The 114238-nt window shown below is 69.7% G+C and carries 104 protein-coding genes and 1 pseudogene (2 of these 105 cut by a window edge); 44 read left to right on the plus strand and 61 right to left on the minus strand.

Annotation, left to right across the window (positions count from 1 at the left end; genetic code table 11):
- A pseudogene (locus OG588_RS15820) lies at nucleotides 1-213 on the minus strand (TSUP family transporter); its annotated part reaches 293 nt to the left of the window's first position; the annotation flags it as partial.
- A gap of 136 nt (nucleotides 214-349) precedes the next feature.
- On the opposite strand from OG588_RS15820, the gene nirB reads away from it, so the two are divergent.
- Together nirB and nirD are read left to right on the plus strand one after the other, a co-directional pair.
- Nucleotides 350-2974, plus strand: a complete 2625-nt coding sequence (gene nirB, locus OG588_RS15825) for a nitrite reductase large subunit NirB (protein WP_405947846.1) — start codon at nucleotides 350-352, stop codon at nucleotides 2972-2974.
- A complete protein-coding gene (nirD, locus tag OG588_RS15830) occupies nucleotides 2971-3321 on the plus strand; it encodes a nitrite reductase small subunit NirD (protein ID WP_405947847.1) in 351 nt (116 codons plus the stop codon). Before nirB ends, nirD begins: the two co-directional genes overlap by 4 nt.
- 51 nt (nucleotides 3322-3372) lie before the next feature.
- On the opposite strand, the gene OG588_RS15835 is transcribed toward nirD, so the two are convergent.
- Together OG588_RS15835 and OG588_RS15840 are read right to left on the minus strand one after the other, a co-directional pair.
- Nucleotides 3373-4698 carry an MFS transporter gene (locus OG588_RS15835; RefSeq protein ID WP_405947848.1) on the minus strand — a complete coding sequence of 442 codons (1326 nt, stop codon included), beginning with the start codon at nucleotides 4696-4698 and terminating at the stop codon, nucleotides 3373-3375.
- Between the two features lie 91 nt (nucleotides 4699-4789).
- Nucleotides 4790-6190: a M20 family metallopeptidase gene (locus OG588_RS15840; RefSeq protein WP_405947849.1), complete on the minus strand. Its 1401-nt coding sequence runs from the start codon at nucleotides 6188-6190 to the stop codon at nucleotides 4790-4792.
- Nucleotides 6191-6392: 202 nt separating this feature from the next.
- Between OG588_RS15840 and OG588_RS15845 the strand changes: the two genes are divergently transcribed.
- From OG588_RS15845 to OG588_RS15860, 4 genes are all read left to right on the plus strand, one after another.
- Nucleotides 6393-7304 (plus strand): LysR family transcriptional regulator, encoded by a 912-nt coding sequence (locus OG588_RS15845; RefSeq protein ID WP_405947850.1) that lies wholly within the window; start codon nucleotides 6393-6395, stop codon nucleotides 7302-7304.
- Nucleotides 7305-7434: 130 nt separating this feature from the next.
- Nucleotides 7435-8574 carry an LLM class flavin-dependent oxidoreductase gene (locus OG588_RS15850; RefSeq protein ID WP_405947851.1) on the plus strand — a complete coding sequence of 380 codons (1140 nt, stop codon included), beginning with the start codon at nucleotides 7435-7437 and terminating at the stop codon, nucleotides 8572-8574.
- A 70-nt stretch (nucleotides 8575-8644) separates the two neighbouring features.
- Nucleotides 8645-9229, plus strand: a complete 585-nt coding sequence (locus tag OG588_RS15855) for a TetR/AcrR family transcriptional regulator (protein ID WP_405947852.1) — start codon at nucleotides 8645-8647, stop codon at nucleotides 9227-9229.
- A 90-nt stretch (nucleotides 9230-9319) separates the two neighbouring features.
- On the plus strand, nucleotides 9320-10093 hold the full coding sequence (locus OG588_RS15860; RefSeq protein ID WP_405947853.1) for an SDR family NAD(P)-dependent oxidoreductase: 774 nt from the start codon (nucleotides 9320-9322) through the stop codon (nucleotides 10091-10093).
- A 53-nt stretch (nucleotides 10094-10146) separates the two neighbouring features.
- Here OG588_RS15860 and OG588_RS15865 read toward each other — a convergent pair whose 3' ends face one another.
- Nucleotides 10147-11073 (minus strand): oxidoreductase, encoded by a 927-nt coding sequence (locus OG588_RS15865; RefSeq protein ID WP_405947854.1) that lies wholly within the window; start codon nucleotides 11071-11073, stop codon nucleotides 10147-10149.
- 184 nt (nucleotides 11074-11257) lie between these two features.
- On the opposite strand from OG588_RS15865, the gene OG588_RS15870 reads away from it, so the two are divergent.
- Both OG588_RS15870 and OG588_RS15875 read left to right on the plus strand, forming a co-directional pair.
- Nucleotides 11258-11767 (plus strand): excalibur calcium-binding domain-containing protein, encoded by a 510-nt coding sequence (locus tag OG588_RS15870; RefSeq protein ID WP_405947855.1) that lies wholly within the window; start codon nucleotides 11258-11260, stop codon nucleotides 11765-11767.
- A 102-nt stretch (nucleotides 11768-11869) separates the two neighbouring features.
- Nucleotides 11870-12679, plus strand: coding sequence for a hypothetical protein (locus OG588_RS15875; protein ID WP_405947856.1), 810 nt, complete (start codon nucleotides 11870-11872; stop codon nucleotides 12677-12679).
- On the opposite strand, the gene ppdK is transcribed toward OG588_RS15875, so the two are convergent.
- Nucleotides 12602-15337 (minus strand): pyruvate, phosphate dikinase, encoded by a 2736-nt coding sequence (ppdK, locus tag OG588_RS15880; RefSeq protein ID WP_405947857.1) that lies wholly within the window; start codon nucleotides 15335-15337, stop codon nucleotides 12602-12604. The two genes, OG588_RS15875 and ppdK, sit on opposite strands and share 78 nt — an antisense overlap.
- Nucleotides 15338-15742: 405 nt before the next feature.
- Entirely contained in the window at nucleotides 15743-16945 is a 1203-nt protein-coding gene (locus OG588_RS15885) for an ROK family protein (protein ID WP_266856456.1), read from the minus strand.
- Nucleotides 16946-17065: 120 nt separating this feature from the next.
- Here OG588_RS15885 and OG588_RS15890 point away from each other — a divergent pair, with 120 nt between their 5' ends.
- From OG588_RS15890 to OG588_RS15900, 3 genes are all read left to right on the plus strand, one after another.
- Complete coding sequence (locus OG588_RS15890) at nucleotides 17066-18487, plus strand: MGH1-like glycoside hydrolase domain-containing protein (RefSeq protein WP_405947858.1); 1422 nt, start codon at nucleotides 17066-17068, stop codon at nucleotides 18485-18487.
- 60 nt (nucleotides 18488-18547) lie between these two features.
- Nucleotides 18548-20485, plus strand: coding sequence for a glycogen debranching N-terminal domain-containing protein (locus OG588_RS15895; RefSeq protein WP_405947859.1), 1938 nt, complete (start codon nucleotides 18548-18550; stop codon nucleotides 20483-20485).
- Nucleotides 20486-20634: 149 nt separating this feature from the next.
- Nucleotides 20635-23148 carry a sulfatase-like hydrolase/transferase gene (locus OG588_RS15900; RefSeq protein WP_405947860.1) on the plus strand — a complete coding sequence of 838 codons (2514 nt, stop codon included), beginning with the start codon at nucleotides 20635-20637 and terminating at the stop codon, nucleotides 23146-23148.
- Between the two features lie 18 nt (nucleotides 23149-23166).
- Here the strand turns inward: OG588_RS15900 and dusB are convergent, their stop codons facing one another.
- The gene (gene dusB, locus OG588_RS15905; RefSeq protein ID WP_405947861.1) at nucleotides 23167-24357 is read right to left on the minus strand and encodes a tRNA dihydrouridine synthase DusB; all 1191 of its coding nucleotides are present in this window, start codon (nucleotides 24355-24357) and stop codon (nucleotides 23167-23169) included.
- Nucleotides 24358-24476: 119 nt separating this feature from the next.
- Here dusB and OG588_RS15910 point away from each other — a divergent pair, with 119 nt between their 5' ends.
- Entirely contained in the window at nucleotides 24477-25922 is a 1446-nt protein-coding gene (locus OG588_RS15910) for an MFS transporter (protein WP_405947862.1), read from the plus strand.
- 85 nt (nucleotides 25923-26007) lie between these two features.
- On the opposite strand, the gene OG588_RS15915 is transcribed toward OG588_RS15910, so the two are convergent.
- Nucleotides 26008-26919 carry a helix-turn-helix transcriptional regulator gene (locus OG588_RS15915; protein ID WP_405947863.1) on the minus strand — a complete coding sequence of 304 codons (912 nt, stop codon included), beginning with the start codon at nucleotides 26917-26919 and terminating at the stop codon, nucleotides 26008-26010.
- A gap of 101 nt (nucleotides 26920-27020) precedes the next feature.
- Between OG588_RS15915 and OG588_RS15920 the strand changes: the two genes are divergently transcribed.
- From OG588_RS15920 to OG588_RS15930, 3 genes are all read left to right on the plus strand, one after another.
- Nucleotides 27021-28448 (plus strand): MFS transporter, encoded by a 1428-nt coding sequence (locus tag OG588_RS15920; RefSeq protein WP_405947864.1) that lies wholly within the window; start codon nucleotides 27021-27023, stop codon nucleotides 28446-28448.
- Between the two features lie 132 nt (nucleotides 28449-28580).
- A complete protein-coding gene (locus tag OG588_RS15925; RefSeq protein WP_405947865.1) occupies nucleotides 28581-28787 on the plus strand; it encodes a hypothetical protein in 207 nt (68 codons plus the stop codon).
- A gap of 108 nt (nucleotides 28788-28895) precedes the next feature.
- Nucleotides 28896-30029 (plus strand): serine hydrolase domain-containing protein, encoded by a 1134-nt coding sequence (locus OG588_RS15930; RefSeq protein ID WP_405947866.1) that lies wholly within the window; start codon nucleotides 28896-28898, stop codon nucleotides 30027-30029.
- A gap of 3 nt (nucleotides 30030-30032) precedes the next feature.
- Here the strand turns inward: OG588_RS15930 and OG588_RS15935 are convergent, their stop codons facing one another.
- Together OG588_RS15935 and OG588_RS15940 are read right to left on the minus strand one after the other, a co-directional pair.
- On the minus strand, nucleotides 30033-30617 hold the full coding sequence (locus OG588_RS15935; protein ID WP_405947867.1) for a TetR family transcriptional regulator: 585 nt from the start codon (nucleotides 30615-30617) through the stop codon (nucleotides 30033-30035).
- Between the two features lie 26 nt (nucleotides 30618-30643).
- Nucleotides 30644-31654, minus strand: coding sequence for an aldo/keto reductase (locus tag OG588_RS15940; protein ID WP_405947868.1), 1011 nt, complete (start codon nucleotides 31652-31654; stop codon nucleotides 30644-30646).
- Between the two features lie 174 nt (nucleotides 31655-31828).
- Between OG588_RS15940 and OG588_RS15945 the strand changes: the two genes are divergently transcribed.
- Nucleotides 31829-32875 carry a chitinase gene (locus OG588_RS15945; protein WP_405947869.1) on the plus strand — a complete coding sequence of 349 codons (1047 nt, stop codon included), beginning with the start codon at nucleotides 31829-31831 and terminating at the stop codon, nucleotides 32873-32875.
- Between the two features lie 3 nt (nucleotides 32876-32878).
- Here the strand turns inward: OG588_RS15945 and OG588_RS15950 are convergent, their stop codons facing one another.
- The gene (locus tag OG588_RS15950; protein ID WP_405947870.1) at nucleotides 32879-33490 is read right to left on the minus strand and encodes a LysE family translocator; all 612 of its coding nucleotides are present in this window, start codon (nucleotides 33488-33490) and stop codon (nucleotides 32879-32881) included.
- A 225-nt stretch (nucleotides 33491-33715) separates the two neighbouring features.
- The gene (locus OG588_RS15955; RefSeq protein ID WP_405947871.1) at nucleotides 33716-35098 is read right to left on the minus strand and encodes a glycine--tRNA ligase; all 1383 of its coding nucleotides are present in this window, start codon (nucleotides 35096-35098) and stop codon (nucleotides 33716-33718) included.
- Between the two features lie 185 nt (nucleotides 35099-35283).
- On the opposite strand from OG588_RS15955, the gene OG588_RS15960 reads away from it, so the two are divergent.
- From OG588_RS15960 to OG588_RS15975, 4 genes are read left to right on the plus strand one after another with little or no spacing between them, the layout of a single operon-like run.
- On the plus strand, nucleotides 35284-36249 hold the full coding sequence (locus OG588_RS15960) for a metal ABC transporter substrate-binding protein (protein WP_405947872.1): 966 nt from the start codon (nucleotides 35284-35286) through the stop codon (nucleotides 36247-36249).
- A gap of 23 nt (nucleotides 36250-36272) precedes the next feature.
- Nucleotides 36273-37037, plus strand: coding sequence for a metal ABC transporter ATP-binding protein (locus OG588_RS15965; protein ID WP_405947873.1), 765 nt, complete (start codon nucleotides 36273-36275; stop codon nucleotides 37035-37037).
- Entirely contained in the window at nucleotides 37037-37939 is a 903-nt protein-coding gene (locus OG588_RS15970) for a metal ABC transporter permease (protein ID WP_405947874.1), read from the plus strand. The genes OG588_RS15965 and OG588_RS15970 overlap by 1 nt, the downstream gene beginning before the upstream one ends.
- Nucleotides 37940-37998: 59 nt before the next feature.
- Complete coding sequence (locus tag OG588_RS15975) at nucleotides 37999-38412, plus strand: Fur family transcriptional regulator (protein ID WP_405947875.1); 414 nt, start codon at nucleotides 37999-38001, stop codon at nucleotides 38410-38412.
- Between the two features lie 4 nt (nucleotides 38413-38416).
- Here OG588_RS15975 and OG588_RS15980 read toward each other — a convergent pair whose 3' ends face one another.
- The 7 genes from OG588_RS15980 to OG588_RS16010 all read right to left on the minus strand — a co-directional run bounded on the left by OG588_RS15980 (nucleotide 38417) and on the right by OG588_RS16010 (nucleotide 43869).
- Entirely contained in the window at nucleotides 38417-38950 is a 534-nt protein-coding gene (locus OG588_RS15980; RefSeq protein WP_405947876.1) for a YcxB family protein, read from the minus strand.
- Between the two features lie 24 nt (nucleotides 38951-38974).
- Nucleotides 38975-39826, minus strand: coding sequence for an isoprenyl transferase (locus OG588_RS15985; RefSeq protein ID WP_405947877.1), 852 nt, complete (start codon nucleotides 39824-39826; stop codon nucleotides 38975-38977).
- A 42-nt stretch (nucleotides 39827-39868) separates the two neighbouring features.
- A complete protein-coding gene (gene recO, locus OG588_RS15990) occupies nucleotides 39869-40618 on the minus strand; it encodes a DNA repair protein RecO (protein WP_405947878.1) in 750 nt (249 codons plus the stop codon).
- Between the two features lie 41 nt (nucleotides 40619-40659).
- Nucleotides 40660-40875: a hypothetical protein gene (locus tag OG588_RS15995; protein ID WP_019064131.1), complete on the minus strand. Its 216-nt coding sequence runs from the start codon at nucleotides 40873-40875 to the stop codon at nucleotides 40660-40662.
- Nucleotides 40876-41539: 664 nt separating this feature from the next.
- On the minus strand, nucleotides 41540-41920 hold the full coding sequence (locus tag OG588_RS16000) for a VOC family protein (RefSeq protein WP_405947879.1): 381 nt from the start codon (nucleotides 41918-41920) through the stop codon (nucleotides 41540-41542).
- Nucleotides 41921-42004: 84 nt separating this feature from the next.
- Nucleotides 42005-42667, minus strand: coding sequence for a response regulator (locus OG588_RS16005; protein WP_405947880.1), 663 nt, complete (start codon nucleotides 42665-42667; stop codon nucleotides 42005-42007).
- On the minus strand, nucleotides 42664-43869 hold the full coding sequence (locus OG588_RS16010) for a sensor histidine kinase (RefSeq protein WP_405947881.1): 1206 nt from the start codon (nucleotides 43867-43869) through the stop codon (nucleotides 42664-42666). The genes OG588_RS16005 and OG588_RS16010 overlap by 4 nt, the downstream gene beginning before the upstream one ends.
- Nucleotides 43870-44002: 133 nt before the next feature.
- Between OG588_RS16010 and OG588_RS16015 the strand changes: the two genes are divergently transcribed.
- Both OG588_RS16015 and OG588_RS16020 read left to right on the plus strand, forming a co-directional pair.
- Nucleotides 44003-44917 (plus strand): ABC transporter ATP-binding protein, encoded by a 915-nt coding sequence (locus tag OG588_RS16015; protein WP_405947882.1) that lies wholly within the window; start codon nucleotides 44003-44005, stop codon nucleotides 44915-44917.
- Nucleotides 44914-45753 carry an ABC transporter permease gene (locus OG588_RS16020; RefSeq protein ID WP_405947883.1) on the plus strand — a complete coding sequence of 280 codons (840 nt, stop codon included), beginning with the start codon at nucleotides 44914-44916 and terminating at the stop codon, nucleotides 45751-45753. Before OG588_RS16015 ends, OG588_RS16020 begins: the two co-directional genes overlap by 4 nt.
- Before the next feature lies 1 nt (nucleotide 45754).
- On the opposite strand, the gene OG588_RS16025 is transcribed toward OG588_RS16020, so the two are convergent.
- A complete protein-coding gene (locus OG588_RS16025) occupies nucleotides 45755-46642 on the minus strand; it encodes a DUF6879 family protein (protein WP_405947884.1) in 888 nt (295 codons plus the stop codon).
- A 292-nt stretch (nucleotides 46643-46934) separates the two neighbouring features.
- Complete coding sequence (locus OG588_RS16030) at nucleotides 46935-47705, minus strand: SCO2525 family SAM-dependent methyltransferase (RefSeq protein ID WP_405947885.1); 771 nt, start codon at nucleotides 47703-47705, stop codon at nucleotides 46935-46937.
- A gap of 151 nt (nucleotides 47706-47856) precedes the next feature.
- On the opposite strand from OG588_RS16030, the gene OG588_RS16035 reads away from it, so the two are divergent.
- Complete coding sequence (locus OG588_RS16035) at nucleotides 47857-48396, plus strand: GNAT family N-acetyltransferase (RefSeq protein ID WP_405947886.1); 540 nt, start codon at nucleotides 47857-47859, stop codon at nucleotides 48394-48396.
- Here OG588_RS16035 and OG588_RS16040 read toward each other — a convergent pair.
- The 7 genes from OG588_RS16040 to OG588_RS16070 all read right to left on the minus strand — a co-directional run bounded on the left by OG588_RS16040 (nucleotide 48284) and on the right by OG588_RS16070 (nucleotide 56162).
- Nucleotides 48284-49420 (minus strand): abortive phage infection protein, encoded by a 1137-nt coding sequence (locus OG588_RS16040; protein WP_405947887.1) that lies wholly within the window; start codon nucleotides 49418-49420, stop codon nucleotides 48284-48286. The two genes, OG588_RS16035 and OG588_RS16040, sit on opposite strands and share 113 nt — an antisense overlap.
- Nucleotides 49421-49549: 129 nt before the next feature.
- Complete coding sequence (locus tag OG588_RS16045; RefSeq protein ID WP_405947888.1) at nucleotides 49550-50494, minus strand: DUF6879 family protein; 945 nt, start codon at nucleotides 50492-50494, stop codon at nucleotides 49550-49552.
- Between the two features lie 61 nt (nucleotides 50495-50555).
- A complete protein-coding gene (locus OG588_RS16050) occupies nucleotides 50556-51533 on the minus strand; it encodes an SCO2521 family protein (RefSeq protein WP_405947889.1) in 978 nt (325 codons plus the stop codon).
- A gap of 1 nt (nucleotide 51534) precedes the next feature.
- Nucleotides 51535-52512, minus strand: coding sequence for an SCO2522 family protein (locus OG588_RS16055; protein ID WP_405947890.1), 978 nt, complete (start codon nucleotides 52510-52512; stop codon nucleotides 51535-51537).
- Nucleotides 52509-53417 (minus strand): SCO2523 family variant P-loop protein, encoded by a 909-nt coding sequence (locus OG588_RS16060; protein ID WP_405947891.1) that lies wholly within the window; start codon nucleotides 53415-53417, stop codon nucleotides 52509-52511. Before OG588_RS16060 ends, OG588_RS16055 begins: the two co-directional genes overlap by 4 nt.
- Before the next feature lie 3 nt (nucleotides 53418-53420).
- Nucleotides 53421-55265 carry an SCO2524 family protein gene (locus tag OG588_RS16065; protein WP_405947892.1) on the minus strand — a complete coding sequence of 615 codons (1845 nt, stop codon included), beginning with the start codon at nucleotides 55263-55265 and terminating at the stop codon, nucleotides 53421-53423.
- A gap of 72 nt (nucleotides 55266-55337) precedes the next feature.
- Complete coding sequence (locus OG588_RS16070) at nucleotides 55338-56162, minus strand: SCO2525 family SAM-dependent methyltransferase (RefSeq protein WP_405947893.1); 825 nt, start codon at nucleotides 56160-56162, stop codon at nucleotides 55338-55340.
- A 256-nt stretch (nucleotides 56163-56418) separates the two neighbouring features.
- Here OG588_RS16070 and OG588_RS16075 point away from each other — a divergent pair, with 256 nt between their 5' ends.
- Together OG588_RS16075 and OG588_RS16080 are read left to right on the plus strand one after the other, a co-directional pair.
- Complete coding sequence (locus OG588_RS16075; RefSeq protein ID WP_405947894.1) at nucleotides 56419-56940, plus strand: GNAT family N-acetyltransferase; 522 nt, start codon at nucleotides 56419-56421, stop codon at nucleotides 56938-56940.
- Between the two features lie 194 nt (nucleotides 56941-57134).
- Entirely contained in the window at nucleotides 57135-57707 is a 573-nt protein-coding gene (locus tag OG588_RS16080) for a class I SAM-dependent methyltransferase (protein ID WP_405947895.1), read from the plus strand.
- On the opposite strand, the gene OG588_RS16085 is transcribed toward OG588_RS16080, so the two are convergent.
- Nucleotides 57681-58160: a protein phosphatase gene (locus OG588_RS16085; protein WP_405947896.1), complete on the minus strand. Its 480-nt coding sequence runs from the start codon at nucleotides 58158-58160 to the stop codon at nucleotides 57681-57683. The two genes, OG588_RS16080 and OG588_RS16085, sit on opposite strands and share 27 nt — an antisense overlap.
- A 111-nt stretch (nucleotides 58161-58271) precedes the next feature.
- Between OG588_RS16085 and OG588_RS16090 the strand changes: the two genes are divergently transcribed.
- Together OG588_RS16090 and OG588_RS16095 are read left to right on the plus strand one after the other, a co-directional pair.
- Nucleotides 58272-59066 (plus strand): pectate lyase, encoded by a 795-nt coding sequence (locus OG588_RS16090; protein ID WP_405947897.1) that lies wholly within the window; start codon nucleotides 58272-58274, stop codon nucleotides 59064-59066.
- Nucleotides 59067-59077: 11 nt separating this feature from the next.
- A complete protein-coding gene (locus tag OG588_RS16095; protein WP_405947898.1) occupies nucleotides 59078-59893 on the plus strand; it encodes a GH12 family glycosyl hydrolase domain-containing protein in 816 nt (271 codons plus the stop codon).
- 20 nt (nucleotides 59894-59913) lie between these two features.
- Here OG588_RS16095 and OG588_RS16100 read toward each other — a convergent pair whose 3' ends face one another.
- Nucleotides 59914-60627 carry a FadR/GntR family transcriptional regulator gene (locus tag OG588_RS16100; RefSeq protein WP_405947899.1) on the minus strand — a complete coding sequence of 238 codons (714 nt, stop codon included), beginning with the start codon at nucleotides 60625-60627 and terminating at the stop codon, nucleotides 59914-59916.
- A 224-nt stretch (nucleotides 60628-60851) separates the two neighbouring features.
- Here OG588_RS16100 and OG588_RS16105 point away from each other — a divergent pair, with 224 nt between their 5' ends.
- From OG588_RS16105 to OG588_RS16125, 5 genes are all read left to right on the plus strand, one after another.
- A complete protein-coding gene (locus OG588_RS16105; protein WP_405947900.1) occupies nucleotides 60852-62486 on the plus strand; it encodes an ABC transporter substrate-binding protein in 1635 nt (544 codons plus the stop codon).
- 18 nt (nucleotides 62487-62504) lie between these two features.
- Nucleotides 62505-63464, plus strand: coding sequence for an ABC transporter permease (locus OG588_RS16110; protein ID WP_405947901.1), 960 nt, complete (start codon nucleotides 62505-62507; stop codon nucleotides 63462-63464).
- Nucleotides 63464-65470, plus strand: coding sequence for a dipeptide/oligopeptide/nickel ABC transporter permease/ATP-binding protein (locus OG588_RS16115; protein WP_405947902.1), 2007 nt, complete (start codon nucleotides 63464-63466; stop codon nucleotides 65468-65470). Before OG588_RS16110 ends, OG588_RS16115 begins: the two co-directional genes overlap by 1 nt.
- Before the next feature lie 386 nt (nucleotides 65471-65856).
- Nucleotides 65857-66915, plus strand: coding sequence for an oligopeptide/dipeptide ABC transporter ATP-binding protein (locus OG588_RS16120; protein ID WP_405947903.1), 1059 nt, complete (start codon nucleotides 65857-65859; stop codon nucleotides 66913-66915).
- Complete coding sequence (locus tag OG588_RS16125; RefSeq protein ID WP_405947904.1) at nucleotides 66912-67847, plus strand: dihydrodipicolinate synthase family protein; 936 nt, start codon at nucleotides 66912-66914, stop codon at nucleotides 67845-67847. Before OG588_RS16120 ends, OG588_RS16125 begins: the two co-directional genes overlap by 4 nt.
- Nucleotides 67848-67889: 42 nt before the next feature.
- Here the strand turns inward: OG588_RS16125 and OG588_RS16130 are convergent, their stop codons facing one another.
- A complete protein-coding gene (locus tag OG588_RS16130; RefSeq protein WP_405947905.1) occupies nucleotides 67890-68582 on the minus strand; it encodes an SDR family NAD(P)-dependent oxidoreductase in 693 nt (230 codons plus the stop codon).
- 118 nt (nucleotides 68583-68700) lie between these two features.
- Nucleotides 68701-69534: a helix-turn-helix domain-containing protein gene (locus OG588_RS16135; RefSeq protein ID WP_405947906.1), complete on the minus strand. Its 834-nt coding sequence runs from the start codon at nucleotides 69532-69534 to the stop codon at nucleotides 68701-68703.
- A gap of 147 nt (nucleotides 69535-69681) precedes the next feature.
- Here OG588_RS16135 and OG588_RS16140 point away from each other — a divergent pair, with 147 nt between their 5' ends.
- A complete protein-coding gene (locus OG588_RS16140; RefSeq protein ID WP_405947907.1) occupies nucleotides 69682-70005 on the plus strand; it encodes a putative quinol monooxygenase in 324 nt (107 codons plus the stop codon).
- A 71-nt stretch (nucleotides 70006-70076) separates the two neighbouring features.
- Here OG588_RS16140 and OG588_RS16145 read toward each other — a convergent pair whose 3' ends face one another.
- The 6 genes from OG588_RS16145 to leuA form a co-directional block, all read right to left on the minus strand.
- Nucleotides 70077-71270, minus strand: a complete 1194-nt coding sequence (locus OG588_RS16145; RefSeq protein WP_405947908.1) for an exo-alpha-sialidase — start codon at nucleotides 71268-71270, stop codon at nucleotides 70077-70079.
- An 85-nt stretch (nucleotides 71271-71355) separates the two neighbouring features.
- Nucleotides 71356-72033 (minus strand): response regulator, encoded by a 678-nt coding sequence (locus OG588_RS16150; protein ID WP_405947909.1) that lies wholly within the window; start codon nucleotides 72031-72033, stop codon nucleotides 71356-71358.
- Nucleotides 72030-73199, minus strand: coding sequence for a sensor histidine kinase (locus tag OG588_RS16155; RefSeq protein ID WP_405947910.1), 1170 nt, complete (start codon nucleotides 73197-73199; stop codon nucleotides 72030-72032). The genes OG588_RS16150 and OG588_RS16155 overlap by 4 nt, the downstream gene beginning before the upstream one ends.
- A 42-nt stretch (nucleotides 73200-73241) precedes the next feature.
- Nucleotides 73242-75314 carry an MMPL family transporter gene (locus tag OG588_RS16160; RefSeq protein WP_405947911.1) on the minus strand — a complete coding sequence of 691 codons (2073 nt, stop codon included), beginning with the start codon at nucleotides 75312-75314 and terminating at the stop codon, nucleotides 73242-73244.
- A 150-nt stretch (nucleotides 75315-75464) separates the two neighbouring features.
- Nucleotides 75465-76172, minus strand: a complete 708-nt coding sequence (locus tag OG588_RS16165; RefSeq protein WP_405947912.1) for a TerB family tellurite resistance protein — start codon at nucleotides 76170-76172, stop codon at nucleotides 75465-75467.
- 196 nt (nucleotides 76173-76368) lie between these two features.
- A complete protein-coding gene (leuA, locus tag OG588_RS16170; protein WP_405947913.1) occupies nucleotides 76369-78102 on the minus strand; it encodes a 2-isopropylmalate synthase in 1734 nt (577 codons plus the stop codon).
- Nucleotides 78103-78404: 302 nt separating this feature from the next.
- Between leuA and OG588_RS16175 the strand changes: the two genes are divergently transcribed.
- From OG588_RS16175 to OG588_RS16190, 4 genes are all read left to right on the plus strand, one after another.
- The gene (locus OG588_RS16175; RefSeq protein ID WP_405947914.1) at nucleotides 78405-79472 is read left to right on the plus strand and encodes a M4 family metallopeptidase; all 1068 of its coding nucleotides are present in this window, start codon (nucleotides 78405-78407) and stop codon (nucleotides 79470-79472) included.
- A gap of 58 nt (nucleotides 79473-79530) precedes the next feature.
- Nucleotides 79531-79797, plus strand: coding sequence for a protealysin inhibitor emfourin (locus OG588_RS16180; RefSeq protein WP_019064226.1), 267 nt, complete (start codon nucleotides 79531-79533; stop codon nucleotides 79795-79797).
- Between the two features lie 70 nt (nucleotides 79798-79867).
- Complete coding sequence (locus tag OG588_RS16185; RefSeq protein ID WP_405947915.1) at nucleotides 79868-81193, plus strand: GH1 family beta-glucosidase; 1326 nt, start codon at nucleotides 79868-79870, stop codon at nucleotides 81191-81193.
- Nucleotides 81190-82485 carry an MFS transporter gene (locus tag OG588_RS16190; RefSeq protein ID WP_405947916.1) on the plus strand — a complete coding sequence of 432 codons (1296 nt, stop codon included), beginning with the start codon at nucleotides 81190-81192 and terminating at the stop codon, nucleotides 82483-82485. Before OG588_RS16185 ends, OG588_RS16190 begins: the two co-directional genes overlap by 4 nt.
- A 29-nt stretch (nucleotides 82486-82514) precedes the next feature.
- Here OG588_RS16190 and OG588_RS16195 read toward each other — a convergent pair whose 3' ends face one another.
- Nucleotides 82515-83369 carry an NAD-dependent epimerase/dehydratase family protein gene (locus tag OG588_RS16195; protein ID WP_405953134.1) on the minus strand — a complete coding sequence of 285 codons (855 nt, stop codon included), beginning with the start codon at nucleotides 83367-83369 and terminating at the stop codon, nucleotides 82515-82517.
- Nucleotides 83370-83502: 133 nt separating this feature from the next.
- On the opposite strand from OG588_RS16195, the gene OG588_RS16200 reads away from it, so the two are divergent.
- On the plus strand, nucleotides 83503-84378 hold the full coding sequence (locus tag OG588_RS16200; RefSeq protein WP_405947917.1) for a helix-turn-helix transcriptional regulator: 876 nt from the start codon (nucleotides 83503-83505) through the stop codon (nucleotides 84376-84378).
- 347 nt (nucleotides 84379-84725) lie between these two features.
- Here the strand turns inward: OG588_RS16200 and era are convergent, their stop codons facing one another.
- A complete protein-coding gene (gene era, locus OG588_RS16205) occupies nucleotides 84726-85694 on the minus strand; it encodes a GTPase Era (RefSeq protein ID WP_405947918.1) in 969 nt (322 codons plus the stop codon).
- 165 nt (nucleotides 85695-85859) lie between these two features.
- Between era and OG588_RS16210 the strand changes: the two genes are divergently transcribed.
- Nucleotides 85860-87167: an ammonium transporter gene (locus tag OG588_RS16210; protein WP_405947919.1), complete on the plus strand. Its 1308-nt coding sequence runs from the start codon at nucleotides 85860-85862 to the stop codon at nucleotides 87165-87167.
- On the plus strand, nucleotides 87164-87502 hold the full coding sequence (locus tag OG588_RS16215; RefSeq protein ID WP_405947920.1) for a P-II family nitrogen regulator: 339 nt from the start codon (nucleotides 87164-87166) through the stop codon (nucleotides 87500-87502). Before OG588_RS16210 ends, OG588_RS16215 begins: the two co-directional genes overlap by 4 nt.
- Here OG588_RS16215 and OG588_RS16220 read toward each other — a convergent pair.
- The 5 genes from OG588_RS16220 to OG588_RS16240 form a co-directional block, all read right to left on the minus strand.
- Nucleotides 87396-88430, minus strand: coding sequence for a WxL protein peptidoglycan domain-containing protein (locus OG588_RS16220; RefSeq protein WP_405947921.1), 1035 nt, complete (start codon nucleotides 88428-88430; stop codon nucleotides 87396-87398). The genes OG588_RS16215 and OG588_RS16220 overlap by 107 nt on opposite strands.
- A 78-nt stretch (nucleotides 88431-88508) precedes the next feature.
- The gene (locus tag OG588_RS16225; protein ID WP_405947922.1) at nucleotides 88509-89825 is read right to left on the minus strand and encodes a beta-xylosidase; all 1317 of its coding nucleotides are present in this window, start codon (nucleotides 89823-89825) and stop codon (nucleotides 88509-88511) included.
- Nucleotides 89826-90044: 219 nt separating this feature from the next.
- Nucleotides 90045-90530: a hypothetical protein gene (locus OG588_RS16230; protein ID WP_405947923.1), complete on the minus strand. Its 486-nt coding sequence runs from the start codon at nucleotides 90528-90530 to the stop codon at nucleotides 90045-90047.
- A 223-nt stretch (nucleotides 90531-90753) separates the two neighbouring features.
- Nucleotides 90754-91107, minus strand: coding sequence for a cytidine deaminase (locus OG588_RS16235; RefSeq protein ID WP_405947924.1), 354 nt, complete (start codon nucleotides 91105-91107; stop codon nucleotides 90754-90756).
- 59 nt (nucleotides 91108-91166) lie between these two features.
- The gene (locus tag OG588_RS16240) at nucleotides 91167-91982 is read right to left on the minus strand and encodes a helix-turn-helix transcriptional regulator (protein ID WP_405953135.1); all 816 of its coding nucleotides are present in this window, start codon (nucleotides 91980-91982) and stop codon (nucleotides 91167-91169) included.
- Nucleotides 91983-92142: 160 nt separating this feature from the next.
- Here OG588_RS16240 and OG588_RS16245 point away from each other — a divergent pair, with 160 nt between their 5' ends.
- Nucleotides 92143-93621: an MFS transporter gene (locus OG588_RS16245; protein WP_405947925.1), complete on the plus strand. Its 1479-nt coding sequence runs from the start codon at nucleotides 92143-92145 to the stop codon at nucleotides 93619-93621.
- Here OG588_RS16245 and OG588_RS16250 read toward each other — a convergent pair.
- Genes OG588_RS16250 through OG588_RS16265 form a run of 4 tightly spaced genes read right to left on the minus strand, consistent with a single transcriptional unit; the run spans nucleotide 93583 to nucleotide 96824 of the window.
- On the minus strand, nucleotides 93583-93942 hold the full coding sequence (locus tag OG588_RS16250) for an MmcQ/YjbR family DNA-binding protein (RefSeq protein ID WP_405947926.1): 360 nt from the start codon (nucleotides 93940-93942) through the stop codon (nucleotides 93583-93585). The genes OG588_RS16245 and OG588_RS16250 overlap by 39 nt on opposite strands.
- The gene (locus OG588_RS16255) at nucleotides 93939-95237 is read right to left on the minus strand and encodes a hemolysin family protein (protein WP_405947927.1); all 1299 of its coding nucleotides are present in this window, start codon (nucleotides 95235-95237) and stop codon (nucleotides 93939-93941) included. The genes OG588_RS16250 and OG588_RS16255 overlap by 4 nt, the downstream gene beginning before the upstream one ends.
- A gap of 21 nt (nucleotides 95238-95258) precedes the next feature.
- Nucleotides 95259-95756 (minus strand): rRNA maturation RNase YbeY, encoded by a 498-nt coding sequence (ybeY, locus tag OG588_RS16260; protein WP_019064210.1) that lies wholly within the window; start codon nucleotides 95754-95756, stop codon nucleotides 95259-95261.
- A gap of 12 nt (nucleotides 95757-95768) precedes the next feature.
- Nucleotides 95769-96824, minus strand: a complete 1056-nt coding sequence (locus OG588_RS16265) for a PhoH family protein (RefSeq protein WP_033285958.1) — start codon at nucleotides 96822-96824, stop codon at nucleotides 95769-95771.
- A gap of 320 nt (nucleotides 96825-97144) precedes the next feature.
- Between OG588_RS16265 and OG588_RS16270 the strand changes: the two genes are divergently transcribed.
- Nucleotides 97145-97858 carry an FAD binding domain-containing protein gene (locus tag OG588_RS16270; RefSeq protein ID WP_405947928.1) on the plus strand — a complete coding sequence of 238 codons (714 nt, stop codon included), beginning with the start codon at nucleotides 97145-97147 and terminating at the stop codon, nucleotides 97856-97858.
- Between the two features lie 131 nt (nucleotides 97859-97989).
- On the opposite strand, the gene OG588_RS16275 is transcribed toward OG588_RS16270, so the two are convergent.
- The 3 genes from OG588_RS16275 to OG588_RS16285 form a co-directional block, all read right to left on the minus strand.
- Entirely contained in the window at nucleotides 97990-99147 is a 1158-nt protein-coding gene (locus tag OG588_RS16275) for a carbohydrate kinase family protein (RefSeq protein ID WP_405947929.1), read from the minus strand.
- Between the two features lie 209 nt (nucleotides 99148-99356).
- Nucleotides 99357-100646 (minus strand): glucarate dehydratase family protein, encoded by a 1290-nt coding sequence (locus OG588_RS16280; protein ID WP_405947930.1) that lies wholly within the window; start codon nucleotides 100644-100646, stop codon nucleotides 99357-99359.
- Nucleotides 100643-101608: a 5-dehydro-4-deoxyglucarate dehydratase gene (locus OG588_RS16285; protein ID WP_405947931.1), complete on the minus strand. Its 966-nt coding sequence runs from the start codon at nucleotides 101606-101608 to the stop codon at nucleotides 100643-100645. The genes OG588_RS16280 and OG588_RS16285 overlap by 4 nt, the downstream gene beginning before the upstream one ends.
- Nucleotides 101609-101713: 105 nt before the next feature.
- On the opposite strand from OG588_RS16285, the gene OG588_RS16290 reads away from it, so the two are divergent.
- Nucleotides 101714-102496: an IclR family transcriptional regulator gene (locus OG588_RS16290; protein ID WP_405947932.1), complete on the plus strand. Its 783-nt coding sequence runs from the start codon at nucleotides 101714-101716 to the stop codon at nucleotides 102494-102496.
- A 393-nt stretch (nucleotides 102497-102889) separates the two neighbouring features.
- The gene (locus OG588_RS16295; RefSeq protein WP_405947933.1) at nucleotides 102890-104242 is read left to right on the plus strand and encodes an MFS transporter; all 1353 of its coding nucleotides are present in this window, start codon (nucleotides 102890-102892) and stop codon (nucleotides 104240-104242) included.
- Here OG588_RS16295 and OG588_RS16300 read toward each other — a convergent pair.
- The 9 genes from OG588_RS16300 to OG588_RS16340 all read right to left on the minus strand — a co-directional run.
- Nucleotides 104236-106425, minus strand: coding sequence for a hypothetical protein (locus OG588_RS16300; protein ID WP_405947934.1), 2190 nt, complete (start codon nucleotides 106423-106425; stop codon nucleotides 104236-104238). The genes OG588_RS16295 and OG588_RS16300 overlap by 7 nt on opposite strands.
- The gene (locus OG588_RS16305) at nucleotides 106422-106973 is read right to left on the minus strand and encodes a hypothetical protein (RefSeq protein ID WP_405947935.1); all 552 of its coding nucleotides are present in this window, start codon (nucleotides 106971-106973) and stop codon (nucleotides 106422-106424) included. Before OG588_RS16305 ends, OG588_RS16300 begins: the two co-directional genes overlap by 4 nt.
- A gap of 156 nt (nucleotides 106974-107129) precedes the next feature.
- Complete coding sequence (locus OG588_RS16310; protein WP_405947936.1) at nucleotides 107130-108119, minus strand: adenosine deaminase; 990 nt, start codon at nucleotides 108117-108119, stop codon at nucleotides 107130-107132.
- Between the two features lie 20 nt (nucleotides 108120-108139).
- Nucleotides 108140-109045 carry a ribonuclease Z gene (locus OG588_RS16315; protein ID WP_405947937.1) on the minus strand — a complete coding sequence of 302 codons (906 nt, stop codon included), beginning with the start codon at nucleotides 109043-109045 and terminating at the stop codon, nucleotides 108140-108142.
- A 6-nt stretch (nucleotides 109046-109051) separates the two neighbouring features.
- Nucleotides 109052-109405, minus strand: coding sequence for a histidine triad nucleotide-binding protein (locus OG588_RS16320; RefSeq protein ID WP_405947938.1), 354 nt, complete (start codon nucleotides 109403-109405; stop codon nucleotides 109052-109054).
- A 97-nt stretch (nucleotides 109406-109502) separates the two neighbouring features.
- Complete coding sequence (locus OG588_RS16325) at nucleotides 109503-112724, minus strand: S41 family peptidase (RefSeq protein WP_405947939.1); 3222 nt, start codon at nucleotides 112722-112724, stop codon at nucleotides 109503-109505.
- 82 nt (nucleotides 112725-112806) lie between these two features.
- Nucleotides 112807-113319: a hypothetical protein gene (locus OG588_RS16330; protein WP_266867320.1), complete on the minus strand. Its 513-nt coding sequence runs from the start codon at nucleotides 113317-113319 to the stop codon at nucleotides 112807-112809.
- 143 nt (nucleotides 113320-113462) lie between these two features.
- A complete protein-coding gene (locus OG588_RS16335) occupies nucleotides 113463-113855 on the minus strand; it encodes a VOC family protein (protein WP_405947940.1) in 393 nt (130 codons plus the stop codon).
- Between the two features lie 16 nt (nucleotides 113856-113871).
- Nucleotides 113872-114238, minus strand: partial view of a 16S rRNA (uracil(1498)-N(3))-methyltransferase gene (locus OG588_RS16340; RefSeq protein WP_405947941.1) — the end only. 392 nt of this gene lie beyond the right edge of the window; 367 of the gene's 759 nt are visible here — the last part of the coding sequence; the start codon falls outside the window, past its right edge; it ends in the stop codon at nucleotides 113872-113874.

The raw sequence follows: 114238 nt of genomic DNA on the forward strand, positions 1-114238 counted from the left end.
GATGTTCACCGGTGCCTTGCGGGCGTACGTCACCGCCGCGCCGGATGTGCCGACGATGGCTACCGCCTTGTTGGTGCCGAGTGCGGTGGCGGCCGGGGTGCCCGCGGGCAGGCCGAGCAGGAGTACCGGGAGCAGGAGGAGTCCGCCGCCGCCCACCACGGCGTCGATCCAGCCGGCCGCGAGGGCGGAGACCGTGAACAGCGGTTGGACCAGGCCCCCGCCTCACACCCCTCCCCCGGCGCGCACCCCGAACCCTCACACCCCCCGCGCGCTCCCGCTGAGGGCAGCGTTCCTCGCGGGAAACAGGTGGGATGCGGTCGGGTAACACCGGCGTCGCAGGCTCCTGGGCATGACCTCGAATCCGCGTGTGGTGCCCACCGTGCCCACCATCGTGCTCGTCGGCCACGGCATGGTCGGTCAGCGCTTCCTCGAAGCGCTCGCCGAGCGCGGCCTGACCGCCACGCACCGAGTGGTCGTGCTGTGCGAGGAACCGCGTCCGGCCTACGACCGCGTCCAGCTCACCTCGTACTTCTCGGGCCGCACACCCGAGGAACTCTCGCTCACGGACGCGGAGTTCATCAGCGATCATGGGATCGAGCTGTACGTCGGCGATCCGGCGGAGACCATCGACCGCGCGGCCAGGACAGTAACCGCCCGCTCCGGTCTGACCGTTGAGTACGACACGCTCGTCCTCGCCACCGGCTCGTATCCGTTCGTGCCGCCCGTTCCGGGCAATGACTCCGACGGCTGTTTCGTCTACCGCACGATCGAGGATCTGCTCGCGATCGAGGCGTACGCCAAGGCGCGGGCGACGACGGGTGCCGTGGTCGGTGGTGGGCTGCTCGGTCTTGAGGCCGCCGGGGCTCTCAAGGGGCTCGGACTCGCCACGCACATCGTCGAGTTCGCGCCCCGGTTGATGCCGGTGCAGGTCGACGAGGGTGGCGGCGCGGCGCTACTGCGCACCATCGAGGGCATGGGCCTGACCGTCCACACGGGGACCGGTACGCAGGAGATCCTCGCCGACGCGCACGGCGCCGTCACCGGTATGAAGCTGTCGGACGGTTCCCAACTCGCCACGGACATCGTGGTGTTCAGCGCCGGAGTACGCCCCCGCGACCAACTCGCCCGCGACTGCGGTCTGTCGGTCGGTGAGCGCGGTGGCATCGCGGTCGACGAGCAGTGCCGTACGGTCGCCGACCCGCACGTGTTCGCGATCGGCGAGTGCGCGCTGGCTGCGGACGGCCGGGTGTACGGGCTGGTGGCGCCCGGTTACGAACAGGCGGAGACGGTCGCCGCGACCATCGCACGGGACGAATCCGCCTTCACCGGCGCGGACTTGTCGACCAAGCTGAAGCTGCTCGGCGTGGACGTGGCGTCCTTCGGCGACGCGCACGGCGCCACCGCGGACTGCCTCGACGTCGTCTACTCCGACGCGCGGGCGGGGACGTACAAGAAGCTGGTGATCGGCCGGGGCGGCGAGTTGCTCGGCGGGATCCTGGTCGGTGACGCGGACGCGTACGGCACGCTGCGCGCGTTCACCGGGTCCGTACCGCCCGTCTCCCCCGAGCAGTTGGTGCTCCCGGCGGGTTCCGGGGATGCCGTCCAGCTCGGGCCGTCCGCGCTGCCCGACGCCGCGGTCATCTGCTCCTGCCACAACGTCAGCAAGGGCGTGATCCGCGGCGCGGTCACCGACCACTCCTGCACGAGCGTGCCCGAGGTGAAGAAGTGCACCAAGGCCGGTACCGGCTGCGGGAGTTGCGTCAAGGTGCTCGGCCAGCTGGTCACCGCCGAGCTGGAGGCGAACGGCGTCGAGGTCGACAAGGGCCTGTGCGGCTGCTTCGCGCAGACCCGCGAGGAGCTGTACGAGATCGCCCTCGCGCTGCGCGTCAACTCCTACCAGGAGATGCTGGATCGCTACGGCCGTGACGGCGCCCGCGGTGGCGACGGCTGCGAGATCTGCAAGCCGACGGTCGCCTCGATCATCGCGTCCCTCGCCCCGACGATCGGCGCGAGCGGCTATGTCCTCGACGGCGAACAGGCGGCCCTCCAGGACAGCAACGACCACTTCCTCGCCAACTTGCAGAAGAACGGCTCCTATTCGGTCGTTCCGCGCATCCCCGGCGGCGAGATCACCCCCGAGAAACTCATCGTGATCGGCGAGGTGGCCCGGGACTTCGGCCTCTACACGAAGATCACCGGCGGCCAGCGCATCGACCTGTTCGGCGCCCGCGTGGAACAACTCCCGCTGATCTGGGCCCGGTTGGTGGACGCCGGATTCGAGTCCGGGCACGCGTACGGAAAGGCCCTGCGCACCGTCAAGTCCTGTGTGGGGCAGACCTGGTGCCGCTACGGCGTCCAGGACTCGGTCCGGATGGCGATCGACCTGGAGCTGCGGTATCGGGGGCTCAGGTCGCCGCACAAGCTCAAGTCGGCGGTGTCCGGCTGCGCCCGCGAGTGCGCCGAGGCCCAGTCGAAGGACTTCGGGATCATCGCCACCGCCGGCGGCTGGAACCTCTACGTCGGTGGCAACGGCGGCGCCACTCCGCGCCACGCGGACCTGCTGGCGAAGGACCTCTCCGATGCCGAACTGGTGCGCCTGATCGACCGGTTCCTCATGTTCTACATCCGTACGGCCGACCGGCTGGAGCGTACGAGCGTGTGGCTGGAGCGGATTCCGGGCGGCCTCGACCACGTACGGGACGTGGTCGTGGCGGACTCGCTCGGTATCTGCGGGGAGTTGGAGTCGCTGATGGCCGCGCATGTCGCCGGGTACCGCGACGAGTGGGCCACCACCATCAACGACCCCGAAAAGCTCGCCCGGTTCGTGTCCTTCGTGAACGCGCCCGACACCCCGGACCCGGTCGTCGGCTTCGTCCCCGAGCGCGATCAGATCAAGCCCGACCTGCCGCTGCTGACCATCGGTATGCGGCCGCAGCAGCCCGCAGACGTCCTGGAAGGAAGCGCCCAGCGATGACCCTGGCTCCCGAGACGACCGACCTGAAGGTCCAACTCCGGCTCGCCGACGACTGGTTCACAGTCTGCGACCTCGACCGGCTCACCCCCGGCCGCGGAGTGGCGGCCCTGCTGCCCGACGGCAGCCAGGTCGCCCTGTTCCGCGACCGCGCCGGCATCCTCTACGGCATCGACAACCGCGACCCGTTCAGCGGCGCCGCGGTCCTCTCCCGCGGCCTGACCGGCACCCACCAGGGCCGCCCGTTCGTCGCGTCGCCGCTGCTCAAGCAGCGGTTCGATCTGGTCTCCGGGGAGTGCCTGGACGACGCGTCGGTGCGGGTGGCGGCGTACGAGGTGCGGGTGGAGTGACGACGTAGGAGAGGTGGTCGAGGTCGGTGACGCGCGAACCGCTTCTCCCCCTTACTGAACGCTATGGGTACGCAGCGCGGTCGTCAGGGCCGCGGTGCTCAACACGGCCGTGAACAACAGGTAGTAGCCCGGTGCCACCGGCGAACCGGTCGCCTCGATCAGGGCCGCGGCGATCGTCGGGGTGAAGCCGCCGAAGAGCGCGACCGTCGTGTTGTAGCTGAAGGACAGGCCCGTCGCGCGCGCCCGGGCCGGGAAGACGTCGGCCATCACCGACGGCAGCGTGCCGAAGTACACCGCCTTGAGCAGGGCGAGGACGGTGGTGCACACCGCGAAGGTGAGAAAGGACGGCGAGGCGTTGAGCCACAGGAAAAGCGGGACGACGCTCACGCCGATCAGCACCGCGGCCGGGATCATGATGCGCAGTCGGCCGTGGCGGTCGCCCAGCAGCCCCACGAGCGGGGTGACGAAGGTCAGGACGGCCCCGGCGATGAGCAGCGCGGTGAACGACAGCGAGGCGTCCAGGCCCAGTTGACCGATGCCGTACGTCGGCAGGTACTGGAGCATGAAGTTCAGCGCCGTCGAGACGATCAGCGCACCGCCGGCGATCAGCAGCCCGCCCCAGTGGTGCCGGAAGACCGACACGATCGGGGAGGGCTTCGGGGCATCCGACTCCAACTCCGTTGCCAGAGCCGGGGATTCGTCCATGTAGCGGCGTACGAAATAGCCCACCGGACCGATCAGCAGGCCGAACGCGAACGGTACGCGCCAGCCCCACGACGTCATCTGGGCGTCGGACAGCACAGCCGTGAGAACCGCCGCGAAGCCTGCCGCCAGGAGGGTCGACAGACCCTGGCTGGCGAACTGGAAGCTGCCGAGGAAACTCTTGCGCCGCTCGTCCTGCTCGACCAGGAAGGACGTGGCGGCCCCGAACTCGCCCCCGGCGGCGAACCCTTGGATCAACCGCGCGAGCACGATCCCGAGGGTCGACGCGATCCCGAGGGTCGAGTAGCCCGGCATCACCGCGAGCAGCAGCGTGCCGAGCACCATGAGCCGGATCGACAACACCAGTGCTTTCTTACGGCCGTTGCGGTCCGCGTACGCGCCGAGCAGCAGCCCGCCGAGCGGCCGGATCAGGTACGTCACGCCGAACACGGCGTAGGCCTGCACCAGTTGGACTCCGGGGTTGCCGCCGGGGAAGAACGTGCGGCCGATGTAGGACGCCATCAGCGCGTACAGGGCGAGGTCGAAGAATTCGAGCGCGTTGCCGATGCCGGCCACCGCGATGGCACGTCGTGCGGTGGGGCGGTTCGGTGCCGAGGTGTCGTCGGGGTGCGTGGACTGAGTGGGCTGGGTGGGCTGGGGGGACGGAGCGGTCATCGGGGGTCCTTCCGGCGGGAGTTGGGGAGGGTGTGCCGGACGGGGCGCGGGTGCCGAGACTCGGGAGTGTTACGGGGGTGGGGAGTTGGGGCTATGCGTGGGTGGGGAGCGGGCGGTCCGCCGGTGGACGGCCCAGCGTGTGGAACAGGCCGGCCGCCAGGACCAGGCCCTCGCGGGCGATCTGCGCCAACAGGTGTTCGTCGGGGGCGTGTTGGAGGCAGCCGGGGTAGGAGTGGGGCAGCCAGAGGGTCGGGAGGCCGAGGACGTCGGTGAAGACGGCGTTGGGGAGGGAGCCGCCGATGTTGGGCAGTACGGCGATCGGGCCGCCCGTGATCTCCTCCAGCGCGGTCCGGGTCCAGCGCACCCACGGGTCGTCGAGCGGGGTGCGGCTCGCGGCGAAGCTGCCGAGCACCTGGACGTCGACCATCGGGTATCCGTGCTCGGCCAGGTGCCGGGCGACGGCGTCGGCGACCTGATCGGCGTCGGTGCCTACGACGTACCGGAGTTGGAGGACCGCGCGGGCGCTGCCCGGGATCGCGTTGACCGGCCGTTCGGCGTCGGCGGCGCCGAGGGCGAGGACTTCGAGGGTGTTCCAGGCGTAGAGCCGTTCGGCGGCGGACAGTTCGGGCTCGCCCCAGCCCTCGTCGGGCGCCGGGTCACCGGGCGAGGCGGCGACGGTGACGCCGGCGAGTGCCTCGCGGACCTCCGGCGGGATCGCGGGCGGCAGCAACTCCGGTACGCGGATCCGGCCGTGGCCGTCGACCAGGGTGGCGATGGCTCCGGCGAGGGTGGTCGCCGGGTTGCGCAGCAGGCCGCCCCAGTTGCCGGAGTGGTAGGCGTCCGGCCGTAGATCGGCGGTGAGTTGGAGCCCGAGGCCGCCGCGCGCGCCGAGGAACAGCGTCGGTGTCGTGGCGTCCAGGCGCGGGCCGTCCGAGGCGACGAGCACGTCCGCGCGCAGCAACTCCCGGTGTTCCGAAGCGAATTCGGCGAGCCCGGGTGAGCCGATCTCCTCGCCGGACTCCAGCAGGAAGGTCAGGTTGAAGCCCAACGAGCCCTGGTCGGCGAGGAGGAGACGCAGGGCGGCGAGGTTGACCAGGTGCTGGCCCTTGTTGTCGGCGGCGCCGCGCCCGTACCAGCGGTCGCCCTCGGCGGTCAGCGTCCACGGGTCGCGGCCCTCGCTCCACCGGCCCGCCTGGCCCTCGACGACGTCCGCATGGCCGTAGACGAGCACGGTCGGGAGGTCGGAGGACTCGACGCGGGTGCCGATCAGGAAGGGACCGGCCGCCGGGTCGGGGTTGTCGTAGCGGGTGACTTCGCAGCCGAGGGCGGTCAGGGCGGGGGTCAGGAACTCGTCGAGGTATGCCTCAATGGCAAGGCGGCCCTCGGGGCGGGAACTCTCCGTGGCGTACGCGACCATGGCGGCCAGCTCGGTGAAGAAGGCACCCGAGTCGACGAACTCCTCGGCTTTACGGGCCAGTTTCTCAGGGATCACGGGAAGATTTCTCCAGGGAGGGCAGCGGTGGGGCGGGCGATGCGCTCTCGTCGTCCCAGCAGAGTAGGGCGGATCCGGGCCTGCGACCATTGCCGTTTGTGACGTGATGCGTTCTACTTTCGGCAACGCAATGTTCGACAACGCAACGTCTGGCAACGCGATGTCTAGCCGAATGTCTGATCACAGGGGACCGAACCCACCCATGCAACTCCTGCCGGTGAACCTCGCCTACTTCCTGGAGGTCGCCCGCACCGGATCGGTGACCGAGGCGGCGCACGCGCTGAACGTCGCGCCATCGGCGATCAGCAGACAGGTTGCCAAGCTGGAATCCGGCATCGGGGTCCCGCTGTTCGCCCGGCATCCGCGCGGGATGACCCTGACCGAGGCCGGCTCGCGACTGCTGGCCCACGCGCGCCGCACCGAGACCGAATCGACCACGCTGGTCGAGGAGTTGAGGACGGGACGGGGTGCGGAGGCGCGCAGTGTCGCCGTCGCCTGTTCGGAGGGGTTCGCGCGGCGACTGGTGCCACGGGCGATCGCCGACTTCCGGTGCGCCCATCCCGACGTGGCCTTCCGCGTGGACGTGGTCGCCCGCCAGGAGGCGACCCGCCGCGTGGTCGAGGGCCTCGCCGATGTCGCCGTCACCTACACGATGGGCCCGCAGCACGATGTCCGCGTCGAGTGCGCGGTCGTGGTCCCGGTGGCGGCAATCGTCCCCCTCGGTCACGAACTCGCCGACCGCGACCGCATCGGCCTCGCCGACCTCTGCGCCTACCCCCTCACCCTGGCCTCACCGGGCACGAGTCAGCGTGAACTCTTCGACATCGGGGCGCAGTTGGAGGGGATCACGGTCCGCCCGGCGCTGGTCTGCGACAGCCTCGCTCCGCAGTATGAGTTCGTACGCGCCGGGGGCGGCCTCGCCCTGGTCGGAGACCTCGGCGACACAGAACAGAGCGCCGCGACCGAGGGCGTGACGTACGTCCCCGTGGACCACCCGGTGTTCCGGCAGCGCGAGGCGCAGGTGCAGACGGCGACGGGACGGCGGCCGTCCTGGTCGGCGACACAGTTCACCGAGTTGCTGGTGACGTCACTGCGGCGGGACCGCTCCCCCTGAACCACTCCCATCTGCACATGAGCCTCACAGCGGAACATCACGGCTGTAACACACTTCCCTGACAATCTGATCCGGCCGCGTGGGAGCGCTTCCCATAGCAAGTCGGCCGGAGAGAAGGGCAGTTCAGCACGTGAAGCTCGACATGTTCAGCGAGATCCAGGACCCCAGGCCGTGGGCGACCGAGGACCACGAACACCGGCGGATCACGGAGGCGGTCGAACAGGCCGTGCTCGCCGACGAGTTCGGGTACGACTGCTGGTGGCAGGTGGAGCACCACGGCGCGGCGGAGTTCAGCCTCAGCTCGGCGCCGGAGCTGCTGCTGGCGGCGCTGTCGCAGCGCACGTCCCGGATACGGCTGGGCCACGCGGCGGTGTTGGCACCCGCCGAGATCAACCACCCGAGGCGAGTCGCCGAACGGGCAGCCTGGCTTGACCAGTTGAGCGGCGGCCGGGTGGAGCTGGGCCTGACCCGTTCCACGGCGCCGGAGTGGCGCATGTTCGGCGTGGACCCGGCGGGCGCCCGCGCCCAGACCCAGCGGGCCTTCGAGGAGATACCCCGCCTGTGGACGGGCGCCGGCGACCAGCCACTCGTCCCCGCGCCCCTCCAGCAACCGCACCCGCCCCTGTGGCAGGCGGCCTCCAGCCCGGCGTCGTTCGAGGAGGCGGGCCGGCGCGGGGTGGGCGTCCTGGGCACCACCCTCTGGGAGCCGCTGACCCGGGTGGCGAGGCTGGTCGAGCTGTACCGGGAGGCCGTAGCCGACTGCGAACAGCCCACCGGAGCCTTCGTCAACGACCAGATCGCCTTCTTCACGTTCGTCCACTGCGCGGAGACCGACGAGGAGGCTCTGCGGTCCGGCGCGGCAGCGGCGGCGGCCTGGTACACGGCCCGGGCGCTGACCTTCTTCGAGGCGGCGGACGCGTTCGTCGAGACGATGACGATCCAGCAGGGCATCCTGGCCGACCCGGCCGGCGGCGGCCTGACCGGCGCGTTTCTGCGCGACGAGGTCGACACGGCCCCCAACGCGGCCCAACTGGCCATCGGCCGCATCCTCCAGGGCGAGACGGTCCCGGAGGACGAACTGTTCGAGGCGCTGATGGCGCAGGACTCCCTGATCGTCGGCAGCCCCGACACCTGCCGGAAGAAACTCCGGGCGTACGCGGACGCGGGCATCGACCGGCTGATGTGCTTCCAGCAGGTGGGGGCGATTCCACATGAGCGGGTGATGGACAGCATCCGGCGGGTGGGCGAGCTGATCCCGGAGTTCGCGTGACCGGCAGGCCCCTCCGTGCATGGACAGGTATTCTTGACTGACCGTTCTCGATAAACCTAGGCTGCCTGGTATGGCCAGGACCAAGGAGTTCGATCCCGAGGCCGCGCTGCGGGCAGCCCTGGAGCTGTTCTGGCGGCGCGGCTACGAGGCGACGTCGATGGCCGACCTCGTCGAGCACCTCGGCATCGGGCGGGCCAGCATCTACGCGACCTTCGGCAACAAGCACGACCTGTACCTGAAGGCGCTGGAGAGCTACGACCGGTCCGGACTCACCCCGATGGTGCGGGAGTTGTCCCAGCCGGGGCCCGCGCTGCCGCCCGTGCGAGCGATCGTACGGCGGTACGCGGCCGAGGCGGCGGACGAGCAACTACGCTCGCTGGGCTGCATGGTGACCAACACGGCGGCCGAACTCGCCCCGCACGACACGGCCGCGACGCGGCTGGTCGAGCGCAACTGGGACCAGTTGGAGGCGGTGTTGCGCTCGGCGTTGGTGCGGGCGCAGGCACAGGGCGAGTTGCCCGCCGACCGCGATCCGCTCGCCCTGGCGCGCATGTTGCTGGTGCTGATGCAGGGGTTGCGGGTGGTCGGCAGGGCGTCCGGGGATCCGGCGCGGGTGCGGGACGCGGCGGAGCAGGCGTTGACGCTGCTCGACTGAGACGCCCTTCCGTCCAGGGCACTTTCCTGCCTTCCGAGCCATGTTCCCGCGTCCTCATAATAAACCGATCAGTCAAGAAAAGGGGAGATCATGACCAGCACCCGCTTTACCGGCAGGACCGCCCTCGTCACCGGTGCCGGGTCCGGCATCGGACGGGCGATCGCCCTGGCGTTCGCGGCCGAGGGGGCGAACGTCGTCGTAGCAGGGCGGCGACGCGAACCGCTGGACGAGACCGTCGTGTTGATCGAGGGCGGGGTCGAGGGCGGGAAGGCCTTCGCGGTAACTGCCGATGTGTCGAGGGCCGTTGACGCCCACGCCCTGGTACGGGCAGCCGTCGACCGGTACGGCTCGCTCGACGTGGCCGTCAACAACGCGGGGATCTTCCGGGGTGGACAGCCCCTCGCCGACCTCACCGAGGAGGACTGGCGCACGCAGCTCGACATCAACGTGACCGGTGTCTTCCTCGCCCTCCAGGCCGAGATCCGGCAGATGCGTACCCAGCCGTCGGGTGGCGCGATCGTCAACGTGGCGTCGACCTTCGGCGTGCACACGAGCAGCCCCGGTGCCGCCGCCTACGCCGCGTCCAAGGCCGCCGTGGCCGTGCTGAGCAAGGGTGCCGCCGTGGACCACATCCGCGAGGGCGTCCGTATCAACGTGGTCAGCCCCGGTGCCACGGACACCCCGATGTCCCTGCGCGCGGGCGAGACGGAGGCCGACCGCGCCGAACGGGTACGGGGCACGCTTCCCCTGGGCCGCATCTCCGCCACGTCCGAAGTGGCCGCCGCCGTCCTCTACTTGGCCTCGGACGACGCGGCGTCGGTGGTGGGCACGGACCTGGTGGTGGACAGCGGCGCAACGGCGTGAGGCGCAGGGGCCTGAGGCCTGAGACCTGGCTTGAATACCGGTAACTCGACGGCTCACGCCTTGAGTTGGTCGTAGACGACTCCTGTCAACGCCTCCGAGGCAGCCCAAAGGCGTTGCCCCATCGCGTCGTTGAGGGTCCAAGGCGCCCGCCAGGACGGCGCCGGTGCCCCGCGCCACATGGCTACACGAGGGCCGAAGAAGGAATCAGGCCGTACATCGGGGGCGGTGGCGGCGTAGAGGGAGGGCAGCGCGCCGACTTCCGCCGACTGGGCGAAGACCCGGTTGCCGATCTCCATGAACCGCTCAGCGCCCTTCCGCCCCTCCGCCTGCGGCCCGGCGGTCTGGAGGTTGGTGGCGGCGTACCCGGGGTGGGCGGCGGTCGCGACCACCCCCGAACCGGCCGCCCCGAGCCGCCGCGCCAGCTCGTGCGTGAAGAGCAGGTTGGCGGTCTTGGAACGGGAGTACGCGGTCCAACGGCTGTACCGGCGCTCGCTGTTGAGGTCGTCGATGTCGATGTTGGCGAGCAGGTGCATGAAGCTGGAGAGCGTGACGATCCGCGCGTCGGGAGCGTCGAGCAGCGCGGGCAGCAGCAGCCCGGTGAGTGCGAAGTGCCCCAGGTGGTTGACCCCGAACTGCGTCTCGAACCCGTCCACCGTGGTGCCGTACGGCATCGCCATGACGCCGGCGTTGTTGACGAGCAGATCGAGCCGCTCGTAGGGGAAGGTGTCCGCGAACTCCCGTACAGACGCGAGGTCTCCGAGATCCAGCCGCCCGAACTGCGCCTCGGCGCCCGGCACTTCGGCCACGATCCGGTCGGCAGCCGCACTCCCCCGCACCTCGCTCCGGCAGGCGAGCACCACCCGGGCGCCCTTGCGGGCCAGCTCGCGCGCGGTGACGTAGCCGAGCCCGCTGTTGGCCCCGGTGACTACGGCGACCCGGCCGCGCTGGTCGGGGATGGCCTTCTCGTTCCAGCCGGACATGATCGGGCTCCCTCGGTGAGCGTGGACAAGCGTCGGCGAGCGGTTGGGATCTCAGCGTACGAGAGCCGACCCGCCACCGCTCCGCTCGCACCGAGCGACATATCCATCACGAGATGGTCACTCCTCCTTCACCGCCCTCACCGGGGCAATACGGTCCATGTCTCACCGGACACAGGGGGACGAGATGACGCACCCGTACGCCACACCACCCATGCCACAGCCCCAGCCACCGTTCCAGCCCGTCCGACCGGCACCCCGCTGGGCCCGCAAGCGGTACGTACTCCCCGCCCTCGCGCTGGCCTTCCTCATCGGCATCAGCGCGGGCGGCTCCGGCCAGGACAAGAAGACCGACACGACGGCCGACGCGAAGCCGGCAGCGGCCAGCCCCCAGCCGACGATGACCGTCACGGCGACGACGACGGAGACGGCCACCCCGGCGCCCGCACCCACGGTCACCGCGACCAAGACCGTCAAGGTCACGAAGACGGTCACCGCAGAGGCGGCCGCGGGCAGCGGCTCCGGTTCGGGTTCTGGCTCCGGCTCTGGTTCCGACGACACCAACTCCGGTGGCGGCAGCACCTATTACACGAACTGCACCGCCGCCCGTGCCGCCGGCGTCACACCCCTCCACACGGGCGACCCCGGCTACGACTCCCACCTCGACCGGGACGGGGACGGGGTCGCCTGCGAGTGACGGCGGGCAGAATGCAATGCGCGCTTCTCGGTGGCGGGTCGGCGCGGAACACTCGATGGCGGGGGTGTTGTGGCCGGGCGAATACTGAGGCGGGGCCGGCTGATGGGGCTGGTCGCGTTGCTCCTGGTGGGCTTCGCGGTGGTGTTCCTGGGCCTTGAGGTCGGCGCCGGCATCCTGGTGCACGTCATGCACAGCGTCTGGGTGGCGCTGCTCGTGTATCCCTCGCTCTATCTCCTGGCGTTCTTTCTCCTCGGACTGATGGTGCCGGGTATGGAGGAGCCCAAGGGCTGGGGCATCCTGGCGCTGATCGCGGTGCCCATCTGCGCTCTGGTCGTGATGCACCTGACCTACTCGGGCCCGGACCAGCGGGCGCTGCACGCCCGCGGCCGGGAGGAGCAGGCGACGGTGACCGACGTGTACTGGGTCGACCAGGGCGCCGATCCGCCGACTCACGTCGCGCGGCTGGCTGATCCGTCGGGGCAGCCGTTGCCGGACAAGGTGTCCGGGGACGGGCTGAAGGTCGGCCAGACCGTCACCGTCACCGTGGACCCCCAGGGGAAGATCCCCGTGCTGCTGGGCACTCCTTCGACAGGTTCGGGGAAGTTCCGGGCGGCGGGGATCACCGCGGGCGTCGAGATCCTGTTCCTCACCTTGGCGGCCTACCGGGGCGTGGCAGACCGACTGGCGACGCGGAAAGGGGCGACACCCCCGCACAGGGTGCCGCCCCTCCCCTCGAAATCCGGAACCACCGCCGCGTCGGTGAGGGTCAGGATGACCGACAGCGGTCCCGGGGCTCTTGGATGCCGTACGACCTACCAAAGGCCGGCCATGCGTCTACCGGTGATCGCTCCCCTGCCCCGCCGAAGCCGCCCGCCCCGCCTCCAGCCGCGCCACCGGAATCCGGAACGGTGAGCAGGAGACGTAGTCCAGGCCGACCTCGTGGAAGAAGTGCACCGACTCCGGGTCGCCGCCGTGTTCGCCGCAGACGCCGAGCTTGAGGTCCGGGCGGGTTTCGCGGCCCGCCTTCGCCGCCAGCTTCACCAGGGAGCCGACACCATCCCTGTCGATCGTCTCGAAGGGGGAGACGCCGAAGATGCCCTTCTCCAGGTAGGCGGTGAAGAAGGACGCCTCTACGTCGTCCCGGCTGAAACCCCACACCGTCTGCGTGAGGTCGTTCGTGCCGAAGCTGAAGAACTCCGCCGCCTCCGCGATCTGGCCCGCCGTCAGGGCCGCGCGCGGGAGTTCGATCATCGTGCCGATCGACAGCTTCAGGGACGTGCCCGTCGCCGCCTCGACCTCGGCCACGACCTGGTCGGCCTCCTCGCGGACGATCTCCAGCTCCTGGACCGTGCCGACGAGCGGGATCATGATCTCCGCGCGCGGGTCGCCCTTCGCCGCCTTGCGTTCGGCGGCGGCCTCGGCGATCGCCCGTACCTGCATGGTGAACAGGCCGGGGATCACGAGACCCAGGCGCACGCCCCGCAGACCCAGCATCGGGTTCTGCTCGTGCAGGCGGTGGACCGCCTGGAGGAGGCGGAGGTCGTTCTCGTGGGACTCCTGGCGGGACTCCGCCAAAGCCACCCGGACCGACAACTCCGTGATGTCCGGCAGGAATTCGTGCAGCGGCGGGTCCAACAGGCGGACCGTGACCGGGAGTCCGTCCATCGCCTTGAACAGCTCGACGAAGTCGGCTTTCTGGAGCGGGAGAAGAGCCTTGAGGGACTCCTCGCGTTCGGTGTCCGTGTCGGCCAGGATCAGGCGCTCGACCAGTTCGCGGCGGTCGCCGAGGAACATGTGCTCCGTACGGCACAGGCCGATGCCCTGGGCCCCGAAGCGGCGGGCGCGCAGCGCGTCCTCGGCGTTGTCCGCGTTCGCGCGCACCCTCAACCGGCGTACGCGGTCCGCGTATCCGATGATCCGGTGGACCGCCTCGACCAGCTCGTCGGCGTCGTCGGCGCCCGCGTGCATCCGGCCCTCGAAGTACTCCACGACCGGGGACGGGACGACCGGGACCTCGCCCAAGTAGACCTTGCCGCTCGATCCGTCGATCGAGATCACGTCGCCCTCCTCGACGACATGCCCACCCGGCACCGTCATCCGGCGCCGCTTGGTGTCGACCTCCAACTCCTCCGCGCCGCACACGCACGTCTTGCCCATGCCCCGCGCCACGACGGCCGCGTGGGACGTCTTGCCGCCGCGCGACGTGAGGATGCCCTCCGCCGCGATCATGCCGTCGAGGTCGTCCGGGTTCGTCTCACGGCGGACCAGGATCACCTTCTCGCCCGAACGCGACCACTTCACCGCCGTGTACGAGTCGAAGACCACCTTGCCGACCGCCGCACCCGGCGAGGCCGCGATGCCCCGCCCGACCTTCTGGACCTTCGCCTCGTCGTCGAAGCGCGGGAACATCAGCTGCGCCAACTGTGCGCCGGTGACCCGCTGGAGGGCCTCCGCCTCGTCGATCAGCCCCTGGTCGACGAGTTGGGTCGCGATGCGGAAGGCCGCACCCGCCGTCCGCTTCCCCACCCGCGTCTGGAGCATCCACAACTGCCCGCGCTCGATGGTGAATTCGATGTCGCAGAGATCCTTGTAGTGGTTCTCCAGGGTCTTCATGATCTGCATGAGCTGGTCGTACGACGCCTTGTCGATCTGCTCGAGTTCCGCGAGGGGCACGGTGTTTCGGATGCCGGCTACGACGTCCTCGCCCTGCGCGTTCTGCAAGTAGTCGCCGTAGACGCCCTGGTGGCCGCTGGCGGGGTCGCGAGTGAAGGCGACGCCCGTGCCGCCCCCAATAGATGTAGCCGTGGGGCCGAGGTTGCCGAAGACCATCGAGCAGACGTTGACCGCCGTGCCGAGGTCGTGCGGGATGCGTTCCTGGCGGCGGTAGAGCTTGGCGCGGTCGGTGTTCCAGGAGTCGAAGACCGCGTGGATGGCGAGGTCCATCTGCTCGCGCGGGTCCTGCGGGAAGTCGCGGCCCGCCTCGGTCTTGACGATCCGCTTGAACCGGGTGACCAGCTTCTTCAGGTCGGCCGCGTCCAACTCGGTGTCCACGACCACCTTCTTGGCGTCCTTGGCCTTGTCGAGCGCCTCCTCGAAGAGGTCGCCGTCGACGCCGAGGACGGTCTTGCCGAACATCTGGATGAGGCGGCGGTACGAGTCCCACGCGAAGCGCTCGTCGCCGGCCTGCTTCGCCAGGCCCTGCACGGACTTGTCGGAGAGGCCGATGTTCAGGACGGTGTCCATCATGCCGGGCATGGAGAACTTCGCCCCGGAGCGGACCGACACGAGGAGGGGATCGTCGGCCTGCCCGAGCTGCTTGCCCATGGTCGCTTCGAGCGCGTCGAGGTGTGCACTCACCTCGTCACGCAGTGCCGCGGGTTCGTCTCCGCTGTCGAGGTAGGTCTTGCACGCCTCGGTCGTGATGGTGAAACCGGGAGGCACGGGAAGGCCCAGGTTCGTCATCTCGGCGAGGTTGGCACCCTTGCCGCCGAGGAGGTCCTTGAGGTCCTTGTTTCCCTCGGTGAAGTCGTAGACGAACTTCACTACGTGGGGTTCTTTGTTTTCCGACACGGGTCTCGACTCCTCGGGACGCGGGTGGCTGCCCTGACGGCCAGGAACATACCCAGATCGAAGGCGTCTGGGTACGTCCACTTGCATGTCATGCGTCTGTAACCGGCAGTCCGCCAGCGGATCGAAAGTCAAAGCTCGGCAAGCGAACACCGCCGGATGTTTTCACTTCTTGAACGCAACACCGCCCAGGCGCGGAGTTATGCGCTCATGCGAGCGGGTTACGGCTCGCCTGTTTTCGATCGATGAACGATCAAGGGGTGGCACGGAGTGCCACCCCTTGGAGAAGTGCAGCCGCGCAAGATCCGCTCACCTGAGCGCCACCCCTATCAAAGGTGGCGAGAATCACGCTTCTACAACCGCCCGGATTTCACCATCCGGACGAGTCTCGGGACGGAAACGCGGACGTCACATGCCCAACGCGAGCAACCGCTCCTCGACCCGCTCCGGCGCGTACAGGTGCTCCACGACCAGCGCGCCCGCCCCCACCAGCCCGGCCCGCTCACCGAGCCGTGAGGTGAGCACGTGCAGATGAGCGGTGGAGCGCGGCAGTGCCCGCTGGTACAGCAGCTCGCGTACGCCCGTGAGGAAGGAGGTGCCGGCCAGGTCTCCCGCGATCATCAGCACCCCGGGGTTGAGCAGCGTCACCACGGTCGCCAGGACGTCCCCGACCTGCCGTCCCGCCTCGCGGGCGAACGCGGCCGCTCCCGGATGCCCGGACGCCAGCAGGTCCCGCACATCCGAGCCGGACGCCGCCGGCACCCCGGTCTCGACCAGCCGTCGCGCCACGGCGCCACCACTGGCGACGGCGGCGAGGCAGCCGTAGGACCCGCAACGGCACAGCGCCTGCGCGCCCGCCGGGACGCGGATGTGGCCGATGTCGCCCGCGCCGCCGTCGATCCCCCGGAAGATGGAGCCGCCGACGACCACTCCCGCGCCGATACCCGTCGACACCTTGACCAGGACGAAGGCCGAGCAGTCGGGGTGGCCGGTGCGCTGTTCGCCGTAGGCCATGAGGTTGGCGTCGTTGTCGACGAGGACCGGGACCCGGGGGGCGCCGGTGTGTTCGGTGAAGGCGCGGGCCAGGCGGCCTCTTATGTCGTAGGCGTCCCAGCCGGGCATCATCGGCGGCTGGACGACGCGGCCGGTCTCGCTGTCGACGGGTCCGGGGACCGCGAGGCCGATCCCGCAGACCTCGGACGGCCGGTGTCCGGCCTTCTCCAGGAGTTCGGCGAACCAGCGGCCGAGTTCGCCGAGTACTGCGTCCGGGCCGTCCTCGATGACGAGCGTGCCGCCGTGCTCGGCGAGGATCTCGCCGGTGAGGGAGAGGACGCACGCGCGCGCGTGGCGGGTGTCCAGGTCCGCCGCGAGGACTACGGCGTGGGCGTCGTCGAACTCCAGGGTGATCGAGGGTCTGCCGCCCAGTGGGGAGTCCACCGGACCGCCCGCGCCCTCGCGCAGCCAGCCCGCGCGGAAGAGCCGGTCCAGGCGCTGACCGACGGTCGCGCGTGAGAGTCCGGTCACCTGTTGGAGGGCGCCGCGGGTCGTGGCACGCCCGGTGCGTACCAGTTCGAGCAGATCGCCGGCGCTCGCTTGACCTCGTCCAGTCATGCGCACCCCCTTGTGTTTCTCAACCCTGCATTACATATTGAGTTTTGCGTGTTAAATAGACGTAACCCTACGGTAGCCATGACCGAACCGGTCGGCACGATGTGTTTCGTGGAGTCCCGAGTGGATCGCACTGCCCAGCTCACAGCCCTCCCCGTGGAACGCACCTTCGTATACGATCCGCCACCCTTGTCAGGTTCGCTGCATCTCAGGGCAGCTGCCGTACTGGAAGGGAACTGGACGGGTGCCTCAACCGTCCCCTCCCGCGGTCTGTATCCGCACCAGTGGTCCTGGGACTCCGCGTTCATCGCCATCGGTCTGCGGCACCTCTCGCCGCTGCGGGCGCAGACGGAGCTGGAGACGCTGCTCGCCGCCCAGTGGGGCGACGGCCGTATCCCGCACATCGTCTTCAACCCCTCCGTACCGCTCGACGCGTACTTCCCGAGCCCCGACTTCTGGCGCTCCTCGACCGCGGGACGCACCGCGGGCGCCCCGCGCACCGTACAGACCTCGGGCATCGTGCAGCCACCGGTCCACGCGCTCGCCGCCTGGCTGGTCCACTGCGCGGACCCGGGCCTCTCCCGCGCGCGTGGCTTCCTCGCCGGTGTCTACCCCCGGCTGGCCGCCTGGCACCGCTATCTGCTGCACCGGCGGGACTTGGGCGGGGGCGGACTCGCGTCCGTCGTGCATCCCTGGGAACAGGGTATGGACAACAGCCCTTGCTGGGATGCCCCGTTGGGCCGGATCACGCCGGCCCCGGCCCGCTCCTTCCGCCGCGCCGACCTCGACCACGGGGCCGCCGAGGACCGGCCTACGGACCTCGACTACGGCCGTTACGTGCGCCTCGCGACGGACTACCGGGACGGCGAATACGCCGACGGGGCAAGCGAGTTCGCGGTGGAGGACCCGTCCTTCAACGCCCTGCTCATCGCCTCCGAGCACGCACTGGCCCGTATCGCCCGGGAGTTGGGCGCGACGGGCACGGCCCGGCACGCACGCGCGGAGCGGTTGACGGGGGTGCTGATCGAGCGGCTGTGGGACCCGACGGAGGGCATGTTCTTCTGCCGGGACGTAAGGGGGGAAGGGCTGATCCCCGAGCGCAGTGTCTCCGGGCTGATCCCGCTCCTCCTCCCCGACCTGCCCCGGGACATCAGCAGCGCCCTCGTCCGTACGGCGTCCGGCCCGCACTTCGGGCTCGGCGACACCACCGAACTCCCGCCCAGTTACGACCTGTTGGGCGAGGCGTTCGATCCGCACCGGTACTGGCGCGGGCCGGCCTGGTTCAACACGAGCTGGCTGCTGGAGCGCGGCCTGCGACTGCACGGCGAGCGGGCGCGGGCGGACGCGTTGCGCGAGGCGGTCCTGGAGACCGCCGCCGCCACCGACTTCGCCGAGTACGTCGACCCGTACGACGGCGAGGCGTGCGGCGCGACCGGCTTCAGCTGGACCGCCGCGCTGACCCTCGATCTGCTCCACGAGCGCCCCGGGCACGGCGTGTCCGGCACGGTCCTCGGCACGTTCGACATGAGTGACACACGTGACTGACACGGACGTCAGTGACACAGAAGTCAAGGTCGCCAGAAGAGTCAAGGGAGGGGACCGGGGATGACGGACCGGCATCATCTGCTCGTGCACGGCGGGACGTTCGCAGCCGTGGGCGACGGCGGGGACATCAGCGGCGTACGGGGCGGCAGTTCCCCGGACGGGTTATTCGTGAGGGACGCGCGGCATCTGAGCCGTTGGCAGTTGACGGTCGACGGCGCGGTGCCGGAGGCTCTGACGCCGGTGGCCGACGGGGACATGGCGCGCTGTGTCCTCGTCCCGCGCGGCGGCCGCCAGGAGCCGCCCGCGCACACGCTCTTCCGTGAACAGGCCGTCGGTGACGGCTCGTTCGTCGAATCGCTGAAGGTGACCAGCAACCGTCCGGTGCCGACGACGGTCCGGCTCGCGGTCACCGCGGACGCCGACTTCACCGACCAGTTCGAACTGCGCTCCGACTACCGCACGTACGCGAAGATCGGCGCCACCCGCTCCCGCCAAGTCCTGGAGGACGGCGTCGAGTTCGCCTACCAGCGCGGCGAATGGCGTTCTTGTACGACGGTCACGGCCGAGCCCGCCCCCGACGGCGTCGAGGAGACCGGCACCGGCGCCCGCCGCATGGTGTGGACCCTGGACCTGGAGCCGCACGGCACCGCCGAGTTGGCGCTCCGCGTGATGGCCCGCCCGCACGGCGACAAGCGCGCCCGGCGGGTACCGCGCTCACCGTCCGCCCTGAACGACCAACTCATCGCGCTGGAGGGCGAGTACGTCCAGGGCGTCTCCTTCCCCACCGGCTGGCCGGAGTTGGCGGCGGCCTGCGCCCGGGGCCTGTCGGACCTGGCCTCGCTCCAGGTCCCGGCGACGGGTCCCGACGGCGAGGAACTGCGCGTACCGGCGGCGGGGGCACCGTGGTTCCTGACCCTGCTGGGCCGGGACGCGCTCCTCACGTCCCTCTTCGCGCTCCCGTACCGTCCCCAACTCGCCGCCGCCACACTGCCGGCGCTCGCCGCGACGCAGGCGACGGCGGTGGGCGCGGAGTCGGTGTCGCAGCCCGGCAAGATCGTGCACGAGGTGCGGCACGGCGAGTTGGCGCACTTCGGGCAGGTGCCGTACGGGCGTTACTACGGCTCGGTGGACGCGACGCCGCTGTTCCTGGTGCTGCTCGGCGCGTATGTGGAGCAGACCGGCGACGTGACCCTGGCCCGGCGCCTGGAGCCCAACGCCCGTGCGGCGATCGGCTGGATGCTGGATCACGGCGGTCTGACCTCGCGCGGCTACCTGGTGTACCGCGCGGACCAGGGCGGCCTGGCCAACCAGAACTGGAAGGACTCCCCCGGCGCGATCTGCGGCGCCGACGGCACGCGGGCGAGCGGTCCGGTGATGGCGGCGGGGGCGCAGGGGTACGCGTACGACGCGCTGCGCCGCACGGCCCAACTCGCCCGCACGGTATGGGAGGACGAGACGTACGCGGCCCTCCTGGAACAGGCGGCGTCCGACCTCCGGGACCGTTTCCAGCGGGACTTCTGGATGCGGGAGCACTCCTTCCCGGCGCTGGCGCTGGACGGCGAGGGCCGCCAGGTGGACGCGCTGGCGTCGGACGCGGGCCACCTGCTCTGGTCCGGTCTCCTCGACAAGGAGTACGGCGAGCTGGTCGGCCGCAGGCTGCTGGCCCCGGACTTCTTCTCGGGCTGGGGAGTCCGCACCCTGGCCTCGGGCCAAGCGGCGTACCACCCTCTCTCGTACCACCGGGGTTCGGTCTGGCCGCACGACAACGCGCTGATCACGCTGGGCCTGGCCCGCTACGGCCTGCACGACGAGGCCCGCACGGTCGCGCACGCGCTGGTCGACGCGGCGACGGCGACCGGCCACCGCCTCCCGGAGGTCCTCGCGGGCTACGGCCGCGACACCCACCCGGAGCCGGTTCCGTACCCGCACGCGTGCGTACGGGAGTCCCGTTCGGCGGCTGCTCCATTGGCGCTGCTCACGGCGGTAGGGGGCGCGTGACGCAACGGTGATAAGCCGTTTGCCGGGTGTTTGCCCAGTTCCGTGAACAGGGGCCCGAGGCAACTCGTACGGAAGAGCGGCGGTCCTGCCTCCCCAGTCGGACCGCCCCTCCACTCCGATCACGGGCCTCGCACGGAAGGACCTTCGGGTTGCCTCAGCACACGAGCACGCGCAAGACACCGAACACGGCCGGGGCAGCCGAGGCCTCCGGCGGTTCCGCGGACACCGAGGCCAACTCCGTTGCCGGAGCGGGGATTTCCGCGGCCGGCTCGGACTCGGGTGAGGTCGAGCCGGCCGAGCCGAGCGAGCCTTCGGCAGCTGCGGAGAAGCGGGGCGGGACCGGTACCGCCGGGGTCGCCGACGACACCGAGGCCGCCCTCGCCGGGGTCACGGAAGCGGAAGCCGACGTGCCCGCGAGCGCGGAGAGCGGGGCCGGGTCCGAGAGCAAGGCCGGGTCCGAGACCGGTTCCGCCGCGGACGCCGACACTGAGGCCGACGGCGCTTCTCCCACCGCCGAGACCGAGCGCGCCGGGCACACCGCGTCCGAGCGAGCCGTAGAAGCCACGTCCGAAGCCCCGTCGAAGGCCGCTGACGAAGCCGAGCCCACCGACACCGCGGCCGCAGGCTCCCAAGCCCCTGGCTCCGAGGCCGGTGCTTCTCCCTCCGCCGCAAAGGCCGAGCAGGCCGAGAACACCGCCTCCGACCGGGCCGTAGAAACTCCGTCCGCCGCTTCGGCGAAGGCCGCGTCCGACACCGCGGAGCCCGGGACGGCTGACCACACGGACGCCGCCGACACCGGGGCCGCAGACTCCCCAGCCCCCGGCGCCGAGGCCTCCGAGCCCTCCGAGGAGACCGCCGCGTCCGCCCCGGACACGGAAGCCGACGCCGAACCTGAAGGCGACGCCGACGCAGTCGCCGATCCCTCCTCCGGTACCACCCCCCGCCCCACTCGCCCCGCCCCCCGTTCCTGGAGCAGCCGGCTCGGGTTGCGCCGCCGGATACAGGCCTGGCGGGAGAAGCATCCCGTCGCCGCTCGCGTGCTCTCCTGGACGCTTACCGTCCTCGCCGCCGTTCTCGTCTACGTCTGTCTGCAGATGCCGACGACGTTGAACAGCCTGAAGCCGACCCAGTTCATGCGGCTTCCGGCGGAGGCGATCCTGGGGGCTGTCGTGCTGGTCAGCCTGCCGCGGCGGCCGCGGATCGTGCTGGCGGCGTTCTCCGGTGCTCTCGCCGCCGTCGTGGCGATCCTGAACATGCTCGACATGGGGTTCAACGAATACCTGGGCCGGGGCTTCAACGTCATCCTGGACTGGAGCCTGTTCGGCGACGCCCAGAGCTATCTCAAGGACACGCTCGGCGGAGCGGCCACCTCCGGCATCACCGTCGGCCTGATCCTCTTCGTCCTGCTGCTGATCGTCCTGGTCGCCCTGGCCACGGTCCGGCTCGGGAACCTGCTCGCCGCGCACAAGGCCGGCTCGTCCCGGGGCGCGCTGATCGCCGGTACCGTCTGGATCACCTGCACGGCGTTCGGCCTCCAGCTCTCCGGCGTGCCGCTCGCCGCCGACCACGCCGCCGCGGTCGTCAAGCTCAGGACCGTGGCGATCCGCAACACCCTGCGCGACGAGGCCGAGTTCCAGAAGGTCGCCAAGGTCGACGCCTTCGGCAACACCCCGGGCAGCCAGCTCCTCCCGGACCTGCGCGGCAAGGACATGATCTTCACCTTCATCGAGAGCTACGGCCGTAGCGCGATCGAGGACCCGATCATGGCGCCCGGCGTCGACTCGACCCTCGCCGCCGACACCAAGGCCCTGTCGAAGGCGGGCTTCGCCGCGAAGAGCGGCTGGCTGACCTCGGCGACGTACGGCGGCAGCAGCTGGCTCGGCCACTCCACCACCATGTCGGGCCTGTGGGTCAACAACCAGCAGCGCTACCGCACGGTGATGGCCAGCGACCACCTGAGCCTGACCGACGCCTTCAAGAAGACCGGCGACTACGACACCGTCGGCGTGATGCCGGGCATCCAGAAGGGCTGGCCCGAGCAGAGCTTCTACGGCCTCGACAAGGTCTACAACGCCTTCCAACTCGGCTACCAGGGACCGAAGTTCAGCTGGTCGACGATGCCCGACCAGTACGCGCTGGAGCAGTTCCAGAAGCAGGTCCACAGCAAGCCGCGCACCGACGGCAAGGCGCTGATGTCGCTGCTGATCCTGACCTCCAGCCACCAGCCCTGGGCGCCGATCCCGAAGATGGTCCCGTGGGACCAGTTGGGCAACGGTTCGATCTTCGACGCGATCCAGAAGGCCGGCAACAAGGCGTCCGACGTCATCGCCGACTCCACCAAGTCCCGTGAGGAGTACGGCAAGTCGATCCAGTACTCGGTGAACTCCCTCACCCAGTGGCTGGAGCGCTACGGCAACGACAACACCGTGCTCGTCTTCCTCGGCGACCACCAGCCGATCGCCCGGGTCAGCGGCAGCCACGCCAGCCGTGACGTCCCGATCTCGATCGTCGCCAAGGACCCCAAGGTCCTTGCGAAGGTCGACAGTTGGAACTGGACCGACGGCCTGCGCCCCGCGCACGACGCCCCGGTGTGGAAGATGAGCGCCTTCCGCGACAAGTTCCTCACGGCGTACGGCTCGACGCCCCACCCGAAGACGAACTGACAACCCAGGGCCGGGGGTTCAGCCCCCGGACGTGTCCAATTCCGCGTCCTCGCCGATCCCCGCGCAGTCGTACGGGTCCTTCAGCCAACCGTCCGGCAACACCACCCGGTTGTTGCCGGACGTACGGCCGCGGGGCCCGTCCGCGCCCACCGGCCAGGGCTGGTCGAGGTTCAACTCGTCGAGCCCGGACCGAAGTTCCTCCAGCGAGGACGTGATCGCGAGGCGCTTGCGCATCTCGCTCCCGACCGCGAAGCCCTTCAGGTACCAGGCGACGTGCTTGCGGAAGTCGATGACACCGCGCGCCTCGTCCCCGATCCACTCACCGAGCAGGGTCGCGTGCCGCACCATGACATCGGCGACCTCGCGCAACGACGGCTCCAGGACGTCCTGTTCACGCCCCTCGAAGGCCGCCACAAGGTCGGCGAACAGCCACGGCCGCCCGAGGCACCCGCGCCCGACCACGACCCCGTCGCACCCGGTCTCCCGCACCATCCGCAGCGCGTCCTGCGCGGACCAGATGTCGCCGTTGCCGAGCACGGGGATCTCCGGCACATGCTCCTTCAGCCGCGCGATCGCGTCCCAGTCCGCCGTACCGCCGTAGTGCTGGGCGGCCGTGCGCCCGTGCAGCGCGATGGACGTGATGCCTTCCTCGACAGCGATGCGGCCGGCGTCGAGGAAGGTGATGTGGTCGTCGTCGATGCCCTTGCGCATCTTCATCGTGACGGGCAGGTCACCGGCCCCGCTGACGGCCTCCTTCAGGATCGCCCGCAGCAGGTTCCGCTTGTACGGCAGCGCGGAGCCGCCGCCCTTGCGGGTGACCTTCGGCACGGGGCAGCCGAAGTTGAGGTCGATGTGGTCGGCGAGCCCCTCCTCCGCGATCATGCGGACGGCCTTGCCGACGGTCGCGGGGTCGACGCCGTACAGCTGGATCGAGCGAGGCTTCTCGGTCTCGTCGAAACGGATCAGCTGCATGGTCTTGTCGTTGCGCTCGACCAGCGCCCGGGTCGTGATCATCTCGCTCACGAACAGACCCTTGCCGCCGCTGAACTCCCGGCACAGGGTGCGGAAGGGCGCGTTGGTGATCCCGGCCATGGGGGCCAGGACGACGGGCGGCGCGACGGTGTGCGGGCCGACCTGCAAAGGAGTCACAGGCGGGGTCGCAGCCGGGGACGCGGGCGGGGAGACAGGCGCGGAGACGGGCGTGGACATTGCTCCATTGTCCCGCACCGCTCCCGGTGCCCGACCCCACCCGGTGCCCTCGCCCCGCCCAGGATCATGTATCGGTAATTAGTTAGCCGCACTATCGAGTTTGGCGTACGATGGTGCGCATGCCCGAGCTCAGCCACCGCCGCCGACAGCTGGTGCTCGCGATCTGCTGCATGAGCCTGCTGATCGTGAGCCTGGACGTGACCATCCTGAACGTCGCACTGCCCGCGATGCAGACCGATCTGCACGCCTCGACCTCCGGTCTGCAGTGGACGATCGACGCGTACACCCTGGTCCTGGCCTCCCTGCTGATGCTGGCGGGTTCCACCGCCGACCGCATCGGCCGCAAGCGGGTCTTCATCGCCGGCCTGGTGGTCTTCAGCCTCGGCTCACTGCTCTGCTCCCTCGCACCCGATCTGGACGCGCTGATCTGGTTCCGCATGATCCAGGCGGTCGGCGGCTCGATGCTCAACCCCGTCGCCATGTCGATCATCACCAACACCTTCACCGAGCCGCGCGAGCGCGCCCGGGCGATCGGTGTGTGGGGCGCGGTCGTCGGCATATCGATGGCCGCCGGGCCGCTGATCGGCGGGCTGCTCGTGGACTCGGTCGGCTGGCGCTCGATCTTCTGGATCAACCTGCCGGTGGGCCTGGCCGCGCTGCTGCTCACGCTGAAGTTCATCCCCGAGTCCCGCGCGCCCAAGGCCCGCCGTGCCGACCCGGTCGGCCAGCTCATGGTGATCGCCCTGTTCGGCTCCCTGACGTACGCGATCATCGAGGCGCCGGAGTCCGGGTTCACCTCGATCCTGCCCTTCGCGATCCTCGCGCTGGCCGCCCTCGCCGGGCTCCTCTGGTACGAGCCGCGGCGCGACGAACCCCTCATCGACCTGCGGTTCTTCCGTTCGGCGCCGTTCAGTGGGGCGACGGTGATCGCGATCAGCGCGTTCTCGGCGCTGGGCGGCTTCCTGTTCCTGTCCACGCTGTATCTGCAGAACGTGGTGGGGCTCGACGCGCTGCACGCCGGTCTGTGGATGCTGCCGATGGCCGTGCCCACGTTCCTGTGCGCGCCGATCTCGGGGCGGCTGGTCGGTAGTCGGGGGCCGCGCATATCCCTGCTGATCGCGGGGACCGCGATGACGGCGAGTGCGGTGCTGTTCGCGGGGTTCGAGGCGGAGACGTCGAGCGTCTCGCGGTTCATCGGGTACGCGCTGTTCGGGATCGGGTTCGGGTTTGTGAACGCGCCGATCACCAACACGGCGGTGTCCGGGATGCCGCGGGCTCAGGCGGGGGTTGCGGCGGCGGTGGCGTCCACGAGTCGGCAGTTGGGGCAGACGCTCGGGGTTGCCGTGGTGGGGGCGGTGTTGGCTTCCGGGGTGGTGGCGTCGTCGTACAAGGAGACGTTTGTGTCTGCTGCTCGGCCGGGGTGGTGGATTTTGGTGGCGTGCGGGCTTGCGGTGCTGGTGCTGGGGGCGGTTACCAGTGGGGCTTGGGCTCGGCGGACTGCTGAACGTACGGCTGACAAGTTGTCGTCTGTTGAAGTACGCGAGGCTGCGGGTATTAGCGCTTAGTTTTGCGGCTGAAGGCGCGTGGGGGCTGGTCGCGCCCACGCGGCGGTAGCCGCAAATCAGATACAGCCCCGCGCCCCTGCGTATCTCACCTTGCCTGCGCTATTTTGTTCAGCTTCTCCAGGCGTCCCCTCGACTCCTCGTCCGCGGGAGCGTACGTCACCATCCTCGGGCCCCTCGCCGGGCCCAGCCACAGGTCTGTGTGGTCGACCGTGATGCGGCCCACGTGGGTGTTGCGGAACTCCTTACGGCGCGGGCTCGCGCCCATGACCTCGTGGCGATCCCAGACCTCGCAGAACTCGGGGGACTTGCGCAGGCGCTTGAGGAGGGTCTTCCAGGTGGGGTCGGCGAGGTGGTCGGCCATCGAGCCGCGGAAGCGTGCGGCCATGAGGCGCTGGCTCTTCTCCAGGTGCACGATCGACGACTGCCACTCCTCGTGCGTGTAGGAGAGGATCATGCAGTTGCGGTCCTCGGGCGGCACCGCTTCCAGGTCGCACAGCAGCATCCCGTAGGTGCGGTTGTAGGCGAGGATGTCGTACCTGCTGTTCTGCAGACAGGCCGGGATCGGGTCCAGTTGGTCGAGCATCGCCTGTAGGGCGGGTGTGACGACCGCGCAGCTCGTGGCCGGTTGCGGGTCGATCGCACCGGCCAGCTGGAAGAGGTGGGAGCGTTCGCTGCTGTCCAGGAACAGGGTCCGGGCCAGCGCGTCGAGGACCTGTACCGAGACCTGGATGTCCCGGGCCTGTTCGAGCCACGTGTACCAGGTGACCCCGACCGCGGCGAGCTGCGCGACCTCCTCGCGGCGCAGGCCGGGAGTGCGGCGCCGGGTGCCGCGCGGCAGGCCGACCTGCTCGGGGGTGATGTGCTCCCGGCGGTGACGCAGGAACGCGGCGAGTTCATGGCGCCGGACCGTCGACGCAGTCTGCGGCGCACCTGCGGCCTCGACCGCCGCCCCCGTCACCGCTGCCTCTGTCACCGTCTCCTGTGCCATCGTCGTCATCACCCCAGTCTGCCGCTGCACGAAGCCTGTTTCCAGGTAGTCCTGCTACCAGGATAAGGACACTCTGGTACCAGTCTCCCGGGAGGCGCACGCTCGTCAGCGTGACCGAAACCATCGCTTCCCGCACCGTCAGATCCCCGGCGGCGGCACCCGTGCTCAGCGGCCTCGGACTGTTCACGGTGCTGCTGGCCGCGGCGCTGCCCCTCATCGACTTCTTCATCGTGAACGTGGCCCTGCCGACCATCGGCAAGGACCTCTCGGCGAGCGAGGCCGTCCTCGAACTCGTCGTCGCCGGCTACGGAGTCTCGTACGCCGTGCTGCTCGTCCTCGGCGGACGGCTCGGCGACCTGTTCGGGCGCCGTCGGCTGTTCCTGGGCGGGATGGCCGCGTTCGGCGTCACCTCGCTCGCGTGCGGGCTCGCGCCCACCGCCTGGACGCTGGTCGCCGCGCGGATCGCGCAGGGCGCGGCGTCCGCGGCGATGCTCCCGCAGGTCCTCGCCACCATCCAGTCCGCGACCCAGGGCCCGCGCCGCGCCAAGGCGATGGGCCTGTACGGCGCGACCGCCGGCCTCGCCATGGTGGCCGGCCAGATCCTCGGCGGGATCCTGGTCGCCGCCGACATCGCCGGTACCGGCTGGCGCGCGGTGTTCCTGGTGAACGTGCCGGTCGTCGTCATCGGACTGTTCCTGGCCGCCAAGGTCGTACCGGAGACGCGTTCCCAGCACCCCGAACCGGTGGACGTGCCCGGCACCTTCCTGCTCGCCGCGTCCCTGCTGGCGCTGCTCGTGCCGCTGACCGAGGGCCGGGCGGCGGGCTGGCCGCTGTGGACGTGGCTGTCGCTGGCCGCGTTCCCGGGGCTCGCGTCGGCCTTCTACGCCGTGGAGCGCAGGGCCGACCGGCAGGGCCGTACGCCGCTGGTGCCGCCGAGTCTGCTGGCGCTGACCTCGCTGCGGCGCGGGCTGGTGATGATCCTGCCGTTCGCGATCGGCTTCAGCGGGTTCATGTTCGTGATCGCGGTGGCGTTGCAGAGCGGCGCGGGTCTCGGCCCGGTCGCGGCGGGCCTCGCGCTCGTCCCGCTGGCGGTGACCTTCTTCCTCGCCTCGCTCGCCGGGCCGCGCCTGGTGGCCCGGTACGGCACGCGGGTCGTGACGGCGGGGTCGGTCATACAGGCGGTGGGGCTCGGCCTGATCGTGCTGGCCGTGTGGCGCTCCTGGCCGCACCTCGGGTTCGTCGAACTGCTCCCGGGCGCGGCGGTCGCCGGCGCCGGTCAGGCGCTCCAACTCCCCATCATCTTCCGGATCATCCTGTCCGAGGTCCCGGCCGCCCGTGCCGGTGTGGGCGCCGGGGTCATGGTCACCACCCAGCAGTCCGCGCTGGCGCTGGGCGTGGCCACGCTCGGCACCCTCTTCCTGTCGCTGATCCCGGGCATGGGTATGCGCGACGCCCTGGCGATCACCCTGCTCGCGCAGTTGGCGGGCGTCGTCCTGACCGGGCTGCTCAGCCTGCGCCTGCCGCGCACGATCGGCTGATCGAGCCGACCCACCGGACGTCACGCCGGATGTCATGTTCACAGCTTGGACAACTCGGCGTGAATTGAACCCTGTTGATGTTGGTCTTGCTGCACACTCGGTGCCGGAGACTCCTGAACGGAGGCGAGGCGCATGTTGCAGATCAACACGAGCAAAGTGAGCCGCTGGGACCAGCACGGGCGGGAACATGTCGTCCGCGTGCAGCGCAAGGGCGCGCAGCGCACGATCGTGTGCGACACCTGCGGCTGGAAGAAGAACGCGCAGTTCCTGCCCTGGCTGAAGGCGGAGGAACACCTGGCCGAGGAGCACCAGGCGACGGTGGACCCGTCGGCGGCGTAGGCGCCGGGCACCGATGAGTTTCCGACGCCGGTCCGGTCGTACATCCCGTAGACACGACTAAGACGACTACGACGACTACGACCGCGACCGGCACCGGAAGGCCCACCGATGAGCGAACTGCGCGAGACCCTGATCCAACAGGTCAAGGACGGGGCGGTCCCGGGCGCCGTGGGTCTGGTGGCCCGTGGTGCCGCCGTCGAGGTGGTGGCCGTCGGCTCGGTGGACGCCGAGGGCACGGCCCCGATGACCCGGGACTCGATCTTCCGGATCGCGTCGATCACGAAGCCGATCACGGCGGCTGCGGTGCTGATGCTGGTGGAGGACGGGGTCCTCGGCCTCGACTCCCCCGTGGACGAGTGGCTGCCGGAACTGGCGAAACCGATGGCGGTCCGCACCCCTTCCAGTCCCGTCGACGACCTGGTCCCGGCGGCCCGGCCGATCACGGTCGAGGACCTGCTCAGCTCCCGCCCGGGCTGGGGCTTCCCGTCGGACTTCTCGCTCCCGGCGGTGCAGCAGCTGTTCGGGGTGCAGAAGGACGGCCGGTTCCTCCAGTCGTGGCCGGACCCGGACACCTGGGTCGCGGACCTGGCCAGGGTCCCGCTCCTGCACCAGCCGGGCGCGGCGTGGCTGTACGGCACGGCGTCCGACCTGCAAGGTGTGCTGGTGGCGCGCGCGTCGGGCCGCACCCTCCCGGAGTTCCTGGCCGAGCGGATCTTCGAACCGCTCGGCATGACGGACACGGCGTTCGAGGTCCCGGAGTCGAAGCGGTCGCGCTTCACCAGCTACTACAGCCCCACCCCGGCGGGCGGCCTGGAACTGACGGACACCCCGGACGGCCAGTGGAACCGCACCCCCGCCTTCCCCTCGGGCGGCGGCGGACTGGTCTCCACGGCGGACGACTGGCTGGCCTTCGCCCGCATGCTCATGGGAGACGGCCCGGAACTCCTCACCCCCACCTCGGTGAGCCGTATGACCACGAACCACCTCACGGCCGCCCAGCGCGAGGCCGCCACCCTCTTCCTGGAGGGCCAGGGCTGGGGCTACGGCGGCCAGGTCGACGTCACCCCGATCGACCCGTGGAACGTCCCCGGCCGCTACGGCTGGGTCGGCGGCACCGGCACCACGGCCCACATCGTGCCGCCCACCGGCACGGTCACGATCCTGCTGACCCAGGCGGGCATGGCGAACCCGACCCCGACGAAGGTGATGCGCGACTTCTGGCGGTGCACGGCAAGCAGCTGATCCTCAGCCCCGCAGTCCGCGCAGCAACAGCTCCACCATCGCCTCGAACTCGCCCTCCACGCCCGGCTTCAGCCACTCCCGCGCGTAGGACGGGTCGTGGAAGCGGCCCGTCGCCTGGAAGACGGCGCGGGCCGCGACGGCCGGGTCGGCGACCGTGAAGGCACCGCTCTCGACGCCCGCGCGGACGATCTCCGTCAGCTGGCCGGTGAGTTCGTCGATGTGGTCGCCGACCGCCTCGCCCGCCTCCTCGGCGAGGACCGAGTACGTGGCGAAGAGTTCGGGATCGCCGCCCGCCTTCTTCCGCTTGGCCTCGAACAACCCCGCCAGCCAGTGCCGCAGCCGGGTCTCCGGGTCGTGGTCCCCCGTCACGAAACGGGCCAACGTCTGCGAAGTCCGGTCCAGCCAGCGCTTGGTGACCGCCTCGCGCAGGGTGGCCTTCGTACGGAAGTGCCGGTAGACGGTGCCATGGCTGACGCCGAGCGCGCGGGCCACGTCCACCACGGTGGCCTTCGCCGGGCCGTGGCGGCGCAGCACCTCCTCGGTCGCTTCGAGGATGCGCTCGGCGGTCAGGGTCTCGCTCGGTGCCATGACGAAGACCGTACCCGCAGGCGGGATCAGTGCTCGCTGTCGAGGTGCGCCATCATCGCCGACGGGTAGCGGTCACCCACCGCCGAGTCCGCCGGTACGGCCGCCTCGATCGCCGCCAGGTCCGCCGCGTCCAGTACGACGTCCAGCGCGCCCAGCGACTCGGTCAGCCGCTCCCGGGTGCGGGCGCCGACCAGCGGGACGATGTCCTCGCCCCGTGACAGCACCCAGGCGATGGCGAGTTGGGCGACGGAGACGCCCTTCTGCTCGGCGAGCTTGCGCAACTGCTCGACCAGGGTCAGGTTGCGCTGGAGGTTCTCGCCCTGGAAACGCGGCGAGTGCGCCCGGAAGTCGCTCGCGCCGAGCTGCCGGTCGGTCGTGAAGTGCCCGGAGATCAGTCCCCGGGACAGCACGCCGTACGCGGTGACGGAGATGCCCAACTCGCGGGTGACGGGCAGGATCCGGTCCTCGATGCCGCGCGTGATCAGCGCGTACTCCAGCTGTACGTCCGCGATCGGCGCGGTCGCGGCGGCCCGGCGGATCGTGTCGGCGCCGACCTCGCTGAGGCCGATGTGCCGGACGTAGCCCTGCTCGACCAGCTCGGCGATCGCGCCGACCGTCTCCTCGATCGGTACGCCGGCGTCGACCCGGGCGATCCGGTAGACGTCGATGTGGTCGACGCCGAGGCGCTGGAGCGAGTACGCGGCGAAGTTCTTGACCGCGGCGGGCCTGCCGTCGTAGCCGCTCCAGCCGCCGTCAGGACCGCGCAGCGCCCCGAACTTCACGCTGGTGAGCGCCTGTTCGCGGCGGGCGGCGGGGGCGGTGCGCAGGGCCTCGCCGATCAGCAGCTCGTTGTGGCCCATGGCGTAGAAGTCGCCGGTGTCGAGGAGCGTGACGCCCGCTTCGAGGGCGGCGTGGATGGTGGCGATGGACTCCGTGCGGTCGGCGACGCCGTACAGCGCGGACATGCCCATGCAGCCGAGGCCGAGGGCGGAGACCTGGGGGCCGGTGGTTCCGAGTGTGCGCGTGGGGATCGTCATGCATGCCACCTTGGCATGACAGCTGACAGATTTCAATATCTGTCATTCCATACTTGTCAGCGTGATCCGCGCCCGTCAGCGCGGTCGGCTGGTACAGACCTCTTGACGAAAGGTCTGGACCACGCGCACTGTCATGCCTACGACACCTCACCGCACCCCCACCGGGAGGCCCGTATGCTCCGCCATGCCCTGCGCCTGCTCGCCGCCGCCCTGACGACGGCCTGCCTCGCCCAACTCCCCATCGCCGGGGCCGCGTCCGCGGCCGACACCTGCGCCGTGAAGTCCCGCCCGGCCGGCAAGGTCCTCCAGGGCTACTGGGAGAACTGGGACGGCTCCGCCAACGGCGTCCACCCGCCCTTCGGCTGGACCCCGATCACCAACTCCGCGATCGCCACCCACGGTTACAACGTGATCAACGCGGCCTTCCCGGTCATCCGTTCCGACGGAACGGCCCTGTGGGAGGACGGCATGGACGCGGGCGTGAAGGTGGCAACGCCGGCCGAGATGTGCGCGGCGAAGGCCTCCGGCCAGACGATCCTGATGTCGATCGGCGGCGCCGCCGCGGGCATCGACCTCAGCTCGTCCACGGTCGCCGACAAGTTCGTCTCGACGATCGTGCCGATCCTGAAGAAGTACAACTTCGACGGCATCGACATAGACATCGAGACGGGCCTGGTCGGCAGCGGAAGCATCACCCAACTCTCCACATCCCAGGCCAACTTGATCCGCATCATCGACGGCATCCTCGCGCAGATGCCGGCCGGCTTCGGCCTGACGATGGCCCCGGAGACGGCGTACGTCACCGGCGGCAGCATCACGTACGGCTCGATCTGGGGCGCGTATCTCCCGATCGTGAAGAAGTACGCGGACAACGGCCGCCTGTGGTGGCTCAACATGCAGTACTACAACGGCAGCATGTACGGCTGCTCCGGCGACTCGTACTCGGCCGGCACCGTCGCGGGCTTCACCGCCCAGACCGACTGCCTCAACAAGGGCCTGGTCGTGCAGGGTACGACGATCAAGGTCCCCTACGACAAGCAAGTACCGGGCCTGCCCGCCCAGTCGGGCGCGGGCGGCGGCTACATGTCACCGTCCCTGGTCTCCCAGGCGTGGAAGCACTACGGCACGTCCCTCAAGGGCCTGATGACCTGGTCGATCAACTGGGACGGCTCCAAGAACTGGACGTTCGGCGACAACGTGAAGTCCCTGCAAGGGCGTTGAGACTCACCTGGCCGTGAGGGCGAGCTTCGCCCCCAGCGCCACGAACGACCCCGCGAAGCTCCGCCGCAGCCATGTCATCACCCTCGGCCGTGAGGTGACGTGGCTGCGGACGGAGGCGGCGAGGACGCCGTACGCGGCGAAGACGACGAACGTCGCCAGCATGAAGACACCGCTGAGCGCCAACATCCTTACGGTGGAGTGGGGTTCATCGGGACTCACGAACTGGGGCAGGAAGGCGAAGAAGAAGATCGTCAGCTTCGGGTTGAGGATGTTGATCAGCACGCCCCTGACGATCACGCGACCGGCGGACAGAGGCGCGCTGTCCTGGTCGACATCGATCGCCGCCTTGTCCTTCACGGTCGCCCACGCCATGTAGAGGAGATAGGCGACACCGGCGTACTTGAGCACCTGGAAGGCGACGGCACTGGCGTTCAGCAGCGCGGCCAGCCCGACGACGGTGGCCAGCACGTGCGGCACGATTCCCAGCGTGCAGGCGAAGGCCGCGAGGACGCTCGCGCGACGCCCCCGGGAGAGACCGGCGGCCAGGGCGTAGACGACGCCGGTGCCGGGGGTGACGACCACGACGAGTGTGGTGAGGAGAAAGGCGAGGCTCATGGGGCCAGACTGGCGGCGCCGCAGGCCTCGCGGCAGGGCCAATGGGCCGCCGGCATCGGGGACCAATCACCAACGCCGGACGGGCATTTCCAGCCCGTCCGGCGTTCGACTGTCCAGGCGCCGGTTCAGGCGATCTCAGCCCGTCCGGCGTTTGAGGACGAGGCCCCTTCAGGGCCGAAGCAGGGTCTGGGGGCGCAGCCCCCAGCGACGGCGCCCCCGACAGACCTAGGCACCAACCAGACGCCCGGCCAGGTAGCCCTCGATCTGGTCGAGAGACACCCGCTCCTGCTTCATGGAGTCGCGCTCGCGCACCGTCACCGCGTTGTCCTCAAGCGTGTCGAAGTCGACCGTCACGCAGTACGGCGTACCGATCTCGTCCTGGCGGCGGTAGCGGCGGCCGATCGCACCCGCGTCGTCGAACTCGATGTTCCAGTTCTGACGGAGCGCGGCGGCAAGGCCCTTGGCCTTCGGGGACAGCTCGGGGTTGCGGGAAAGGGGGAGGACGGCCACCTTCACCGGGGCGAGGCGGTGGTCCAGGCGGAGCACCGTGCGCTTCTCCAACTTGCCCTTGGCGTTGGGCGCTTCGTCCTCGACGTAGGCGTCGAGCAGGAACGCCAGCATCGCGCGGCCGACACCGGCGGCGGGCTCGATGACGTACGGCGTCCAGCGCTCCTGGGCCTCCTGGTCGAAGAAGGAGAGGTCCTGGCCGGAGGCCTTGGAGTGGGCGTTCAGGTCGTAGTCGGTGCGGTTGGCGACACCCTCCAGCTCGCCCCACTCGTTGCCGCCGAACTGGAAGCGGTACTCGATGTCAGCGGTGCGCTTGGAGTAGTGGGAGAGCTTCTCCTTGGGGTGGTCGTACCACCGCATGTTCTCCTCGCGCAGGCCCAGGCCGGTGTACCAGTTCCAGCGCTGCTCCATCCAGTACTCCTGCCACGTCTCGTCCTCGCCCGGCTTGACGAAGAACTCCATCTCCATCTGCTCGAACTCGCGGGTCCGGAAGATGAAGTTGCCGGGCGTGATCTCGTTGCGGAAGGACTTGCCCATCTGCGCGATGCCGAACGGCGGCTTCTTGCGCGAAGCGGTCTGCACCTGGGCGAAGTTGGTGAAGATGCCCTGGGCGGTCTCGGGGCGCAGATAGGCGACGGAGCCGGTGTCCTGCGTCGGGCCCAGGTGGGTGGAGAGCAGGCCGGAGAACTCCTTGGGCTCGGTGAACTGGCCCTTGTTGCCGCAGTTGGGGCAGTTGATGTCGGCGAGGCCCTTCTCGGGGGCGCGGCCATGCTTGGCCTCGTACGCCTCCTCCAGGTGGTCCGCGCGGAACCGCTTGTGGCACGAGGTGCACTCGGTCAGCGGGTCCGAGAAAGTGGCGACATGGCCGGAGGCGACCCAGACATCGGGGGCCAGGATCACGGACGAGTCGATACCGACCACGTCCTCGCGCGACGTCACCATGTAGCGCCACCACTGGCGCTTCAGGTTCTCCTTGAGCTCGACACCCAAGGGCCCGTAGTCCCAAGCGGCGCGCTGGCCACCGTAGATCTCACTACTGGGGAATACGAAGCCACGGCGCTTGCTCAGGCTGACGATGGTGTCGATCTTGTCGGCGGCCACGATGCTCTCTTCATGACGAATGGACGGTAAGGAGGGGCGGCGCGAAGCGCCTCGATGGGGGGTGGTGGTCGGGAGACGGGCGGGCGAATGACTTAGGTTACCGGCGCGCCCTACCCCCGTATCAAATCGGTTCCTCACCCGGCGCTTGTTGACAACGGTTTCCATGTCAGTTGAAAATGAGTGTCATGAACGTACGACGACGCCGCATCTCCGGAATACCCGCGATCGCGATAGCCGCGGCCACCGCCCTGGGTCTCGGGACCCTCTCCGCCTGCTCCGACACCGCGTCCGCGGCCAACACGGACAAGTTCGACGTCGTCGCGGCGTTCTACCCACTCCAGTACCTCGCCGAGCAGATCGGCGGGGACCACGTCCACGTCACCAGCCTGACGAAGCCCGGCCAGGAACCGCACGACCTGGAGATCAGCGCGCAGCAGACCGCCGCGCTCGGGGAGTCCGACGCGGTGCTCTACCTCAAGAACCTCCAGCCCGCCGTCGACGACGCGGTGAGCCAGTCCGAGGTCAAGACGAAGATCGACGCGGCCTCCCTGACCACGGAGGAGAAGCACGGCAACGAGGTCGGCGGCCACGCGGCCACGCACGACACCTCGAAGAACGAGGAACTGGCCGGCCTCGACCCCCACATCTGGCTCGACCCGGTGCGCTACGCCCAGGTCGCCGAGGGCGTCGGCAAGGCCTTCGAAAAGGCCGACCCCAAGAACGCGGCCGACTACAAGACCAACACCGCGGCCCTGGTCAAGAAGCTGGACGCGCTCAACACCGAGTTCAAGACGGGCCTCGCGAACACGAAGACCAAGGTGTTCATCACCACGCACGCCGCCTTCGGCTACCTCGCCGAGCGCTACGGCCTCACCGAGGAGGCCATCAACGGCCTCGACCCCGAGTCGGAGCCAAGTGCCAAGCGCGTCAAGGACCTTGAGAAGATGGCCAAGGCCGACGGCGTCACCACCGTGTTCTACGAGACGCTCGTCAGCGACAAGACCGCGAAGACCATCGCCGCCGACGCGAACCTGAAGACGGACGTCCTCGACCCGATCGAGGGCATCACCAAGAAGTCCCGCGGCAAGGACTACTTCTCGGTCCAGCAGGCCAACCTCAAGGCGTTGCAGACGGCCCTGGGAACCAAGTGAGCTACAGCAGTACGGAGGACACAGTGGCCGAGCCCGTCATATCGCTGCGCGGAGTCCGCGCCGAGCTGGGCTCGCGCCCCGTCCTGCGTGGCATCGACCTCACCGTGCGCCGCGGTGAGGTGGTCGCGCTGCTCGGCGCCAACGGCTCCGGCAAGTCGACCGCGATCCGCACGATCATCGGCCAAGTCCCGCTCAGCGGGGGCGAGATCGAGCTGTTCGGCACCCCGCGCCGCGCCTTCCGCGACTGGCGGCGCGTGGGTTACGTACCGCAGCGCACGACGGCCGGGGGCGGGGTGCCCGCCACGGTCACCGAGATCGTCGCGTCCGGCCGCCTCTCCCGCGCCCGCTTCGGCCTGCTGCGCAAGGCGGACCACGAGGCCGTACGGCACGCCCTGGAGCTGGTCGGGATGGCGGACCGCGCCAAGGACTCCGTCGACGCGCTCTCCGGCGGCCAGCACCAGCGGGTGCTGATCGCCCGCGCGCTCGCCGCGGAACCCGAACTCCTCATCATGGACGAGCCGATGGCGGGCGTGGACCTGGCCAGCCAGCAGGTGCTGGCGGACACCCTGACCCGCCAAGTCACCGAAGGCGCAACGGTGTTGCTCGTCCTGCACGAACTCGGCCCGCTGGAACCGCTGATCGACCGCGCGGTCGTCCTGCGCGACGGCTGCGTCCAGCACGACGGCCCGCCCCCGCGCGCCCTGGGCCAGCACGCCCTGCCCGGCCACGACCACGTACACCCGCACTCGGCGGACGCCGAACCGATCCGCACGGGACTGCTGAGCTGATGGACATCCTCAACTACCCCTTCATGGAGCGGGCGCTCATCGCGGCCGTCCTCGTCGGCATCACCGCCCCCGCGATCGGCATCTACCTCGTCCAGCGCCGCCAGCCCCTCATGGGCGACGGCATCGGCCACGTCGCGATGACCGGCGTGGGCCTCGGCTTCCTCCTCAACGCGTCCCCGGTCTGGATGGCCACCGCCGTCTCCGCCCTCGGCTCGGTCCTCATGGAACTGATCCGCTGGTACGGCAAGACCCGCGGCGACATCGCCCTCGCGATGCTCTTCTACGGCGGCATGGCGGGCGGCGTGATGTTCGTCAACCTCGCGCCGGGCGGCTCGAACGCCAACCTGAGCTCGTACCTCTTCGGCTCCCTCTCGACGGTCTCGCAGTCCGACGTGACGGCGATCGGCATCCTCGCCGGCTTCGTGATCGTGGTCACGCTGGGGCTGCGGCGGCAGCTGTTCGCCGTGAACCACGACGAGGAGTTCGCGCGGGTCACCGGCCTGCCCGTGCGCGCCCTGAACCTGCTGACGGCGGTCACCGCGGCCGTCACGGTCACCGTCGCGATGCGGGTCGTGGGCCTGATCCTGGTGTCCGCGCTGATGGTGGTGCCGGTCGCCGCCGCGCAGCAGCTCACCCGCAGTTTCGCCGCGACCCTCGCGATCGCGGGCGCGATCGGCGTGACCGTGACGGTCAGCGGCACCGTCACCTCGTACTACCAGAACGTCCCGCCCGGCGCGACGATCGTGCTCCTGACGATCGCCGCGTTCATCGCCCTGACCGCGCTGGCGACCCCGCTGGCGAGGCGCCGGGCCCGGGCCGCAGCCGCCGCGCGACCGGCCGGGGACCCGGTGGAATGCGCGATTCCAGCCACCCGGGGGGCCGCCGACGAGGTCGGTGTCTGACCATGCACAGCCCGGGCTGGCACAATGGCTCGGCACAGTGCAGACGTGAGGAGGCAACGGTGACGACGGCCGGTCCGCCCGTAAAGGGACGCTCCACCCGCCAGCGTGCCGCCGTGTCGGCGGCGCTCAACGAGGTCGACGAGTTCCGCAGTGCCCAGGATCTCCACGACATGCTCAAGCACAAGGGTGACTCGGTGGGCCTGACCACGGTCTACCGCACCCTCCAGAACCTCGCCGACGCGGGTGAGGTCGACGTCCTGCGCACGGACGAGGGCGAGTCCGTGTACCGCCGCTGCTCCACGGGCGACCACCATCACCACCTGGTGTGCCGGGTTTGCGGCAAGGCGGTGGAGGTGGAGGGCCCGGCTGTGGAGAAGTGGGCGGAGGCGATCGCGGCGGAGCACGGGTACGTGAACGTGGCGCACACGGTGGAGATCTTCGGCACGTGCGCGGAGTGCGCGGCGGCGGGCTGAGGCCCTAGACCCGGCTCAGGTGGGCGTCGAGGATCGCCCGCAGCCGGTCCACGTCGGCGGGGTCCCGCAGACCGCGCTTGGGCAGCAGCGTGAAGTTGAGAGCGTTCTTCTCGGGGCTGAACATATAGAAGCCGTCCGCCGTCTCCCGATAGCGAGGCTGCACGGTCCAGTTGAGCGAGGTGAACGAGTCGTCGGTGGCCACGGTCACCCCGGCGTCCGTCACGGTCACCCGGATCACCCCCCGCCGCTCCGCGAGGCGCTGGAACTGGCGCGCCTGGATCCGCGGCAGGAACACCAGGGCCACCACCACGGCGCACACACCGATGATCAGCGGGATCGGCACCGACCTGCCCTTGGCCAGTGAGGTCGCGATCGCCATCACGGCGAAGAAGGCCCCGATCCCCAGCAGCCAGAGTTGTCTTCGCGTCGAAGGGATGAGGCCCCTGCGCGCTCTCAGCGCCGCCGCGAAGTCCTCGACGACCGGCCGGTACTCCAGCTCGACCACTCGCCCCGTCACGTCATCCCGCCCCATGTCCATGAGGCGGGATGCTAGCCGTAGTGGTCAGCCCTCCTCGGGCCGCCCCCGCATCGCCTGCTCCATCGCGAGCAGCTTCTCGTTCGGCACCGCGCCGCCGAACCGGCGGTCCCGCTGGGCGAATTCGACGCACGCGCGCCACAGGTCACGGCGGTCGAAGTCCGGCCAGAGCACGTCCTGGAAGACCATCTCGGCGTAAGCGCTCTGCCAGATCAGGTAGTTGGAGGTGCGCTGTTCGCCGCTGGGGCGCAGGAAGAGGTCGACCTCGGGCATGTCCGGGTAGTACATGTACTTGGCGAAGGTCTTCTCGTCGACCTTGGCCGGGTCGAGCCGACCCGCCTTCACATCCTCGGCCAACGCCCTTGCCGCATCGGCGATTTCGGCCCGGCCGCCGTAGTTCATGCAGAAGTACAGCGTGAGCGCGTCGTTGTTCTTGGTCTGCTCCTGCGCGATCTGGAGCTCCTTGGCGACCGAGCGCCACAGCTTGGGCATACGGCCCACCCACCGCACCCGGATGCCGAGTTCGTCGAGGGTGTCGCGGGTCTTGCGGATGAAGTCGCGGTTGAAGTTCATGAGGAAGCGCACCTCGTCGGGCGACCGCTTCCAGTTCTCGGTGGAGAAGGCGTACAGCGAGATCGCGCCGACCCCCATCTCGACGCCGCCCTGGAGCACGTCCAACACCCGCTCGGCGCCGACCTTGTGGCCCTCGGTGCGCGGCAGCCCCCGCTCCTTCGCCCACCGCCCGTTCCCATCCATGACGATCGCCACGTGCTTCGGGATCAGCTCACCGGGCAGCTTCGGCGCGGTGGCCCCGGACGGGTGCGGCTCCGGCGCCTTGTACTCGCGCCGCTGGCGCCCCAGGATCCCGCGTACGGCCATGTGCTTCTCGTCTCCTCTTTCCGACTGCTTCTCTACGACCTGCTACGACTTCTCCACGTACCGCAGCGAACGAAGTCCACGTTCCAGATGCCAGTGCAGATAGGCGGACACCAGCCCGCTGCCCTCCCGCACATGCCGCGCCTCGCACGCGTCCGCCGTCGCCCAGTCTCCCGTAAGCAGCGCACCGAGGAGTTCCAGGGCCTGCGGTGAGGGTACGACGCTCCCGGCCACCCGGCAGTCGGCGCAGACGACCCCACCCGACGCCACGGAGAAGAACCGGTTCGGTCCCGGCATCCCGCACTTCGCGCAGTCCCCGAAGCTTGGCGCATAGCCGTTGACGGCGAGCGAACGCAGCAGGAACGCGTCGAGGATGAGATGCGGAGCGTGCTCCGCACCGGCCAGCGTCCGCAGCCCGCCCACGAGCAGCAGATACTGCTGTACGGCGGGCTCGCCCTCGTGATCGGTGAACCGCTCGGCCGTCTCCAGCATCGCCGTACCGGCGGTGTACCGCGCGTAGTCGGCGACGATCCCGCCACCGTACGGAGCGATGGTCTCGCTCTGGGTGCACAACGGCAGCCCGCGGCCGATGAGTTCGCTGCCCCGCGCGAAGAACTGCACGTCCACATGGGAGAAGGGTTCCAGCCGGGCGCCGAACTTCGACTTGGTCCGCCGCACCCCGCGCGCCACGGCCCGCACTCGCCCGTGACCCCGGGTGAGCAGCGTGATGATCCGGTCCGCCTCACCCAGCTTCTGGGTGCGCAGCACAATGCCGTCGTCGCGGAACAGACTCATGCCGCCCATTGTCCCCTACGGCCCTGTGGCGCCACGACGCTTCAAGGCACCTCACCGCGACTGCGGGCGTTCGCGTACGCGGTCGCCGCGCTCAGCCGCTCGGCCGGGGTCGCGTCGCGTACGGCGCCCGGCTCGACGTCCCACTCCCGCCCGCCGCCGTACGGGCGCAGCTGAACATAAGGCCCCTCGTGCCCCATGACGATGCCCACTCTCCCGTTACGGGTGTCCACGGCGACCGATCCGACAGGCGGCTTCATCGCTCTCCTCGCACCCGAATCCGGAATTCCATCAAGGTGTCCTTCGCCTCCCAGCAGTGTGCCCACACCTGACTCCCCTCCCTTTTCGAGTTTCACGCTTCTCAACTCCGGGGCGCCCTTGCGCCCCTACACTCGGCAGGAGTCTGTCGACCACAACTGCGGTACATACCAAGGGTGTTGGCCATGGCCAACGCTTAGCGGCAGCGGCTCGGGAGTTCCACGAAACCGGGGGCACGCGGGAACCAGGGGCGCACGTTTCAGTCCCGGCGCTTATTCCGGCCACTTCGAACAGCCAATTCGGAAACCGAAACCGGCACCGCCGATCCGGTTTGACGAGATTCCACGAACCGACGGCATTTCCGCCCCCTGCCCAGGCCGGAAACGGCAACGGCAACGGCAACGGAGGTTCGGATGAGAAAAACGAGCCGACGCACAGGCGCGGCCGACCGGCTGCGCGGCTATCGACCCGACCAGCCGGGCAGGGACTCGGTGGGCGCGTGCATCGCATGGGCACTTGATCCGCCTGTGGCTGGCCCGACGGTGCTCGTACGGCGCCGACGGCATCGCGGCCGTACGGCCGTACCACTGGGCCCGGCCGCCGCCCACGACGTACCGGCCCACCGCTCCCGTCACCTGGGAGCCCGCCAGGTGCCCGCGTCAGCTGTCAGAGCGGGTTGATACGGGCCTTGAGCAGGCAGAACTCATTGCCTTCGGGGTCGGCCAGGACATGCCACTGCTCCTCCCCCGTCTGCCCGATGTCGACCGGGCGTGCCCCGATCGCCAGCAGACGCTCCAGCTCGGCGTCCTGGTCGCGGTCGGTGGGGTTGACGTCGATGTGCAGCCGCAGCTTCCCCGGCTCCGGCTCGTCCCTGCGGCTGAAGAAAAGCGTCGGATGCGGCCCACCGAACCCTTCCGGCGTCCCGATCTCCGCCCACTGCCCCTCCTCGCGCTCCAGCACGACGAAGTCGAGAACCTCGCACCAGAACCGCGCCAGCACCTCGGGGTCACGACACCCGAGCACCAACTCACCGATACGACACGCCACAACGGCCTCCCAGCTATGAGAACAACCTCGCGACCGTAGCGGACGAGACGGGCACGGGCGACGCGTTTTCCGGGGGGGCGGGTCCTAACTCACCGAGACCAGTCCCGCCTCATAGGCCAGGATCACCAGCTGGACCCGGTCCCTCGCGTCCAGCTTGGTGAAGAGGCGGGTCAGGTAGGTCTTCGCCGTGGCCACGCTGATGCACAGCTCGGCCGCGATCTCCGTGTTGGACAGCCCCGAGCCGACCAGCGTCAGCACTTCGCGTTCCCGCTCCGTGATCCGTGTCAACTCCCGGCGAGTGCGCGCCAGTTCGGGGCGGGACGCCGCGAAGTCGCGGATCAGGCGCCGGGTCACGCTCGGGGCGATCAGGGCGTCTCCGGCGGCCACCACCCGTACCGCGCCGATGATGTCGTCGAGGGCCATGTCCTTGACCAGGAACCCGGACGCGCCCGCGCGCAACGCGCCGTAGACGTGATCGTCGTCGTCGAAGGTGGTGAGGACGACGACCCTGGCCGCCGCCGAACTCTCCGTGATCCTGCGTGTGGCCTCGATCCCGTCCGTCCCGGGCATGCGGATGTCCATCACCACGACGTCCGGCGCGAGTTGAGCCGTCAGCCGCACCGCCTCCGCCCCGTCGCCCGCCTCCCCGACGACCTCCACGTCGTCGAGGTCGGCCATCACCATCCGCAGTGCCGTACGGATGAGTTGCTGGTCGTCGGCGAGGAGCACACGGACGGGCCCGCTCATCGGGCCACCGCCGTCGGCACCGGCACCGGAAGCCGGACCGCGACCCGGAAGCCGCCCTCGGGGCGCGGTGCCGCCGTGAACTCCCCCTGTAGCAGGGCCACTCGCTCCCGCATGCCCGCCAGCCCGAATCCGGTGTCGGTGGCCGTGCCGTGGCCACGCCCGTCGTCGGTGACCTCCAGGGCGAGTTCGTCGTCGCCGTAGTCGAGGGTGACCCGGCACACGCTCGTCCCCGCGTGCCGTACGACGTTGGTGACGGACTCCTGGATGATGCGGAACGCCGACAGGTCGATGTCGGGCGGGAGTTGGCGCGGCTCACCGCGCCGCCGCACGTCGACCCGTACGCCGGCCGCCGTGGTCGTGGCGGCGAGCCGGTCGACGTCACCGAGGCCTGCGGGCAGGACGGGAGCCGCGTCGGCCGCCCGCAGCGCGACGAGCATGCGGCGCAGCCCGGCCAGGGTCTCCCGGCCCTCGTGCTCCACCGCGCGCATCGCCTCCCGCGCGGCCTCCGGCTGGGTCGTGGTGACCCGGGCCGCCGCGCCCGCCTGGAGGGCGATGATGCCGATGCTGTGCGCCACGGTGTCGTGCATCTCCCGTGCGATACGCAGGCGTTCGGCGGTGACGGCCTGCGTCGCGGTCTGCGCGGTGAGCCGCTCGGCGTACGCACGGCCCTGCCGCACGGAGTTGCCGATCAGCCAGGCGACGACGGCCGAGAGAGCGAGCGCCGACCAGCTCTGCCAGTCGCCCCGGCCGGTGTCGTAGAGAGCGACGAGGGGGCGGCCGAGGCCGGTCCGGGTGAGTTCGTAGACGGGCAGGACGGCGATCGCGAGGGCGAGGGCGGTGAGGCTCCGGCGGCGGTCGGAGCTCGCGGCGATCCAGCCCACGGCGATGTCGATCGCCGCGTAGTGGACCAGCCCGATCGTCAGCGCGTTCAGCCCCAGCGTCACGGCGTACGTCCCCACCACCAGCAGCCCGTTCCCGGACAGCGGGCGCCGACGCAGCAGCACGCACCCGGCCAGGGCGAGGGCACTGCCCGACGCGATGAGCACCCAGCCGGCCGGCGTGGGCGGGTAGGCAAACGTCGGCATGAAGGGGAGGTGGAAGAAGGCGCGGACCGCGAACAGCGTGCCGTAGATCCAGGGCACCCCCGCCCAGGCGCCCGGCGGTACGCGCTTGAGCAGGGGCAGCGGTGGGGTGGTGGGCATACCGGGATCGTAGGAGCGGGGGGTGAGTGCGGGCATCGGTCCGGGGGTGTACGACCTGGGTCGACATCGACGCCGGACGAATGTCAGCGCCGGGCCGATGCCGGGAACCGGCCGCCCGCGACACCGTGCTCCCGTGATTGAAGTCGACGAACTGACGAAGCGGTACGGCCCCACCACCGCCGTACGCGAACTGTCCTTCATGGTCCGGCCCGGGCACGTCACCGGATTCCTCGGCCCGAACGGCGCCGGCAGGACGACAACTCTGCGGATGCTGCTGGGACTTGTGGCGCCGACCGGCGGGAGCGCCACGATCAGCGGTCACACCTTCCGCCGTCATGCGCGCGGGCTGCGCCACGTCGGTGCGCTGCTGGACGCGAACGATGTGCACGGCGGGCGGTCCGCGCGGGCGCACCTGCGGACACTGGCCCGCAGCAACCGCATCCCCGCGAGCCGGGTGGAGGAGGTGCTCACTGAGGTAGGCCTCACCGGAGCGGCGGCCCGGCGCCGCGTCGGCGGCTACTCCCTCGGCATGAAGCAACGGCTCGGCATCGCGACCGCCCTGCTCGGCGACCCGTCCGTCCTCCTCTTCGACGAGCCGCTCAACGGCCCTGATCCGGAAGGGGTGTTGTGGGTGCGGGGCCTGTTCCGGAAGCTGGCGGCGGAGGGTCGTACCGTCTTCGTCTCCAGCCATCTGATGTCCGAGCTGGAGAACACGGCCGACCACCTCGTCGTCATCGGCAGGGGCGAACTGATCGCCGCCGAGAGCCTCGAGGACTTCGCCGCACGCGGCACGGCCCCGACGGTGACCGTGCGGACACCGGATGCGGGCGCGCTGGCCGCCGTACTGGCGTCGGAGGGCGCAGTGGTGACGCCGTACGACGAGGAGACGCTGAAGGTGACCGGGGTGGGCGCCACCCGTATCGGCGAGCTGGTGCACGAACACGGCTTCCTCCTGCGGGAGTTGGCGACCGAGCACAACTCCCTGGAGGCGGCCTTCATGGAACTGACCGCCGACAGCGTCGAATACCTCGCCGGAGACTCCCGATGACCACGATCACCGCACCGCCCGTGCCCGTCCCGCGCTTCACCGATCTCCTGGCCGCCGAGTGGCTCAAACTCCGTACCCTGCGCTCCACTTACTGGGCGCTCGGCACCGGCGCGCTGACCGTGATCGCCTTCAACGCGAACGCCGCTCGTGCCGACTACGTCGACTATCCGCACTACAACGCGATGATGCGCGCGCACTTCGCCACCACCGCGCTGTTCGACTCCTTCACCGACGGCGCCGCGATGATCCTGATCCTGACGGCGGCGAGCGTCGGCGCGATCACGGTCGTGGGCGAGTACTCAACAGGCCTGATCCGTACGACCTTTGCGGCCGTGCCGGACCGCCGGGCGCTGATGTCGGCGAAGGTGGGGGTGGTAACGGCGGTCATGACGGTGTACGGCTTCGTGGTCGCCGGGGCTTCCTTCACGGCGTCCCAGGCGATCCTGTCCGGGCGTGGCCTGGGCCTGTCGATCGGCTACCCCGGCGCCCTGCGGGTGATCGTCGCGTCGGCGCTGCTCGCCCCGGTGTCCGCGCTGGTCGGCATGGCCATGGGCGCGCTGATCCGGCACAGCGCCACGACGATGGTCCTCGCGACCGGCCTCCTGCTCCTCCTGCCCATCTTCGTCACCGAGCGGTACCACTGGACGGCCTGCGTCCGCAACGCCCTTCCCTTCAACGCCTGGGACCGACTCGTCCAGGTCAACTACGGCTACATGCCCTACACGTTGGCCGAGCGGTATCCGGCGACCGTCGGGGGTGCATGGGTGGTGTTCGTGGTGTGGTGGGCGGCTGCGGCGGTGATCACTGTCGTGGTGGTGGACCGGCGGAATGTCTGAGTCAGGGAAGGCTCGGCAGGTCGGGCGGGCTGGCGTCCCACAGTTCGTTGAACCGTGCCATCTGCTCATTCACCCGAGACCCCCGTGCGTTCAGCTCGCTTCTTGACTCCTCCTGTGCCAAGTCAGAGTGCATCTCGAAGTACAGTTCGCCGTCGAAGATCATGAAGTCTCGCCGTCCGCCGCGTCCGACGCCGAGCGGCAGCAGAGACAGCACCGCAACCCGGGCCTCTATACCCAACCTTCTTTGGAATTGGCAGATCTGAAGCAGTTTGTCGTTGACCTCACCAGGATGCGTCACGATGAACAGGCGCCGCACCTTCACCCCGCGTCGCTCGATCGCGTTCCGCTGTACCTTCAGATAGTCCTGCGCATCCGTGGTGTCCCAGTAGGCCACGTCTTCGAAAGTGCTGGTGGCGTCGATACTCCTCGTTGCGTGGCTGGTGAGGCGGACGAGTTGTTCGTTGGGGTCTCCCTGCCAGCCCACGACCATGTTGGCCAGGTCCTCCACGAACACGGAGAGGCGATCCATCTCACCGCGTGCGAAAGCCCTCGCGATCTCCGGACCCTGGTCACCCAGCAGTGTGGCGCTCTCGACCAGCCGCCGCACCTGCTCGGTACCCATCCCTGACCGCTCCAACTCGCTGAAGAGCTTGGTCACATCGCCGACCAGTTGGAACTTCTCCTGGACCATGTCCTTCATCTCGCGGTGATGCGCGTCCAGCACCTCCCGGATGTCTCCGCTCTGGGCACGCTGACCGTGCTCCACCGATGCCAGCCGCCGCTCGAAGTCGATCATGTACTGGACGATGAGCGCGGCACCGCCGATGACGATGGAGACGGCGAGTTTCCACAACTCGTCCTGGGACTGATTGATCAGGTTGGTGATCACGTACGCAATGGTGGCCACGCCGAAGGTGACCAGTGTCTTCAGCAGGACGGGAGGTATGCGTACGCCGCCCGCCGGCGCCGGACCAGGTGTCCCGGATGCTCCGTCCATGACTGTCTCTCCCCCACCGGATCGCGGCCCGGACGGCCGGTTGATCGCGGATGCGCTGGACCTGGGTCTACCACTCCCAGGTGAAGCCGGTCCGGATCGTCGACACAGAATGTCGGACTATTGCCTGCCGGATATCCAGCAGACGCTGACGTAGCTTGATCTCCATCCCCTGCCCCCAGGAAATCTACGCGCTCCGAAATCCGTGGGCCACGATCATCGATGTGTAGCCATCGCGCACCTTGTCCTGCTCCCCCACCCGAATGGTCTGTAACCCCTCCACCCGGTCCAAGAGACTGCTGTGGATCAACTCCCTCCTCACTTTACAGGCGGGGAAATACCTACCACCCACCTCATACCCCTCGGACTCCTCCATGAAAGCGGCGGCGAACGGTGCCCCAGGCTCAAGATGGTCAAGAAAGCATTCTGTTGCCCGCTGGAAATCGGTTTCGGAGGTGGAGAGGGATTCAGCGACGAAGAACATCGTGCCGAGAGTCCAGCGTCTCTGCCGCCCCGCCAGATCGAAGAGATCTCCCTGTTTGACCCGGACGATCTGCTTGAATCTCACTCTCGGGTCATGGGGGTACGCGGCATACGGGCCTTTCCGTGACAACTCCTGCCAGAAGGCATCCCAGTTCGTGTCGTAGGAGTCCAACTGATCCCGGAGATAGGCCACATTCCGCTTCGACCGATCGAGCAGGGTGATCTCCTCGCACCAGGGCAACATCGCGAGGGCCGGATAAAGATTCGGTCCGGCGCCCATGTCGACGCCCCGGACCGGGCGTTCCGGAAACCGACGGAAATGATCACCGAAATGATCGCGAACGATGGCGATGATCTTCGCGTCGACAGGAAGCACTGTGCGATAGTTGTGACTGATGTAGTCCGCTGGGTTAAACTCGTCCCAGAGTGCTTCCGCATTCAACTGCGGAAGGTCTCCCAGCGATCCTGAAGGCATGGCTCCACCGTATCAACATCACCGATCCACGGGAGCCCCTTTCCCGCGCCATGCAACTGCCACTGATGAATGGGGGCACATGGCGACAACACGCTCCGGATATTAATTCAGGCCCTTGAAAAGTCCTGCTACAACGGGCAATCCTGGACGGATGCCACTGTATGTCCGGTCCGCCGTCGAGAACGACCTAGCCGCACTCAAGAGGCTCGACGTGGAGGCGTTTCCGACAGAGCCGTACCCCTATTTCGTCCTGCGCCAGTACTTCGACCTGTGCCGCGACCATCTCCTGGTGCTAGATGACGGGCACGCCCTGTACGGGTACCTCATCGCGACTCCGCCCGAAGCCGGCCTCAGCTGGATCCTCAGCCTCGGTGTCACCCTGGACCTGCGGGGCCACGGGTTGGGTCGCCGACTGATGGTGGAGTCGCTCAGGCAACTACACTCCGAGCACGCGCGCGAGGTCCGGCTCTCCGTCGCCCACGACAACGACCGGGCCGTCTCCCTCTATCAGCATCTTGGGTTCACTCAGACCGGAGACGTCCGCAACGACTACTTCGGGCCCGGTGAAGATCGCATCCTCATGACACTCGACCTCGCCGATAGTGCCGCGCCAGCGCACGAAACGCCTCCTTCGGCTCCCGGTGCCAGGTTGAACGCGGGTCGTACGGCCGGTCCTCGATGGTCTTGGTGATGGCATAGCTCGCCATGTCGAGGTCGTGGCGGGGATCGTCGGCACGGTGGGGAGCGTCCGGGGTCACGAACTCGAAGGCCATCGCCCCGTACAGGCCCATCGACTCGAAGACCTCCAACAGGCCGACCACGTAAGCGGCTTGGGTATGTTCGCTGCGGATCAGGTGGCCCTTGATCTCCTCCGGGTCCTTGTCGTAGTCGACGACGTTCCAGCCCATGCCGGCCGTCTTCTCGGCGCCCTTGTACGCGCAGGTGCCGAACTCGGTGATGGTCACGGGCTTGCCCCAGCGCTGGTAGTGGCGCAACTCCCTTACGTAGTCGGCTGGTTGGGGGAAGTGCGAGTAGTAGTCGATGCCTACGATGTCGAAGAGGTTCCAGTCGACCTTGTCGTCCTGGGCGGCGGCGTAGCTGAGGTTGCCGTGGAAGACGGAACGGCCCAGCGCCGCCGCCTTCTTGGTGAAGGCGTCCAGCTTGCGCTGCATCCTGGCCGGGTGGAACGTGCCGTCGAGGAGATTCTGGACGCGGTCCAGTACCGTGGCGCCCGGCACGATGCCCGGCACGAACAGCCAGAACTCGCAACCCACGCTGAAGTCGACGCTCGCCCCCTGGCGGCGGAGGCGTTCCGCGAACCGGCCTGTCTCCGCGAGGTGTTCGAGGATGTCCCGCTCGGGGAGGTCGGCGAGGGTGGGCTGGAGCCAGATGTGCAGGCCGAGTTCGGCGGCCTGGGCGGCGGTCGCGGTGCGGCGGTCGACGCCGTCACCGGTGACGTCGACTGTGTCGGCGTGCAACTCGTCGCGGATCGCACGAAGGTCGGCGTGCATACGGTGGGGGCTCCTGGCCGTGCCGGGCACCCCACCCTCACCGACCGTGTAGACGACGCCCCGATGGGCAAGTCCACGTCGAAATCCAAGTCCGCGCCTGCCGTCCGTTGCCGCCGCCCATCCCGCCGGCAGCAGCACGCCCGTCGTCCCCAAGGCCGCTGCCGCAAGAAACCGCCCCCGAGTGATCCCCTGTGTGTTCACCATGCGCCAACCGTGCCGAGCGTGCCTCCGCCCCGCCGTCCTCCGAAGGTCTACGGCTCCACAACCAAGGGATGACTTCCGGTGTCGATCACTGAAGAACCAGTGAACAGCCGCGCGTGCCTGTGATGGTGGCTACTGACTGACTTCCCAGAGTTCGTCGAACCACTTGACGCACCGCTTGACGTGCTCCTCACGTGCGTCCAGCGTCGTCTTGACGTTGACCTGTTTCAGGTCCTGATCCACCTCGTAGCAGAGCGCTCCGTCGAAGATGATGAAGTCGCTCGTCGGCCCCAGCCGAGCGTGCTCCGGTACCTGGGACAGGACCACGACACGAGCCTCGATGCCCAGGGCCTGCTGGTTCTCACAGAGTCCCGTCAGTTCGGCCTCGACGTCTGCGGGCTCATCCACTATGAACAGCCGCCTCACCTTCACCCTCTGTAACTTGATGGCGTCGCGCTGCGCCAGCAGATAACGGCGCCCCGGCTCACTGGTCCAGAAGTTCCGATCGACAGAGGTGCTGGTGGCGTCGATGGTGTCCTTCGTGCACTTCGTGAGAGCCATGAGCCAGTCATGGTTTTCTCCCGGGCTCTCGGCGCTCCTGTTGGTGAGACCCTTCATCAACGACGTGAGCTGGTCGATCTCCTCTCGTGCGAAGGTGTGCACGATCTCGGTGCCCAGCAGGCTCACGCGCGTCGCGCTGTCGGCCAGTTCGGCGACTCCGTCCGGACGCAGCACCGACCGCCCCATCTCACTGAAGAGTTTGGTCGCCTCGTTGATGCGGGCGAAGTTGGTGTTGACCACGTTTTCCATCGCACGGTTGTGTGCGGCGAGGTTCTCGCTCATCTCACTGTTGTGATCGGTCAGACTCTCCCTCATCTCCCGGATGCGATTGCGCTGGCCGGTCTCGATCCCCTCCAACCGACGCTCGAAGTCGTTCATGTACTGGATGATCAGTGCAGCGCCACCGATCACCAAGGAAACGGTCAGTTTCCACACCTGGTCCTGGTTCTGATCGAGGACATTGGTGAGCACATACACGGGCACGGCCACGACAAGGGTGACCAGCGTCTTCTTCACTACTCCTGGCGGTGCGTTCATCTGCGTCTCCCCCGTCGGGATCGTGCACGAACCGGTGGTGTCAGTGCGCTGCCTGCGCCTCTGACGGCAATGGGATGGCCTGAAGGGCCAGTTGGTCGCGGATGCGCTGGACGAGCGTCTGCCACTGCCGGGTGAATCCGGGCTCCGTCTCAAGCACCTCCCACAGGGGGCTCAGGGCCCGGTCCACCCGTGCTCCGGGCATCCACAGGTGGAGCAGATGGTCTACGAGGGGACGCAGCACCTGCATGGTGGCCGGTCCCTCCGCCGCTCCGAGCCGGATTCCGTCGAGCTTCCGCACCACGGTCGTCAACAGCCAGTCGTGCAAGGCCAGATCCTCACAGAGCCCCGCTACGGCGGTTGGCTGCGTCTCCCGCGGCAACCGCAGCTCGACGGTGCGCAGCCCGTCACCTGTGACTGTGAAGCGCGAGAGCGACGCGCCTTCGCCGTCCGGGGCCAGCAGGGCGGCCCAACGCAGCCTGGTGGTCTCGGACTTGAAGGGTGCCCGCTGGTCGAGCAGCGGGTCCCGGCGTAGCTTTGCGAGCAGACCCTCCGTGATGGATCCGAGGTTCAGTTCACCGGAAGGTCCGGATTGACGGCGCATCAGAAAGCCGCTGGCTACGGTTTGTTCGGGCAGTCGTCCCAGGGGCACCAGCATGCCCGGGCGCACGAGGTAGTACCCCCAGGGCATTCGTTGGTCGAGCCCCGCGGCCGGAACGGCGAAGTATGTGGTGGCCTGGAGCACGCGGCCCTCGGTGAGTGCCGCGCGGGAGGCCGCCGTCCCGATGGCCCGGATCTTGGCATTGTTGGCGGTGGGCAGTCGACAGTCGACTCCGGTGAGGACGTCGGGAGAGCGGACGTACAGGTTGGGGCGTTCGGAGACGCTGACCCGTTCGTCCACACGTAGCCGAAGCAGTTGGGCGGCAGCCCGGCCGTCCAGGGAGTGTCGTGCCGGAAGCAGACAGGTGCGCACCTCTCCACAGGTCAGCATCGGCGAGGTGATCCCTTCTCCGGTCGACATCTCAGAGTCCGGGCGGAAAGATGTAGAAGGCGCGGTCCGCGATCTGGGCGGGTATGTCGATGCCCTCCCGGCCGGAACGCTGGGCGACCTGCTGGAGCGCCCCGCTGTCCGCGTGCACCTGGTCGAGGATGACTCGGACGGCGTGTTCGACGGGCAGAAATCGGGTCGGTAACACGGTGCAGGTGAAGTATGCGGTAAACGGTGCTGCCGACGGTGTGAGCTGAAGCAGCGGTGGCAGGGCGTCCCACTCGTGCGGAAAGCCGTCGGAGTTCCAGAGGTGGGGGTGCGGTACCGGCCTGCCGTCGTCGCGCAGCAGTCCGAGGCGGGCCAGTTGCCAGACCGCGGCAAGGAAGGGACACGACCATGTGCGTCGCTCGTCGTGTTCGTCCCACAGCTCGACATCCATGTGGATGGAGTGCCGGACGGCTCCGGTCTCGCTGGGCGGCTTCCAGACGGTGGCCGTCATCGCGGCAGAGGTGCGCAGGGCGGGTGTGCGCTCACCGTTGGTGAGCCAGCCGGTCTGGCTGACGGGGGGACGGAAGCCGTTGCTCCCGGGCGGCGGCGACTCGACCAACCGCCGCATCACGGATTCGGCGAGTTGGACGTCCTTTGCGAGCCGAGCATCCTCGGCGACGGCGCAGCCCGACTCACGGGCCACGTAGTCGATGGCAAGTCCAGCTTCCTCGGCGGCGGCGAGCACCTGCGGCAGGAGTTCAGCAGGGGTGGAGAAACGGGTGAAGTAATCGTCGATGAGGAAACAGGTGCTGAGCCGGAGTGTTCGGCCACCTGTGAGAGCGGCGACACCTGCCCGGGCCGCGTCCAACCAAGGCCGTACGGCCACGAAGTGCGCGCGCAGACGCTCGGGGCCCTCCTGGAGGTCCTCCATGTGCAGATGCCCGAGTTCAAGGGAGAGATGGGAGAGCGGCACGGACTCGGTGCGCGGCTGGGCGCTGGTCTCCCGAAATACGGGTTCCGTCACGGCCGCCCCCAGTGTTTGTCGTCGGTCAGTCTCCCGGCGAGTTCCACCAGCGCCTGCCAAGTCTCCATACTCGCGATCCGGCTGTCGAGGACGTCCTCGTCGGTGATGAGCTGTTCACGCCACAGGAGCACGGGTTCCAGAGGTACGGATCCCAGGACGCGGGTCTTCCCCATGCCGCGCGCGCCCGCCCTGTTGTCGAGCTCCTCGTCGTATTTACGCATCCACACGGACAGGGTGGGCGGCACCTGGGACCACAGGGGCGAGTTGAGGCCGGGCACCGCCGCTCGTACGAAACGGATGGCGCCCGCGAGCGTTTCCTCGTCATGGCCCATTTCCCCGCCGGCCTTCACCATGCCGGAGACGAGTTCGGCTGCGGCCATCACATGCTGCCGAGTCCAACGGTGGAAGATCAGCCAGCGGGCCTGGACACCCCGCATCTCGGGCCGGGCGATCGCGCGCAGGGCCATGTCCATCGCATAGCTGCGCCCGGCGCTCAGATCCACCACGATGATGTCGAACTCTGCGTTCAGCCGAAGGAAGAGATCGACACAGCGGTGCAGGTTCTCCTCGTCGGTGACGAATTCGCCGCCGCCGCGATCTCCGGGCAGCAGCACCAGGCGGCCTGAGCCGCTCGGCCGGTTGCGCAGCACCGTGTGCTCGGTGTCTGCCCAGACGTCGACCCGGGCCGGCTCGCCGATCAGGCCCCTCAGATAGGAGTGCAGGCCCAGTCCCTCGCACCCTTCCAATGCCTTGGGAACGTCGAAAACGGCGGCAGCGGTCGGCGAGCCGAAGTCGAAGTCCACGTAGCAGACCTCGTCACCGCCGAGCGCCCGGTGATAGGCGAGGTTGGCGCTGGTGACCGAACGGCCGGTGCCTCCCTTGTCGGAGGCTGCGAAGATGAGCACGGTTCACCCTCCCGGACGCACGGCGTTCCTGGCGCGTGCCAGGGCGTCGAGTTCGCTGAGTACGTCGAGGGCCAGCGCGTAGGCTGTGCCCGGCTGTTCGTCGAGGAGCTGCCGGGCTCTGCGGAGGTTTACTTCGATGCCCTTCAGGGCCAGGCCTTCCTGGGTGTTGTGCGGAGGCGCCGGCTCCATCTGCTGCTTGCCGAGGAGATGAGTGGACTCGCTGAGCAGGGCACGTGCGAGGGTCGCCAGTTCGGAGCTACGGATCGGAGGCTGCGTGTAAAGCTGCCGCGCGGCGACCATGCACTCGATGACGCGCTCGGTGATGCTCCAGGACAGCGGCACTTCGGCGGCCGGTGAACCGGGGTAGACGGCACGGACGTTGTCCCACAGGCCGGCCCCAACACCGTCTCCGATACGGCGGCTCCACAGGTGGTCCAGAGTCTGCTCGGCAAGCCGGAGCAAGCGGTCGTGCGAGGCTGGGTTGCGCGAGAGCACGCACAGCTGAATGCTCCGCTTCAGCAGCTGCGCCGAGAAGTCCGTCATCGTCCATTGCATGGCCGGGCCCTTGGCGTCGCTGCCCTCCAACGGCAGGGTGACGCCGGGGTTGTGGAGCAGGACGGCCCGGTCCTCCCGGGTCACCCTGCTGGTGATCCGACCGCGTTCGGCGAGACGTTCCATGACGGCGACCGTGCGGGTGAGGTCGTCGTCGGTGGCACGGCGACTCAACAGGTCGTGGACGAGGAGGGCTGTGACGGAGAGTGAGAAGTACTCCGACTCGACCCGCTGCTGACCCGTGGTTCGCCAGGGAATGTCCTCCAGCGGCCACACGTCGTCGCCGAAGCGGGCGATGCCCGACCAGTACTGCCTGGTGATTTCCCAGCGGAGACGCAGGGCCTCGGCGAGCTTCTGCTGCTCGGGGTTGAGCAGGCCGAGGACGAGGGTGCGTTCCGAGAAGAGGTCCTGGATGCCGTCAATGGCCACGACGGTGAAGTAGAGATACGGAACGGCGTGAGCAACGCCTTCGGGTTGAGAGCCGATCTGTTCGGTGGTCTTAACCTCCGGCGCGTCTTTCACCAGGCTCCAGGCCCAGCCGCACTCAAAGAGCTGGCTCTCGTCCCTGAGGCGCTCCTCGACTTCGAGGCCGAGGACGAAACTCTCGCTGATCGTGGCGCGCAGCGCCTCGAAACGGTTCTGGAACTGCTGGAGGACCAGCCGCTCGGACAGCCGTCCCTGGCCCAGGAGCCGACAAAGTGTCCGGCCCTGCGGGGAGTCGGTGTCGAAGACGTTGACGGTGAAGGAGCGCAGGAGGCTCACCATCGCGGCAGTGAGCCGAGTGCTGGTGGCGGTTCTGAGTTCCTGGATCCGCCTCTTCACATCGGTCCGTTGCGTCTTGGTCTCGTACGCCTTCAGGAAGTCGAGGATGGCCAGGCAGAGGGTCACGGACATCGAGAAGGAGTCGACGACGCCCAGTTCGCGTTGTTCCTTGGTGAGTTCGTCCCTCGGTTGTTCGGGGACGAAGTAGTAGCCGCCCCCGAAAGCCGACGTCTCGTCATCGCCGGTGTACTTGTCCATGAACTCGGACAGGACCGCAACCAGGTTTCCGGGGACCTCCGTCGCCCCTCCGGCCCGTTTCAGAACCCTTTGGACGTCGTCCTGGGTGGTGTTCGGATCGTCGAGCCGGAATGCCGGGATTTCGGTGGCCGGATACATGAGACAGAGCAGCCGCTCGGCATCCGCAACACTGCTGCGACCGCCCCATTCACCCCAGTCCCACGCACCACTCGCGAAAGAGTGACGAGCAATCGCCTGCCAGATGTCCAGCAGCTGCTGACGCGGCTTGATCTGCATGCCCCATGCCCCTCAAACAGGTCCTCTCGGCCCGACCGAGAGCGGATCAAGAACCGGGCGGGTTCGCCCTCATCAGATGTTCCACCATTTCAGACGCACTCGTTCATCAAAAAAGGAATTCCGAGTTCCACAGGCCACGATCATCCTCGTGTAACCGTCCCGCAGCAATCCACCTGGTTTACCCACCGGGAAGGTCTTGACGTCATCCGAATAACACCCCAGAACATCTTCGATATTCGACTGACTGACGGAATAACAGGCGGGAAACCATTCCGTGCCGACTTTATAACCTTCGGAGTGCTCCATGAATGCAGCGGCAAAAGGGGCACGAGGCTTGAGGGAACTCATGAAGGAACCCGTCCCGAGCCTGAATTCGTCATAGGATGTGGACATCGACTCGGCAACGAAGAACATGGTGCCAATGGACCAGCGCCCCTGCTTTCGGTGAAGGTCGAAAAGATTCCCCGGCTTGACACGAACGGTCTTCCCGAACCTCGCCCTGGGGTCCACCCCGAGGCCGCTGTAGGCCCGCCCCTTGTCATCCTCCTGAAGTGCCGTCCAGAACTGGTCCCAGGTGGGGTCAAAGTGCTGCTTCTGCTTCTTGAGGTACCCCACATTGGCCGACGAGCGTTCGAGCAGGGTGATCTTCTTGCACCAGGGAAGCATGGCGAGCGCGGGGTACAGGTTGGCTCCGGCGCCCACATCGATACCGGAAAGCCGCCTTCCGGAATTCCCACGGAAGTGATCTTCGAAGTGATCTCGGACGATCGAGATGATCTCCTCATCATCCGGGTGCAGGATACGATAATTGCGGTCAATGTACGCTTCGGGGTCAAAAGAGTCCCAAGGGGCGTCATCGTTCAACTTCTGCTCGCCACTCGGCGATCTCAAGGCCATAGCCCAATGTAGCAACAGCATACCTACCCGACACCCCTTTTGCGCACATTTTCTTTAGAAACCTTTGACCTGATGCACGGCAGGGCCTCAATAACAGGCCAGCTTTGGGGCCAAATTGCGCCTTGAACGAACAGTTGCGACCAGGAATGATGGTCGGGCCCGAGCTGATCGCATCCGAAACAGACTGCGAGCCACCCCGATCGCATTCACCCGTACGTGACGGCACCTCTTTGACTCCTCTCACAAAGGGGACGATATGCCTCCTCTCCCCGGAGACCGATTCCCGTCCGTCACCGGCTCCGCCCTGCGACGACTGGAGCCCGGAGACCGCCACCTGCGGATCAGACCGGGCACTGAAGCGGACCTGCCGGAAGTCGTCCGCCTGGACAAGGAGGCCTTCCCCGAGGGCCCGTACCCCTTCGACGTACTGCGGCAGTGGCTCGACGTGTGCGAGGACCGGATGCTTGTTGCCGACGATGGCACCACCCTGCACGGCTACATCGCGGTGGCTGCCACACCGAATGCCACGCGCACCTGGATTCTCAGCCTCGCCGTGACACCGAGTCGGCGCGGCCGTGGAGTTGGCCGGCAGTTGATGCTGGAGGTGCTGCGACACCTGCGCACCGACGGTGTACGCGAGGTCCGGCTGACAGTGGAGCCTTCCAACACCACCGCCATCGTGCTCTACAGATCCCTGGGCTTCGTGCCGATGGGAGGCGCCCGCAAGAACTACCTCGGACCGGGCAAGGACCGACTGATCCTGGCGCTGTCCCTCTGATCTGCCATAAGCCTCGGGAAAGTACGTGAAGGGCAGGATGCCAGTGCGTGCCAAAGGCCGTCCCGCGCGGCATGGCGAACTGGCCGACGAGGATGGCCGTGTCGAACCGGCGCCCCCGCTCCTGTCCGTTCCACGACATGACACGGCAGCCTAGCCCGTGGCGGACAGCCCCCTGCCCCGCCTAGCGTCGACGTATGCCGATGAACCGAGCCCACCGCAAGCTGTGCAGCTCCGAGGGATGGGCGCAGACGACCAAGGACCGCATACTGCCCTGGGCCCTCGAACACATCGAACTCGGCGCGGACGTACTGGAGATCGGCCCCGGCTACGGCGCCAACCTCCGCGTCCTCGTCGAGCGGGTCGACCATCTCACCGCCGCCGAGATCGACGCCGACACCGCCCGCCTGCTGCAGTCCCAGTGGGGCGACCGGGCCGCCGTGCTCCACGCGGACGGTGCCGAACTGCCGCTGCCGGACGGGGCGTTCGACTCCGTCGTCTGTTTCACGATGCTGCACCATGTGCCCACGGCCGCCCACCAGGACCGCATCTTCGCCGAGGCGTTCCGCGTGCTGCGCCCCGGCGGCACGTTCGCGGGCAGTGACAGTCAACCCAGCTTCCGTTTGCGGGTGTTGCACTTCCGGGACACGATGAACACCCTCGATCCGGCGACGCTTCCCACCCGACTGGAGCGGGCCGGCTTCACGGACGTGGCGGTCGACCTGCACCCGGAGGGCGGTGGCCTACGCTTCCGGGCGCGCCGCGCCTGACTCGCCTACCGCACCCGAGGGCGCCCCGAACCGCCGTACGTACCGCCGCTGCCACGGCGTCTCCACCGCGTGCCGGTCGTAGTGGGCGCGGACGTAGTCGACCGCCTCCCCCGGTGGCACCCCGTCGAGGATCGCGAGACAGGCGAGTGCAGTGCCGGTGCGGCCCCGGCCGCCGGCGCAGGCGAACTCGACGCGCTCGGTGAGCGACCGGTGCCAGGCGTCCGTCAGAACCGCCTGCGCCTCGGCGCGGTCGGCGGGCAGCCGGAAGTCGGGCCAGCGCAACCACCGTGCCGGCCAAGGGACTTGGGGCGGTGGGCTGCCGAGGAGATACACACCGTACGTCGGGACCGGGCTGCCGGCCGGGAGCGGTCGGCGCAGGCCGCGGCCCCGGACCAAGCGGCCGGAGGGGAGTCGCAGGACGCCGGTGGTGGTCGGGTTCCAGAACTCGGTCACGCGGTCAGCGTAGGGGCCGGCACGGCGCCGGGACGTCCGTTCGAGTGTTGCGGTCATACGTTCGGACGCCGTGGCGCGCAGGATGCGCCCATCTCTGCCAACGATCCGACTATGCACAGCCGAAAACGCACCCTGCTGCCGCTCGCCGCCCTCGTGGCCGTGGCCCTGGTCCCCTCGCTCCCCACCACCGCCGGCGCCGACTCCGCGCGGCCCGCCGCCGACTGGCCGGCCGCCAAGCGCGTCCAGCAAGTACGCGCCACCATCAAGGTCACCGGCAACCGGGACTTCGACCTCACCCGCTTCGTCGGCGCCGGCGCGCTCGGCGGCGGGGACCAGGCCGAGAACCAGCCGCCGATCCTGGAGCTCGCCGACAAGGCCACCGTCTCGAACGTGATCATCGGCTCCCCGGCCGCCGACGGCATCCACTGCCGGGGCACCTGCACACTGAAGAACGTCTGGTGGGAGGACGTGGGCGAGGACGCGGCCACCTTCAAGGGCACCGCCGCGAACCAGACCATGACGATCGACGGCGGCGGCGCCCGCAAGGCGGCCGACAAGGTGTTCCAGCACAACGGCCCCGGCACCTTCGTCATCAGGAACTTCAAGGTCGAGAACTTCGGCAAGCTCTACCGCTCCTGCGGCAACTGCAGGACGCAGTACCAACGCCATGTCGTCCTCGACAACGTCACCGTGAAGTCCCCCGGCCTCGACATCGTCGGCATCAACTCCACGCCGTACGGCGACACGGCCCGCCTGAGCCGCATCACGATCCAGGGCGACCCGGCGCGCAAGATCGTCGTCTGCCAGAAGTTCCGCGGGGTCACCTCGGGCGAACCCGCGAAGGTCGGATCCGGACCCGACGGCCGCAACTGCATCTACAAATCCTCCGACATCACCTACAAGTAGGAGCACCGACGATGTTCACCGCCAGAGCTCTCAAGGCCCTCACCACGTCGGTCGCGGCCACCGTCGCCGCCCCGCTCCTGCTCACCCCCTCCGTCGCGCGGGCCGCCGACAACTGCACCGCCTTCAACACCATCAAGGCGTCCCCGTACTACCTGAACAACAACGTCTGGGGCGCCAGCGGCGCCACCGGCAAGGAGTGCACCTGGCTCAACTCCTACCGGGGCGGCAAGGTCAACTGGGAGACGTCCTTCGACTGGTCGGGCGGCAACCCGACCGGCGTCAAGGCGTACGGCAGCATCGTGCTCGGCTGGCACTGGGGCTGGAAGGACACCACGACCAAGCTGCCCGTCCAGCTCAACAGCCGCCGCAAGATCACCTCGAACTGGGCCTTCAACATCACCCAGAACACCCCGTCCGTCATGAACGTCTCCTACGACGTCTGGTTCCACCAGAAGTCCAACCCCAACTGGGCCGACCAGCCCCACGACGAGATGATGATCTGGCTCAACCACCAAGGCGGAGCAGGCCCGTTGGGCACCAAGCGGGAGCGGGTCACTATCGGCGGCACGGCCTGGGACCTGTACGTCGGGAAGATCGTCAACAAGGACCAGGCGGGCCGCGTCACCAGCAGCTGGAACGTCTACTCGTACGTCCGCGTCGCCAACACCAACTCCGCGACCACCGACATCACCGCCATGGCCGACGCCCTCGTCCAGCGCAGACTGCTGGCCAACAACGCCTACTTGACGAGTGTCGAGGCCGGCACGGAGGTGTTCAGGGGCCGGGGCAAGCTGAGCAGCAGCTCGTACTCGGTCAACGTGGGCTGATCCCACCGCAAGGAGACCGGCTAACCCACTCCCCGCGACTCCTGTGCCGCCCGCGCCTCGATGCCGCGGAAGTGGTCCGCCATCGCGCGCTGCGCGCCCTCGACCTCGCGGGCGCGCAGCGCGGTGACGATGTCCCGGTGGCGGCGGACGGTGAGTTCGGGGTCCGGGTCGTCGGTCCAGCCGCGGGCTCCGGCGACCCGGCGGAACACCGTCCAGAAGGCGCCGAGGAGTTGGAGGACGAGTTCGTTGCCGAGCGAGGCGTAGAGCAACTCGTGGAATTCGCGGTCGAGTTCGGGGAACGGCCGGCCGGCGCGGCCTGCTTCCTCCATTCGGTTCACCACCGCTTCCAGCCGGTCCAGTTCCGGCTCGGTGACGGTGGCGGCGACCCGATGGATCAGGCCCTCCTCCAGCACCTCGCGCACCTGGAGGATCTCGGCCAGCGCGTCCGCGTCGTCCTCGTGCCGGGCGAGGGTGCGGAAGGTGAGGCCGTCGACGAGCGGGGTCAGCGAGGCGCGGCCGACGTAGGTGCCGTAGCCGTGTCTGATCTCCACGATGTCGAGGGCCTGGAGTGCTTTGAGGGCCTCGCGGACGGAGTTCCTGCTGATGCCGAGGTCTTCCATCAGCTCGGCCTCGGTGGGCAGCGGCGCACCGGGCTGGAGCTTGCGGTCGAGGATCAGCTGGACGACCTCGCGCTGTATCCGACTGTTCCTTGGCTCCCCGGACATGCGCCGCATCGTAGCCGCATCAGAGGTCCCAGGTCCCATGTCTGACCTCGGCCTGATCGGAGAGGGCGGCAACTTGCGCCATTCACGGGCGTTTTCGCGCACCTCTTCAAACTGCCATTGGTCCGACCTCTGACGGCTACGCCATTCGTGTGCGATGCCTTGACCACCCCCATGGCCGCTCTTATGGTCGCGCTGACCGCAGGACGTAGGACGTCGTACCTCCTGGAGGAACCATGCGCGAAGACGTGACCCAGAACGTGCCCGCGCTGCACCGCCGGGCGTTCCTGAAGTACTCCGGCTCGCTGGGCGCGGCGGCCGCGATCTCCTCGTCCCTGACGGCCTGTTCGTCGGGGCCGCAGTCGACGAACGACACCGGCGGCGGGGGCACCGGCAAGAACCGGACGCTGACCGCGGTGATCGGCTACGGCAACGACGGCAGCTGGGATCCGACGCAGACCGCGTCCGCGTTCGCGATGGCCGGCAACAACCACATCTACGAGGGGCTGATCGACACCGATCCGATCACCCGCACGCCGTACCCGGCGCTGGCGACCGCCGTGCCGACGGACACCAGCGGCACCTCGTGGAAGTTCACGCTGCGGGCGGGCGCCACGTTCCACGACGGGCAGCCGGTCACGGCCGACGACGTCGTCTTCGTCTTCGACCGCATCCTCGACCCGAAGACGGCGACGCTCGCGCAGGGCTTCTTCGTCAGCTGGCTGAAGGAGGTCCGGAAGATCGACGCGCGGAACGTCGAGCTGGTCCTCAAGTTCCCTTTCCCTGAAGGGATTTCACGCCTCACCCTCGCGAAGATCATGCCGAAGCACATCTTCTCGAAGCCCGGCGCCTGGGACGACGCGATCAAGGGCAAGGCGGTCGGCTCGGGGCCGTACCGGCAGACCGCGCACCACCCGAAGTCGAACACGACCTTCGCCGCGTTCACCGGCTACAACGGCCCGCGCCCGCCCGCCTTCAAGACGATGAACTGGCTGACGATCGTCGACGCGGCACCCCGCGTCGCCAAGATCTCCGGGTCGAGCGCGGGCGCGCAGATCGCCGACAACATCCCCTACGCCAACATCCAACGGCTCCAGAGCGGCGGGCTGACGGTCGCGGGCGGGGCCGGGATGAACAACCTGTTCCTGATGTTCAACACCCGGCACAAGCCCTTCGACGACGTACGGGTACGCCAGGCGCTCCACTACGCCATCGACACCGGCAAGATGGTCCAAGTGGCCCTGCGCGGACACGGAAAGCCGTCCTCGTCCTTCCTCAACGAGGGCAACCCGGCCTACCGGCGCGCGAAGACGGTCTACGACTACGACCCCGACAAGGCGAAGGCGCTGCTGAAGGCGGCCGGGGTCAGCGGGCTGAAGGTCAACATCCTTGCGGTGAACGTGAGTTGGATCGTCGACTGCCTGCCCACCATCAAGGCGTCCTGGGACGCGATCGATGTGCGCACGACCCTCTCCCCGCAGGAGACCACGGCCGTCTTCACCAAGATGGACCAGAAGCAGGACTACCAAGTGGTCGCCGCCGCCTCGAACCCCAACCAGTTCGGCCTCGACGCGGACCTGATCATGCACTACAACTACGGCCCGCAGAACCTCTGGATGGGCTACGCCCGTTGGGCCGGAAACTCCGTCGCCAAGCAGCTCTTCAAGGACATGGACCAGGCGACCCGGGAGCCGGACGCGGCGAAGAAGAAGACGATGATCCAGGACTACATCGACATCGTCGCCGAACAGGCCGTGCTCTACCCGGTCGTCCACAACGAACTGATGACCGCCTGGGACCCGAAGAAACTGACGGGGATAAGGGCACAGCCGTACCCCGGCATAAACGTCCTCCAGGCCAAGTGGGTCTAGCCGTACAGGAGTTGACCCATGGTCACCGTCGTCAGGATTCTGGCCCGCCGTATCGTCCTGCTCGTGCCGCTGATGCTCGGCATCGTGCTGTTCGTGTTCGTGGTGATGCGCTTCTCGGACGTCGACCCGGCGTCCGCGTTCTTCCAGGGCGCCAACCCGACCCCGCAGCAACTGCACGACTTCCGCGAGCGGAACGGCCTGCTCGATCCGCTGCCCCTCCGCTACGTCCACTTCGTCGGCGCGCTCCTCCACGGCGACCTGGGCACCAGCGCGCTGACCCGGGCGCCGGTCGTCGACCAGGTCACCACCGCACTGCCGCTCACCCTCCAACTCACCTTCCTGGGGCTGGGGATAGCGGTCGTGCTGTCGCTGCTCGGCGGAGTGACGGCGGCGATCTACCGGGACCGGCTGCCCGACCAGATCATCCGGGTCGTGTCGCTCACCGGGGTCGCGGCGCCCGGCTTCTGGCTGGCGCTGCTGATGATCCAGTACCTGGCCGTCGACCAGGGCTGGTTCCCGACCGGCGGCTACATCAACCCGGCGGACTCCCTCACCGGCTGGCTCAAGACGATGGCCCTACCGGCGCTCGCGCTGTCCCTCCCGGTGGCGGCCCAACTCACGCGCATCGTACGGACGTCGGTGGTCGAGGAGCTGGACAAGGACTACGTCCGGACGGCGATCGGCAGCGGCCTGCCACCGCGAGTCGTGGTCGGCCGGAACGTCCTCCGCAACGCCCTCATGAACCCACTGACCGTACTGGGCCTGCGCGTTGGATACCTGCTCGGCGGTGCGGTCGTCATCGAGACCATCTTCTCCCTCCCCGGGATGGGCAAGTTGATGATCGACGCCGTGCAGAACGGCGACCCGGCCGTCGTCCAGGGCGTGGTGCTCACGACGGCGACCGGGTTCGTCGTCGTGAACCTCGTCATCGACATCCTCTATCTGCTGGTCAACCCGCGCCTGAGGGATGCCTCCTGATGTTCACTCAGTTCCCCCAGCTCCCCCAGTTCTCCCGCAAGGGCCTCGCCGAGACCCTGTCCCGGCCCGGCATCCGGCTGCGCGGCCGGCACCGGCTGCCGCTGCTGTCGAAGGTCGCGGTGTGCTTCCTGGCGGTCGTGGTGCTGGTGGCGTTGCTCGCGCCGCTCATCGCCCCGCACGACCCGCTGGGCCAGCAGCTCCCTGTCGACGGCACCGGGCACCCGTCCGCCGACCACTGGATGGGCCAGGACAGCCTGGGCCGGGACATCCTCAGCAGGCTGATGTACGGCGCCCGTTGGTCCCTCGCGATCGGGCTCGGGGCGACCGCGCTGGCCCTCGTCGTCGGCGCGCTGATCGGCGCGGTCGCCGCGACCTCCCGCAAGGGCGTCGACGAAACGCTGATGCGCTGCCTGGACGTGGTGATGGCGTTCCCCGGCATCGCGCTCGCCGCCGTACTGGTCGCGGTGTTCGGCGGCGGGATCACCGTACTGATCTGCGCGATCGCGTTCCTGTTCACCCCGCCGGTCGCAAGGGTCGTACGGGCCAACGTACTTGACCAGTACGGCGAGGACTATGTGACCGCCGAGCGGGTGATCGGCGCCCGCACCCCGCACATCGTGATCCGGCACGTGGCCGTCAACTGCGCCGCTCCGATCCTGGTGTTCTGCACGGTGCAGGTGGCCGAGGCGATCGTGTTCGAGGCGTCGCTGTCGTTCATCGGCGCGGGCGTCCGGCCCCCGGACCCGTCCTGGGGCAGTGTCATCGCGGACGGCAAGAACATGGTGCTGACCGGGGGTTGGTGGGCGACGGTCTTCCCCGGCCTGCTGATGCTGATCACGGTCCTCTCGCTGAACATACTGTCCGAGGGAGTCTCGGACGCGTGGGCGGCACCGACCGCGCGCGAGGTGGACGTACGGCCCGACGAGGACCCGCTCGACGCGCCCGCGCCCGGCAGCGGCGAGGTGCTCCCGCTCCCCGGCCTGACGGAGGCGGCGCTACGACTCCGGTCCCGGGCACGGCCGTTGCCCGATCCGGACGGCCAACCAGTCCTCGCGGTAGAGAACTTGGCGATCGGCTTCGAAGGCCGGCACCACGGCGTGGACATCGTCGACGGCATCAGTTTCGAGGTGCGGCCTGGTGAAGTCCTGGGCCTGGTGGGCGAGTCGGGCTGCGGCAAGTCGCTGACGGCGCTCGCGGTGATGGGCCTGGAACCGAAGGGTGCGCGGGTGCGCGGCCATGTCCGGTTCAACCAGCGGCAGTTGGTGGGCGAGCCGATGCGGGTGCGCCGCAAGTTGCTGGGCCACGAGATGGCGATGGTGTACCAGGACGCGCTGTCCTCGCTGAACCCGGCGATGACGATCCGCGCGCAGCTCAAGCAGGTGATACGGCGCGGAGGGCGCCGTGGGGCGGGCGAGTTGCTGACGATGGTCGGCCTCGACCCGGACCGCACCCTGCGCAGCTACCCGCACGAACTCTCCGGCGGGCAGCGCCAACGCGTGCTGATCGCCATGGCGTTGTCCCGCGACCCGAAGCTGATCGTCGCCGACGAACCGACCACCGCCCTCGATGTCACCGTACAGGCGCAGGTCATAGAGCTACTGCTGCGCCTGCGCGCGGAGTTGGGCTTCGCGTTGATCCTCGTCTCGCACGACCTCGCGCTGATCGCCGACGTCACCGACCGGGTGGTGGTGATGTACGGCGGACAGATCGTGGAGACGGGCGTGACCGCCGACCTGGTGGAGTCGCCGGCCCACCACTACACGCGCGGTCTGCTCGGCAGCGTGCTGTCCCTGGAGTCGGCGGCCGAGCGGATGACCCAGATCAAGGGGGTCGTCCCCTCCCCCGCGGACTTCCCGGCGGGCTGCCGCTTCGCGGACCGCTGCCCGCTGGCGAGCGAGCTGTGCCGTACGACGGCGCCGGGTCTGGTGGGCCCGCGTACGCACGCGGCGGCGTGCCACCATCCGGCGGTCGACCTGGTCTCGACCGAGAGAGGGGCGGTCACGTGAGCGGGGTGGTGGTCGAGGGGGGCCGAGTGAGTGGTGCGGGTGGGTTGTGGGGCGGGTTGGGGGTGGGTGGTTTGGGTTGTGTGCGGGGTGCGGGTGAGTGGGGGCTGGTCGCGCCCGCGGCGGAGCCGCATATCGATGCAGCCCCGCGCCCCTTGGGGGTTGGGGTGGGCGGGGTGAAGGGTGCGGGTGGGCGGTCGCGCCCGCGCGGCGGAGCCGCATATCGATGCAGCCCCGCGCCCCTTGGGGGTTGGGGTGGGCGGGGTGAAGGGTGCGGGTGGGCGGTCGCGCCCGCGCGGCGGAGCCGCATATCGATGCAGCCCCGCGCCCCTTGGGGGGTTGACGTGGGGCGGGGTGAAGGGTGCGGGTGTCGAGCGGGAGGCGGACGGATGAGCGGTGCGGGTGTTGAGGTGGAGGGTGGTCAAGTGGGCGGTGTGCTGGTCGAGTTGGCCGGTGCTCATGTCGTGCACAAGGCGCGCAGTGGTGGGCTGTTCAGCCGCGATCGGGTCTACGCCCTGACCGGCGCCGATCTCACCGTCGCGCCCGGCGAGACGGTCGGTGTGGTCGGCGAGTCGGGCTGCGGAAAGTCCACGCTGGCCAAGGTGTTGGTGGGCGTACAGCGGCCGACGTCCGGAACGGTGTCCTTCCGGGGCCGGGACCTGTGGTCGATGCCGGAGGGCGAACGCCGGGCGGCCGTCGGCACGGGCATCGGCATGATCTTCCAGGACCCGTCGACCGCGCTGAACCGTCGGCTGACGATCCGACAGATACTGCGGGATCCGCTGGACGTGCACGGTCGCGGCGACAGGAGACAACGGGAGGACCGGGTAAGGGAGTTGATGTCGCTGGTCGGCCTCCCGCGTGCGCTCGCGGACGGCCTCCCCGGGCAGCTCTCCGGCGGGCAGCGTCAACGTGTCGCGATCGCGAGGGCGTTGGCGCTGGACCCCGACCTCGTGGTGGCCGACGAACCGACCAGCGCGTTGGACGTGTCGGTCCGGGCTCAGATCCTCAATCTCCTGCTGGACCTGAAGGAACGGCTGGGCCTGGCCCTGGTGTTCGTGTCCCACGACATCCAGACGGTACGGCGGATGAGCGACCGTGTGATCACCATGTACCTGGGCCGGATCGTCGAGGAGACCCCGGCCGACCGGGTCACCGACCGGGCGAGGCACCCGTACACCCGCGCCCTGTTCTCGGCGACCCCCGGTCTCCTCCACCCCATCGACCCGATCCCGCTGATCGGACCGGTACCGTCGGCGACGCGACCGCCGAGCGGGTGTCCGTTCCGTACGCGGTGCTGGAAGGCGGACGAGGTGTGCGCTGCCGCCATGCCGGACTTTTCGCCCGCGTCGACGCCGGGACATCGCTACCGCTGCCACCATCCTGTGGAGGAGGACCTGTCGACCCGCGACCTCGTTCGCCAAAGCCTCCCCCTGGAGCCTTCATGACCTTCCCCGCCCCGCTCACCGGTGTCGTACCGCCCGTCTGCACCCCCCTGACACCGGACCGCGAGGTGGACGTCCGTTCCCTGCTCAGGCTCGTCGACCATCTGGTGGAGGCCGGGGTGCACGGGCTGTTCCTGCTCGGCTCGACCTCGGAGGCGGCGTATCTGACGGACCGGCAGCGGAGGTGTGTCGTCGAGGCGGTGGTGGCTCATGTCGGGGGCCAACTCCCGGTGCTGGCAGGGGCGATCGACATGACGACGCCCCGGGTTCTGGACCATGTGGCCGCGGTGACCGATGCGGGGGCGGACGCGGTCGTAGTGACTGCGCCCTTCTACACGCGCACCCACCCCGCCGAGATCGCCCGCCACTACCGCCTGATCGCCGCCGCGTCCCCGGCCCCTGTCGTGGCCTACGACCTCCCCGCCTCCGTCCACACCAAGCTGCCCTCCGACCTCGTCCTCGAACTCGCCGCCGAGGGGGTCCTCGCCGGTCTCAAGGACTCCAGCGGGGACCTTGGGGGCTTTCGAACGGTGGTGACCGGCGCGCGTGTTGATCCGGACATCACCGGGTTCAGCGTGCTCACCGGTTCCGAGCTGTTCGTCGACTCCGCGCTGGCGCTGGGCGCGGACGGGGCGGTGCCCGGTCTCGCCAACGTCGATCCGCACGGGTACGTCCGTCTCGACACGCTGTGCCGGGCCGGGGACTGGGATCGGGCGCGTGCCGAACAGGAGCGGCTGTGCGCGCTGTTCAGGCTGGTGGGGGTGGGGGACCCGGCGCGGATGGGGGGTAGTTCGTCGGCGCTGGGGGCGTTCAAGGCGGCGCTGCATCTGCGGGGCGTGATCGAGTGTGCGGCGACCGCGGAGCCTCAGGTGTCGTTGTCGGCGGACGAGGTGGGACGGGTGGGGAAGTTCCTGGCGGCGGCGGGGTTGCTGTGACCGACCGGGATTCCCACCCACCCGTTCGAGCTCAGGGCACGTTCACCACGGAAGGTTCCCGGACCGGTCGATGAACTGTCCCGTCGGTCCGTCCGGGCCGATCGTCGCGAGGGTCACGATGGACTCCGCGCCCTCGGCGACGCTGTGTCCGAGGCCGCCGGTGAAGTCGGTCGCGGTCTGGCCGGGGTCCGCGGCGTTGACCTTCACGTCCTTCAGTTCCTTGGCGTACTGCGTCGTGAGCATCGTGACCGCGGCCTTCGAGGCGCAGTAGAGGGGCAGGGCGTACTGCGACTCGATCCGCGCCGGGTCCTGGGTCATGCCGAAGGAGCCCATCCCGCTGGACACGTTGACGATGACGGGGCTCGGCGAGTTGCGCAGCAGCGGGAGGAAGGCGTGCGTGACGCGCACGATGCCGACGACGTTCACGTCGAGCACGGCGCTCACGTCGGCCGCGGTGTATTCCTCGACGGGGCCGATCTTGCCGAGGACGCCGGCGTTGTTGACCAGGACGTCGATCGTTCCCTCGTGCGCGGCGACATCCGCGGCCGCGGCCTGGACCGAGGCGTCGTCGGTCACGTCGATCCGGACGAACCGGGCGCCGAGCGAGGCGGCCGCGGCCCGACCGCGCTCACGGTCGCGGGCACCGAGGAGGACGGTGTGCCCCGCCTCGACGAGACGACGGGCGGTTTCCAGACCGAGGGACTTGTTGGCCCCGGTGATGAAGGTGGTGGTCATGCTGGCTCCTCCTGGTCCGGACAGCACGGTCGGGCGCTGTTCACGCACTTCATGCTGGGTCCCTGGGAGGGTCGGCGGGAGCTACGGGACTTCCTGGTACGGCGCGTACCACCCGGCTTCATTTCTGCGGAGACATCCTCTGGACCCCGATGGCCGCGAGGAGTTCGAGTTTGCCGCGGGCGTCGGTGCCCGGCCGCGGCGTGTACACCACGAGGCGGAGGTTGGTGTCCTGGGTGGCGAGGATGTCGGAGTTCATGGCGATGTCTCCGACGTCCGGGTGCCGGACGAGTTTGTGCGCACTCTGGTGACCGCCCACCGCTCGGCGGCTCCACAACTCGCAAAACCGTGGGCTGAGGTTCAGCCTCGACACCAGCGCCGTGAGGTCGGGATCGTCGGGGTACCGGCTCGTCGTCGCGCGCAGGTCGGCGACGAGGGACTCCTCGAACGCCGCCCGCTCGGCCGCCGTCTGCCGGACCCGGGGCAGCTCACCCAGGAACTGCCAGACCAGGACGTTGCGGTCGCCCGCACCGTGGACCGTGGGGTCGCCGAACGTGGCCGCGAACAGCGGGTTCCAGTGCAGCAGCTGCCAGGTGGCGTCGTAGATCGCCAACGGGTTGCCGGCGAGCTGGTCCACGATCCGGTACAGGCTCCCCGGGATCATGCGCGGAACCCGGGCCGGATCCGCCGCGTGCCCGGCCATGCGCAGAAGGTGCGCGTGCTCGTCGTCGGACAGGTGCAGGGCGCGGGCCAGGGCCGAGCAGACCTGCGCCGAGGGCGTCGCCACCCGTCCCTGCTCCAGCCGGACCACGTACTCGACCGAGATGCCGGCCAGCGTCGCCAGCTCCGCGCGCCGCAGACCCGGGACCCGACGGGGTGAGCCGTGCGCGAAGCCCACCGTCGCGGGATCCAGCCGGTCCCGCCACGCCCGCAGCGCGGCACCGAGTTGATCCATGCACACCATCCTCCCGCACACCCCGCCCCACCGGGTGGTACGCGCTGTACCACGAAGCCCCGTAGCTCCCGCCGACGCTCCCCGGGGCCCAGTGTCGAGTCGTGAACAGCGCACGACCGTGCTGTTCGGACCAGGAGGAGCAGGCGCATGACCACCACGTCGAACCACTACGTCACCGTGCTGTGGGAAGCCCGGGCCAGACCCGGGAAGGAAGCCGCGATGAAGACGTTCATGACAGCCGCCGTCACCGCGTCACGCCACGACGCGGGCAACATCGACTACGAGGCCCACCAGGTCGAGGGAGAACCGGGCACGTTCGTCGTCTTCGAGCGCTGGGAGAGCCGCGAGGCCCTCGAAGGCCACCTGCACGCACCCCGTATGCAGGACCTGGTGCCCCAACTGCTGGAACTGATGGACGGCGGCATCGAGGACGGGATCCGCTTCCTGCGGCCGTTCCGCCCGGCACGGTAGGCCGACCCGGAGCACGGCCGTCCTTCGTGACCACGGGGCCCGGGAGCCCGGGAGCGGGCCCCCAGGGACGCTCACCCCCCACTCACCCCAGCCACGCCCACCCGCCGAAACTCGATCGTGTCGTACGCACTAGTCCCCCCGGTCTCGTAAAGCACCCCGACGGTGTCCTCGTCCACCGCCACCAGATCCGAGTACCCCGCCCACTCCCCCGACAAGGCGACCGCCTTCACAAAGCTCCCCCCGCCATCCGCACTCCGCCAAATCGCCATCCCCTGGCGGACATTGGGCACGGACGGCGCCGAGAACAGCAACGGAGCCCCCACGCCCGGCAGTTGGAGAACACTCCCCTCGACCACCGGCACCTCATCCAAGGTGTGCTGGATCGCGTAGGGCCGATCCAGACTCACACCCCCGTCACTGGAGTACGTGTCGAGCCGATTCCCCGCACTCGTCCCCAGTTGGTCCCGGGAGCTGAAGTACAGCCTGCCGTCAGGGAGTTCAGCGGCCGTGGATTCATTCGCGTTGCCGACCCCGTCGTACGTGGCGTCCACGAACCCCAGCCGCCACGTCTCGCCCCCGTCGTCGCTGTACAGGTCGTGCCCGCCGTAGTACTTCGCCTCCTGCCCGGTGTCGGTCGACCCGGCGGCCGGTGCGGCGGAGTGATTGGCCGGGATCACCAGCCTCCCCGCGTGCGGCCCCCGTGTCAGCGCAACGGCATGCCCGGGCCCGGTCGCGTACCAGCGCCAACTCGGCGGCTTCACCTCCCCCGTGATGTCCCGGGGCACCGAGAAGTTGCGCCCGTCGTCCCAACTGCGCTGCACGAACACCCGACGGCTCTGTTCCGGCGTGACCTCGCCCCGCATGATCCGGCCCTCGGTGACGGCACCGCTGTTGTAGGAGGTGACCAGCACGATCGCGCCGGTGCGCGGGTCGACGACGGGGGCCGGGTTGCCCCGGGTGTCTCCGTCCCCCGCGGCCACCACCGACAACGGACCCCAGGTACAGCCGCCGTCGCCGGAACGTCGGAGGACGACGTCGATGTTGCCGGTGTCGCCCGCGCTGTTGTGGCGTCCCTCGGCGAAGGCGAGGACCGTGCCCCGGTCGGTGGTGACGGTCGCGGGGATGCGGTAGGTGTCGTAGCCGCCGCTTCCCGAGACGTACGGCACGGACGACGTGCAGCCGGAGTGCGCCGAGGCGTGCCCGGCGAAAGTGATCGGGGCGACCAGTACTACGGTGACAAGAAGCGTGCGGCTCAGGATGGTCATCGCTCTCCCTCACGGAGGTCGCCCCTCATGGAGGTCGCTCCTCGCGGAGGTCGCCCTCGCGGAACGACGCCGACCTGTCTGTCCGTCACAGCCTCCCCGGTGTCACCATCCCGGACTCGTACGCCACGATCACCAATTGCGCCCGGTCCCGCGCCCCCAGCTTCCCCATGATGCGGCTGACGTGCGTCTTCGCGGTGAACGGACTCAGGCCCAACGCTTCGGCCACCTCGGTGTTGTTGAGGCCGCGCGCGACCAGCGCGAGGACTCCGCGTTCGCGTTCGGAGAGGCATTCGGGGCCGCCGGTGGCGGGCGCGACGGGGGTGCGCAGGAAACGGGCGATCAGCCGGGACGTCGGGCCCGGCGACAGCAGCGCCTCTCCGGCCGCCACCGTGCGGATCGCGTCGAGGAGTTCGGCCGGACGGGTGTCCTTGACCAGGAATCCGGAGGCGCCGGCGCGCAGCGCCTCCACCACGTGCTCGTCGGTGTCGTAGGTCGTCAGGACGAGGATCCGCACCCCGGCCAGGTCCTCGTCGGCCGCGATCAGGCGGGTCGCCTCGATACCGTCCAGGTCCGGCATACGGATGTCCATCAGGACGAGGTCGGCGCGGGTCGTGCGGGCGAGCGCGACCGCCTCGCGTCCGGTCGCAGCCTGTCCTACGACCTCCATGTCCCGCGCCGACTCGACGAGCATCGCGAACGCGGCCCGTACGAGAGTCTGGTCGTCGGCGAGGAGCACCCGGATGGCAGCGGCGGTGGCGGTCATCGTGCCTCCTCTCCGTGCGCCCGCAGCGGCAGTACGGCGCTCACCGCGAAGCCCGCCCGCTCGCCCAGCTCGTCCCGTGGCCCGGCGTCCAGCGTGCCGCCGACGCTTCGGACGCGTTCACGCATGCCGACGAGCCCGAAGCCGGGCGTGCCGTCACCGGTACCCGCGCCGTCGTCCGTGACGTCCACGCGGAGCGCGCCGTCCCGCTCGTGCACACCGACCCGGACCGTGAGGTCGGCCCGCCCGCCATGTCGTACGGCATTGGTGAGTGCCTCCTGGACTATCCGGTACGCGGCGGCGCCCACGGCGGCCGGGACACCCGCGGCGGTGGCCTCCACCGACAGGTCGACCTTCGCCCCCGCGGCCCTGGCCGTCGCGGCGAGGTCGGGCAGCGCGTCGAGGCCGGGGAGGGGGCCCCGGGTGTCCGCCGTGTCGTGCTCGCGGAGCACCTCCAGCGTGGTGCGCAGTTCGCCGCGTGCGCTGCGGCAGGTGTCGGCGATGTCGTCGAGGGCCTTGGCCACGGCGGCGCGGTCGAGGCGGTCGGGGTCGGCGGTCAGCACGTGCGCGGCCACCGAGGTCTGCACGCCGATGAGGGTGATGCTGTGCGCGAGCAGGTCGTGCAGGTCGCGGGCGATGCGCAGCCGTTCCTCGGCGACGCGGCGGCGGGCCTCCTCCTCGCGGGTTCGTTCGGCGCGCTCGGCGCGTTCGAGGGCCGTCTGCGTCAGCTGACGGTGGACGCGCAGGTAGCCGCCGAGGACGAGCATCGACACGATCCAACCCGTGATCTGGAAGCTCTCGGCGACCCCCGCCATGCCGTGGCCCGCCTTCAGCACCAGCATCAGCGCGACCACCGCACAGCCGATGGTCACCGTCCGCCGGGTGCTGCCGGTGACGGCCACTGTGTAGAGGAGAACCATGGAGGCGGCGGTCGGCGCCGAGTGGTCGTACTCCTGCTGGTGGTAGAACGCGATCAGCGGGATCATCACGCACAGCACCGTCAACGGCGCCCGTCGTCGCCACGCCAGCGGGACGTGCAGTGCTAGCAGCAACGCCCAGCCGAGCGCGTCCGGCCGCCGTCCGCTCCCGAAGCTGACGGCGACGACGGACGCGAGCACGGCGAGCCCGACGGCGAGGTACATGTCCTGCCGCCGGGCACTCAGCCTCATTGCCTGCACTGGGTCATCCTCCGCCAGCCCCGTGCGCCGCCCTCACACCGGCTCCGGCTGCCGCTCGGGACGTAGAGCCTCGGGCTTCCTCGACAGCCGCCCCGGCCACCACACCTTCCGCCGCAGCAGCACACTCGCGCTGGTCACCAGGTACGTCCGCACAAGGAAGGTGTCCAGCAGCACGCCCACCGCGATCACGAAGCCCAGCTCGACGAGTTGTACGAGCCCCATGTTCGTCAGCACGGCGAAGGTCGCCGCGAGGACCAGCCCGGCGGAGGCGATGACCCCGCCCGTGGTCCACAGGGCGGTCAGCGCGGCGGCGACCGGTTCGGCGCCCCGGATCGCCTCCTCCCGCATCCGGTGCATGAGGAAGATGCCGTAGTCGACCCCGAGAGCCACCAGGAAGACGAAGGACAGCAGGCCCAGTCCCGGGTCCGTCCCGGCGAAGCCGAACAGCGGCCCGAACACCAGCCCCCCGATGCCAAGTGCCGCGCCCCACACCGCGATCACCGCGGCCACCAGCATCAACGGCGCGACCAGCGACCGCAGCAGCACGATCAGGATCAGCAGCACGGACACGAGCACGATCGGCACGACGACCATCCGGTCCCGCGCATTGGTGTCCCGGAGGTCCAACTGCTGAGCGCTCGGCCCGCCGACGTAGGACCCCTTGAGCGTGTGCCGGAGGTCGGTGATGGTGCGCGTCTCGGCCGCCGACTGCGGGGCGCCCACGGCGGTCACGGAGATCTCCGTCCAGCCGTTTCCGCTACGGCCCTGGCGGGCTTCGGCGACACCCGAGGTCGCCCGGATCGTCGCGAGGGTCGCGTCGGTTCGGCCCGCCGGGGTGATGACGTCGATGGGCTGCGCGGAGCGTTCGGGGTAGGCGGCGGCGAGGGTGCGCATCGCGGTGACGGAGTCGGGGCGGTCGACGAAGGAGTCGTCCTGCTTGAGGGAGCCGGGGAGGTTCAACGTGCCCAGGGCGAGTGCGCCCAGTACGGCGGCGCCGGCCACGAGGACGAGCAGCGGGCGGCGTCCGGCGGAGCTGCCCATCGCCGTGAACAGGGACCGGCGGGCCTTGGGTGTGGAGCCGTAGGCCGGGACGAGTGGCCAGAAGACGCGGCGGCCCAGGAGGACGAGGAGTGCGGGGAGGAGGGTGAGCATCGCGGCGAGTGCGGACAGGACGCCGACCGTGCCCAACGGGCCCATTCCGCGGCTGGAGTTGAGGTCGGCGGCGAGCAGGCAGAGCAGGCCCGCGGCGACCGTGCCGGAGGAGGCGAGGACGGCGGGGCCGCAGCCGCGCAGGGCGGCGCGCATCGCGTCGTAGGGGCGCTCGACGCGGCGTAGTTCCTCGCGGTAGCGGGAGATGAGCAGGAGGGCGTAGTCGGTGCCCGCGCCGAAGACGAGGATCGTCATCACGCCTGTGCTCTGGCCCGAAATCGTCGTCCCGAAGGCGTGGTTGAGGCCGTAGGAGATGCCCATGGAGAGGAAGTCGCCGACTCCGGCGACCGCGAGCGGGACCAGCCAGAGGACCGGGCTGCGGTAGATGATGATCAGGAGGACGGCGACGACGGCGACGGTCGTGTAGAGCAGGGGGCCGCCGAGCGAGTCGAAGACCTTGCCGGAGTCGGTGGCCAGGGCGCCGGGGCCGCCGACGTCGACCGTCAACCCGCCTGTGTCGTGGGCGACTTGGCGGATGTCGTCGACGAGGGCGGTGCGCTTCTTCTCGTCGGTGCCGGGCCAGTTGCTGGTGACCGGGTACATGAGGGTGGTGCCGTCGGCGGAGGGGACGCCTCGCGGGGTCGCGGCCGGCGGGTGCAACGTGCCGATCTGAGCGAGCTGTTGGGCCGCCGTGGCCTTGTCGGCCGGCGTGAGTCCGGTGTCGCGGTGGTAGACGAGGACCAGCTCGGTGGTCTGGCCGCCCGGCAACTCCTGCTGGATCTTGGCCACTTGGGTGGAGTCGGCGCTCGCGGGCAGATAGTCGGTCACCCGGTCGTGCGTCACGTCACCGAGTTTCGACGCGAACGGCGAGGCCAGCGCGAGCACCCCGATCCAGAGCACGAGCATCACCCAGGGGATGGCTCGTCGGCGTGTGCTGTTCCTCTGTTCGGCCCCCATGAACGGGCCCCCCTCCGGCGCGGATGTCTGGTTGCGCTCTCCAGACTTCCGGCGCGGGCGGGGCAATTCGTCGCGCGGGAGGGCGAGTTCGGGACTACTGCCAGGGGTGTCCGTGCGGCCGTATTACTCCCTGGGGAGTAGTGGCCCGGGCTATGAGGGTGTCCGCGCCGCCGCCGCCAGCAGCCGTGTCACGTCGTCCGCACAGATGGTGAGGGCGGCTCCCACCGTCGCGAGCGCGTCGCGTTCCGCCGGTGTGTAGGGGCCGTCGGCGAGGGCGATGCGGGCACCCTGCAACAGGATCGATTCGCGTCCTGCCGGGGCGAGATGGGGAGCGAGCGGGTCCAGGGCCTCGTGCAGCTCTATGGCGAGGCCCGCACCGCTCGGTTCGCCGAAGATGCGGCCGGTGTCGGCGGCCAGGGCCTCGACGAGGGCGCCCAGCTGTTCCTCCGTGCAGTCCTGGAAGCCGGCGGCCCGCACGGTGCCCGCGGCGGCCTCCAGGGACGTACGGGCGCAGCTGCCGCCCGCGGCGAGGACCGCGAGGGCGACCGTGTGCACGGCGTCGCGGAGCATCGCGGAGAAGCGGCTCGTGGTGGGGTGGTCGAGGACGTCGGTGCCGTAGTGGCCCTGGCAGGCGGCGCACTCGACGACGGGACCGGTGTCTCCGCGCGGCAGCACCGGCATGCCGAGCAGGGTGAAGCGGCGGCGCCCGGTGAGCCGCTGGTAGTTGCGGTCGCCCCCGCATCCGGGGCAGAAGAACTCGCCGTCTCCGACGCTGGTCCACGCGGTACGGATGCCCAGCACGCGCGCCGCGCGGCCCTCATGGACCACTCGGCCGTCTCGTCCCCGTTCAGGCAGCACGTCGCACCTCCGTAACGCCGCGGCAACATCGCCACGCTGGCGTGATGTTAGCCACATTGTCGAGCCGGAGTCAGTACCCAGGACGAGACCTCTCCGTGACCTGCACACGGAATGGCCGGGAAACGACGGGGCCCCGCCCGCCGGAGACCGGCGTACGGGGCCCTTCTGCGACGAGTAAACCGCCGGTCAGGATGGTTCAGCGGGTAGCGCGGTTGACGGCCGAGACGACCGCCTTCAGGGACGCACGTGTCGTATTCGCGTCAATGCCGATTCCCCACAGGATCTTGTCGTCGATCGCGCACTCGATGTACGAGGCGGCCTGCGAGGAGGCTCCCTCGCTCATCGTGTGCTCCTGGTAGTCCAGGAGCCGTACGTCGATGCCGACGGAGCCCAGGGCGTCGAAGAACGCGGAGATCGGGCCGTTGCCGGTGCCCGTCAGGACGGTGTCGACGCCGTCGACGGTGGCCTCCACCTTGAGCGTGTCCACGCCGTCGGTGTCGGTGGTCGACTGGCCGTTCTTCACCTGGATACGGCCCCAGGCGTTGTCCGGGTTCGGCAGGTACTCGTCCTCGAAGGTCGCCCAGATCTGCTTCGGGGTGACCTCGCCGCCCTCGGCGTCCGTCTTGGCCTGAATCAGCTTGGAGAACTCGATCTGCATCCGGCGCGGCAGGTCCAGCTTGTGGTCGTTCTTCAGGACGTACGCGATTCCGCCCTTGCCCGACTGCGAGTTGACCCGGATGACGGCCTCGTAGGACCGGCCCACGTCCTTCGGGTCGATCGGCAGGTACGGGACCGCCCACTCGATGTCGTCGACCGTGACGCCCTTCGCGGCGGCGTCGGCCTCCATGGCGTCGAAGCCCTTCTTGATGGCGTCCTGGTGGGAGCCGGAGAAGGACGTGTAGACCAGGTCGCCCACGTACGGGTGGCGCGGGTGGACCTCCATCTGGTTGCAGTACTCCCACGTACGACGGATCTCGTCGATGTTCGAGAAGTCGATCTGCGGGTCGACGCCCTGGGAGAAGAGGTTCATGCCCAGGGTGACCAGGTCGACGTTGCCGGTGCGCTCGCCCTGGCCGAACAGGCAGCCCTCGACGCGGTCGGCGCCGGCCATCAGCGCCAGTTCGGCGGCGGCGACGGCCGTACCGCGGTCGTTGTGCGGGTGGATCGACAGCACCACGTGCTCGCGGCGGGACAGGTGACGGCCCATCCACTCGAAGCGGTCGGCGTGGGTCGAGGGGGTCGAACGCTCAACGGTGGCAGGCAGGTTGAGGATGATCTCGCGGTCCGGGCCGGGCTGCCAGACGTCCATTACCGCCTCGCAGACCTCCAGCGCGAAGTCCAGCTCGGTGTCCGTGAAGATCTCGGGGCTGTACTGGTAGCCGAACTCGGTCTCGGGGCCCAGCAGCTTCTCGGCGTACTCCATCACCAGGCGGGTGCCGTCGACGGCGATCTGCTTGATGTCGTCCTTGGAGCCGCGGAAGACCACGCGGCGGAAGACGGGGGCGGTCGCGTTGTAGAGGTGCAGGGTCGCGCGCCTGGCGCCCTTCAGGGACTCCACGGTCCGCTCGATCAGGTCCTCGCGGGCCTGCGTCAGCACGGAGATCGTGACGTCGTCCGGGATCGCGCCCTCTTCCTCGATGATCGAGCGCACGAAGTCGAAGTCGGTCTGGCCGGAGGCCGGGAAGCCGACCTCGATCTCCTTGTAGCCCATCTTGACCAGCAGGTCGAACATCGCGCGCTTGCGCGCCGGTGACATGGGGTCGATCAGGGCCTGGTTGCCGTCACGCAGATCCGTGGAGAGCCAGCGGGGGGCTACGGTGATCCGCTGCGAGGGCCAGGTGCGGTCGGGGATGTCGACCTGCTCGTACTGGCCGTACTTGTGGATCGGCATGGAACTGGGCTGCTGGCGATTGACGCGGCTGCTTGCCATGATGCGGGGGCTCCTCGTGGTGTCCTGAAGGACGGCCGACGGCGCAACGCCAGACTCCGCGGGGAGGGGGTCGGCCTACGACTACAGGCCCTCGCCGCGGCAGCTAAGGAGAAGCAGCCCGATACGCATGATGTCCAGCAGAGTAACCGAGTCATGCGCAGCGCGCGGGGCCGTATCACTATGCGGGACATTCGCCGTCGTGTACCACTCTGCGCTACGAGACTGTGATGAATGTCCGCGTTTTTCACCGATCATAGTTGCCGGTAGTGACATCCACATCACTCGGTGCCAAGGTGCCGGGCATGACGACTCACGGGGGCTTCGAGCCCGTCTTCTGCACCATCGTGCCACCGCATGTCCTCGACAAGCTCGCCCAGCACGAGGACCCCGCGCTCGCCGGTCCCGCCCGCGAGACCCTGGAGCGCGACGCCTACGAGCGCACCCACCGCCGGCTGACCACAGTCATCGGCGCCCCGACCCTCGCCGCGCCGGTCGTGTCCGACAAGCCGCAGCGCACGATCTACGACGCGAAGCACAAGCAGGACCTGCCGGGGAAGAAGGTGCGCGCCGAGGGCTCCGACCCCGGCAAGGACGCCACCGTCAACCGCGCCTTCGCCGGTCTCGGCGCCACCTTCGAGCTGTACCTGAACGCCTTCAACCGGCACTCCATCGACGGCGAGGGCCTGCCGCTCAACGCGTCCGTCCACTACGACGTGAAGTACGACAACGCGTTCTGGAACGGCGAGCAGATGGTGTTCGGCGACGGCGACGGCGAGCTGTTCCTCGACTTCACCATCCCGGTCGACGTCATCGGCCACGAACTCACCCACGGCGTCACGCAGTACACCGCGAACCTGACCTACTTCGGCCAGTCCGGCGCCCTGAACGAGTCCATCTCCGACGTCTTCGGCTCGCTCATCAAGCAGTACACGCTCGGCCAGACCGCCGCCGACGCCGACTGGCTGATCGGCGCGGGCCTGCTCGCCCCGCGCGTCTCCGGCGTAGCCCTGCGCTCGATGAAGGCCCCGGGCACGGCCTACGACGACGACGCCCTCGGCAAGGACCCGCAGCCCGCGACGATGGACGACTTCGTCAAGACCGGCAGCGACAACGGCGGCGTGCACATCAACTCCGGCATCCCCAACCACGCCTTCTACCTGGTCGCCGACGCCCTCGGCGGCCACGCCTGGGAGAAGGCGGGCCAGATCTGGTACGACGTCCTGACCGGCGGCGAGCTGAAGAAGGACGCCCTGTTCACGGACTTCGCGACGCTCACCGTGGCCGCCGCGAAGACCCGGTTCGGGGACGGCGGCGAGGAGCTGCAGGCCGTGGAGAAGGCGTGGGAGCAGGTCGGAGTGCCCACCACCTAGGGGTTCCCCGTCCCGGTCCCGCCTCGTCACCGCACCCGATCCGTACTAGACAGGGACCATGCGTATTCAAGTACGGCGCACGGGCGGTTTCGGCGGTATCCAGCGCCGCGGCGAGGTCGACACCTCGACGCGGCCCGACGCCCATGAGTGGCACGCGCTGGCCGAACGGGCGGTCGCCGCCGGCCACAGCGCTCCCTCGACGGGGGTCCCGGACGGCTTCCACTACGAGATCACGGTGGACGGAAAAACGGTGCACACGGCCGACCCACGGCTCACCGACGATCAACGGGAGCTGATCTCAAGGGTGTTGAAGGAAGGCGCGTGAGCGGATGTTCTCGGGCGGGCGTAACTGCTTGTTCACGCCCGCCCGTTGACACCCGTTACCGCCGGTACCCATGATCCGGCGCATGGCGACTGATGCAGGCAATCCGATACCTCGGTTCCCGGCCGATTTCCTCTGGGGCGTCTCGACTTCGGCCCACCAGATCGAGGGCGCGGCGGACGAGCGCGAACCGTCCGTATGGGACCGGTTCGAGGCCGAGCCGGGCCGGATCAAGGACGGCTCGACGGCGGCGGTGGCCTGCGACCACTACCACCGCCACCGCGAGGACGTGGCCCTCCTGGCCGACCTGGGCGTGGACGCGTACCGCTTCTCGATCTCCTGGCCGCGGGTGAACTCCCCCGGCGGCCTCGACTTCTACGACCGTCTCGTCGACGAACTGGGCGAGGCGGGCGTACGTCCGGTCCCGACCCTGTTCCACTGGGATCTCCCGGTCACGCAGGACTGGCTGCAGAGGGACACGGCGTCCCACTTCGCCGAGTACGTGTCACTGGTCGCCGACCGTCTGGGCGACCGGGTGAAGAAGTGGATCACCCTCAACGAGCCCGCGGAACATACCCTGTTGGGCCACGCGCTGGGCGCCCACGCACCGGGCAAGACACTCCTCTTCGACGCGCTGCCGGTCGCCCACCACCAACTCCTGGCCCACGGCCTGGCGGTACGGGCGTTGCGCGCGGCCGGTGCGACCGACATCGGGATCGCCAACTCGCACGGCCCGACCTGGCCGGCCTCGCAGGAGCCGGAGGACATAGAGGCGGCGAACTTCTACGACCTCCTCCTGAACCGCCTGTTCGCCGACCCGCTCCTGCTCGGTGAATACCCGTCCGGGCTGGGCGAGTTGATGCCGGGCGACGTCGAGTCCGACCTGAAGGTGATCTCCGAGCCGATCGACTGGTACGGCATCAACTACTACGCGCCGAGCAGGGTCGGGGCACCCCAGGGCGCGGAGATCGAGTTCGGCGGCCTGACCCTCCCCGCCGAACTCCCCTTCTCGGTAAGGGAGATCGAGAACGTCCCGGTGACGGACTTCGGCTGGCCGGTGGTCCCCGAGGGCCTCACGGAACTCCTCACCACCTTCCGCGACCGCTACGGCGACCGACTCCCACCCGTCGTCATCACCGAGAACGGCTGCTCCTACGACGGCATCGGCGACCAGGACCGGATCACCTACCTCGACGGCCATGTCCGGGCGCTGCACGGCGCGTTGGAGGCGGGCGTGGACGTCCGCGGGTACTTCGTGTGGTCGCTGCTGGACAACTTCGAGTGGGCGGAGGGCTACGAGCGCCGCTTCGGCCTCGTACACGTGGACTACGAGACACAGGCACGCACTCCGAAGGCGTCGTACGGCTGGTTCCAGGGCATGCTGCGGGCGCAGAGATGACGACGACGGGGAGTTCAGTGGACGACGGCAACCCGGCTCCCGCCACGGCCGCTTCGGCTCTCGCCCTGGCCGAACCCGTCGAACGCGTGGGCCGGGGCTGGACGTCCGCGCTCTCGCTCGCCAACGGGGCGATCTGGGTGGGCTGGTACGGCCCGCTGCAGATCCTGCTGGCCTCGCAGGCGAAGGACTTCGCGCCCGGCACCGGTATGTCCAAGGAGTCGATGCTGGCGTGGGTGACGGGCGCGGGCGCGCTGGTGTCGCTGGTCGCCAATCCGCTCTTCGGCGCGCTGTCCGACCGTACGACGGCGCGGTGGGGGCGCCGTACGCCGTGGATCGTGGGCGGGGCCGCGGGCGGGGCGCTGTCGTTGCTGCTGCTCGCGGGTGCGGGCGGGGTGTGGACGATGGCGGCCGGCTGGTGCCTGGTCCAACTCACCCTGAACGCGGCCTTCGCGGCGGTCACGGCGGCGGTCCCGGATCGGGTGCCGCGGCTCCAACGGGGTTCTGTGGGCGGCTGGTTGGGCGCCGCGCAGATCCTGGGCGTGGTCGGCGGCACGGGTCTGGCGACGGCGGCCGGGGGCATCGGGGCGGGCTATGTGGCGTGCGCGGTGTTCACGGCGGTGGGCGTACTGCCGTACGTGCTCCGCTACAAGGACCTCCAACTCCCGCCCATGGCACGGCCGGTGTGGTCCTGGCCGGGCTTCGTGCGGGGCTTCTGGCTGAGCCCGCGCCGCTACCCGGACCTGGGCTGGGCATGGCTGACCCGCTTCCTGATCAACCTGAGCAACGCGCTGGTGTTGCTGTACCTCCTCTACTACCTGCGCGATCGCCTGCACTACCACGACCCCGACCAGGGCGTCCTGATCCTCACGGCGGTGAACGGCCTGACGCTGCTGGCCACAGTGGTGGTGGGCGGGGTGTGGTCGGACCGCGTCGGCCGCCGCAAGCCGTTCGTGATCTGGTCCGGCGTGCTGATGGCGGTGGCGACGGCGGTCCTCGCGGGCTGGCAGACCTGGCCGGGCGCGGTCGTCGCGGCGGCGGTCCTGGGCATCGGCTTCGGCGTCTTCACGTCGGTGGACTTCGCCCTGATGACCGACGTACTCCCGAAGGCCCTGGACCGCGGCAAGGACCTCGGCGTGATCAACGTGGCGAACGCGTTGCCGCAGGTCGCGGCGCCCGCCCTCGCCGCGCCGATCGTGACGTATCTGGGCGGGTACCGGGTGCTGTATCTGGTGTCCGCGGTGATCGGGATGGTGGGGGCGTTGCTGGTTCGGCGGATTCGGGGGGTGGACTGAACAGGTGTGGGGCTGGGGCAGGGGCAGGGTCAGAGCACGCCCGCGTCCCGTGCCGACCACGCCGTCGGGAACAGCGGGCGGTAGCCCAGCTCGCGGCGGATCCGTTCGGTGGACATGATGCCCAACCACGGGTCGGGGTCGGTGCGTTCGTGGAGTTCGGCGGGGATCTCGACGCCGTTGAGCAGGTGGAGTTCGACCGCGGTGACCGGGGCGTCGTCGGCGATGTTGTAGATCCGGCCGGCGATTCCCGGGGCGTGCAGGATGCGGAGGAGGCCCTGGGCGACGTCCGCGTGGTGGCCCATGTGGAGGCGTTGGTTCGAGGCCCAATGCGCCGCCCAGCGGAGGGAGTTGGCGAGGTGGGGGTCGCCTTCGCCGTAGACGAAGGGGAGTCGGGCGACGCGTACGTCCATGTCGTCGAGCCCGAGGAGTTCCCGTTCCGCCGTCGCCTTCGCGTCGGGGTAGGCACCCCACATCTCGCCGCCGGGGCGGCTCTCGTCCTCCTCGGTCATGGGGCGCCCCCGCCCGGTGCCGTACACGAGCCCCGTGCTGACCTGGACGAAGCGCCGTACGCCGGAGGCGAGTGCCGCCTGTCCCAGGGCCACCGCCGCCACGTGATTGACGGCCCAGGCCTCCTCGTCCGGTACGCCGCGGAAGGACGCGGCGACGTTCACGACCGCGTCGACGCCGGAGACCGCCTTGCCGAGGGCGTCCGTGTCGCGCAGATCGCCGAGGACGACCTCCGCACCCAGCTCCGCGAATCGCTCGCCGCGGACCTCGTCCCGCACCAGCACACGCACCCGCTCCCCCGGCCGGGCCTGCGCCAGCAGCCTCGGTACGAAGCGGCGTCCGACCTGTCCCGTCGAGCCTGTCACCAGTGTCAGCATCATGTGCTCCTCTCGTCCCGTCTCTTCTCGTCCCGACCAGCTTTGGGCGGGCGGGCCGGTACCGGGAGAGACCTTCCGATCAGGGGATCAGCAGTCCCTGGATAAGCCGGGCGGACTGCCGCACCCTGGAAGCGTGAACCGAGCCGAACTCGCCGACTTCCTGCGCCGCGGCCGGGCCCGCCTGGACCCCGCCGACGTGGGGCTCACGGCCGGCGCCCGCCGCCGTACGCCAGGCCTGCGCCGCGAGGAGGTGGCCCAGCTGACCGGCATGTCCGTGGACTACTACACACGCCTGGAACAGGCCCGCGGCCCGCACCCGTCCCGCCAGATGCTGACGGCGCTGGCGCGGGCGCTACGGCTCACGGACGACGAACGCGACCACCTGTTCCACCTGACGGGCGAGGAGCCACCGCGGCGGGGCACCTCCGGGCACCTGCGGCCGGGCCTCCTCCTGGTCCTGGACCGCCTGCACGACACCCCGGCGCACGTGTCGAGCGACTGCGGCGAGATGATCGCCCAGAACGCGATGTCGAGGGCTCTGACGGGTGACGTGTTCGCCCGCCCACCCCAGGACCGCAACCTGCTCCGCCGTTTCTTCCTGAACCCGACGGCACGGGAGATGTTTCCCCCGGAGGACATCCCGGACCACGCGCGCTCCCACGTCGCGAACCTACGGGCGGTTGCCGCGGCCCGCCCCGACGACCCCGAGCCGGCCGCGCTGGTGGCCGAACTCCGGTCGTCCAGCGAGGAGTTCGCGCGGCTGTGGGAGGAACACGAGGTGGCGGTACGGCGTCAGTCCACGAAGCGCTTCCGCCACCCCCTGGTCGGTCTCCTGGAGCTGGACTGCGAGATCCTCCTGAACCAGGACGCGCACCACCTGCTGATCATCCACACGGCCCGACCTGGCACGGAGTCGTACGAACGGCTGCAGTTGCTGCGGGTGATAGGCCTCCAGGACATGACCCCGACCCCCCTGGGGGCTGCGCCCCCAGACCCCCATCGGCCCTGAAGGGGCCTCGTCCTCAAACGCCGGACGGGCTGGATTTTGCCGGCCTGCGCTGAAGGGCTGGTCGTGCTGAAGCGATCAACGCGCTGAAAGATCAAGCCCCGCCCCGGCGAAATCCCAGCCTCTCCCGCGCTCGAGAAGGTGAGGCCAATCCCAGCCCCTGCCGCGCTCGAGAAGGTGAGGTCAAACCCAGCCCCTCCGGCGTTTGAGGAGCGGGGGCTCGGGGGCTGGCCCCCGGAACGGGGTTCGGGGCGGAGCCCCGGCGGGGTCGCAGGGGCAGAGCCCCTTGAGGATGGGACGGGTAGGGGCGGCGGGGGCGAGAAAAGCCCTCAGAACCCCCAACTCCCCCTCTAGAACCCCAACTTCCGCAACTGCCGAGGATCCCGCTGCCAGTCCTTCGCCACCTTCACATGCAGGTCCAGGAACACCGGCGTACCGAGCAACGCCTCGATCTGCTTACGCGACTTGATCCCGACCTGCTTCAGCCGCGCACCCTTCGGCCCGATGATGATGCCCTTCTGACTGGGCCGCTCGATGTACACGAACGCATGGATGTCGAGCAGCGGCTTGTCCGCAGGCCGGTCCTCGCGAGGCAGCATCTCCTCGACCACAACGGCGATGGAGTGCGGCAGTTCATCCCGAACCCCCTCCAGCGCGGCCTCCCGGATCAACTCCGCGATCATGACCTGCTCGGGCTCGTCGGTGAGATCGCCCTCGGGGTACAGGGCCGGCCCCTCCGGCAGCAGCGGAATGAGCAGATCGGCAAGCAGCTCCACCTGCTGTCCCGCGACCGCCGACACCGGCACGATCTCCGCCCACTCGAACCCGAGCTCCTTACCGAGCTGATCGATGGCGATCAACTGCTCGGCAAGCGTCTTCGAGTCCACCAGGTCGGTCTTCGTGACGATCGCGATCTTCGGCGTCTTCTTGATGGACGCCAGTTCCTTCGCGATGAAACGGTCACCCGGGCCCAGCTTCTCGTTCGCCGGCAGGCAGAAACCGATGACGTCGACCTCGGCCCACGTCGTACGGACGATGTCGTTCAGCCGCTGCCCGAGCAACGTGCGCGGCTTGTGCAGCCCAGGCGTGTCCACCAGGATCAACTGCGCGTCCGGCCGGTGGACGATGCCCCGCACCGTGTGCCGCGTGGTCTGCGGCTGGTTGGCGGTGATCGCCACCTTCTGGCCGACCAGAGCATTCGTAAGGGTGGACTTGCCCGCGTTGGGGCGGCCCACGAAGCAGGCGAAGCCGGCGCGGTGGGAAGGCTCCGACGACGCAGACGGCTTGGATGACGGGGTACGAACGCTCATGGCGCCCATTGTCCCTGATCCACAAGCTCCCGCCGCACAACAGTCCACCCCCGCCCACCACGGTGAGCTTTCGGTAACCCCACCGCAACGAAACACCACGGAAACACCCCCGTGCACAACCGGAAACCAGCACCGGTGACCCTCTGACGAGCCCCCACACCGTTGGAGACGACCGTGCCCCTCGCCGTCACCCGCGTCGACACCGGCGACACCGCCTGGCTGCTCGCCGCCACCGCCCTCGTCCTGCTGATGACTCCGGGCCTGGCCCTCTTCTACGGCGGCATGGTCCGCACGAAGAGCGTCCTCAACATGCTGATGATGAGTTTCGTGTCGATCGCCCTGGTCACGGTGGTCTGGCTGACCGCCGGATACTCCCTCGCCTTCGGCGACGACATCGGCGGCGGACTCATCGGCGGCCTGAAGCACGCCGGCATGGCGGGCCTCGGCCCGAACGCCGTCCACGGCACCGTCCCCACCCTCCTCTTCGCCACCTTCCAGCTCACCTTCGCGATCATCACGGCCGCCCTGATCAGCGGCGCGGTCGCGGACCGGGTGCGATTCGGGGCGTGGCTGGTCTTCGTACCGGTCTGGGCGCTCCTCGTATACGTTCCCGTCGCGCACTGGGTCTGGGGTCCCGGCGGCTGGATCGCAGCGCACCTCGGCGCCCTCGACTTCGCGGGCGGCCTCCCGGTCGAGATCACGTCCGGCGCCTCGGGCCTGGCCCTGTGCCTGGTGGTCGGCCCCCGTCTCGGCTTCAAGAAAGACGCCATGCGCCCGCACAACCTCCCCATGGTGATGCTGGGCGCGGGCCTGCTCTGGTTCGGCTGGTTCGGCTTCAACGCGGGCTCCGCGCTCGGCGCGAACGGCCTCGCCGCCGCGGCCTTCCTCAACACCCTCACCGCCGGCTGCACCGGCCTCCTCGGCTGGCTCTTCGTGGAGCAGAAGCGCGACGGCCACCCGACGACCCTGGGCGCGGCCTCGGGCGCGGTCGCGGGCCTGGTCGCGATCACCCCGTCCTGCGGCTCGGTCTCCCTGCTCGGCGCGCTGGTCATCGGCCTCGCCGCCGGTGCCGTCTGCTCGTACGCGGTCGGCTGGAAGTTCAAGCTGAACTACGACGACTCGCTCGACGTCGTCGGCGTCCACCTGGTCGGCGGCATCATCGGCACCCTCCTGATCGGCGTCTTCGCCACCACCGAACTGACCGGAAAGACGGACGGCCTCCTCTACGGCGGCGGGCTCGCCCAGCTCGGCAGGCAGCTGGTGGCCGTGGCCGCCGTAGGGGCGTACGCGTTCCTCGTGACGTACGGGATCGGCAAGCTGCTCGACCGGCTGATGGGGCTGCGCGCGAGTGAGGAGGAGGAGCAGACGGGTCTGGACCTTACGGTGCACGCCGAGACCGCATACGATCACGGCGTCCTGGGCCACGGAGCCCCGGTCGGCTCGTCCCTCCCCTCCCTTCAGAAGGTCAAGTCCCAGGCATGAAGCTCATCACCGCGATCGTCAAGCCGTACCGCCTCGACGAGGTCAAGACGGCGCTCCAGGAGCTCGGCGTGCACGGCCTGACCGTCACCGAGGCCAGCGGCTACGGCCGGCAGCGCGGCCACACCGAGGTGTACCGCGGCGCCGAGTACCGCGTCGACCTGGTCCCCAAGGTGCGGATCGAGGTCGTCGTCGACGACGCGGACTCGGACGCCGTGATCGACGCGATCGTCAAGGCCGCGCAGACGGGGAAGATCGGGGACGGGAAGGTGTGGTCGATGCCAATCGAGACGGTCGTACGGGTTCGGACGGGCGAACGCGGCCCCGACGCGCTCTGACCGCCAGCACTCCCCCGACGAACCCGACCGCGAGCAGCAGCGCCGCCGCGAGCCACGGCAGCGCGAAGAACGACGCGCTCGCCGACTGCTTCGTCCCCGGCGCGCTCGCGGTCAACGTGATGTCCCCCCAGTCGAGTTGGGGCGACCCCTTCCACGGCTCGCTCAGTTTCACACTCTGCCCCGGCAGCAACTCGGCGGGGATACGGGTCAGTCCGCGCGACAGCAGCGTACGACCGAACAGCCCCTGCGCCTTCAGCGTCACCTTCGGATCGAGGGTGACGTTCCCGGTGTTGTGCAACGTGTAGGAGATCGTGGCGTCGCTGTCCCCCAACCCCGGTACCAGCGGTTGGTGATGGGACACGTGGACGTGCTCGACGGCGAGTGCGGGCAGCGTAGGGCCGCTCACCCGCAGGTATACGCGGGCACCGACGGCCCGCTGCACACCGAGGGCGAGTGAACCGTCGCCCTTGTCGACGTGTTCGTCGAGGGCGACCAACGCGCCCGGGTGGTCGCCCGGTTCGGCCCCTTCGGGCACGTGGAGCGTGAACGGCACGGTAAGTGTCTTGTGGGCAGGGACAGTTACCCGGGACTTCGCGGGCTTCGCCCACGCGCCCACCCCGCGCATCGTCTCCGTCACGGTCCGCACGGCGAACCCGCCATCACGCGCGGTGTTGTAGGCATCGGCCGCGTACAGCCGGAAAGTCAGCGGCTTGGCCGTCTTGTTGGCGACGACGACCTTGTCCTGGATGGTCTGGCCGGGGTCGGCCGAGAGATAGAAGTACGGCCGCGCGGCGACTTGCGAGGCGGCCGGGTACACGGACCAACTGCCGTTGTCGGCCGCGTGGGCGGAGGGCGCGGCGAGCACTCCAAAACAGCCGAAACAGAGGCCGAGGCAGAGGCTCAGGAGGAGGACGTACAGCTTGCGCATGGGTGCGGACCCCCACGGACGAGGTGTGTGGCGGTCGGGCGGGTGCGAGCGCCCGGCCACCGGAAATGAGTGGGACGGTCAGGTGAGCGTCAGCGTGAGCACACCGGAGTACGAGCCCGGAGGCGTGAACGCCGGTACGTTCAGGGAGAGTCCGGCGTCGACGGTGAACTGGCCGCCGGTGAGCGTGCCGTCGGGCGTGGACGCGAGCGTCGCTCCCGAACTGCCCACCGCGCCCGCCGAACCGGCGACACACGTGCTCGGGCTGCCCGCCTTGGTGGCGCAGGCGGGTGTCCAACTCAGCGCCCCGGCATCGATCTTGGCGCCGGGACCGGTGAAGTCGGTGACCTTGCCGGTCAGGGACCAGCCCGCGGGTCCGCCGCGGAAGTCCTGGACCGTCACCGTGTTCAGGGCGCCCGTGGAGGCACCGCCCTTGCCGAAGTCGACGGCGGAGAGGCCCACGGCGTCCCCGGCCTGGGCCATCGACAGCGTGCCCGCCTTGACGGTGGTCGTCAGCTTCTGACTCCCCGGCGGAACGGGCGTGGTGTCGTTGACGACGTAGGCGGCCGGTCCGGCACCCAGGCCATCGGTCCACGCACTGCCCTCGTAAGCGACGACCCCGGTGGTCGTCTTGTCGTTGACGACGAGAGAACCGCTGATGGTGCCGCTGCTGCTGGCCGTGACGGTCGCCGTGTCCGCGGTCTGGGCGGTGCCGGACCGTCCGGCCAGGGTCACGGTGGCACCCGGGGTGAAGTTGCTGCCGGTCACGGTGACGCTGTCACCGGCGTTCCCGGAGGCCGAACCCAGGCTGATCGCACGGGTGTTGACCGGAACGGTGGCGGTCGCGGTGACGGTCTCGGAGACCGGCGCCGGCGGGTTCGTCACCGTGCAGGGGGTGTCCAGCTCCAGGATGTAGCTGGTGTGGATGTTGTAGTCACCGGGCGAGAGGGTGATCGCGCCCGGGGTGGTGACCGTGAAGGTGCCGGTCATGGAGAACGACGGGAAGGCGCCGTTGCCCGGCACCGGGTCGTTCTTCTTGGGCCCGGCCACCGTGAAGCTGCCGGTCTGGGCACCGCCGAGGGTGACCTTCCCGGTGGGCGTCATGATGTCGGCGGGCAGGGCGATGGCGGTGGGGTTGCTGGCGGCCGGCTTGACCACCGTGTACGTCACGGTGACGGTGTCGCCGACCTTCGGCGCGGTGTTGTCCACCGTGATCGCGGCGGTCGTGGTGCCGTCGATGGGCGGGATGCCCGCGATCGCCGGCGGGATGCAGTGCGTTGCGAAGTCCACGTTCGTGGACGCACCGGCCGGACAGGCCAGCGCACCTCCCGTGGCGACCGCGAGTGCGGTCACCCCGAGCAACGACGCCCAACGGCGTCTTCGGAATGTCGTAGCCATGGCTGTGCCCCCTCCTGAGGACGATGGGCGCAGCGGCTCGTCTGCGTCCACAGGGGGCATTGATGTGGGGATCGCATGAGAAGTCAATGGACACGGTGAAACAAACTGATGGGCCGTCAGTTCCCACAACAGCGGGAACCGACGGCCCAGTTGAGCCCGTGGGGGGAATTCTCAGGCGCCTCCTCAGCCGACTTCCCAGCCGACTCCTCAGGCGACTTCTCAGTCGAACACGAACGGACCCGGCGACTGCGGTCCGGTGGCCGTGCATGTGACGGCGATCCCGAAGATCGTCATCTGAAGCGACCCGCCGTACGCCTCCAGGCTGTCACCGGAGGCGACGGTGCCACTGAGCGGACCAACAGTGACGGCGTCACCGGTCGCCATGGCCGGGTTCACCGTCCCGCTGAAGACGGTCGTACCACCGCTCGCGTTCACGAACGTGAAGGTGGAGGCGATGGAGTTCTGGGCCAGGGCCAGCGGAGCGGTGATGGACGAGTTGACGGTGACCGTGGCCGCCGTCCCGTCCTGCGTGGCCGTGATGGTGGCTGCGCCGCCGCCGAAGATGCCGCAGCTCGCGGTGATCGTCGCCGTCTGGGGAGTGACGGCGAGCGCACTGGGCGCGAACGCCAGCGAGGCGGCCGCGAGGACCCCCGTCACCAGTGCCGCACCCGTTCCGATTCGCTTGCTTCTCAGCTTGCCTTTCATGGGTCTGGTTCCCTTCCCGTGTCTGGGAATGCCATGTGGGGATGGACGGGAGAAACACCGCAGAGCCACTCACGAACGCGGTGCGGTGCGCCACGCGAGCGAGAATCTGACGGTCCGTCGGAACTTACGGTTCCATTGATGCGCGGGAGACGGGGGGAGAGCAAGGGCGAAATCTGGACGGGTTACTTCCGGACACGGTTCCTGTCAGTCGGTCGGAAGTGCCTTAACCGGCGGTCACCGTGAGCCGGACAACCCCGTCCGGCGCAGCCACCAGCACAGGCGTCTCCGGCCCACCCAGATCCCGTACAGCCGCAAGATCCTCCGCAGCCACAGACTCCGCCTCCGTCACCACCGCCGCCGCCTCCAACGACTTCGCCCCCGACGCCACCGCCATCGCCACAGCCGTCTGCAACGCGCTCAGCTTCAGCGAGGGAAGGGCAACCGTCCCGGCGACATAAGTCCGCCCCGTCTCATCCCGCACGGCCGCGCCCTCAGGCACACCATTACGGGCCCGCGCGGAACGGGCCAGGGTGACGATCTTGCGGTCCTCGGGATCAAGCGCGCTGCTCTCGGTCATGACCAGAGCATACGAAGGACCGGGACGAGGACCGACAAGGACCCTCACCTCACCCCGCCTCACCCCGCCACGGGATACATCGCGCCCCGCCGCCCCTCCGGCGAGGCCAGCCACTCCAGCTTCCCCACCGTGTTCGCCTCGTCCAACGGCGTGTGCAGCACGATCGTGAGATCGGGCCGCGCCGGCACCTTCAACGCCGTCGACTCGACACACAGCAACCCGACCAGCGGATGGTCCAACTCCTTACGGACCACCCCCGCGTCCAGGATGTCCCGCCGCGCCCACAACGCACTGAACTCCGGGCTCACGGAGGCAAGTTCGGCCAGCACCGCCTGCAAGCCCTCGTCATCGGGCCGGTCCGCGCACATCGCCCGGAACTGCGCGACGACGGTCCGCGCGTTCCGCTCCCAACTCTGCGAACGCGCCCGGTAGAGCGGATCGGTGAAGAAGTCGACGAGACAGTTCTGCGTGTTCTCGGGTCGCATGCCGAGCACCCAGCCGGCCGCGTCGTTGTACATCACGCAGTTGTAGTACCGGTCCATGATGTGCGCCGGAAACGGCATCCACGCGTCGATGAGCCGCCGCATACCCTCACACCCGTGATCGGCGGCGGGTTCGGCCGCGGGCGGATTCAGCCCGGCCAGGACGTACAGATGCCGCCGCTCGGCATTGCTCAGCCGCAGCACCCGGGCGACCGAGTCGAGGACCTGCGGCGACACGGAGATGTCCCGCCCCTGCTCCAGCCACTGGTACCAGGACGCGCCCACACCCGCGAGCACGGCGACCTCTTCCCGCCGTAGCCCGGGTGTACGGCGCCGCGCCCCACCGTCCGGCAGCCCCGCCTCGGCCGGGGAGACCCGGGCCCGGCGGCTCATCAGGAACTCGCGCAGTTCGCTCAGCCGACGACTCTTCAGGGCATCCTCAGCCACGTACACATCCCCCTAGTGCCGACCAGTGGTGCCGCTGCCTGGTGGTGCCACCACCAGCACAACTTCCGGCTCCCCACGGCTATTCCGACGGCCGGAAGCTCTCCCCATGGCGACCGACACGACAACTACCGGCATCCACCCACCACTTGGCACCCCCAAGCTCTCGACCCGTGACAAACTCGTCCTTTTCGTCCTCTGCGCGGCCCAGTTCATGGTCGCCCTGGACTTCTCCGTCCTCAACGTGGCCCTGCCCACTCTCGGCGCCGACCTCGGCATGAGCCAGTCCGGACTCCAGTGGGCGGTCACCGCGTTCGCGCTGCCGTCCGGCGGCTTCCTGCTCCTCTTCGGCCGCATCGGCGACCTCTACGGCCGCCGCCGACTGTTCCTCACCGGCCTGGCCCTGTTCGGCGCGGCCTCACTCCTCGCGACCTTCGCCTGGGACCCGGCATCGTTCCTGACCGGCAGGGCGCTGCAAGGCCTCGGAGCGGCGACCATCGTGCCGACCGGCATGAGCCTCCTCACCACCACGTTCCCCGAGGGCCCGGCCCGCGACCGTGCGCTCGGCATCTCCGGCACCCTGCTCTCGCTCGGCTTCACGGTCGGCATGGTGGCCGGCGGCGTCCTGACCGACGCGTTCGGCTGGCGCTCGACGATGGCCCTGCTCACCCTGTTCGCGGTACTGGTCCTGCCCCTGGCCCCGGCCCTGCTCCCCGAGTCCCTCCCCCATGGCCTCAAGGGCATGGGAGGTGCCCCCATCCCGGACCGTCCCCGTCTGGACGTCCCCGGCGCGTTCACGGTCACGGGCGGCCTACTGGCCCTGATCTACGCCCTGTCGACGGCGGCGGACCACGGCTTCGCCCGCCCGGACGTGATCACGACACTCCTCGCGGGCGTCCTGCTCCTGACCACCTTCGCGTACGTCGAGTCCCGCACGACGCACCCCCTGGTCTCCCTCCCGATGCTGCGCCGCCGCACGGTGGCGTGGGGCAACCTGGGCGGACTGGTCACCTTCTCGATGATGTCGACGGTGGTCTTCGTCCTGACCCTGTACCTCCAGGAGATCCTGCACCTGTCGTCCTTCGAGACGGGCCTGGTCTTCGGCGTCCAGGGCATCCTCTCGGCGGTCGCCGGCGTCTACGCCCCGAAGGTCATCGGCCGCATCGGCGCCCGCCGCACCCTGATCGCCTCCCTCACCGGCCAGGCCGCTTTCACGGCCACCCTCCTCACCCTCACCACCCACACCTGGTCGGTCTGGGTGGCCACGGCCGCCGTCTCCCTGGCGAGCATGTGCCACCTGGGCGCGATCATCTCCTACGGCCTGACGGTCACCTCGGGCGTCCCCGACGAGGAACAGGGCCTGGCCACCGGCCTGGTGACCTCCACCCAGCAGGTCGGCATCACCATCGGCATCCCGCTGCTGGGCGTCCTCGCCACCACTTCGGGCGATCTCATGTCGGGGGTCCACACAGTCGTCGGCATCGACGCGGCGATCGCGCTCGGGGCGGCGGTGCTGGTGGCCGTAGGACTGCGGTCCCGGCGGGCCGGGTCAGGGACGGTCGAGGCGGAGCCGCTCGGCGCGCGGTAGCCCGGCGACGACGAGGTCGTACGAGTCCTCCACCAGCTCCCGGACCAGCCGGTCCGGGAGTTCCCCGTCCACCGTCACCGTGTTCCAGTGCCGCTTGTTCATGTGGTACCCGGGGATGATCAACCCCTCGTACTCCTCCCGGAGTCGGATCGCGTCCTCCGGGTCACACTTGAGATTGACCGTGAGCGGGCTGCCGTCCAGCCGGGTCAGCGCGAACAGCTTGCCGAGCACCTTGAAGACGGACGTCTCGGGGTTGAACGGGAAATCCTCCACCGTCGCGTTGAACGACAGGCAGAACGCGCGCAGTTGCTCGGGGCTCACTCCGGCTTCGTCTCCTTCTCGACCGGCTCCACCGGTTCGACCAACACCGTCACGATCTTGTTCCTGCGCCCGGCCGAGGCCTCCGCCGTGAGCCGCAGCTCACGCCCGTCCGGCAGCTCCACGACCGACGAGGCACCGGCGATCGGAACCCGGCCCAGCGCCTTCGCGAGCAGCCCCCCGACCGTCTCCACGTCCTCGTCGTCGTACGCCTCGAAGCCGTACAACTCCCCCAGGTCGCCGATGTCCAGGCGCGCGGTGACCCGGTAGCGGTCGTCGCCCAGCTCCTCCACCGGAGGCAGTTCCCGGTCGTACTCGTCGGTGATCTCGCCGACGATCTCCTCCAGGATGTCCTCGATGGTGACGATGCCGGCCGTGCCGCCGTACTCGTCGATGACGACGGCCACGTGATTGCGCTCCTGCTGCATCTCGCGCAGCAGATCACCGGCGTTCTTGGTGTCCGGCACGAAGCTCGCCGGCCGCATGGCCGTGGAGACCAGCTCCGACTCGGCGTCACGGCTGATGTGCGTCTTACGGACCAGGTCCTTCAGGTACACGATCCCGACGATGTCGTCCTCGCTCTCCCCGGTCACCGGGATCCGCGAGAAGCCGGAGCGGAGCGCGAGGGTGAGGGCCTGCCGGATCGTCTTGTACCGCTCGATGACGACGAGGTCGGTCCTCGGCACCATCACTTCCCGGACCAGGGTGTCGCCGAGTTCGAAGACCGAGTGCACCATCCGGCGCTCCTCGTCCTCGATCAGCGACTCCTTCTCGGCGAGGTCCACCAGCGCCCGCAGCTCGGCCTCGGACGCGAACGGACCGCGCCGGAACCCCTTGCCCGGGGTGAGCGCGTTGCCGATGAGGATCAGCAGATACGGGATCGGCCCCATGATCCGCGCGAGCGGCAGCAGCACGTACGCCGCCGCCGTGGCCGTGTTCAGCGGGTGCTGGCGCCCGATCGTGCGCGGGGAGACCCCGACCGCGACGTACGACACGAGAACCATGACGCCGATCGCGGCGAGCAGCGCGGGCGCGGTGCCGTGGATCACGTGCAGACACTCGTAGGTGACGAGCGCGGCGGCGGCCATCTCGCAGGCCACCCTGACCAGCAGGGCCACATTGAGATAGCGGGTCGGGTCGGCGGCGACCTGCGCGAGCTTGGCGCTGCCGCGCCGACCGGACCGTACGGCCTCCTCGGCGCGGAAGCTGGAGACGCGCGCGAGGCCCGCCTCCGCGCAGGCGGCGAGCCAGGCGACAACGACCAGGGCGATGGCCCCGACGACGATCTGAGGACTCATGAGAAGGGGTGCCCCGGTGCCCTAGGAGACCGTCGGCGCCGGGGAGGGGCCGGTGTGGCCCTTCTCCGCGCGCCAGCCGTCCACGATGGCGGCCTGGAGGCCGAACATCTCGGCCTTCTCGTCCGGCTCCTCGTGGTCGTAGCCGAGGAGGTGCAACACACCGTGGACGGTGAGGAGTTGGAGCTCCTCGTCCATGGTGTGCTGCGTCTCGGCCTCGGCCCCCTGCTTCGTGGCGACCTCCGGGCACAGCACGATGTCACCGAGCAGCCCCTGCGGAGGCTCCTCGTCGTCCTTGCTCGGCGGACGCAGCTCGTCCATCGGGAAGGACATGACATCGGTCGGCCCGGGCAGGTCCATCCACTGGATGTGGAGCTGCTCCATGGCGTTCTCGTCCACGACGATCACCGAGAGCTCGGAGAGCGGGTGGATGCGCATCCGCGCGAGCGCGTAGCGGGCGATATCGAGGATCGCCTGCTCGTCGACCTCGGTTCCGGACTCGTTGTTGACGTCGATCGACATGGTCGTGCTGATCTACTTCCGCTTGTCACGGGCACCCTTGTGGGTGCCGTTCTCCGTACCGTTCTCGCTGTCGTACTTCTCGTACGCGTCGACGATACGGCCGACCAGCTTGTGCCGGACGACGTCCGCCGACGACAGGCGGGAGAAGTGCACGTCGTCGAGCCCCTCCAGGATGTCCTGCACCTGCCGCAGCCCCGACTTCGTGCCGCTCGGCAGGTCGACCTGCGTCACGTCACCGGTGATCACGATCTTCGACTCGAAGCCGAGCCGGGTGAGGAACATCTTCATCTGCTCGGGGCTCGTGTTCTGGGCCTCGTCCAGGATGATGAAGGCGTCATTCAAAGTGCGGCCCCTCATGTATGCCAGCGGTGCCACCTCGATCGTCCCCGCCGCCATCAGCTTCGGGATCGACTCCGGGTCCAGCATGTCGTGCAGGGCGTCGTACAGGGGGCGCAGGTACGGGTCGATCTTTTCGTAGAGGGTGCCCGGGAGGAAGCCGAGGCGCTCGCCCGCCTCGACCGCCGGGCGGGTCAGGATGATCCTGCTGACCTGCTTGGCCTGCAGGGCCTGGACCGCCTTGGCCATGGCGAGGTAGGTCTTGCCGGTGCCGGCGGGGCCGATGCCGAAGACGATCGTGTTCTTGTCGATCGCGTCGACGTACCGCTTCTGGTTGAGGGTCTTGGGGCGGATCGTGCGGCCTCGCGAGGACAGGATGTTCTGGGTGAGCACCTCGGCCGGTGTCTCCTCGGGACCATCCCCGTTCTCACTCGCCCGCAGCATGGCGATCGAGCGTTCCACCGCATCCTCCGTCATCGGCTGCCCCGTACGCAGCACCAGCATCATCTCGTCGAACAGGCGCTGGACGAGGGCGACTTGGCGGGCGTCGCCGACCGCGCTGATCTCATTGCCCCGGACGTGGATGTCGGCCGCCGGGAAGGCCTTCTCGATCACGCGCAGGAGGGCGTCTCCGGACCCCAGGACGGTGACCATCGGATGCTGGGCGGGGACGGTGAACCGTGCCTTCGCCTGCTCCTGCGCGGGGGTGTGAGCTGTGGGTGTCTGAGTCATGGGCCGGCTCTGTAGGCCTTGCTCGTCCTCCTCGAAAAGACTCGCCCGCCACAAGGGCGGCCTGGTGATTCCCAGGGTACGCCGGGGCACTGACAACGCCGTAGGGCTTTTCGGTGACCGTCGGGCCACGAAATCCCGGCCGGTCCCGGGACTGGGTCCGGGCTCGTTCCTGGAGCGGGTCCGGCCGTGCTCCGGGAGCGGGTCCGGCGCAGGGGAGGCGCGCGGGGTGACGCCGTGAGCCCTGTTCGCGCCCCCTCGCTTGTACGGACAATGCGCTATGTCCGCCAAGTAAGCCTTGCAGGGAAAGCAGGTCGGCCGCTGTGCTCGTGCGTCTGCCCAGGTCCGTGTCCGAAGCACAGTCGTGCCTGGCCGAGGGGGCGGTGCCCGTCGGAGGGGCGACCCTGGTCTGGGCCGGCTGGCAACGGGACGGTTTCCCCGAGCAGGCGGTGTCCCTGCGGGAGCTGCCCGAGGCGAAGGTGATCGGGGACGGGACGCTGGGCTCGGCCGTACTGCTGCACGAGATAGACGAGCGGGTGCCGGAGGTGCTGCGCAAGGCCGCGGGCGGGGTGGGCACCGGTGCGGTGCGCCGGACCGCGACGGTCGGCGGCAACATCGTCGGCAGCACGCTGCGCTGTCTGCTGCCGGCGGCGCTGGTGCTGGACGCCCGCGCGGTCGTCCTGGAAGCGGACGGTCCCGTCGAGACCGACCTCGCCGAGCTGCTCGCGAAGCGGCCCCTGCTGCTGAGTCTGCACTGGCGCGAGCCCGTGGCCAGCGGTTACCGCAAGCTGACCGACCAGCTGCGGGGCGAGGTCCCCTTCGTGGTCGCGGCGGCCGTGGGGGCGGACGCGCCCGTCCTGCGGGTCGCCGTGCGTGACGGCTACGACGTGCTCAGCGAGACCGTCCCGTACGACACGGACACGGGCCGGGTGCTGCGCGCCTTGGCACTGACGCCGCTCGGCACGTTGCCCGAGGCGGTCTTCGAGGCCGTACGGGACGTGGTCGGTGGTGTGGTGGAGCGGGCGGGGGCTCGCTGAGGAGGTCGGCGCGGCGGCTGAGCAGGAACGTTCACCCTGACCGGCCGGGGTGCTTGGTGGCTGGCCGACTGGGTGGCTTGGTGGCGAATGTCCGGCCGGGCAGCAGGTGATCCGGTCCCTCGCTCCAACCCCTACGTCGACCGGCCGAACCCGATCGTCGGCACCGCCCGCCGCAACGGCCACGGACTGCCGCTGCCCTGCTCCTCCGGTACGAGTCCCGCGAGGAACGCGTACCGGCGCAGGGCCGTCGGGTCCTGGCCCTCGACCGACTGCACCTTGCGCCACCAGGCGCCGATCTCGGACCAGCCCGGTGCGGAGAGCGAGCCGCCGAACTCCTGGACGGAGAGGGCGGCGGTGAGTCCGGCGAAGGCGAGGCGGTCGGCGAGCGGCCAGCCGGCCAGGGTGCCGGTGACGAAACCGGCCACGAAGACGTCGCCGGCGCCGGTGGGGTCGAGGGCCTCGACGGCGATCGCCGGGACCTCGGCGGACTCTCCGGTACGCCGGTCCACGGCGTAGGCGCCGTCCGCGCCGAGGGTGACGACCGCGAGGGGTACGTGTTCGGTGAGGGCGTGGGCGGCGGCGCGGGGGCAGTCGGCGCCGGTGTAGCGCATGGCTTCCTCGGCGTTCGGCAGGAACGCCTCGCAGTGCGCGAGGTCGGCGAGTCCGGCGAGGTCCCAGGCGCCGGTGTCGTCCCAGCCGACGTCGGCGAAGATCCGGGTGCCCTCGCTCGCGGCCTGGGCGACCCAGGGTGCCTGCTTGCCGGGGGTGAGGGAGGCGACGGCGGCACGCGCGCGTGGCGGGCAGTCGGGTGCGCCCCCTTGGCCGAACACGACTTCCGGGGGCGGCTCGTGGCCGTGGGACACCATCGTGCGTTCGCCCTCATACGCCATCGACACGGTGACCGGCGAGTGCCAGCCGGGCGCGGTCCGGGAGGCGGAGAGGTCGATGCCCTCGCCCTGTTCCAACGCGTCCCAGCAGTACTCGCCGTAGTGGTCGTCGCCGAAGGCCGCGGCGAGGGAGGTGCGCAGGCCGAGCCGGGCAAGTGCGGTCGCCATGTTGGCGACGCCTCCAGGGCTCGACCCCATCCCGCGCGCCCAGGACTCGGTGCCACGCACCGGGGCGGATTCGAGCCCGGTGAAGATGATGTCGAGGAAGACGGTGCCGGTGAGGTACACGTCCCAGGGCGGATCGTCCGCCGTGCGCAGCCCGGCCAGCGGATCGACCCCGCAGGACGGCCCTTCGCTGCGGGACGACGGTCCCTTTCCGGTGGACGCGTTGGACGCGGTCACGGTGCGCTCCCTGACGTGATACGGATCAGGCCAGTGTGCACCACCACGCGCGCGTGGGGGCGGCTCCCGCTCCGGTGCCGCCCGTCGCGCCGGTACCGGCCGACCGCAGGTCCGCGCGCTACGGCGGGTGCCGCGCCCGGTGCCGGTCCGTCCACGGGCACCGCGGGGGCGCGTCCGGATCCGGCCGCGCCCGGCGGCGTCGTACGCCCCTACCAGCGCGGCATCGAAGGCGTCACCCACTCCGGGTCGGTGATCCGCATCGCCGCCGCGTCGTCGCGGTCGCGCAGTGAGCCGTCGTCGTCGAGCCAGCGCTGGTGCAGGAACTCCAGCTTGGCGCGGTCGAGTTGGACGCCGAGGCCGGGGGCGTCGGAGACGGTGACCTTGGCGTCGGTGAAGGTGAGGCGTTCGGTGAGGACGTCCTCCGACTGCCAGGGGTAGTGGGAGTCGCAGGCGTGGTGGAGGTTGGGGACGGTCGACGCGACGTGGGTCATCGCGGCGAGGCTGATGCCGAGATGGGTGTTGGAGTGCATGGAGATGCCGACGCCGAACGTGCGGCAGATGGCGGCCAGTTGCTGGGTGTTGCGCAGTCCGCCCCAGTAGTGGTGGTCGGAGAGCACCACCTGTACGGCGTCCTTCGTGAAGGCCTCTTTGATCTCGGCGAACGTGGTCACGCACATGTTGGTGGCGAGCGGCACGTCGGTCCCGGCGGACACCTCGGCCATGGCGGGGGTGCCCAGCGCCGGGTCCTCCAGGTATTCGAGGACATCGCCGAGTTCCTTGGCGACCTTCAGCGAAGTCTCCACGGACCAGGCGCCGTTGGGGTCAAGGCGGAGGGGGTGGTCGGGGAAGGCCCCCGCCAACGCCCGTACGGCGGCGATCTCTTCGTCGGGCGGGAAGACCCCGCCCTTGAGCTTGAAAGACGTGAAGCCGTACCGCTCCTTGAACTTCCGTGCCTGCTCGACGACTCCGGCCGGGTCGATCGCGGCGCCCCAGTCGTCCTTCTCGCTCGCGACGCCCTCGGGGTGGTCGGCCCACTTGTAGAACAGGTACGCGCTGTACTCGACCGCGTCCCTCAACTTGCCCCCGAGCAGCGCGTGCACGGGCAGTCCGAGCGCCTTGCCGAGGGCGTCGAGGCAGGCGACCTCGAAGGCGGAGACGACGGACAGGCGCAGCTTGTCGGCGGTCTGGACCCCGCGCAGCCCGCCCACGTCGACCTGCCCGGAGACCCGCGAACTGTCGACGGCGACCTCGTCGGCGACAGTGAACAGGCCGTTCAGATCGCTGACTTGACGGCCGATCAGTTTGTCGGCGTAGGGCCGGGCCAGTTCCAGGTACTTGGTGTCGCCGTAGGTCTCGCCGAGGCCGGTGATCCCGTCGGCCGTCTCGATCTCGACGATCAGGCGCGGGGTGTAGGGCTGGTGGACGCCCTGGGTGTTCAGGAGGGGCGGGTCGGCGACCAGGATCGGGGTCAGTCGGACGTCGGCGATGGTGAGGTTCACAGCGCGGCTCCTACGAGGTCGAGTCCGGTGGTGAGCAGGGTCGTGAGCTCGGCCAGGTCGGCGGCCGAGGGGTCGGTGAGCGGGGCGCGCACGGGTCCCACCTGCTGGCCGCGCAGCCGGGCCGCCGCCTTGACCAGCGACACGGCGTATCCCGGTACCCGGTCGCGGAGTTCGACGAGCGGGACGTAGAAGTCGCGCAGGAGTTTCTCGACCGTCTTGTCGTCGCCGACCTGCAACGCCGCGAAGAAGGCGTTCGCGATCTCCGGGGCGAAGGCGTGGACGGCCGAGGAGTACGCGGGGACGCCGACCGTGGCGTACGCGCGGGCCTGGATCTCGGCGGTCGAGGCGCCGTTGAAGAACAGGAAGCCCTCGGGGGCGGCGAGTGTGAGGCGTTGCAGGCGGTCGAGGTCGCTGTGGCCGTCCTTGAGGCCGATGACGCCGGGGATCGCCGCGATGCGCTTCAACGAGCTTGCGGTGAAGGTGACTTGGCCGCGCTGGTAGGCGATGAGCGGGAGCCGGGTGCGGGCGGCGAGCTGCTCCAGCTGGGCCACCAGGCCGTCCTGCGGGGCGGCGACGAGGTAGTGCGGCAGGACGAGGAGCGCGTCGGCGCCGGCCTCCTCGGCGATGCGCGCGAAGCGGGCGGCTTGTGCCCAGCCGTAGCCGACTCCGGCGACGACGGGGACGCTGCCGGCCGCCTCCTCGACGGCGATGGTGACGACCGTGCGGTACTCGTCCTCGTCGAGCGAGAAGAACTCGCCGGTGCCGCAGGCGGGGAACACGGCGCCGGGGGCGGTGGCGATCCGGGCCGCGACATGGGTGCGGAAGCCGTCGGGGTCGAGGGAGCCGTCGTCGTGGAAGGAGGTGAGCGGGAAGGAGAGCACACCGGCCACCATCCCGTCCCGGAGCCTGCGCACCACGGTCTCCGTTTCGCCGTTCTCCGTTTCGCCGTTCACTGAGGCCATCTCGCGGCCATCTCCCTATGTAGACGTTATCCATGTATGAAGACAGAGGTTAGATACGCGAACCTCGACCGTCAATGGGGCACCCGTGCTCGCTAACATCGCCCCATGTCAGAGCCCGGTGGCGTCCGTGAGGTGAAGTCCGCCGCCCGCACGGTCGAGCTGCTCGAACTGCTCGCCGCGCGCGGCGACCGTCCCGCACGCCTCCAGGAACTCGCCGACGCGCTGGGCGTGCCGCGCAGCTCGATGTACGCCCTCCTCCAGACCCTGATCGCGCACGGCTGGGTCCGCACCGACATCACCGGCTCGCTCTACGGCATCGGCATCCACGCCCTGCTCACCGGCACGAGCTATCTGGACTCCGACCCGCGCGTGAGGGCCGTACGGCCGTATCTCGACGAGGCGTCCCAGACGCTCGGCGAGACGATCCATCTGGGGCGGCTGGACGGGCGGGACGTGGCGTATCTGGCGACGCGGGAGTCGCACGAGTACCTGCGGACCATCAGCAGGGTGGGGCGACGGCTGCCGGCCCACGTCGGCGCCCTGGGCAAGGCGCTGCTCGCCGAACGGCCGGACGCCGAGCTGCCCGACGGGCCGTACGAGGCCGCGACCCCCAACACCCACACGTCCCGGGAGGCGTTGGTCGCCGACCTCGCTTCGATTCGCGCCCGGGGTTACTCGGTCGACCGTGAGGAGGGGGTCGTCGGGATCGTCGGGTTCGGGTTCGCCCTGCGGTACGACAACCCGGCGCTGGACGCGATCAGTTGCTCGGTGCCGGTGGTTCGGCTTACGCCGGAGCACGAAGGGGAGATCGTCGCGGTGATGCGGGAGGTGCGGGCGAAGATCGAAGGGGCGGCGGCCGGGGCGGGTGGGGCTGTGCACTGGCGGTAGCGGGCGCACCTTCCGGGGGCTGCGCCCCCGGACCCCCGCTTCGGCCTGAACGGCCTCGTCCTCAAACTCCCCCAGAGGGGGGACCCCCAACGGGCTGAATAATGCGGGCCTGTGTTGAGAGGCGCCGGAGTTGAAAGGCGCCGGACGGGCCGAGTGTGCCGGCCTGCATGAACACGTGCCGGACAGGCCTAACGACGCCGCCCGGCACCGGAAATTGGGCGCTCGTCTACCCGGTCCCCCAGCCCCCAAACTGAACGTGCCCCAGATCACACCCCCCGCCCTTCTTTCGCGAACCGCGTGCTTGATACAAATTGGCCGCGCGTTCCTGTCCGTCGACGGTCGTCGCCCAACCCCCTTCTTGAGCCGCTTCTTTCGCATGCCCTGGGAACGCCCGTGTTCGCCCGCACCACCACGCCCTGGCCCCTCGTCGCCCTTTTCACGGCCGGGTACCTCGCCCCCTACCTCCTGCCCACCACCGTCGGCCGCCTCGACGCCGGGCTGCCGTTGTCCGCCACACAGGCCGGTGCCGTCGGCAGTGCGCTGCTGTTGAGTTCGGCCGCGGCGGGGTTTCTGCTCGCCTCGCGCGTCGACCGGGTCGGCCCGCGCACCCTCGCCCGGATCGGCCTCGCGCTGGCCGTGCTCGGGTACGGCTCGGCCGCGTTCACCCACGCCGTCCCCGCGGTCGTCGCGGGCGCGGTGGTCGGCGGATTCGGATCGGGTACGGCCACCACGGTCGCCGCGTCCGGGATCGCCGCCGAACGAGACCCCCACCGCGCTTCCACCCTCGGCCTGTTGTGCGTGTCCGCGCTCGCGGGCGCCGTGTATCTGACGGTTCCGCACCTCGGCGCGGGCCACGGCCAGCCGCTCGCCGCGATCGCCCTCACCTCGCTCGCCGTATGGCCGTTGACCGGCCGCCTCCCCGTCCGTACGGCGACACCGCACACGCGCGTGGAGACCGCCGGGCTCCCCCACCGCCGCGCCGGACTGGTCCTCGCCGCCACCCTGCTGTGCTGGTCCCTCGCCCAGAACTCCCTCTGGGGCGTCAGTGGCCGCATCGGCCTCACCCAGGCGCACCTCTCCGAGGTCACCGTCGGCGCGGTCTTCGCGATCGCCCTCGGTACCGCCCTCGTCGGTGTCATCGGTGCGGGCGCGCTCGGGGCCCGGCTGGGGCGCGCGGTGCCGATCGGCGCGGGGACGGCGCTCATCGCGGGCTGCATCGTGCTCAGCGCGTCCGCGCACGACCTGAGGACGTTCGCGACCGGCGAGATCGCCTGGAACACCCTCTACCCGATCGTCCTGTCCTACCTCCTCGGCCTCGCCGCCTCCCTTGATCCGCGCGGGCGTTGGGCCGTCCTCGTCGGCTCGGCCTCGTCGCTGGGTACGGCGGCGGGACCGCTGGTGGGCAGCCTGCTGTCGGCGCGGGCCGGGTTCCCGGCGATGGGCGCGATCCTCGCCGTGGGGCTGATCGTGATCGCCGTACCGATGACCGGGGTCGCGCTCCACACCGGTGGACGGCTGCTGCTGCCGGGCACGGTCCGGCGGCGCGGCGGCACCCCGGCCGCCGTGGTCGCCGCGTCCGGCGGCATACCTACGGGACCGGTACCGGAGATCGGCGCGCGGGAACAGGAGGTCGTGGAGATCCTCCCGGTGGGCCTTCCGGCCGTACCCGCGCAGGGTTCCTACGACATCGCCGGGCCCCCGGCGGGCGAGCGCCGCGCCGGGGTCCGGGAGACCGTGACCTACTGACCCGGGCGGGCGCCTCCACGGGCCCGGCGGTGCAGGTACCAGCCGACGCCGGTGAGCAGCGCGGCCAGGGCGGCGACCGTGCCCACGGCGACTCCGGTGGCGGCGAGGCTGCCGGCGGTCGAGGTGGAGGCCTCGGTGGTCGTGCCTCCCGTCGTTCCCGTTCCCGTAGTACCGCCGGCCGTCGAACCGGACGTGCCACCGGACGTGCTTGTCCCGCCCGTAGTACCCGCACTACCCGTGGAGCCCGTACTACCTGTCGTACTCGTGGAACCCGTACTACCCGTAGTACCCGAGCCGCCGGACGCGTCTCCGCCCGTGGCCCCGCCGTCCGTTCCGCCGTCCGTCCCGTCGCCGGGCTCGGTGACCGTGAGGGTCATCGGTGAAGTACGCGTCGTGCCAACGGAGTTGGTGAACTCGGCGCGGTAACGGTAGCCGTCGTGCGAGGTCTTCGCGGTGAAGGCGTACGCGTTCTGCGTGGCGCCCTCGATCGTGGACCAGGTCTGGCCGCCGTCGGAGCTGGTCTGCCAGCGCACGGTGGGCTGCGGGGTGCCGTCGGCGGCGGCGGCGAGGGTGACCTCGTCGTCCGGGGCGACGGACTGGTCGGTGGGGGCCTGGGTGACCTTCGGGGACATCCGGCGGTCGAGCTTGAGGACCTCGCCCTCCGCCTGGTTGGTGACGTAGACGGTGGCACCGCCGGGGGTGACGGCGACGCCCGCGGTCGTGTTGGCGCGGCTGCCCGGGAGGGCGAGCGTCTCGGCGGCCTTCTCGAAGGTCGCGCTGGCGAACACCTGGAGGGAACCGATGAAGTCGGCGCCCGCGTCGGCGTTCCCGTAGTCCTCACGCAGCACGAAGGCCCGGTGGGTGGACGTGTCGAAGGCCATGGCGGTGGCCCGGTCGACGTCCTCCAGCGTGGCGAGGAGCTTGGCGTCCTTGTCGTAGACGAGGACCGAACTGCCGCTGCCCACCCAGACGTTGCCGGTCTCCGGGTCGGGTTCGACGAAGTAGACGGCGCCTTCCGGGAGTTCGGCGGTGGCGGTGACGGCGAAGGTGGTGGTGTCGATGCGGCGCAGTTGTCCGCCGGAGAGGCCGGTGGACCAGGCGGCGGCGTGCGCCGTGTCCACGCCGAGTTCGGAGCCGCCGTCGAGAGTGAGGGTGCGCCGCACGACACCGGTTGCGGTCTCTGTCTCGGAGAGGATCGGGCCCTGGGCGACCAGCACGGTGGTCGCGGTGGTGCCGGGGCCCGCGCCGGTGACCGCTGCGCCCGTCAGCCAGACGCCCTTCGCGGCCGTGTCACCGTCCTTTGCCGTACCGATGCCACGCAGGGGGTAGTGGAAGACGACGCCGTCTCCGGAGAGCGGCGCGATGATCTGCGGGACCACACGGGCGGCGAGCGCGCCGGTGGAGCCGGGGGCCTGCGGGATGTGGCTGAGGAGCCTGCCGTCGGCCGGGTCGAGCGCGTACAGGCCCTGCTCGCTCACGTCGGCCGTGTCGACGATGTTGTCCGAACCGACGTACAGCTTCCCCGAGTTGGGGTGCAGCATCACGTCCAGGGGGCGGCCCGCCGTGGTGAATTCCGCCGCCCGGACGTAGCTGACGGTCCCGGCGGGCATGTCCACGCCGTCGCCGCCATCACTGCCGGGGTCCTGGCCCTCCAAGGTGATCGGGATGCGCACGTCCTGGGAACGGTCGCCCGCGTTGCGGTGGTCGACCCGGGTGACGACCGCGCAGACGACCTGGGTGCAGTCGAGGCCGCTGTCCTTCGCCTCGACGCCGATGTCCACGGCGAACGTGCCGCCCGCGCCCCAGACTTGGGCGAGGTCGCCCGCGTACGGGTCCCCCTCGGGCACGATCCACTTCGACGTGCTGCCGGTGCCGCCGGTGTCGGCGCCGCCGAGGCAGGGGCTGGGGATGCGGTTGTCGCCGTTGTCCTTGCAGACGGCGACATAGATCGCCTTGGCCGTGTCGTAGCCCTCGCCGGTGACGCGGATCGTGTCGCCTGCCGGGTCGAGTCCGGCGGAGGCGGAGACCGCGAGTTTCTGGCCGTCCTTGCCCAGGGCCGTCTTCGGGGTGCCGGCGGCGGCCTGCGCGCTCGGGCCGGTCCCGAACGCGCCGAAGGCCAGGGCGGAGGCGGCGACCAGCGCGGCGGCGCCCAGGAGCGCCGCCGGACGTCTGTCGGCTCTCACTGGAAGGTGACCGGGACGTGGACGTCGTACTTGCGGTCCTCGCTGTCGAAGTGGTCGGCGCGGGTGACGATCGCGCAGTCCACGTCCTCGCCGCAGACCCGGCCGTCGTCGAGCGTGGCCTTGACGAAGATCTGGACGCTGAAGGTGCCGCCGGTGCCGAACGTGGAGCTGTTGGCGAACAGGCCGCCGAAGGTGTTGTTGACCCAGTGCGAGGCGCCCGTCGTGCCGGTCTCGTCCTGTCCGCCGAGACACGGCGTCGGCTTGGCCGCGCCCTGCGCGCCGCTGACCGCGCACAGGCCGACGTACACGCCCTGGCTGGTGTTGTAGCCGGAACCGGTGACCGTGATGACCTGGCCCGCCGCTGCCGCCGTGCCGGGTGCGGTCAGCGACAGGTTGTAGGTGGTGGTGCCGTCGACGACCGAGCGGGTCGAGGTCGCGGCGGAGGCCGAGGTCGCCAGGCCCAGGGTCAGCGCGGCGGACGCGCTGACGGCGAGGGCGGCACGGGCGGCGGTGCGGGCGGTGGTACTGGCGGACAGGACGGATCTCATGGTGGGAGTGCCTTCCGGTCGGCGGCCGGATCAACGGCCGCATCAACTTAGGTAAGGCAAACCTAAATACGATCTTCAGTTGTTTGTCAAGAGACGGCAAAGAACTTCAACCGGCCCCAATCGGCCGACTCCCCGGGGCAGTTGGGGGTGCGACGCCTAGAAGACGTACGCCTCGACCTCGGCGAGATACCGCGTCCGGCGCTCCTCGTCGTCCTCCAGGAAGGACGCCACGAAGGAGTTCCGGGCCAGCTCGCGCAGCCGCTCCTCGGTCAGGCCCAGGGCCTCGCGCACCGCGTCGAAGTTGTCACCCGCGTAACCCCCGAAGTAGGCCGGGTCATCGGAGTTGACCGTGCAGAGCAGGCCCGCCTCCAGCATCGCCGGGAGCGGGTGCTCGGCGAGGACGTCCACCGCGCGCAACCGGACGTTCGACAAGGGGCACAGAGTCAGGGGGATGCGGTCCCGCACCAGCCGCGCCACCAGCTCCTCGTCCTCCATGCACCGCAGCCCGTGGTCGACGCGCTCCACGCCGAGGTCGTCCAGCGCCTCGGTGATGTAGGCCGGCGGGCCCTCCTCACCGGCGTGCGCGACGCGTCGTAGACCCAGCGCGGCGGCGGCCTCGTACACCTCGCGGAACTTCACCGGCGGGTGGCCGACCTCGGCCGAGTCGAGGCCGATGCCGGTGATGCGGTCGAGGTACGGCTTCGCCGCGTCCAGGGTTTCCATGGCCGAGTCGGCGGACTCGTCGCGCAGGAAGCACAGGATGAGCCGGGTCGAGATGCCGTGGTTGGTCTCGCTGCTGCCCAGCGCCCGCCACAGGCCCTCCACCACCGTGCCCATGTCCACGCCCCGCGCGATGTGCGCCTGCGGGTCGAAGAAGATCTCCGCGTGCCGTACGCCCTGCGCGGCGGCGCGGGCGAGATAGGCGTTGGCGAGGTCCTCGAAGTCCCGCTCGGTGCGCAGGACGGCCATCAGCTCGTAGTAGAGGTTCAGGAAGGTCTGGAGGTCCTCGAAGAGGTACGCCTTCCGGAGTTCCTCGGTGTCCGCGTACGGCAGCTCGACGCCGTTGCGGGCCGCGAGCGCGAAGGCCAGCTCGGGCTCCAGGGTGCCTTCGATGTGCAGGTGCAGTTCGGCTTTGGGAATGGGCATCGAAGTATCGTACGGGTGTTTTACCGCCGTTTCGGAACCGGCACCCTGAGTAGATCGTGCGCCACGGTCAGCTCACCCTCGTAGCCCGCCGCCCGCGCCTGCCGCTCGAACTCCTCCGGCTCGGAGTAGCGCTGGCTGAAGTGGGTGAGCACCAAGTGCCGCACGCCTGCCTCCTGCGCCACCCTCGCCGCCTGCCCTGCGGTCAAGTGACCATGGTCTACGGCCAGTTGCTCGTCCTCGTCCAGGAACGTCGACTCGATGACCAGCAGGTCGCAGCCGTCCGCGAGGGCGTGCACTCCGTCGCAGAGGCGGGTGTCCATGACGAACGCGAAACGCTGGCCGTGCCGTACCTCACTGACGTCGTCGAGCGTGACATCGCCGATCGCACCCTCGCGCTGGATGCGGCCCACGTCCGGGCCCTTGATGCCGTGCGCGGCGAGGCGGTCGGGGAGCATGCGGCGGCCGTCGGGTTCGGTGAGGCGGTAGCCGTAGGACTCGACGGGGTGGGAGAGCTTGCGGGCTTCCAGGGTGTAGTTCCCGACGGTGGCGATCACACCGTCCGACGACACCGGCGACTCCGTGATGCCGACTGTCTCGCGGTACGCCGTGGCGTAGCGCAGGCGGTCGAAGAAGCCCTGGCCCGACTTCGGGTAGTGGGCGGTGATCGGGTGCGGGACGCGGTCCAGGTTGATGCGCTGGATGACGCCCGCGAGGCCGAGGGAGTGGTCGCCGTGGAAGTGGGTGACGCAGATGCGGTTCAGGTCGTGCGCGGCCACCCCGGCGCGCAGCATCTGGCGCTGGGTGCCCTCGCCGGGGTCGAAGAGGATGCCCTCGCCGTCCCAGCGGAGGAGGTAGCCGTTGTGGTTGCGGTGGCGGGTGGGGACCTGGCTGGCGGTGCCGAGGACCACCAATTCGCGTACGGACACGGTGAGTTAACCGGGGGGCCACTGCATGCCGCGGCCGCCCATGACGTGGGCGTGGGCGTGGAACACGGTCTGGCCCACGCCGCTGCCGGTGTTGAAGATGACGCGGTAGCTGTCGAGCTTTTCGTCGGTTGCCACCTCGCCGGCCTCGCGCAGTACGTCGGCGGCGACTGTGGGTTCGGCGGCGGCGAGGGAGGCGGCGTCGGGGTAGTGGACGCGGGGGATGACCAGGACGTGGGTCGGGGCCTGGGGGTTGATGTCCCGGAACGCGACGGTGGTGGGCGTCTCTCGGATGATCGTCGCCGGGATGTGGCCTGCGACGATCTTGCAGAAGAGGCAGTCGTCCTGCGGGTCCCCTGACATGTGGCTTCCCTCCGAGGCTGGGCTGTGCTTTACGCGGGGCATCGTATCGTCGTTGAGTGCGGGTGCGTGGGGGCTGGTCGCGCCGTTCCCCGCGCCCCTAGGTGGGCAAGACTGGCGGAGTTTTAGCCGGCTCGGTCTCCAATGCCGCCAACGCCAAGCGGATTGCCTCGTCCAGTTGGGTGTCCCTCCCCGCCGCGTAATCCTGTGGGCGTTGCACCACCTCCACATCCGGATCCACCCCGTGGTTCTCCACCCCCCACCCGTAACCCTCAAGCCAGAACGCGTACTTGGGCTGGGTGATCAGCGTGCCGTCCACCAACCGGTACCTGCTGTCGATGCCGATGACACCGCCCCACGTGCGCGTGCCGACCACCGGGCCGATCCCCAGCGCCTTGATCGCCGCGTTGACGATGTCGCCGTCCGAGCCGGAGAACTCGTTGGCCACGGCCACTACGGGGCCGCGCGGGGCGTCCTCGGGGTAGCTGTACGGGCGCATGCCTCGGGGGAGGTCCCAGCCGACGATCCTCCGAGCCAACTTCTCGACGACCAGCTGGGAGGTGTGGCCGCCGCGGTTTTCGCGGACGTCGACGACCAGGCCCTCGCGGGCCACCTCCACGCGTAGGTCGCGGTGGATCTGGGCCCAGCCGGGGGCCTGCATGTCGGGGACGTGGAGGTAGCCGAGGCGGCCGCCGGACTTCTCGTGGACGTAGGCGCGGCGGTCGGCCACCCATGCGTGGTAGTAGAGGGGTTCCTCGTCCGCCAGGGGGACGACCACCGTGTGGCGTGGGTCGCCGCCGCCTGCCGGGGAGATCGTCAGCTCGATGGGCTTACCCGCCGTGCCGACGAGGAGAGGGGCCGGTCCCGTCACCGGGTCCACGGGTTGGCCGGCCACCGCGAGGATCGCGTCGCCCGCGCGGACAGCGACACCGGGGGCGGCGAGGGGGGCGCGGGCGTTCGGGTCGGAGGTCTCCGAGGGCAGGATGCGGTCGATGCGCCAACTGCCGTCCTCGTGACGGGAGATGTCGGCGCCGAGCAGGCCCTGGCGTTCGCCGTGGCCGTGGCCGCCGCGCGGGGTGACGTAGGCGTGCGAGGTGCCCAGTTCGCCGTGCACCTCCCAGAGGAGGTCGACGAGGTCGTCGTGGGTGGCCACGCGGTCGAGGATCGGGCGGTAGCGGTCGAGGACGCCGGTCCAGTCGACGCCGCTCATGTCGGGGCGCCAGAAGTTGTCGCGCATGATGCGGCCGGTCTCGTCGAACATCTGGCGCCACTCGGCGGCCGGGTCGACGGTCTGGCGGATGCGGGACAGGTCGACGTTGATGTTCGAGTCGCTGTCGTCGTCGTCCGAGCCGGAAGCGCGGCGGTCGCTCGGGACGACCCGGAGTTTGTGGTCCGTCCAGAGCAGGACGCGCTTGCCGTCGCCGCTGACCTCGAAGTGGTCGGCGTCTCCGGCAAGGTGCTCGATGCGCTGTTGGGCGAGGTCGTAGCGCTCCAACTCCGTTTTGGGGTCCGGGTCTTCGGGGGTCGCGCGGGTGGCGCCGAGGACTCCCTGGACCGGGTGGCGCAGCCAGAGCACTCCGTCCTTGGCCGCTCGCAGGTTGGAGTAGCGGCCTGCCTCCACCGGGAACGCGACGATGCGGTCGGCCAGGCCTTCGAGGTCGACACGGGTGGTGGGGCGGCCCTCGCTGTCGGGGGTCTCGTCCTTGTCCGGGGCCTCGAAGGGGCGGCCGTGGCGCTGCGGTCCGAACGGGGACGGGGTCGTCGCGGCGAGGGTGATCAGGTGCGGGCGGTCGCCGACCACGAAGGCCAGGTCGAAGACGTACTCGTCGTAGACCGGGTCGAAGGAGCGGGTGGAGAGGAAGGCCAGGTGCTTGCCGTCGAGGGTGAAGGCGGGGGCGTAGTCCTGGAAGCGGAGCGGGGTCGCCTCGGTGACCGACAGGTCGGTGGTGTTGGCGAGTTTGAGCTGGCGGAGGGGGCGCGGGCCCGGGTGCGACCAGGCGAGCCAGGCCGAGTCCGGGGAGAAGGCGAGGCCGGTCGCGTCGCCGTTCTCGCTGCGGTCCACCTCGCGGACCTCGCCGGTCTCGCGCTCGACGAGGAGGACACGTCCGTCGTGCGAGCCTACGGCGACCCGGCTGCCGTCGGGGGCCACGGTGAGGGCGAGGACGCGGCCGAGCTGTCCGGCGGCGAGTCTGCGCGGGGTCGCGCCGGGGGCGAGGCCGGTGGCGGGGGCGAACTCCAGGGCGTCGTCGCCCTCGGCGTCCGTCACCCACACCACCCACTCCTCGCCGTCGGCGCGGAAGGTGCGGGGCAGTCGGGCGCGGACACCAGGGGTGGCCGCGAGGGCACGGGCCGGGCCGGAGCGGTGGGTGACCCAGTGGACGGCGCCGCGTACGGCGACCGCGCTGCCGCGCGCGGTGTGGTCGGGCGATGCGGAGCCGAACCAGCGGGCGGCGGCCACCGGGAAGGGCTGCTGGTCGGTGCGCTGGCCGCCGAGCCGGAGGTCGAGGCGGCGCGGTTCGGCGCCGTCCAGGTCGTCCAGGAGCCAGAGTTCACCGGCGGAGGAGTAGATGATCCGGGTGCCGTCACCGGACGCGTGCCGGGCGTAGAAGCCGTCGAGGGGGGTGTGGCGGCGGAGGTCGGAGCCGTCCGCGAGGGAGGAGTAGAGCGCGCCGGTGCCCTCGTGGTCGGAGAGGAACGCGATCCGCTCCCCCACCCACACCGGGTACTCGATGTTGCCGTCCAACTCCTCGTGCAGCCGCGTGAATTCGCCGTCGCCCTCGCGGTCGATCCACAACTTGCCCGCCGTGCCGCCCCGGTAGCGCTTCCACCAGGCCGCCTCGCGGCCCATGGGGGCGGAGAGGAGGACCGTGGCCGTCTCACCGCGGGCGACGTCGCCGACCCAGCCGTACGGGAGGATCGTCGCCGGTCCGCCGTCCAGCGGGACCGAACGGGCCCAGCTGCGGCGGAGGTTGGCCTGGCCGTGGGTGCTGAGCGCGAGGACCTGGCCGTCCGCCGTCCAGCCTCGCACCTGGGTGCGTGAACTGCCCCAGTACGTCAGGCGTTTGGCGGGGCCGCCGTCGACCGGGGCGATATGCACCTCGGGGGCGCCGTCGCGGGTGGAGGTCCAGGCGACGGTGGTGCCGTCGGGCGAGATGCGCGGGTGGGTCACCGGCACGTTCTCCGCGCTGACCCGCCAGGCCCGGCCGCCGCCGTCGAGGGACGCCAGCCACACATCGTCCTCGGCGGTGAAGGCGACCAACTCGCCGTGCAGATGCGGGAAGCGGAGATAGGCCTGGGCTGCGGACGCTGAGGGCTGAGTCACCTGATCAGCGTATGCAGCTACGGCCTGCGACGACAGCGGTTTGGATCACTTGCTCCCGACAGCGCCCTCCGTGGGCCGCCGGTCACTTGCCTTCGACGGGCCAGCAGGTCGGGTCGCCCTTGCACCACATCGTCTTGGTGACCGTGACGGTGACGGTCGGCCCCGGGCCGTAGGTGAGACTCGGGTTCGGATTGGACACGGACGACGGTGTCGCCGCGTTGCAGTCGCCGAGCCCGGTCACGTGGAACACCTGCTTGCCGGCGACCTTGCCGACCAGGTCGCCGCGCACGCACGCGCCGTCGACGGCCCGGGTGACCTTGCCGGTGACGGTGATGTCCCGGTTGTCGTTCGTCTGCCCCTGGCAGTCGACGCTGACGACGGTGGTCTCGGTCGGCGAGGGCGAACTCCCGGACGTGGAGGCCTTGTTGTTGCTGCCGTAGTTGCCCGTGCAGGTCAGCCAGCGCACGCTCACATGGTCCCGCTTGAGCTCCGCGGTCGCCGTCTTGTCGGTGGTGTACGCGACGGTCGCCGCGCTGAGATCACCGGGCTGGCACGCGACGACTCCGCCCACGGTCACCACCGCGAGCCCCGCCACAGCGGCCACCCGCCGACCGCGCGGCCGACGCCAGTTCCGTCTCAACGCCCCCATGGACGGCAGCCTGCCACCGTCGGAGCGCACGCGGAAGAGCGCATACGGCCACCCGTGCGCCGGGGGCGCGGCCACCGGCGCACGATCCGTCAGCCCTGGAGCAGCAACCACTCCTGAAGCTCCACCACATTGCCCTCGGGATCCTTGAGATGGGCGACCCGCATCCGGTCCGTCATCGGCGCGGGCCCGTGCACCAACTCCGCGCCCCGCGCGGTGATCTGCTCGCAGTACCCGTCCAGGTCGTCCACCCGCAGCACCACGAGCGAACGGTGCCCGGTCGCCAAGTCCCCCAGCTCGCCCAGGACTTGGGCCATCATCGCCCGGTCCTGGAGCGCGATCCCGGCCGACCCGAGGGAGGGGGAGAACTTCTCGTACGGTCCCTCGACCGCCCCCGACTGGGGCTTCAGGCCGAGGACCTCGGCGTAGAAGCGGTAGCAGGCGGCGAAGTCGGTGACGAGCAGCCGTACTTGGGCGAGTTCCACGGCGATCCCCCCTGGTTCAGGACCAGCGTCCGGTACGGCCCAGGAGCAGGGCGGTCGCCGCGGTCCCGGCCGTCGATGTACGCAGCACGCTACGCCCGAGGCGGTAGGCCTTCGCCCTCGCGTCCTCGAAGAGCGCCAACTCCTCGGGGGAGACGCCTCCTTCGGGGCCCACGACCAGCACGATCTCGCCCTCGGTGGGGAGTTCGGCGGTGGCCAGCGGCTCGCTGCCGTAGTCGCGGTCCTCGTGGAGGACGGCGGCGAAGTCGGCTTTGGCCAGAAGCGCCGCAACCTGTTTGCTCGTTGCCGCGTCCGCGACCTCCGGGAAGCGCAGCCGGCGGGACTGCTTGCCGGCCTCGCGTGCGGTGGCCCGCCACTTCGCGAGG

The sequence above is a fragment of the Streptomyces prunicolor genome (assembly GCF_045162825.1).
Lineage (GTDB): Bacteria > Actinomycetota > Actinomycetes > Streptomycetales > Streptomycetaceae > Streptomyces > Streptomyces prunicolor.

Coding starts and splice junctions, on each gene's coding strand:
- OG588_RS16130 (WP_405947905.1), bottom strand. CDS start 68,582: ATGACCACCACCTTCATCACCGGGGCCAACAAGTCCCTCGGTCTGGAA.
- OG588_RS16305 (WP_405947935.1), bottom strand. CDS start 106,973: ATGAGATCCGTCCTGTCCGCCAGTACCACCGCCCGCACCGCCGCCCGT.
- OG588_RS16245 (WP_405947925.1), top strand. CDS start 92,143: ATGGCGACCGACACGACAACTACCGGCATCCACCCACCACTTGGCACC.
- OG588_RS16050 (WP_405947889.1), bottom strand. CDS start 51,533: ATGTCGACCGGAGAAGGGATCACCTCGCCGATGCTGACCTGTGGAGAG.
- OG588_RS16110 (WP_405947901.1), top strand. CDS start 62,505: ATGGTCACCGTCGTCAGGATTCTGGCCCGCCGTATCGTCCTGCTCGTG.
- OG588_RS16100 (WP_405947899.1), bottom strand. CDS start 60,627: ATGCGGCGCATGTCCGGGGAGCCAAGGAACAGTCGGATACAGCGCGAG.
- OG588_RS16320 (WP_405947938.1), bottom strand. CDS start 109,405: ATGTCAGGGGACCCGCAGGACGACTGCCTCTTCTGCAAGATCGTCGCA.
- OG588_RS16095 (WP_405947898.1), top strand. CDS start 59,078: ATGTTCACCGCCAGAGCTCTCAAGGCCCTCACCACGTCGGTCGCGGCC.
- OG588_RS15950 (WP_405947870.1), bottom strand. CDS start 33,490: ATGAGCCTCGCCTTTCTCCTCACCACACTCGTCGTGGTCGTCACCCCC.
- dusB (WP_405947861.1), bottom strand. CDS start 24,357: ATGTCCACGCCCGTCTCCGCGCCTGTCTCCCCGCCCGCGTCCCCGGCT.
- OG588_RS16190 (WP_405947916.1), top strand. CDS start 81,190: ATGACGACGACGGGGAGTTCAGTGGACGACGGCAACCCGGCTCCCGCC.
- OG588_RS16310 (WP_405947936.1), bottom strand. CDS start 108,119: ATGCCCATTCCCAAAGCCGAACTGCACCTGCACATCGAAGGCACCCTG.
- OG588_RS16160 (WP_405947911.1), bottom strand. CDS start 75,314: ATGGGGGCCGAACAGAGGAACAGCACACGCCGACGAGCCATCCCCTGG.
- OG588_RS15895 (WP_405947859.1), top strand. CDS start 18,548: ATGACGGACCGGCATCATCTGCTCGTGCACGGCGGGACGTTCGCAGCC.
- OG588_RS16290 (WP_405947932.1), top strand. CDS start 101,714: ATGTCAGAGCCCGGTGGCGTCCGTGAGGTGAAGTCCGCCGCCCGCACG.
- OG588_RS15925 (WP_405947865.1), top strand. CDS start 28,581: ATGTTGCAGATCAACACGAGCAAAGTGAGCCGCTGGGACCAGCACGGG.
- OG588_RS16220 (WP_405947921.1), bottom strand. CDS start 88,430: ATGCGCAAGCTGTACGTCCTCCTCCTGAGCCTCTGCCTCGGCCTCTGT.
- OG588_RS16175 (WP_405947914.1), top strand. CDS start 78,405: ATGACGACTCACGGGGGCTTCGAGCCCGTCTTCTGCACCATCGTGCCA.
- OG588_RS16185 (WP_405947915.1), top strand. CDS start 79,868: ATGATCCGGCGCATGGCGACTGATGCAGGCAATCCGATACCTCGGTTC.
- nirD (WP_405947847.1), top strand. CDS start 2,971: ATGACCCTGGCTCCCGAGACGACCGACCTGAAGGTCCAACTCCGGCTC.
- leuA (WP_405947913.1), bottom strand. CDS start 78,102: ATGGCAAGCAGCCGCGTCAATCGCCAGCAGCCCAGTTCCATGCCGATC.
- OG588_RS15855 (WP_405947852.1), top strand. CDS start 8,645: ATGGCCAGGACCAAGGAGTTCGATCCCGAGGCCGCGCTGCGGGCAGCC.
- OG588_RS15945 (WP_405947869.1), top strand. CDS start 31,829: ATGCTCCGCCATGCCCTGCGCCTGCTCGCCGCCGCCCTGACGACGGCC.
- OG588_RS15985 (WP_405947877.1), bottom strand. CDS start 39,826: ATGGCCGTACGCGGGATCCTGGGGCGCCAGCGGCGCGAGTACAAGGCG.
- OG588_RS15930 (WP_405947866.1), top strand. CDS start 28,896: ATGAGCGAACTGCGCGAGACCCTGATCCAACAGGTCAAGGACGGGGCG.
- OG588_RS16135 (WP_405947906.1), bottom strand. CDS start 69,534: ATGGATCAACTCGGTGCCGCGCTGCGGGCGTGGCGGGACCGGCTGGAT.
- nirB (WP_405947846.1), top strand. CDS start 350: ATGACCTCGAATCCGCGTGTGGTGCCCACCGTGCCCACCATCGTGCTC.
- OG588_RS16265 (WP_033285958.1), bottom strand. CDS start 96,824: ATGACTCAGACACCCACAGCTCACACCCCCGCGCAGGAGCAGGCGAAG.
- ybeY (WP_019064210.1), bottom strand. CDS start 95,756: ATGTCGATCGACGTCAACAACGAGTCCGGAACCGAGGTCGACGAGCAG.
- OG588_RS16105 (WP_405947900.1), top strand. CDS start 60,852: ATGCGCGAAGACGTGACCCAGAACGTGCCCGCGCTGCACCGCCGGGCG.
- OG588_RS16255 (WP_405947927.1), bottom strand. CDS start 95,237: ATGAGTCCTCAGATCGTCGTCGGGGCCATCGCCCTGGTCGTTGTCGCC.
- OG588_RS15960 (WP_405947872.1), top strand. CDS start 35,284: ATGAACGTACGACGACGCCGCATCTCCGGAATACCCGCGATCGCGATA.
- OG588_RS16080 (WP_405947895.1), top strand. CDS start 57,135: ATGCCGATGAACCGAGCCCACCGCAAGCTGTGCAGCTCCGAGGGATGG.
- OG588_RS16180 (WP_019064226.1), top strand. CDS start 79,531: ATGCGTATTCAAGTACGGCGCACGGGCGGTTTCGGCGGTATCCAGCGC.
- OG588_RS16140 (WP_405947907.1), top strand. CDS start 69,682: ATGACCACCACGTCGAACCACTACGTCACCGTGCTGTGGGAAGCCCGG.
- OG588_RS16065 (WP_405947892.1), bottom strand. CDS start 55,265: ATGCAGATCAAGCCGCGTCAGCAGCTGCTGGACATCTGGCAGGCGATT.
- OG588_RS15915 (WP_405947863.1), bottom strand. CDS start 26,919: ATGACGACGATGGCACAGGAGACGGTGACAGAGGCAGCGGTGACGGGG.
- OG588_RS15940 (WP_405947868.1), bottom strand. CDS start 31,654: ATGACGATCCCCACGCGCACACTCGGAACCACCGGCCCCCAGGTCTCC.
- OG588_RS16225 (WP_405947922.1), bottom strand. CDS start 89,825: ATGGCTACGACATTCCGAAGACGCCGTTGGGCGTCGTTGCTCGGGGTG.
- OG588_RS16230 (WP_405947923.1), bottom strand. CDS start 90,530: ATGAAAGGCAAGCTGAGAAGCAAGCGAATCGGAACGGGTGCGGCACTG.
- OG588_RS16115 (WP_405947902.1), top strand. CDS start 63,464: ATGTTCACTCAGTTCCCCCAGCTCCCCCAGTTCTCCCGCAAGGGCCTC.
- OG588_RS16040 (WP_405947887.1), bottom strand. CDS start 49,420: ATGGTGAACACACAGGGGATCACTCGGGGGCGGTTTCTTGCGGCAGCG.
- OG588_RS16075 (WP_405947894.1), top strand. CDS start 56,419: ATGCCTCCTCTCCCCGGAGACCGATTCCCGTCCGTCACCGGCTCCGCC.
- OG588_RS15885 (WP_266856456.1), bottom strand. CDS start 16,945: ATGACTGGACGAGGTCAAGCGAGCGCCGGCGATCTGCTCGAACTGGTA.
- OG588_RS16155 (WP_405947910.1), bottom strand. CDS start 73,199: ATGAGGCTGAGTGCCCGGCGGCAGGACATGTACCTCGCCGTCGGGCTC.
- OG588_RS16120 (WP_405947903.1), top strand. CDS start 65,857: ATGAGCGGTGCGGGTGTTGAGGTGGAGGGTGGTCAAGTGGGCGGTGTG.
- OG588_RS16090 (WP_405947897.1), top strand. CDS start 58,272: ATGCACAGCCGAAAACGCACCCTGCTGCCGCTCGCCGCCCTCGTGGCC.
- OG588_RS16030 (WP_405947885.1), bottom strand. CDS start 47,705: ATGCCTTCAGGATCGCTGGGAGACCTTCCGCAGTTGAATGCGGAAGCA.
- OG588_RS16145 (WP_405947908.1), bottom strand. CDS start 71,270: ATGACCATCCTGAGCCGCACGCTTCTTGTCACCGTAGTACTGGTCGCC.
- OG588_RS16010 (WP_405947881.1), bottom strand. CDS start 43,869: ATGCCCACCACCCCACCGCTGCCCCTGCTCAAGCGCGTACCGCCGGGC.
- OG588_RS15860 (WP_405947853.1), top strand. CDS start 9,320: ATGACCAGCACCCGCTTTACCGGCAGGACCGCCCTCGTCACCGGTGCC.
- OG588_RS16150 (WP_405947909.1), bottom strand. CDS start 72,033: ATGACCGCCACCGCCGCTGCCATCCGGGTGCTCCTCGCCGACGACCAG.
- OG588_RS15865 (WP_405947854.1), bottom strand. CDS start 11,073: ATGTCCGGCTGGAACGAGAAGGCCATCCCCGACCAGCGCGGCCGGGTC.
- OG588_RS15835 (WP_405947848.1), bottom strand. CDS start 4,698: ATGACCGCTCCGTCCCCCCAGCCCACCCAGCCCACTCAGTCCACGCAC.
- OG588_RS15995 (WP_019064131.1), bottom strand. CDS start 40,875: ATGAAGCCGCCTGTCGGATCGGTCGCCGTGGACACCCGTAACGGGAGA.
- OG588_RS16195 (WP_405953134.1), bottom strand. CDS start 83,369: ATGCTGACACTGGTGACAGGCTCGACGGGACAGGTCGGACGCCGCTTC.
- OG588_RS16235 (WP_405947924.1), bottom strand. CDS start 91,107: ATGACCGAGAGCAGCGCGCTTGATCCCGAGGACCGCAAGATCGTCACC.
- OG588_RS15870 (WP_405947855.1), top strand. CDS start 11,258: ATGACGCACCCGTACGCCACACCACCCATGCCACAGCCCCAGCCACCG.
- OG588_RS15980 (WP_405947876.1), bottom strand. CDS start 38,950: ATGGACATGGGGCGGGATGACGTGACGGGGCGAGTGGTCGAGCTGGAG.
- OG588_RS15910 (WP_405947862.1), top strand. CDS start 24,477: ATGCCCGAGCTCAGCCACCGCCGCCGACAGCTGGTGCTCGCGATCTGC.
- OG588_RS16125 (WP_405947904.1), top strand. CDS start 66,912: ATGACCTTCCCCGCCCCGCTCACCGGTGTCGTACCGCCCGTCTGCACC.
- OG588_RS16020 (WP_405947883.1), top strand. CDS start 44,914: ATGACCACGATCACCGCACCGCCCGTGCCCGTCCCGCGCTTCACCGAT.
- OG588_RS16070 (WP_405947893.1), bottom strand. CDS start 56,162: ATGGCCTTGAGATCGCCGAGTGGCGAGCAGAAGTTGAACGATGACGCC.
- OG588_RS16005 (WP_405947880.1), bottom strand. CDS start 42,667: ATGAGCGGGCCCGTCCGTGTGCTCCTCGCCGACGACCAGCAACTCATC.
- OG588_RS16240 (WP_405953135.1), bottom strand. CDS start 91,982: ATGAGCCGCCGGGCCCGGGTCTCCCCGGCCGAGGCGGGGCTGCCGGAC.
- recO (WP_405947878.1), bottom strand. CDS start 40,618: ATGAGTCTGTTCCGCGACGACGGCATTGTGCTGCGCACCCAGAAGCTG.
- OG588_RS15875 (WP_405947856.1), top strand. CDS start 11,870: ATGGGGCTGGTCGCGTTGCTCCTGGTGGGCTTCGCGGTGGTGTTCCTG.
- OG588_RS15970 (WP_405947874.1), top strand. CDS start 37,037: ATGGACATCCTCAACTACCCCTTCATGGAGCGGGCGCTCATCGCGGCC.
- OG588_RS16035 (WP_405947886.1), top strand. CDS start 47,857: ATGCCACTGTATGTCCGGTCCGCCGTCGAGAACGACCTAGCCGCACTC.
- OG588_RS15845 (WP_405947850.1), top strand. CDS start 6,393: ATGCAACTCCTGCCGGTGAACCTCGCCTACTTCCTGGAGGTCGCCCGC.
- OG588_RS15935 (WP_405947867.1), bottom strand. CDS start 30,617: ATGGCACCGAGCGAGACCCTGACCGCCGAGCGCATCCTCGAAGCGACC.
- era (WP_405947918.1), bottom strand. CDS start 85,694: ATGGGCGCCATGAGCGTTCGTACCCCGTCATCCAAGCCGTCTGCGTCG.
- OG588_RS16285 (WP_405947931.1), bottom strand. CDS start 101,608: ATGGCCTCAGTGAACGGCGAAACGGAGAACGGCGAAACGGAGACCGTG.
- OG588_RS16215 (WP_405947920.1), top strand. CDS start 87,164: ATGAAGCTCATCACCGCGATCGTCAAGCCGTACCGCCTCGACGAGGTC.